This is a genomic window from Nocardia sp. CA-290969, assembly GCF_050936135.1.
GTDB lineage: Bacteria > Actinomycetota > Actinomycetes > Mycobacteriales > Mycobacteriaceae > Nocardia.
Map to the genome: position 1 here is coordinate 3,089,526 of NZ_JBNJNJ010000001.1, position 115,343 is coordinate 3,204,868.

Here is a 115,343-nt window from a genome sequence, read left to right on the forward strand (position 1 = left end):
CGTCGCTTCCTCCGGCCGCCGCCCCCATCGCCCACAGGGAGGAGCCGCCCGAGGCGAGATCCCGCGAAGAGATGGCGGCGTTGGCGGCGTCCCTGCTCGAATGCGGCGATGAGACCGGGGCGCGGCACTGGTATCGCAAAGCTGCCGATGCCGGCGACCCGCACGCCATGTACACGCTGGGTCGCATGATCCAGGACGGAGTCGCCCGCCAAGGCGTATTGCAGCGCTGGCAGCGCCGACACCGCAACGGCGGCGACCTCGTCGACGCCCAGATCTGGCTCCGAAAAGCCGCTGTAGCTGGCCATTCCGGCGCAATATCCGCCCTTGCCGCACTGCTTCGGGCAGACGGGCAAATCAACGAGGCACAAGTATGGGAGCACCGAGTCTCCGCCGGACCAGGGGCGCGACCGGTTTCACCACTCGCCGCAGCGCCGGCAGCGGAAGCGCCCGTCACGGCCCCGAGCCCTCCCCCGGCACAGGCCAACGAGTTCCGGCTGCTGCTGACGATGGTGCTGGGCAGCCACGCGACGGCCGAACGACTCATCGCGTTCGAGCAGCGGCAATTACCGGGCGCCGATCGCGCGACATGGATCGCACACGCCATCGACAGGCTACGCAACGACCGTCGCGGCTAGGCGGCAACAGATACAGAAAGTACCCGGCTTCGCGCTGGACTGTCCTGGCTACTGATGAACTTCCCGTTCCTCCTCGCGGACCGGATGGCCGGGAACTGAGCCAGCGCTTCACACTGCGAGCCATCGTCACTCCAGGTTGCACAGCCGGAGCGGTCGCGGTCGCAGCGCTGAGCACGTTGACGCCAACCACCCCCTTCGCCGTTGCATCCGCTGGGTACGTGGTCGCTGGCCTCGGTTTCGGGCTACTGGTTCCCGGAATCACGAACGTCGCCATGCGCGACGTCGCCGACCCGGTCGCGGGTGCTGCCTCGGCGGTGCTGACCTCCGCGCGCCGGCTCGGTGCGGCGGTAGGACTCGTGGTCGGGGCCATTGGCGCGCAGTCACCCAACATAAATGGGCGCGTTGCGATACGGGCAAACCCATACTGCCTCCGGGCCCATTGCGACGGGGAACCTCCACGAGCTCCCACCACATATGCAGGCGACAGCAAGCAACGCGTTCGAGACCGGTTACCATGTCGCCCTCGGAACCTGCATCGCCGGCCTCCTGGTCGTTGTGTGGCTCGCGGCGCGCGTGTTCGAACACCGCACGGCACCCATCAGGGCGGCAGAGCCCAAGGAGCCGATCTTGTGAGCCACGGGGCCGTCTCACGGTCGCCCGACAAGTACCAGCAGGATCTTCTGAGATCCCACATATTCGACCAGGGCTTCGAGCGCCGGTCGACCGGCGGCGCGGACCCCCACCACGGCCGTGATCACTGCCGGGAGGAGAGCAATCTGCATTCTCCCAGGTAAGATTATCTTTCTTCATGCCCGGCACACGGTTCCGAACCACACCGTGAAAGCGGCAGCGGAATGTGCCCGAATGGGTGCCCAGCAGTGCCTGCGCGCCGCAACTCCCCCGGCCACAATATTTCCCATGACGTTTCCCATGACCAACCATGGCACGCCGAGGCGCCATCGGGCAGGGCCCGAACGGGCCTGGAAAGAAGGATCACCCTCCGTAGTCGACCAGGCGGACCTGTGATCTTTCAGAAGGCGCACAGGAGGAGACCGAATGAACGGCGCACAATCCAATGAGTCACACATCGGCCGCTTTCAGATCGCCGCCTGTGGGACCGAGAACACCACGACCTTTGCAGTCCTCGACACAGTCACCGGGAGAGTCTGGGTTGCAGAAGCGCCTTATTGGCGTAGAAAGCTTCCGGTGGTGACACCGGAGAGCAATGGAAGGCCACTGTGGGAGCTTCCTCGAAGATAGGGCCCGACACTTCGGGTTCAACCCCCGAGATCGGTCGGGCAGCAGCGCCCGGAAAGGTCGGCGTGTAACCCCAGCTCACCCGAGATTGGTACGCAACCAGGCCGCGACCCGCTTCCTGTCATTGCCGAATGCGTTGCTGCGCAATAGCTGCCCCAGCCGCCACCCGACCAGGCTCAGCCGCAGATCCTGGATGCTGTTGCCGCGCTGCGCAAAGACGATGCTGATCCGCTGCAGCTCGGGATCGGCGGCACCCAGGTCGAGAGTGTCACCGAGCCCGGATGCGGTGATCGCCTTGTTCCATGCGGCGACGTCGGCGTCACTGCAGGCTTCGAACTGTGCCCGAAATGCCTGGATGATCGCGATCACCTGGCGACGGGTCTCATCCATCATCGCCTGAGCAACCCTCCGCTCGCGCTGGTCCTCGGTCTCGTCCTCCGGGGCTGGTCCGAAACGCTCATCGAATCCGGCGAACAGGATGCTGACAGCCGTTGCCATCCCGCCGGGTGGATCCGGGGCCTTCTCGTGGCCGATTGTCAGCCGTAGCGCAACGTCTTCGTCGCTGAGGGCGGCCGGGGCCTGGATCATTTCCCGGACCGTGTTGCCGGTCGGTACCCCAAGAGTTGCGCGGACCAGGCCGATCCCTGGGATCGGCCTGGACACCAGATCTGGAGAGAACTGCAGACCGACCGCGGTGAGGAAATGTCCCACTTGGTTACGGCTGGATGGGTGCGGGTCCCGGAAGCCGGCCCCGCCGGGGTTCTGGTCACCAGCGAAACCGGTATCGCCGAACTCGATACCGGTCTGCAGGCCCGGGACAACAAGACTGGCCGTAACACCGAGGACCGCCGAAGTGCGGCCGGCGAGCGTGCCGTCATCGACGACCAAGTCATCGTCGTAGAGTTGCGCCAGCGCCTCCAGGTCGGTAGCGACGGAGTTCTTGATCTCCAAAATCCGTGCCCGGTTCCAGATAACCCGGGCACCCGGGTCATCGAGTACCGCGCCGATCAAGTCGCCCAGTCGGCGTTCCTCATCGGTGATTCGCCAACTCCACCAATCGGTCATCTCGTTCTTCAGCAGCCGCAGCATCTGCACAGCGGCCTGATTGCGAGCCATCGTGATCACGTCGGGGACGGAGAACTGCTTCATCGTGGCCACAGCCACGTCGTCCTTGTCGTAGGAATGCAGTTCGTTTGCGTGGATCACCTGGGTGACGATTCCGTAATCCCCCGCTTTTGCTCGTTGCCCCAGGTACTGTCCGAGCGCCCCCTCCCGCACACTCAGGCCACCCCAGTCGCTGTAGCGGGTGATCACGTCCTGTGCAGTCTCCCGCTGCACAGCCAACACGGCGTGCTGGGTAGCCCGATTACCGGCCTGCGAGGCCACTGTCTGGATCGTCTGACGCAAGGCCGCCGCTGGGACGGTGACCGGATGCCGGGCAGTGGGGGCCGGGCAGGCCGGAAGCAGGCCGGCGGCCGGAGCCTGGGCGGCGGCCGGTTTCGAACGGCTTGGCCGCCGCAGCCCATCGGAGGTTTCCGCAGCTCTGTCATGCATCGCCGATCACCCCTAGAAGACCGCAACACAGGGGAGGACTCTCCCCTCGGGCCCAGCAGCAATCACGCTAGGGTTCCTCGCGCCCGGCTTCAAGGTCCGTTCGCAATCGCTGCCCTCGGCGCTGCCCGAAAAGGCCAACAGCATTCAGCGGGCAGGAACGAAGTAAAGAGCGTGTCTCACATGGGGCCCCCTTCCCGCTGACCATCCGGTCAGAGAATCAGGCCGGAGCACCCTTGAATCCACAGTCCCGGCGCCGGGTCACTGAGGGACTGTCTGAAATTCGGTGGATCTGATCTCGGTCCGACGGCCGGGCCTGTGTGCTCGGCAGGAAGGATCGATTGATGTCGGAGACACTCGAATCCGTGGTGGATGCGGTGGATCAGAAGAAGCTGGCCGAGCAACTACTTGCGCAGGCCAAAGAGCAGGGAGTCGAGCTGCTCGGCCCGGACGGGCTGCTGAACCAGCTGACCAAGAACGTGCTGGAAACCGCGTTGGAAGCGGAAATGACCGAGCACGTCGGCTATGAGAAACACGACCCGGACGGGCGGGGAACCGGCAACTCCCGCAACGGCACACGCTCCAAGACGGTGCTGACCGAGATCGGTCCTGTCGAGATCGCGGTCCCGCGCGACACCGATTCCTCGTTCGAACCGCGGATCGTCAAGAAACGGCAGCGCCGGTTGACCGGGATCGACGAGATCGTGCTGTCTTTGACCGCGAAAGGACTGACCACCGGTGAAGTCGCGGCGCACTTCGCCGATATCTATGGTGCCTCGGTCTCGAAGGACACGATCTCCAAGATCACCGACAAGGTGATCACCGAGATGACCGACTGGTGCAACCGGCCACTGGAACCGGTCTATCCAGTGGTGTTCATCGATGCCGTGCATGTGAAGATCCGCGATGGCCAGGTCGCCAACCGCCCGATCTATGTCGTCATCGGCGTTACCTGCGCCGGGGAGCGCGACATCCTCGGGCTCTGGGCCGGCGACGGCGGTGAAGGCGCCAAATACTGGCTGCAAGTGTTGACCGAGCTCAAGAACCGCGGCGTCGCCGACGTCTGCATCGCCGTGTGTGACGGGCTCAAAGGGCTGCCGGAAGCGATCAACACCGTGTGGGAACGCACGATCGTGCAAACCTGTGTCATCCATTTGCTGCGTAACTCGTTCCGGTATGCCTCTCGCCGGTACTGGGACCAGATGAGCAAAGATCTGCGGCCGGTCTACACCGCACCGACCGAGGCCGCCGCCAAGGAACGGTTCGCCGAGTTCACCGCGAAATGGGGCGGGCAGTATCCGGCGATCGTGCGGCTGTGGGAGAACTCTTGGACCGAGTTCATTCCGTTCCTCGACTACGACGTCGAGATTCGACGTGTCATCTGCTCGACGAACGCGATCGAGTCGCTCAATGCCCGCTATCGACGCGCGGTCCGGGCCCGTGGGCACTTCCCCAGCGAGCAAGCCGCGTTGAAGTGCCTGTATCTCGTGACCCGGTCCCTGGATCCCACAGGCCGTGGTAAGAAACGGTGGGCGATGCGGTGGAAACCCGCGCTGAACGCCTTCGCGATCACCTTCGAAGGCCGGATCACCCCGACCGGTAACTAACCAACGCCGAGATCGGATCCACCGTTAATCGGACACTCCCGTCACTGATGTTGGTGGGAGAGGTACTTCGTGACCAGCCTTCTGTGTTGAGCGCGTGGATTCGCTTGTTGAGCCATTGTTGAGCGTCATCCGGACAGTTGTTGTTGCCCATCAATCCCTCCCGTCGGGAGTAAAAATGCAACCCCGAGTGCCTGTCTATGTGTACGCCGACGACTCGATTCTTCAGGCCGGCGTGATCAGTCAGCTGCGGATGCGCAGTGAGGTTGTCGTTGTCGAGGGCTCGAACCCGGAGTCGGCGGAGGTCGCCGTCTTGGCTGCGGATGTCCTCGATGACGCAACAATGCAAACCCTGCATGCTCTCCAACGAGGTTTCTCGCCGCGCGTCCTCCTTGTGCTGCGTGTGATCGACGATGCCACGCTTGTCGCAGCCGCGGAGGGCGGTGTCAGCGGTCTGCTCCGTCGCGGTGACGCGACACCCGACCTGCTGGTGCGCACGATCCAGAAGGTGATTGCCGGCGAAGGCGTCGTTCCACCTGACCTGCTCGGGCGGTTGCTCGGGCAGGTCGGCGCCTTGCAACGACGGGTTCTCTCCCCGCGTGGGTTGTGTTTCTCGGGATTGTCGGACCGGGAGGTTCAGGTTCTTCGCCTGGTCGCCGACGGACACGACACCTCGGAGATTGCGCAGCAGCTCTGCTACAGCCAGCGCACTGTGAAGAACGTGCTGCACGACATCACGACTCGGCTGCAGCTTCGCAATAGGTCGCATGCGGTCGCCTACGCGGTTCGCGAAGGGTTGATCTGAGGCGGCGGTGGCCCATGGGGTACCGATACCCGCCCAAAAGTCGGGCCCTGGCGTTCTTCGCTCGCTGCCGCTGAGATGGGACGGTGGTGGCCGTGATATCAGAGGTCGATGACGCGCTGAAACAATTGATCGAGCAAGAATCGGTTGAGGAGGCGGAAGTCGACGTTGTCTTCGACGCCCCGACCAAGGACTGGGCGGCCCGACGCACGGGGCCGACGATCGACGTGTACCTGTACGACATCAGAGAAGACCTGCGCCGGCGGCAGCGTGGGCTCGTCAACGAGTACGAGGACAGACGCGTCCGTGCCAGGCATTCCCCGCCGCGTTACTTCAAGCTGTCCTATCTTGTTGCTGCGTGGACCCAACGGCCCGAGGACGAACACCGCCTGCTCGGGCGTCTCCTGGTGTGTCTTCTCCGCCATGAGGCTCTGCCGCAGGAGTTGTTGACTGGTTCGCTCGCCACGCTCGCGCTGCCTGTGCCGGTCACGGTCGCATTACCACCGCCTGAGGACCGCTCCTTCGCCGACGTATGGACCGCACTCGGGGGGGAGTTGAAGCCTTCTCTGGACGTCGTTGTCAGCGTTCCGTCGGAGACCGGTCAGGCACTTCCGGCGGCGCCCCCGGCTCTGCGCACTCCGCGTCTGACCACCGAGGGGATTGCCGATTCGGCTCCGGTAGAACGTAAACGCAGGCGTGAGCGTCGCGGCGACGGTGGTCCCGCCGACGGTCCGGTGGGTCTCGAGACACTGACCGACGACACGTCGACGCCCACCTTCACACTCCGCAGGTCCCGGCGCAAGCCGAGGCGATCCCAGTGACCTCGGACACGAGCCTGCGTTATCTGCTCGACCGGTGTGCGCTGATCGAGGAGCGCGTGCGCACGGTGGTTGCGCACCGACGCGGTCGCGACCCCGCCCCCGACGATCCCTTTCGGGGCCTCTACCTGAGCGATGAATCTGTTGTCGCCCTCCTCGCAGCGTCGCCCACGCCGCCGCCTCCGGACGAGTTGTCGCGCACGACGCTGGAACAGCGTGCCGATATCGCCGAGGCGTCCGGCGCCGAACTCCGGCTGCGCCGACTCGCCCGCGCCGCCGCGCTGTCCGACCTCGACGCCGACGCCCTGTTGATCTGTTTGCTGCCGGATCTGGACTCCCGGTTCGAGCGGCTGTACGGCTATCTCAACGACGACGTCACCCGCCGGCGGGCCACGGTCGGCCTCGTCCTCGAATTGCTCGACCTGTCCCCGGTGGTGGCCGCGCACCGGACGCGGCTCGCGCCCGGGGCCCCGTTGGTCGACAACGCGCTCGTCCTGATCGAGGACGGCGAGCGACCGTTTCTCACCCGGGGGCTGCGGGTTCCGGATCGGGTGACGCAACACCTGCTCGGCGACGACGGTCGGGATTCGGAGCTCGCGGGATTGACGACGGACGCACGGGGATACGATTCGGCGGAGTCCGTACAGGTCGCGCGGTCGATAGGAGCCGGTCAGCGATGCGTCTACATTCGGGAGTCGGTCGGTTGTGCCGGTGCGGCGGTCGCCGTGGCGGCGCTCGAGCGGTCGGGTCACCCCGCACTGTGCGTGGATGCTGCCCGCCTGGTCGGGCACGGTGACCCCGTAGCAGCGGTGCGTGCACTCGGCCGCGAGGGACTGCTACGTGGCTCCGGGGTGGTCGTGACACCGGTTGACATGCTGACCGAGCGCAGTGCTGTACTGCGGGCATTGTGTGCGCTGAAGTCACCGACGATCCTCACCGGGACCGTCACCTGGGATCCGAGGTGGTCCGACTCCGTGCCGCTGCAGATCGAGTCGGGGCGGCTGTCGACGGACGAGCGCGCACGTCTGTGGGCCGACGCGACACAGCAATATGCAACAAGCGCCGGCGCCGTGGCCGACGTCGCCACCCAGTTCGTGTTGGGACCCGCACAGATCGTGCGAGCCATCGGCGCCGCTCGGGCATTCGCCTCGCTTACCGGTACCCAGCTCACCGGCAATCATCTGCGCCAGGGGGCACGGTCGCAGAACGCGGCCGGGCTCGAGCGACTGGCCACGCGGATCGAACCCGCGGTGTCCTGGGCCGACCTCGTACTCCCGCCGCGAGTGAGGGATCAATTGCGCGAGCTCACCTCCCGAGCCCGCTACCGGGAGCGGGTGCTGACCGACTGGCGGATGCGGCCGGGAGGTGGCCGGGGCTGCGGAGTGACGGCGCTGTTCGCCGGCGACTCGGGGACGGGCAAGACGATGGCGGCGGAAGTGATCGCCGGGGCCCTCGGCCTGGACCTGTACGCCGTGAACCTCTCTGCGGTGGTCGACAAGTACGTCGGTGAGACCGAGAAGAATCTCGAACGGATCTTCGCCGAGGCCAGTGGCGTCAACGCGGTGCTGCTGTTCGACGAGGCGGACGCGATCTTCGGTAAGCGAAGCGAGGTACGTGACGCCCACGATCGCTATGCGAACATCGAAAGCGCGTACCTGTTGCAGCGGATGGAGAGCTTCGACGGCCTCGCCGTGCTCGCCACCAACCTGCGGGCGAACCTCGACGATGCGTTTGTCCGTAGGCTCGACGCCATTGTGGACTTCCCCACACCCGACGAGGGCGCGCGCCGAGCACTGTGGCTGCGCTGCTTCGACTCGCCCGCGCCACGCCGAGACGACCTGGACGTGGAGCACCTGGCTCGATCGTTCACGATGTCCGGCGGCAATATTCGCTCGGCGGCGATCACCGCCGCCTACCTTGCCGCGGCGAGCGGCGAGCCGATCGGCATGGCCCACGTTCTCCCGGCCGTCCGGCAGGAATATCGCAAGCTCGGGCGCCTCATGCCGCAGCCTGCTACGGCCACATGAGAACTCGGGTTCACGGTTTCTTTCTGCGTACGCACAGTCCGCCGACACATCCGAGCACTGCGCCCGCGAACACGAGCACCGCCCCGCTTCCCCCCACGGCCGCAGAAAATACGACGCTCGCGTACACCAGGAAGCCGATGGTAACGACGGCCATGAGTAATGCCGCGACCACCGTGAGGGTGCCTTTTGCGCGCAGGACGCCCAGCATCATGATCACGGCCAGAACCAATACGATTGCGCGCGCGATGGGTTGACTCGTCTGGGTGGCGGAGTCCGCGACTTCGATATCCCCTATTTCGCCGACGAAGTTCTGAAAATCGCCGACGCCGGGGAAATCTGTCACGTTGTACAGCGGCACCAGCCAACTGTCGTCCTGCGCCCAGGGCCGGAAGGCCCCGACAACGGCGAACAATCCCCCGAGCAGCGTACACACAATCCGTATCAGCGGCAGGAAGTCCGCCGTCGTCTGAGTGAGTTCTGCCTTCGCCTCGACCATGGCATCGCCGTCGTCCGCGGCCACCTGCAGGTTGCGGACGATCTGCCGTCCCGTTCTGGGGCGAGGGGCGTTGATCGCGACACTCGCCCATCCCACCTGGCCCGCTGCGATGTCGAGTCGGGGTGGCTCGAAGGAGAACCAGACGGCGCGTTCCGGGTCCCGTCCCGATAACCGCACGTGAAGGGGAAGTGCTCGGCTCTTGTTGTCGACCACGACGCGAAGCTGCCCTCGAGTGCTGTTGTGCAGGGTGAACTGTTCGGGCTCCAGATGGATCTTCGCGAGCGTGATCGGGGCGGGGGATGCCGCCTGGGTGAACGCGGCGCGAGCCTGGACGGAACCGTCCCGGTTACCGGCGATAACCGTGATTTCCCGGGAGAGCGTCTCCCCGCCGGCGGGGAGTGCCGCCGACACCGTCACCCCGACCTCGGACACCCGGCCTGCGGGGATGTCGAGGATCCACGGGTCGAAATCGAATCCGACGGCACGTTCCGGATCGGCGCCGGCCAATCGGACGCTCAGGGTGCGGGATCCTCGCGTGTTGTCCACGAGGGCGCGGAAGCGGCCGTATATCTGGTCTCGGGTGTTGAGCTGCTCTGGCTCGAGGCGGATCGCGGCGGTGGTGATCGGAGCCGGCGTGGTCGTCTCCACGAAGGTGCCGTCCACAGTGCTCTCGTTGGTGCCGTCCGACGCGACGACGGTGAACGCTCGGGTGACTTCGGCTTCCGTCGGTCGATTGGTGGATTGGACCCGAAAGCCGGTTCTGCTCTCGGTGCCTGCCCTCACCAGGATGTTGCTTTCGCGAAACGACAGGCGGACCGCGCCCTCCGGGTCACGGCCGGCGAGTTGGATCCGCCGGTCCGCGCCTCCCCTGCGGTTGTCGATGATCAGCCCGCCCTCGCCGTGTGGAACATCGCGCGCCTTGATCACAGTGGGGTCGAGTCGCAGCTGCACCGCGGAGGTTTCCTGCTCGACGGTGACCTGCGTTTCGATGGTGGCTTGGTCGTTTGCTCCGGAGATGGTGAGCCGACGCGTCAGTGGCTTGCCGGCCTCCGGCGCCGGAACAGTGAGCGTGACGTCCACGCTGAGGGTTTCGCCGGGCGGAACTTCGACAATCGTGGCCGAGAATTCGAATTCTGCCACGTCTTCGGGATCCGATCCGGTCAACTCGAAACGCTGCGGGAAGTTGCTGCCGCGATTATCCAGTTTCAGTTCGATTCTTTCCGACGTCGCATCGCGTAGCCGCACCTGCGCCGGCTCGGCCCGCAGTTCGGCCGGGTCACCGACCGGAGGTACGGTGACCGCGATCGCGAAGTCCGTTGCCGCCTTCGGATCTTCATCGGAGTACACCTGACCGGACAGCATGATACGTTGGGCTGCGGGCCATCTCGTCGATTCCACGACGATCGTGATCGACGCCGTCTCCTCCTGGTCGGGATACAGCGTGATTTCCGGGTAGGTCAACTTCAGCCAGGTCGGCGGGTCGATCGGGCATGCCCGAAAGCGATCCACGACCGAGGACGTGTTGTGGACCTGCAGTTCGAACGTTCCACCGTGCTCGGGATCGATGATCACTTCCGGGGCGGGCACCTCGACGCGTGGGGGCCGCGCCGCCCCGGGTCTCGTGGAGTCGTTCCGAGGACGAGGCAGCGGTGCGGCAGCAGGAGTGCGCGATCGTCCATCCGACGCCGCCGGACGGGATTGCGCCACGATCGGAGTTTCGGAGGCGAGCGTTCTTCCGCCCAGAGTGCTCGATCCTGTGCTGAGCCCCATGAACCGGCCGCATTGAGCGCAGAACTCCGCGTCGACCGGGTTCGCGGCGCCACAGTTGTCGCAGAGGTGGCCGTCGTCCATCGACGGATTCGGCACCGGCGGTGAAGTTGCCATGTCAGCTGGTTTCGTCCTCGATATCCTCGTCCCGCTGCACGAACAAACCCTGGACGGATGCTTCGTCCTCCTCGTCCTGGGCCGGGACGTCCTGCCGCTGAACCGCGGCGGGAGCCGGTGCCGGAGAGTTTGCGGCCTGCCCGGCGACCCGCTCCGCATTTGCCACCGCCTCGCGTTCGAACCGGTCGGCCGGGTCGGAGACGCTGATTCCACCCGCGGCCGGTGTCCCGTCCACCGGTCCGCTGCGTTGCTGCACCACATGGGTCAGTTCGTGCGCCAACGTCGTCCGACCATCGACCGACGTCGGATCGTAGGCGTCGCGCTGAAAGGTGATGTCGGAACCGACGGTGTAGGCGTGGGCATCGACTGCTCTGGCAGAGTGGTCCGCGGCCGCGTCGTCGTGTATGCGTACGTCGCCGAAGTCGTGACCCATCCTCGATTCCATATCCGCCCGAACGTCGGGTTCGAGTGGACGCCCGACCGACCCGACGACGTCGTGCACAGGCGAAGGCTCGTCGCCGAGCATCGAGCTGACGGCCGTATTCCCGACGCTGCGCTGAAGTTCGGCAATATCGGCCTCCGCGATCCGGTGGTCTCGGTTCCGGAGGGCCGCGGCCGCGAACGGCGGCCGGTCCGGTCCATCGATGCGTGACGACTTGGGCCGCAGAGCGCCTTCTTCGTTGTCGTAGCGATGTTCCTGCACCGGATTGTCCTTTCGACGCTCGTCAGTTGAGCGTGCTCCGTTGACATCGTGGAAGCAACGACTCGGGTACCGCCCACCCGTGTAGCGTTCGTTGCCCCTTCGAGCAGTGGGTTCCGTCCGAAGGGGCACCCGTCTGACTCTGTCGCCAACGATCGAGACGTGTGACGATGGACGGATGAGTGAGCCGCTCTACGGCGAGGCTCGCCGCCAGGACATCCGTCAGGACCGTCGACTCAGCCGAGGGTCGATGCCCGCCTCGGGTGCCGCTCGATTTCTCGCGCTGCAACGGCTGGCCGGGAACCGCGCCGTCGCCGATCGCCTCGGCTCTTCCCGCCGGATACCGGAATGGCATCTGGCAGAAAAACTTCCGGCCGTTCAGCGCGACTGGTCATGGACGAGATCCGAGCGATACGAGCCGCGGCGACCTGGCGACCCGCCCCCTTCCGGGGGTGGACCGGGTTACGGAATGAATAGCCGCGGGGCCCGACAGATCGCGAACGGCACCTTTCGGTGGTGGCTGGATCCGCAGCCCGGCCTGGTGAACGCCCGCATCGAGTTCACGCCGACTTCCACACTGGCCGCGGTCAGCAAGACGATCGCCTTCGTCCAGACCGTCCAGGCTTCGATTACCACTGGCATCTGGGGTAGAACGTCGACCGGCTTGAACGAGGTCGACAAGGGCGCCGCTGACCGCGATCCGTTCTTCGGGCGCAGTGGAGTGGCGGCGACAACAAATGGGGCGACGAACCGACTGCGACCCAGGCTCGTTCCGAGGACCTCCTCGGCGACGGAGCCCCGCCACCACGGGAAGGCAGTAGCCCGACGACCGCCGGCGGCAACAAGAGCGCCGTGTTGAACGACTCACCGATGCTGCGCAGTGACGACCTTGTTAAGCTGAGCGTGTCCTATTTGAGATACCGCTCCACTTCGGCGAGCCACTCCGGCATGCCCTTGTAGACCTTCCGGTATAAATTGAGAATCTCTTTCTTGGTCATGTGCTCCAATTCGTCCTTAGGGATCTTCTTAGCCAGCGCGGTAGAAATCGGCGAATGCTGACCTGCTGTCAGAATGATCGACGGGGCTTTTTGGGCGTCGTGCCCAAGATGCTTGAGAACGGACTGTTCAATGATGTGGTGGGCCTGGTACGCGCCGCCGTGGCCTCTGGTGAATACCGAGAAAGAATCGAATGGCCCGATGATGCCGCGTTTGTTCATTTCGGCTGCGATGATCGGCATGCCCTTGTCGAATTTCTTCGCGAGAGACTCGGCCGCCTCGACGGACAATGTGCGGCTGACTCGTTGCCCGGAACGTATTGCCTGAATGAAAGCCTTTCCTTCCGTGTTGGGCGAAATCGCCTTCTTGGCGACAGACTTGGCGACATTCTTCATTTTCAGTATGGCGCCTAGCGTCACCTTGCCGCCAGAGGCTGCTCCCTTCTTCAGCGCGCCTTTGACAAGCAGTTTCGCGCCGACGCCAGCGGCGCCCTTGCCGACGCCGGACGGTGTCGGAACGTAGTCCAGCGGACCGAGCCCTTCGGATTCGACGCCGACCGCAGCCCCGGCATCCACGACAAAATTTCCCTCGCGATCGACGAGTCGGGAGATTCCGTCGGCATGAAACGTCCGGTACCCGATGATTTCTTTTGTTTCCGGGTCCAGTACAACGCCGCTGATGCGGCTACGATTCTCGGGCAGGTCTTCTTCGAAATCGCTGATGCCTTGCGGTCCGGACTCGTCGTCCACGGTGATGCCGCCGTCGCCAGCGCGCGCCGCCTCGCCCGGGAGTCGGACACTGGCCGGTGGCGCGATTATCGGATCCATCTCCAAATCCGTGTTCACGAGCGCGGTACTCGTGCCGACGTTCGGTCCCCACAGAAAGTTGACAATGTCCGCGATTTGATCCCGGGGAAGTGTCTCGACCCGCTTCTTTTCTCTGAGAAGAAATTCCAGATCCCGCTGCATTTTGGCGCGCACGGTCTGCATGGCGAGCACGAGCCTGGGTCCGCCGACCAACCCGCCGGCCTCCTCATCACTGAGAACCTTCTCTGCGAGCTTGGCCAATCGAGGCAACAGGTCGTACATCGGCAGACCCTGGATCTCTGCGAGCGGGGCGTTGTTCTCCTCCCTGCGCTGCACCACAAACCCGGTGCCCGGTGCCTTTATTGCGCCCGTCAGCAGAGCATCGACGGCACGATTCCCCGCGAGACGCTGCAGTCCGAGCAGGGGCGCTGGCGCTGCGGCGGTTCGCTGAGGCAACGTATCCGCCGCGCGCGCTGTTTCGCGACGCTCGCGTGCGATATCCATTGGAAGAGCAAACCCGTCGGGCGCAGTCGGGCGCAAGCGAACCGTGCGCATCCTGCAGGCAGAGATCGTTGCCCCAAAGGGCTCATGTCCAGGGACCAAGTTGAAGTTGTCAGGCTGCTTTGATCTTGTAGGGTCATAGGTCGGTGGTCGCCGGGGATGCGGGGTGGGGTGGGGTGGTGTTGAGCTCCTCGAGTAGCTGCCGCAGTGCTCGGGTGATCTTGGGGGTGGTGGGGGGTGTCGAGCGCCACATTGATCGTTTTTAGGGTGTAGGTGATCTGTCCGCCGAGGTGCAGTAGGTGGCGCGGTATTCTTGTTGTCGGCGAGGAAGGCGTTGAGCCGGTGGCCAGCCACTGCTCGGTGTTGAAGCCAGCAGCCGCTGGCCGACCGCCGCTACCGAGGCGCCGGCCCCGGCGTCCGGATCCCGCACCGCTCCCGACGCAAGAACCCCGACACCGCCACCTACCTACTACCTGCCCGTCTCGGGGAACCAGAAGGCCGCCAACGCCAGCCACGCCCGCCTCCGCGCACCCCGGCGAACGCGCCTGCGCCCAACTCCAAGGCTTGGAAGTCGCTGACCCGGCTACGCCGCAGGTCTGGGCGTGGCTGCTGGTCCACTGCGCGCTCTCGGCCCTGTCCGCGCGAGCCGCCCAGGCCGCCGATTTGGATCTGGACCGGATCTCCTTCACCCGGGTCCTGCGCATCGCCCGCCGTACCGCCACCGGGACGGCGGGCTTTCCCCCTGACGACTGGCACCGCCACGTTCCTGTCCCCGGTCGCGGCCGAGATCACCGCGTAGCTCTTCCCGCGCCAGCTGCACCGCAGCTACCCGCGGGTGGTCAACGAGCCCGTCACAACAGCTACCGGGTCAAACACCGGCGACACCGGCACCCGCCACGACGGACCAGCGACAATCAACATACGTAAACTCCCAGCTCAAGCTCCTGTCCGGCAGTTTGAGCTGGACTATCCAACGACGCAAAGCCGGATTCTTCAACACGGGATCCTCGACCATCGTGAGAACTCCGACGGTGCTGGAAACTTCGACCCCGGACCTGCAGAAGGCGCTCTACTACTACGGGGCGAAGAGTGCGGTCAGCGGCTTCGGACAAGGCAGCGCCGACCTGCCGCCGGGACACGAGGCTGCACTGGCCAAGCCACTGGCGAAACTGCTGGAGGCGGACGGGATCACCGTGGTCCTCGGAGGAGCGGCCACGAAGGACGAGACCGACCCCGCTGCGCTGGCCCGTCGGCGGGCCGATGCCGTCAAGAACTACCTGAGCGCCCACGGTGTCGCGGCGAGCCGGATCGGAGTCGAGGTCTACGGCAGCGACTGGGCCAGGGCGTCCGGCGGCGGCGCCGGGGCGGACCAGGCGAATCGCCGCGTCGAGGTCGACCTGGTGGTGAGCGGCCAACGCTGATCCCGGGGTTGGCCGGTGCGGGTTGCGGCCGACCAGAGCCGCCCGGTCCACGGATCTACTTTGCGCGTCAGGGGGCCGCCACACGACCGATTGGTCGTACGGATCGATGAGTTGCCTCTTCGCGCAGTGCGCGTTGCCCACCCATACGTGCATCCGATCCTGGCTCCAACTGTCAGAGCAGCGCACCATCGACACATCTCACCGAACACCGTCCTAGGAGGCGTTATGCCGACCTACCAGTCGCCCGGGGTCTACGTGGAGGAAATCGACTCGGGGGCACGGCCGATCGAGGGGGTCGGGACCGCCGTCGCTGCCTTCGTCGGTCTCGCCGAGGAGGGACCGTTCAACGAACCCACACTGGTCAGTAACTGGACCCAGTTCACCGGCACCTTCGGCGGTTTCGTCGACGGCGCTTGTCTCGCGCGTTCCGTCTACGCCTACTTCCAGAACGGTGGCGGCAATGCGTTCATTGTCCGGATCGGCGACGGCACGGGCGGAAACGGGTCGAAACCCGCGGCCAAGGCCGTCGAGGCCGGACCTCAGGGGATCCTGGGCAACTTCCGCGTGCTGGCAGTCGATCCCGCTGCGCCCGAAGGAAGTATCGAGGTCGAGGTGCAAGCAGGCGATCCTGAATCCGCCGACGGGGCGTTCAAACTCGTCGTCCGCAAGGGCGGCGAGACCGTCGAAGAGTATACCGGCGTCACCACCGGGCGTGGAAAGACCAATGCCGCCACCATGGTCAACGGTCAATCGGCGACGATCAAGCTCGAGCAGATCCCCGCCGGGCAGGCAGTCGAGGACTTCGCCGCCGGAAAGAAGGTTACGCTCGCCGCCCCCGCGCAGCCCGCGCTGCTGCCGACCGCGCAGCTCACCTCCGAGGACTACGTCGGTGACGTGGCAGAACGCAGCGGGTTCTCCGGCCTGGAAGCGATCGACGAGATCACCGTTGTCTGCGTCCCCGACTTGCTCACGGCTTACCAGCGTGGCGCGATCGACCTGAACACCGTGGAGTCCGTGCAGAAGGCCATGATCGCGCATTGCGAGCTGATGGGTGACCGGATGGCAATCCTCGACCCGCCACCTGGACTCAACGCGCAGCAGATCAAGGAATGGCGAACCGACAAGGTCAATTACGACTCGAAGTACGCGTCCCTGTACTGGCCGTGGGTCAGCACTGATGGCGGGAACTATCTGCCCCCCTCGGGATTCATCGCAGGCATCTGGGGCCGTAACGACGACACCAGAGGAGTGCACAAGGCCCCCGCCAATGAGGTGGTGCGCGGCGCCGTCTCGCTCCAAACGCAGATCACCCGTAAGGAACACGACCTGCTGAACCCAGTGGGTATCAATTGCATCCGCTCCTTCCCAGGCCGTGGGATACGAGTATGGGGTGCCCGTACACTCTCCTCCGACCCGGCGTGGCGATACCTCAACATCCGCAGGCTCTTCAACTACCTCGAGGAATCGATCCTCAACGGCACCGACTGGGTCGTGTTCGAACCGAACGATCAAGCCTTGTGGGCGAAATTGCGCCGGACCATCGCCGCGTTCCTCGTCAACGAGTGGCGCAGGGGAGCACTGTTCGGTCTCACCCCGGACGACGCGTTCTACGTCAAGTGCGACGAGGAGACCAACCCGTCCGAGGGAATCGATGCCGGCGAGGTGGTCTGCCAGATCGGTGTCGCGCCGGTCAAGCCCGCCGAGTTCGTCATCTTCCGGCTGTCCCAGTTCGCGGGCGGCACCAGCCTCGTGGCCGAGTGATCGACGAGATGGAAAAGTGAGGAACGGAAATGGCGCTACCGGAATTCGACAGCTCGGTCGGCCACTCCTTCGGACTGGAGTTCGACGGCATCCAAATCAAGTCCATCACCGAGGTCACCGGCCTGAAGCTGGAACAGGACGTTATCGAGTACAAGTCGAACGAGGCCAAGGACGGGAAGTACCTCGTCAAGAAGCTTCCCGGGCGGTGGAAGTCCGGCGAGGTCACACTGACCCGACCGCTCACCGAGGACCACGGATTCGACAAGTGGATCAAAGATTCTCAACTGGGAAAGATGAAGGACGTGCGTAAGGGCGGCGCCATCGTCGTGTACGACTACGAGGGAAGTCCGGTCAAGCGGTACACCATGGAAAACGCGTGGCCCAAGAGCCTCGAGGTCAGCTCGATGAAGGCCGGCGACACCAGTGTCATGACCGAGAAATTGGTACTGACCTTCGAGCGCCTCCAGGTGGACGGTGCGTAGGGTGAACGGTTCCGGAACGCTGGAGGCAGAACGCGATCCGGACCGACCCGACAACGCTTCGGATGCCGGCGTCGCGTTGCGCACCGAGTTCGGATTCCTGCTCCCGCGCGGTTACGTCGACGCGACCGGCACAGTGCACCGCGATGGCACGATGCGATTGGCCACGGCCCGGGACGAACTGGTCTCCCAACGCGACGACCGGGTGCGCGAGAACCCCTCCTACCTGACGGTAGTGCTGATCAGCAGGGTCGTCTCCCGGCTCGGCGGCATCGACGACGTGCATGCCGGGATCGTGGAGAACATGTTCGCCTCCGACCTCGCATTTCTCCAGGACCTGTATCGGCGGGTCAATCAGGACGGACATACCCGAGCCGGAGTCACCTGCCCGGACTGCGGTGGCAGTTTCGCCGTCGACATCGCCGGGGGCCGCCTGGGGGAATCATGACGTACGGGACCGAACGCCTGCATGCGGAGGTCGCGTACGTCGCCTACCACTTGCACTGGTCGCTCGACCAGCTACTGGACCTCGAACATGCCGACCGGCAGCGGTACCTGGCGCTGGTCCGAGATCTCGCCTCGGAATCCGGGAGAAGGTGAACAATGGGCATCAAATGGCCGTGGCAGCGGGCGACCGAACCGAGCAGGCCGTCGGAAAGGGGTCATGACGACTCGTTCTCGCCGGAATGGCCTGCACTGCTTCCATTGCGGCGAGCAGTCGATGCGATGCAGCCGACCGCCCCGCTCGGCGCCTTCACCGCAGCTTTGACCACCTCGCGGAACCCCGGCCTCGTCCTCCCGGTCCAGCCGGTGGTCGACACAGCGGCGTCACTGCCGATCTTTGCGATCGCAGCGCCCGCTGTCGCCCGTCTCGTCGCGCAACCGCCTGAGCGCATACCGCATCCGCAACACCGGACGTTCGCTCCGATTCAACGCGCAACAATTGGTGCCGCAGGGCACCAGGCGGATTCGACGCGACCGCCCCGACAAGCCGAAGCAGACGCCCCACGGCCGGAGATGACCACCGCGCCCATTCTCGAAGAACCGCTGCTCCTCCCGATCGTCGACGGATCGGGGGGTGGAGGTGTTCCTCCCGGGGAGCCATGGACCTCCCCAGCCGACAGGGAACAGCAACTCGGCCGGGGCGACGAGGGCCGGCCCCGCACCCACGGCAGATCCGCCGTCGGAGCCCAGGTCGTGCAGTCTCCGATGCCGGTCATGCCCGTACAACGGGCGCAGACGGATACACCACCTGTGCAGACGGATTCACCACGTCCCCGCACGGAGCCGGCTCCCGCCCCTTCCCGACACCCCACCGCAGCCGAACACCCACCCCACACTCCCGTGCAACGATCTGCGACAGACACCCCGCACCCCCGCAACAAGCCCACGGCACCCGCTCCCGCGGCGCTCGATCGATATTCCGCTCCCGCGGATCGCGTCGGCCTGGAAATCGAATCCGTTAGTGCGGCTTCGCCCGTGCCGGTTTCGCCGCTCGACCCGGCCACTCCCGAAGCCGCCGAAGCGCCGCCGTCCGCCACCAGCGCCGCGCGAACCGGCGACGTCGTGACTCCGGGGCCGATTGTGAAGCAACGACTCACTGCGACCGAGGCGAACGCAGTCGTCACTGCTCCTTCCGGCCCTCCCAGTCAGTCTCCGGTGCACAACGATTCCTGTCGGTACACCGAGCCCATCGGAGGCGTTCCGGCCCTCGAGGTTGTGGCTACTACAGCACCGACGCCGATGAACGTCCCGTATCGCCCGGTGGTCACCGAACGGCCTGGTCGAGCGCCCTCGGACTCCCCGAACGTCAGCGCCACGACCACATCGTCAGAGCCCCCTGTTCCTGACCGGCGGCAGGCCGCATCGTTCGAGCCGGTGCTCTCGAACACGGCACCGGCAAAACAGCTTTCACCGCAGCCGGCTCGCACCGTAGAGAATGCATCGGGTGCGCCCGTTCAGCGGCGTTCCCCGAATCGGTTGCTGACGCCCAGCCCTGGTCGAACACCTACCCGATCCGACGGAATCACAGTTGTTTCACCCTCTGAAATCACCTTGCCGGGCACGGTGCCGACCGAAATTCCGAAGGTGGAACCAGGTGAGGCCCGTACCGGTCGACAAGACCACGACCATGATCCGCCGGACACATCGAAACGGATTTCCGCGCAGCGCGCGAGCATCACGGTAGACACCGCGAACCGAGCTCGTCCCACCGCATCGGAATCTGTGTCCGAGCCCCCGGCACAACGCCCACTGCCCGGGAACCGAGCACCGATGCACGAAACGCCGCTCTCCGCGCTTCCCGTCCCGACCGTCCCCGCGGGAATCGGCGCACCGATATCGCACACCGAGCACGTGGGTCCCTTGCCGAACCTCGGCGAAACCCCCGAAGCGGCGCACGTGGCGCCAACACCACCGACTCCTCGCTACGATCTGCAACGGCTCCCGAGCATCGGAGCGTCTGTTCGGCAACCGCCGGGAAACACGGTTGCGATCGACCGCGATCGACCGGTCTCGCTGCGCGAGATGTTCGCGAACGTGGCCCGCGAGAGCGATCACGACGAACCCGAGGACGCGCTGCCGGTGGCGCAACGGCAGACCGAGGGACCCCAGCCCACCGAGTCCGTCACCGATTTCGGAGCGCCGGCCACACCTGGGACTGCGCCACCAGCGTCAACGACGGGGCCCCCCGCCGGACTTGCGAGCCCGGACATCGATGAGCTCGCCCGCCGTCTGTACGAACCGATCGTGACGCGCATCAAGACCGAACTCTGGCTCGACCGCGAGCGTGCTGGTCTGCTCTCCGATCCGAGACTGTGAGCAAGGAGGACGAACCGGTGACACAGCCGAACAACGATCCCGCAGTGAGCGTGTGCTTCATGGTGGAAGTAGACGGCAAGGATCTGGGCGCCTTCAACAGCTGCGAGGGGCTCGGCGTCGAGATCGTCATGGAACAACGTGAGGAGGGGGGCAACAACACGATGGTGTGGCAACTCCCCAGCCGGATGAAGTACACCAACGTCAAATTGACCCGGCCGGTCGGTGCACAGAGCCGGCAACTGACCGACTGGCTGGCAAAGGCCCTCGATAGTCTCGAACCGACCACGGCCGGGATCTATGCCTGCTCGGCCGACGGGACGATCGTCGCGGGATGGTCTCTGCAGGGAGTGGTTCCGGTCCGATGGACGGGGCCCAGTCTCAATGTCGACACCGCCAAGGTGGCAACCGAGACCCTCGAAATCGCCCATCACGGCATCTTGCCCGGATCGCGTAAGAGGTGACCATGACGAACGTCATAGCACTCGCCAGTGGCGGAGGCATCCCTCAGGCCGGCGGTGGCTCTGCGGGCAAGGACGTGATGCCACCGGAGGTGAAAGACCATGCAGTACTCACCATGTACACGGCGGAAAAGGCGGCCGGCGGCAGCAAACGGGGAAGCCCCCTCGGGAAAATCAAATTTCAGTTCAATCCGAAAGAGATCACCATCTCGAAGTCCGCGAAGTGGGACCGGAAACCCGCGAAAGGAACGAAAAAGGCTGGACCACCCGAGTTTTCCGGACCGGAGCCGTGCAAGCTCACCTTGGAGATGTTTTTCGACGCCACCATCAAAAAGGACACCGACGTCGTCAAGTCGGTCGAGCAACTGTTCTCCTGCTGTGTGCCGGTGGACGAGAAGGATCCCAAACCGATGCCGCCGCTGGTGGTACTCACGTGGGGCGGTACGTCGAGTTTCAACGCCTTCGTCACCCAGGTGAACGCGAAATACACTTTGTTCTCGCCCACAGGGAAACCGATTCGCGCCGTCTGCACCGTGAACCTGGAGGAGATGCCAGGGGAACCCCGCCCCCAGAATCCGTCATCGGGGGCGACCACGCCGAGTCGGGTCCACGAGCTCGTCGAGGGTGACACGTTGTATCTACTTGCGTATCGCGAGTATGGAGATCCCACGCTGTGGCGGCCACTGGCCGCCTACAACGGCATCGACGACCCGATGCGAGTGGCCGCCGGGCAGTCGGTGGTCTTGCCCGGCGTATCGGATTTGCTGAACCGGATCGGTTGATCACGATGACATCAACCTCGGGACTCCTCGTACAGGTCGACGGCGGTCCGCTGGCGAACAACCTCTCAGCGCTGCTCGTGTCCGCGATCGTGGATACGAGCCTGCGCGTGCCGGACACGTTCAGCCTCCGATTCCGCGACACCGACCGAACACTGCTTGCGCAATCGAAGGTCGAAATCGGTTCGAAAGTGCAGGTCGCCGTCACGACCGATGCCGTCAACACTCCCGAGCCACTGGTGTCCGGCGAAGTCACCGCGGTCGAACTCGATTTCGACGGGACGGGGACGTTTACGACGATCCGGGGGTATGACTGCGCTCATCGGCTCTTTCGCGGTAAACGTACGACGGCCTACACCCAGACGACGGCCTCGGATGCGGCCGTGTCCGTCGCACGTCGCGCAGGGCTGGAAGTCGGCGAGGTGACATCGACCGGCACCGTGTTCGATCATCTGGCTCAGTGCGGACAAAGCGACTGGGAGTTTCTCGATGCTCTCGCCAAGCGCGTCGGCTTCGAGGTCGCGGTTCGGGACAACAAACTGGACTTCGGGCCGCGTAAACCCGCCGCGGACGCCCCTCACGGGCTGGGCACCTCCCACCAGGATCCACTCGTCCTCACTTTCGGGAGAGACCTGCTCCGTATTCGGTCGGTGGTGACAGCCGCCGACCAGGTCGCCAAGGTGCAGGTCCGCGGCTGGGATGTGTCGCAGAAGAAGGCGATCGTCGCGGAGGCGGGCGCGGATACGAAGAGCGCCGATCTGCCGACCATTACGCCTGCCGCGGTCGCGGCGGCCTTCGGCGACCCCACCTACGTCGCCACCGACGTTGCGTATCGCACCCAACCCGAGGCCGACTCGGCGGCCACGGCCCTCGCTGAGGTCATCGGAGGTTCCTTCGCCCAAGTCGACGCCGTGGTACGGGGAAACCCGAAGCTGCGCGCCGATACCCCGATCTGCCTGGCGAACATGGGCGAACCATTCGACGGGAAGTACCTGGTGACCGCGGCACGGCATCGGTACGAACCCGGCGCGGGCGGGTACACCACCTCCTTGTCGGTGACCGGGCGCCAGGAGCGCAGCCTGTACGGACTCGCGTCCGGCACCGGCGGCGCGTCCGGGCAGGGCGTCGTCGTTGCGCAGGTCAGCGACGCGCGGGATCCCTCACACCAGGGCAGGGTCCGCTTGACCTTCCCGTGGTTGTCGGCGGACTACGTCAGCGACTGGGCGCGTGTCCTGCAGTCGGGCGCCGGTAAGGGGCGCGGGGCGCTCGTCGTCCCGGAGGTCGGCGACGAAGTGCTCGTCGCCTTCGAGCAGCACGATCCGCGCAGACCCTACGTTCTCGGTGGCCTGTACAACGGAGTCGACACGGTTAGCGCGAAGGGCCCAGCGTTGATCGACAGCGGATCCGGCGCCGTCAATCGGCGGTCGTTCGTCTCACGCAACGGCCACCGCCTCGACCTGCTCGACGAGAGCGGGCGGATCGAGGGCGTTTCCGTCGAGACCGGTGACGGCAAACTGCGTCTCGTCCTCGACAAGATCGGTACCAAGGTCGAAATTCACAGCGACGGGACAGTTCTCGTCGAGGGCAAGCGCGGGGTGGTGATCGACGCGGCCGACGCCGAGCTCGCGCTCACCGCCGCCGAGATCGTGCTGAATGGTAAGCGGTCGGTCACGATGTCCGGTGGCAGCGGCTCGATCGCCGTCGACGCCGGCGGCGTAGCGGCAGACGGTCCGAGTGTGAAGGTTTCTGCCAGCACCACGGCCGAATTCAAGGCCGGTGGACCGGCCGTCATCTCGGGTACGCCGGTCAAGATCAATTGAGGGGAGGACGCATGCCCCCTGCAGCGCGGGTCGGTGACCCAACCGGCCATCCGGGTGTGATCGGACCACCCGGGGTGCCCACCGTGCTCATCGCCGGTCAGCCGGCGGCGACCGTGGGGACCCCACATATCTGCAGCTTTCCACCCCCCGCCGTCCATCCGCCGACGGTGATCGCCGGACCAGGATCGGCAACCGTCCTCATCGGCGGAATGCCTGCCGCGCGGGTGGGTGACCTATCCGCCTGCGGTGCACCGATCGTTTCCGGCGCGGCAACAGTACTGATCGGAGGTTGAGCCCATGCCCATCGACTTCATCGGCAGCGGGTGGAACTACCCGGTCCAGGTCGACGCCGTCGGCGGCATCGCACTGGCCACCGGATCCCGCGATATCGAGCAGGCGATCGAGCTGATCCTCCGGACCGCTCCCGGCGAGCGGCCCATGCGCCCGGAGTTCGGCTGCCGGGTGCACGAACACATCTTCTCCCCGGCGAACGAAGCTACCGCCGCGGCGATCGCCGCCGACGTGCACGAGGCCCTCTCCCAGTGGGAACCGCGAATCGACGTGCTCGACGTCGTGGTTCGGTTCGACCCGGCCGCACCCGGGACGTGCTACATCGACGTGGCCTATTCGATTCACGAGCGCAGCGACGTACGCAATCTGGTGTTTCCGTTCTACCTGATCGTCGAGGAGCCCGAAGAGTCATCTCCCACCACACAACGACAACAGGCGAGGTGAGCGTCGTGTTGCCCGCCCCCGACCTCGACGACCGGCGCTTCCAGCAGCTCGTCGACGATGCGCGCCGACTCGTTCGGTACCGATGCCCCGATTGGACCGATCACAACATCTCCGATCCCGGCATCACCCTGATCGAAACGTTCGCGATGATGGTCGACCAGCTCATTTACCGGTTGAATCGCGTTCCCGATCGCCATTACGTCAAGTTCCTCGAACTGATCGGGGTGGAGCGGCGACCGCCCGGAGTCGCGCAGGGAACCGTGACCTTCTGGCTGTCGGCCCCGCAATCCCAGGTCGTGGTCGTGCGTGCGGAAACCGAAGTCGGCACAGATCGCACGGACGTCACCGAGCCTGTGGTGTTCACGACGGTCGAGCAGCTCGACATCGTTCCGTGTACCGCACCGTGGGTCGGGGTCGAACTCGTCGGCGAGGATCCGACCGAGCGGACCAACGAGATGCGTGGTTCCGGCTTCACGTGTTTCTCGCCGGCACCCCGTCCGGGAGATTGCTTGATGATCGGCCTGTCCAACGCCGTGCCCTCGTGTGCGGTGTTGTTGCGCATCGACTGCGAGGTCTCGGGCATCGGTGTCGATCCGCGGCGTCCCCCTCTGGTGTGGGAGGCGAAGACGCCGAGCGGCTGGAAACAATGTCCGGTCGACCGCGACGAAACGGGAGGCCTGAACAAGCCGGGCGATGTCGTCCTGCACCTGCCGGATGATCACGACGAATCCGTACTGGCCGGGGTGCGGAAGGGATGGGTTCGCTGCCGGCTGCGGGAACCGGAGCCCGACCAGAGAACCTATTCCGAACCTCCTCGGATACGGAAAGTGGCCGCGAGCACGATCGGCGGTACGGCATCGATCGTGCATGCCCGAGTGATTCGCGACGAGCCGCTCGGCAACTCCGACGGTACGGCCGCCCAGCACTTTCGTCTCCAGCATGTGCCGGTCCTGCCCTGGGCGGGCTGCAGCGTCGTCGCGGTCGATGGCGATGTCGAGTCGATGTGGCGACATGTGGACCACTTCGCCGAGGCGACGGAAGGGGACCAGGTCTTTCACGTCGACGCGGTCTCCGGCGAGGTGACGTTCGGGCCGGCCGTGCGTGAGTCGGCCGGCACGCTTCGTCAGTACGGTGCAATTCCACCCAAGTCCGCGTCACTGCGAATGGCGGCGTATCGAACCGGCGGCGGCGCGCAAGGCAATGTCGCGACCGGTCGCATCCGCGTGCTGAAGACCAGCGTGCCGTACATCTCCCGCGTCGAAAATCGCAGTCCGGTGATCGGCGGAGCGCCCGCGGAGACACTCGACGACGTCAAGACCCGCGGGCCACTGATCCTGCATTCGCGCGGCCGCGCGGTCACCGCCCAGGACTTCGAGGACCTGACGCGCGAGATCGCTCCGGAGATCGCCCGCGTGCACTGCCTGTCGGCACAGAATGCTTCCGAGGGGGTGGTCCGGGTACTTCTCGTGCCGCACGTAACCTCCGACGAACTGGGCAGAGTCGAACTCGCGGAGCTCACACCGCCGGCCGAGACCGTCGAACGGATTCGACGGTTCCTCGACGAACGCCGCCTCGTCGGCACCCGGCTCGTGATCGAGCCCCCCACCTACCAAGCGGTCACCGTGGTGGTGGGAATGCATCCGCTGCCCGGATTCGTACGCTCCCACGTCGAATCCGGCATCCTCACCGCCCTGTACCGGGTGCTGCATCCGCTTCACGGAGGCCCAGACGGTTGCGGATGGCCGATCGGGCGCCCCGTGCAGGAAGGCGAAATCGGCGCAGCGATCAGCACCGTTACCGGTATCGACATGTCGAGCGAAATAATGGTTCGCCTGTACACCGCGAATCCGGCCACCCGGAAACGGGAGCGTGTGTCCATCGTGCCCGTTGCTGCCAACGCGCTCGTGTACTCCTACGATCACCAGGTAGTGGAGCCGGCATGAGAGGCACAATCGACGGACTCCCGTCGACACGACCGCTCGGCGAGACGGTACCCGCGGTGTATCAGCAGGATTGGTACACCCAGCAACTGTGTGCCGCGTTCGACGAATTGCTCGCGCCCGTGTTCGCGACGCTCGATTCGTTCGGTGCTTACCTCGATCCGTCCACCACCCCGGAAGACATGCTCGGCTGGCTCGCGAGGTGGATCGGACTCACTTTCGTCGGCCACGAGACCGAGGCACGCCGGCGCGACCTCATCCGGGCGGCGGTACGTACGCTGGCGGCCCGCGGCACCGCGCGCAGCGTACGCGAGGCAGTCGCCGCGGTGTTCGACGTCGAACCAGAGATCGAGGAATCCGGGGGCATCGTCGCGTCCACGACACCCGGGACCCCCGCTCCGGGTAGCCCTCATCCGCTGCTGACCGTTCGGCTGGTGGTAACCGATCGTTCGGCGATCGACGAGCGCAGACTCGATGCGCTGGTCGATGCCGTCAAACCGGCGCACATTCCCCACCATGTCGAGGTGGTGACCGCCCCCGCGGTCGACGGTTGAGGTGTTCTACGGGAGACCGAGCTCAGCCCGGATCCGGCGGTATTCGCCCTGCACCTGCGCGGCGGCGCTCACGTCGCCTGCCGTCTCGTGAATCTCCACCATCAGTTGCCAGGGCGCGTCCTGGTAGGGATCGAGGTCCACGGCATGTCTTGCCGCCTCGTATGCCTCAGCAGCGTCGCCGAGTACCAGGTAGTCCCCGGCCAGGGCGGCGGCCGCGACCGCGGCGCTGTGTCGCAGTCGCTGCCGCTCGGTGGTGACGAACTCGGCGGGGCCGTCCTCAGGCAGGAGGTCCCCGGCGTAGAGGGTGAGTGCGTGCGCTCGCGCGGCCACCCGGGCCCGCACATCCGTTCGTTTCCGGGGCGAGGCGGCGTCGGTAAGCGCGCGCTCGAACTCCAGCACATCGGAGAAACCGTCCTCGGGGACACAGAGCCGATAGGACTCGTCGCGGCGCAGCAGTGCCATCCCGTGGGCACGCAGCAGGCCTCGAACGCTCGAAACGGCGACCTGCAAACGGTGACATGCGGCGTCGTGCGGGACACCGGGCCACAGCGCATCCTCGAGCGACTCGCGGTGGCAGTCGCGGTTCGGTGTCATCGACAACAGTCGGAGCAACGTGCGCGCCTGCGGCCGCAGACCGTCGAGCTCGACGATCCGACCGAACGCCTCGAGCCGGTAGCCGCCGAAACAGAAGATTCCCACTGGGGGTATCCCGGTGCCCCGGACTTTCCCGTGCGCACCCGAAGTCCCCGCGGCGAGAGAGCCGAGCGAGGGAAGGTGTTTCCGACCGTGGGACAGCTCCCCCGCTGCCGCGCACGACAGGGCGATCGCCTCGGCGCGGCGCAGCCCGAGTCCCCGCGCCGCCACGGCGGCCTGCTGTGCTCGAACAGCGTTATCGGGTGCGGCGTCGTCGAGCCCCAGGATGCGACACCATACCGCGAGTACCGGGGCACCGAGTTGCCCGAAGCGGACGGCCGCGTCCCCGAAGCGCTGGGCCGCATCCGGATCGTGTCGACATCGCGCGGTCAGCGCGAGCCCGAATGTCATCAATGCGGCTCCCCAATGGTCGCCGAGCTCCTCGCACTCACGCACCATCTCCGCGCAGACATCGACGCGCCATTCTGCGGGAAGCTCCCGGACAAGCAGCAACTCCTGCATTCCGCGACACACACGTTCGAGCCAAGGCAATCCCTCGCGATAGCACGTCGAGGCGAGATCGTGCACGACCGATGGATCCGGTGTTGTGCCGCGAAGTGCGTCGATGACCACGACGGCAAGACGCGCCGCCATCGACGGTATCGGTTCGGCCGTCGATTGTGCCGCCCTCAACGCCTCTCCAGCCCAATCGATTTCGCCCGCGGCGAGCGCGCACATGCCGTTCACGAAGCGATCCCGCGGGGAGCCCGACGACGGGTCCGCGGCGAATAGGTCCGACGGGGCGGAACACAGGGCGGCGCGCAGGGGTGTAAGCCAGTGGTTTGCCGGCCGTGCGCCGGCAGATGCCCCCGGAAGCCATGGGGCCAGTGATAGACGCTCGGACTCGCATCGCCCGACGAACTCCGGATCGTCCAGCAGGGCCCGGGCCGCCCGATACGCCTCGTCTGCTCGACCGACGGCTCCCTCTCGGACGCGGAGGCGCGCCAGCGCGAGCGCCAGCCAGGGATCGGTTCGCCACTCGCCGCAGCTGAGCAAGGGATCATCGTCACCGATCGGCACTTCGCCGGCAGTTGCCTCCCGGATGAGTCGCGATACCGCCCCCCAGTCCGACGCCTTGGCGTACGCGTGTGCCGCTTGGCGATACTCGCCGGCTCCCTCCAGCAGATGCGCGGCCCGCAGATACCACGAGCAGGTTTCCGTCTCGCCCTTCAGCTCGAGGAGAGCGAGCTCGAGATGGGTGCGAAGTACCTCGTGGTAACGGAACGTCCGACCAACGTCATCACACTCGGTGAACAGTTGATTGTCTGTCAGCTGCTGCAGAATTCGACCGCTCCCGGTAATTTCCAGCAGGGCGTCGCAGAGTGTGGGCGTCATAAGGCCCAGAGTCGACGTGTGGATCATGAACCATCGCTGGTCGGGCGGCAGTTCCGAGAGGACGTTCCGAGCGAGATATGCGCGCAGAAGTCTGGAATGCACCGTGAGTTCTCGGACGGCACGCTGCCGGTCGGAGTCCGCGAGCCCGGTGGTCGCAAGGTGGAAGAGTTGCAGCCCTGCCGCCCACCCCCCGATACGGCGTGTCAACCTGGCCGCCGATTCGGGCGCGAGTGGTGCACCGTAGACGGTCGCGAACAGCTCCTCGACCTCCCAGGACCGGAACCGCAACTGGTCGGGATCAATTTCCCGAGCGTCGCCCGAAACCACGAGACGAGGCAAGTTGATTTCGGGGGTGCGCCGCGATCCCAAAAGTATGCGGAGACCAGGCGGCCGCAAGGCGACGAAACGCGCCAACGCTCTTTCGGCCTCGCTGCCGGCGATCTCATGCACATCGTCGATGATCAGCAATCCGTCGACACTATCGCATTTGTCCAATTCGATCAGAATCTCGTCCATCGATCCCAGGTCCGATGCAAGCCGGCAGCCCATACCCCGCACCACCGCGGACAGGTAATTACCGAGAGCCCCCTCGGTGGAGTCGTCCTCGGTTGCCCGATACCAGCCGACCGGGCGATTCGATGACGCCGCTACCTGGGACAACAGGGTTGATTTACCTGATCCGGCCGGACCGACGACGATCGTTACCGACGCCGTCGTGTCCCAGCATTCCTGCAGTAGTCGCTCTCGCCACAATCCATGAGATACCGGTGGGCGAAGCTTTGTCCTCAATATCGCCGACGTTGGCACCTCACTACCCCCTAGTCGTGGAGGCTGTACTTCGCGATCCGGAACAGGCATGAGATGGCTCGACCGCGATGGTGGGCGTGAAATATCCGCGGGAATTGCAGGCACCGTGTGTGAACGGCTGCCCTCGGATGCCTTCTCGCCCCCTCTGCTCGCGGTGTTCCCGCGGCGGGGAAGGGCGCGGCCGGACGGACGGCATACCTCCAGCATGACCCCGCAACTTCCGGTCCACAAGGTTCATCAGCAAGAGCAGTCGGTACCCGGCCCCGAATAAGCGCGCGACCGAGGCGGAAGGGCAGCGAACGTCCCCAAGTGCTGACGGTCGATTCCCAGGCGTGGCGTACGAGGTCGTTACTGTGGGGTGGTTATGCGGTCGGCGGACACCGCCGCGGCACTGCCCTTGCCGCCGGCAACAATCCTGAACGGCTGACCAACGAGGCTCCTTCGCTACCCTCCGGCAGCGCCGCGATTGAATTCCATCAAAACACATCGTTCCGTGATATCGATTTCGGCACGCATTCGTTTGATTTCGAGCCGGCACGGTTGCCTCACAACAGGTGGGTCCTTCTTGATTGGAGTGACGACCTTTCGAGCAAACCATCGAATATCAGACCCGAGAATTGGTCGGAGTCCGGCCGACGACGACCGTGAACGCAGGCTTTTACCTAGCCTGGTACTTCAGCCGTAGATCGTTATAGCGAGTGTTGCTTCTTGGCGTCGGTAGCGGCTGGTGCGGGCTCGGTGCTGGTGGCATCGGCGCCAGATCGACCAGGCCGCGGGGCAGGCCAAGATGCGGGCGGGCGCCAGGACTCAGGCTGGTGAGCAGCCTTGAAATTCGTTTCAGGTCAACGCGATCAACCGGCCGGGGTCGGTCGTGTGGCATCGTCGTGGGCGTCGATCACGGTGAGCAGAGCGTGGGCGAGCATCGCGAAAACCGGCCAACGCCGCCAGGGGTCCAGCGGCGGACCTGGTGCTCGTCGAGTCCGGCCGGCTTTGCCGGGCGCCGAGGACTTCGCGGCGGGGTCGCGGCGCTCCAGGCCAGGCAAGGCAAGGCGGATTTCACTGGCAGCTGGACGGTCGGGCAGGCCGGTCGGTGTCGGTATACTGGGCGTTCGGCACCAGACGAGGGGCGGCGGGCGTGGACTACGGCGACAAGCTCTTCTGGCTATCGGTCCTGATCCAGCGGAGGTACGCGCAGATCTGCGCCGAGTACGACCTGACTTCGCTACAGGCCACGCTGCTGTGCGCGGTCAAGGACGAGCCGCGGCAGATGGCGTACCTCGCCACCTCGCTCGGCATGACCAAGAACGCGCTGAGCCAGCTCGTCGATCGCATCGAGCGGCGCCATCTGGTCAGCCGAGCGACTTCAGAGCAGGACCGGCGGGTCATCATGCTCAGCGTGACGCCCACGGGGAAGGTGCTCGCCGAGGCGGTGTTCGCCGAGACCACCAAGCGTCTGCCCGACGTCGCGGAGAACCTCGACGCCGACGACCAGCGCGACTTCGAACGCCTGGCCACCGCCATCGTGGACGCGTCGGGCGTCTCGGCGTCCACCTCGTCCTGACATACCGCGCAGTCCTCCTGGGCACCCTCACCCCTTGCATCAGTTCATGGCATGAACTAATATTGTTCATGCCATGAACTAGTCAGGGTTCATGCTATGCCCTAGCGAGAGGTGACGACATGGTCACGTGGGAAAACGGTGCGGTCGCGGTCTTCGGTGCGACGGGGCAGCAGGGCGGGGCGGTCGTCGACGCGCTCCTGGCCCGAGGAGCGCGGGTGCGGGCCCTCGTCCGCACCCCCGAGTCCGATCGAGCGCAGGCGCTGGCCGCCCGAGGCGTCGAGCTGGCGACTGTCCGGATCGACGACCCGGCGTCAACGGTCGCCGCGCTGGAGGCGGTCGACGCGTTCCACTTCATGACCCCGGAGGCGAACAGCCTCGAGGAGGTCGAGGAGGAGGTCCGAGTGGGCACCGCCCTCGTCGATGCGGCGGCCGCAGCGCGCGTGCCACACGTCGTGTTCAACTCGGCCTTCGGAGCGGATCGCGAAACGGGCGTGCCGCACCACGACTCGAAGCACCGGATCGAGGAATACCTGAAACTTTCCGGCCTGAGGGCCACGATGGTTCGCCCGGCTGCCTTCATGGAGAACTTCGCGACCGTGATGGCGCCGAGCCTGGAGGACGGAACGATCGTGGTGAGGCTGCCGCTGCCGAACGACATCGCCCTGAAGATGATCTCGATCAAGGACATCGGCCAGGTCGCCGCCGCGATCCTGCTCGGCACCGCGGACGCGCCCGGCGGAGCCATCGAGGTCATCGGCGACGAGCCAACGGGCCCCCAGATCGCCGCCGCGTTCGGCGCGCGCGCCGGGCTACCGTCACGCTACGAGGCCCTGCCACTGAGCGTCCTCGGCAACGACCTCGACAAGGCGATGTTCCGCGAGTTCGCCAAGGCGTCCGAATACCCGTCGGACCTCGCAGCAGTGAAGGCGATCGAGCCGACCACCTGGGACCTGGCCGAGTGGATCCGCTCCACCGGCTGGACCGCGCCCGCGGACAGGGTCCGTTCCTGATACTCCAGCCGTAGGCCGTCATCTTGCCGGCGTGGCGGTCCCGGACATTGCACGACTAGGTTGCCGGCCGGGCGTGGCTACCCGACGATCAGCCAGCCACTCGATACCGACATCCCAGCGGCGACCTCGTCGTAGAAACGTGCCACCGGCCCCTTCCGAGGAAGCCGCTGATCGATACCGTTGGCACAGAGACAATGCGATGCGAGCGGAGCTCCAACGAGGCAGGTAAGACCCGGTCACCAGCGGCCGCCTGGCACGCCGGAGGTGGATGACTGTCAATCTTCACCGGAGGATCGACCCAGCACCTCCCCGGCATCGCAGCGTTAGCGCCGGATCCCGGGCGGTTGCACCACTACCCCGTGTCACCCGGCGGGTGACGAAATCGGACCAGCGCGCCTGGGCTGATTCGAAGTTTCTTCACCCAGCCGTGCTCAACGACGACGGTCCCGAAGCCAACGCCCGTCCCCGACGTGTCGCTACCCGACACCAGCCGTGGCGCGGAGGTCGGCGATTCCTTCCTGGGTGGTGATATGGGCTATTTGCTGAGCACTGTGGCGGTATCGGGGTTGGCGCGCGAGAGCGCGGCGAGCACGAGCAGGCACAAGACGGCGACGATTCCGGCGAACCAGGTCATGGCCGTGGTGAGGTCGATGGCGGTGGCGAGGATGCCGACTCCGAGGACCGGCAGTCCGACGCCGGTGTAGACGATGACGTAGAAGCTGGAGAGCACCTCGGCGTGCCTGGAGGAGGGGGCGTTGTTGTTCACCGTAGTGAGGCCGCCGAGGAACACCAGCCCGTGCCCGGCCCCGGCGAGGACGGTGGCTGCGAGAAGCAGTGCCAGCGACGGCGTGTTCCCCACCAGCACAAGCAGACCCAGCCCCACCGCCAGGATCGGCAGTCCGGCGAGTTGAAGGCGGCGTGGTGGTCGTCCGTAGGTGATGAGTTGGACGGCGACGGAGCCGGCCAGCATGAGTGCGGCGGTTCCTCCGCCGAGGAACAGGTTCGTGCTGCCCGTCAGCGTCGCCACGTAGGCCGGGATGAGGGACAGGAACAGCCCGATGACCGCGAAGGCGAGGAAGTTGGCGCTCCCGCTGGTCATGAACACCGTTCGCACCGCGGCCGGAATCCGAGGTCGGCGAGGACGCCACCGTGACACCTGCTGAGTCGAGGGCATCCGTGTAACCGTGACGGCCGCGGGGATGAGGAGCCCGATCTCAACAACGAATGGCATCACCTCCGGAGCCGGCGCGTACTCGGCGATCAGTCCGGCCAGGACCGGCCCCAGGCCCAGGCCGCCGACCGACGCCACCGTGGTGACCAATGCAGCCTTTCGGCGGTTGCCGGTGGGTTCGAGTTCGCTGAGCGCAGCCGTCAATGCCCCGGATGCTGCGCCGACGGAGAGGCCCTGCAAGATCCGGGCGGCGAACAGCCAGCCGGTGTCGCTGGCGAGCGCGAACCCCAGTGATCCCAAAGCGGCCAGCACGAGGGCTGGTAGCAGAACCCGGCGTCGTCCGATCGCGTCGGACAGCGGGCCGGCCACCAGCAGGGAGGGGATGAGGACCGCGACGTAGACGGCAAAGATCAGTGTGACGACGAAGGGCGAGAACCCGAACTTCGTTTCGTAGCTGCGGTACAGCGGTGTCGGCAGGTTGGTTCCGGTCAGCAATATCAGCAGCGCATACGCCGTCATCCAGAACCGCCGGCGGCTCGTTCCACCGGGCCGCCGGGTGCGGGCATACGACGCTGCTGAGCCGGGAGGCTCAGCCACATCTCGGGCGCCGCTGTCGTCTGCCCTGCCGCCATGCCTCATGTTCATGGTTTACGAACATAACAGATGTTCGTGTATCCCGAACATATTCGGTACGGTGGAAGGCATGGCCAGTAGGACTGCAACCAAGCTCGTGCACCCAGCCGCCCACGATCTGGAGTTCACGACCGTGATGGCAGCACTCAGCGACCCGGTCCGATTGGCGATCGTTGCGCGGCTCGCCGAGGTCGAGCCCGAGGGTGAACTGGCCTGCACGACGTTCGCGCTGCCCGTCAGCAAGTCCACCCAAAGTGGGCACTTCAAGACGCTGCGTGAGGCAGGGGTGATCTACCAGCGAGACGAAGGAACCAGACGACTCAATCGACTTCGGCGCACCGACCTCGACACTCGCTTCCCCGGACTCCTCGACCTCGTCATCCCGCAAGGACGCGCCATCATCACCGGCTGGGCGTAGCCGAGACGCGACAAGACCGAAAGGATCGTCGCCGATGGCATGGTCTGAGTGTTCTTCCGCGAGCACAGCGGCGCAGGCGTCACGATCGGCCCGGCAGGGGGCGCACATCGGACCGCCGCCACCGCTAGCATGCAGCCATGACGCTCATCCGGGGCCGGCGCACGGCGATCTTGGGAACGTGCGTGATCATGATGACCACCGGGTGTATCGGTGCGATCGATCGTGCCGATTTCGAAGGCGCCTTGCATGCGCGGGGCGGTGGTCTGGTCACCGCGCTGCCCGCCGCTGCGGTCGGCGCACTCGAGCAGCGGCTGGGGGCGACCGGTATCCGGGCCAGCGTCGTCATGCTGACCGCCCCGAATTCATCGGGATTCCAATTGGTTGTGCCGGATCAGCCCGCTCAGGTGACTCGTTTTCTCGATGGCGGTGCGAATCTCGCGGGACCGTACGCGGTGGCGCGGTTCCGTATCCAGGTGCCACAGAACCCGGACCAGCTCGACGACTACACCTTCGCGCTGGACGACCTGAGCGAACCCGCGCCCGTCCAGGTGATGACGGGCGACGTGCAGGACAAGACATTCGCGATCGCCGACGTTTCCGGGCTCGCCCGAATCGAGGAGATCGTCGATACGGCGTTGGCGCACAGCGAACTCGACAATGCCTACGTACCGGCGATATTGGTCAACAAGTTCGGTCGAGATATCTTGATGACGGTGAATGTCACATCACCGCGTGGCGTGTCTGTCGCCCAATTCGACCGTACCGGGACGTTCATTCGGGTGCGGCGGGTATGAGATTCGGCAGACTACTGGCTGTTTTCGCCGGAATCCTTTCGGCGACAGCCATCTTCAGCATCGTCGCCTCGGTGATCTGGCCCGGCGAAATAGAGTTGATCGCACCGCTGTTCTGTGCCGATCCATATAACGACCCGATGGTCGTATCCGACACATACCACGATTCCGAGGGCACCTCGACGAACTTCACCCTGTACTGCGTCGGCGATCGCGGTCAGTTCACCAACGAGGGATTCTTCCTGCCCTGGCTTGTCCTGGTGGCAGTGCATACGGCCATCGCGGTCGTGCTCGCGTTGCTGATAGGCCTCGCGAATCGCGGCCGCGAACCCCGAGACCGGGAAACCCAGGACGCAGCGCCGCAGGACAGCAAGATCACCGTCACCGAGTGGTGAGCGGTCTTTCGTGTGGGTGCTGGCTACTATTCGATCCCTTCGAAGGCGAATTATCTCGCCCGCTCGAATCATCCACGCATACGGGTCCGCCGGTGATCCTCCGACACTGATCACTCGGGCCGGGCTCAGACGGCGGGTGCTTGTTGCTGAAACCAGTCGAGGTTCGCCGGGAAGGCGATACAGTCCTCGATACTGGGTGATTCGTTGCCGGGCGCGGCGTGGCTGCCTACCAGAGGGTGGACGGCCCCGCGACGACCCAGCCGGCATCGGTAGCCTTGACCCAAAAGCCGAGTGACACCTCGATTATCTGCGCCTGGTAGATCACCTCGACGTAGAAATGGGTGCCGGTGTGGCCCCAGTTGAAGCCACCGAGATCGAGTTCGCCGAGCCACGACAAATCTTGTTCCCATTCGCCGGTAGCGAGGCGGCAATCCGCCTGCTCATCGGCGCTCGTGCCGACCGAACCCTTCCACAGACTCTCGAGTACATGCCGGACCGGCACATGGTCGACAAGCTGTTCGGCCTCGGGGATATTCCCAGCTCGGAGCAGGCTGAAGTAGTGGCCAACAACCGCTTCGACGTCGGCCTCGGCCGGGTGCTCCATCCAGATCTTCACGGCGAGATCGTATTCTTCCCCAGCGCGTGATCAGCGGCCCGGTCTGCTGCGCCGGGATCGCCCCAGGCGAGTCACAGTCGGTCGAAGAGGCGCTTGGCTTCCGATAGACCGAGGCCGGTCCGGTCGCGCAGAAGTTTGACTCCGTGGGCGGGCTTGCGTTGGTCCTTCAACGCCAGCACATTCGACAATGTCTCGTCATCGGGAGCCTCGCGCGGGGCAAGCATCCCGGCGGCCACTGACCGTGCGACGTCGAGCCGCGCCTGGCTTATCCGTGGCGAGGCCGAGACCGACGTGCTCGCTGACTTGCGGCCTGGACCGGCGAAACGAAACGCTACTGCCGAAACGATGATGACGATAAGGGGCACCAGCATCAGGCAGAGCCCGAGAGCTGTATTCATCTGCGCAATCCTAGCTTGAGTTTTAAGCTAGCCCTACTCAGCCTCGCTTGCGCGGTCATCTGCCTCCGCAAACTCATTCTGAACTGATCTGTTAATCGGCATGTTGATTCAGGTCGAGTGGGAGGTTTCGTGTCGGGTCGGCGGGTGCTTTGGGTGCCGCGGGACGTGGTGCGGTGCGGGGTTCGTCGGACTCGCCGGGGCGATCCACCTCGATCGTGCCCGGGATTTCGAGGACGTCGGCCGATGCGGCCATTCCCTCGCTCGGGCGATCGGCGTTGCCCCTCCAGTCTTGCGTGTCGAGGATGGTCGGCTCAGGTTCGCGGGAATGCCAGCCGGCCCATCCCGCTGCTGCGGCCCGCTCCGCGACCGACTTACTCCACTGCCACACGATGTATCTTCCCCTGCGCTCGGTTGTCGAGACGCACGCTCCCGACCGCTAATAATGTTTCGTAACAGAAGTTTTCCGACCGGCAGACGGCCGATAGGCCCTTTCATCACACGCGTGTGCGGGTGCGGGTGGGTTCAGGAACCACCCCGCTGCTGATGACTTCGGCACGTATCGAGTTCCGTCCGTGCCGTCCCCTCCAGATCCGTTTCCCGCCGAACACATGACGTTCGAACAGAATGTTCCGTATCCGTTCATCCGGCAGCGGGGCCCGCCCGGGCGCGCCGAGCGGCCGACGCTGTCTCACCGAAACGCCCCCGCGACCCCTCCTCGATCGGCACGTCGTCGGTGGCGGCAACATCGACTCTCCGGTGGTCGTGCCTCGTCGAACGACCGAATCCGAGTCTTGCGGAACGGATCGCGCATGGTCAACCATGTGCGATGTCCCATTTTGTCCCACTTCGACCGTGAGGAAGGAGCGTTCGCGTGACCGACGCCCATCGCACGATCGCACGCTATCTCCGAGAACGCCGCGAGGCCGCAGGGATGACGCGTGCCGCGCTTGCGAAAGCGGCCGCCCTGTCCCCCGGATTGATCCAGAAGATCGAACAAGGCTCTCGCACACCCACTCTCGACGCACTCTCCGCTCTCTTCGAGGCCCTGTCCGTGCCACCGACCCTGTGCGATCACATCATCAGCCTCACACTTCCGACCCGCCTCAATGCCTCGCTCAGCGGTGAGTCCCAGACCGTGCTCGGCTCGGACCTCGCTGTCCTGAAGAGCATTCCGCACCCCGCCTGCTTCCAATCGCAACCGACATTTGACGTCCTCGCCGCCAACGACGCATGGGCCCACTGGTTCCCGGGCTGCGATCCGGGCACCAACATCCTCGAATGGATGATGCTGCACCCGGCGGCACGAGCCCTGCTTCCCCAATGGCGTCGCCAGACCCACTTGATGGTCTACGCGTTTCGCATCATGGGTCCCGGCCTGGTCCCACCCGAACGAATAGCCGAGATCGTGCGCACGTGCGAGCAGGCGCCGGAATGGCACGAGCTGTGGGCCACCGAAGTGGCGCCCGAAGACATTCCCCGGCCCACCGTTCTGGTGAACGATCCCGACACCGGGGAAACTCGCGAGATGTACGCGGGAAATCTCAAGTTCGACTTCCCACGCCGACACTGGTGGATGTATTCGCTGATACCCGTCACCTGAGACAAATCAGCGCGGTAATTGCTGACCCTTGCCGCTGAGACGTGTCGTCGGAGGTTCGGCTGTGTCCGTTCCGAGTACCTGGTCGAGGAAATGATCCACGAGTCCGAGTGCGGCTTCTGCGGTGCTGCAACCCTGGAGCATGGCGGCGGAGTCGGGGCTGTCGAAGTCGTCGGTCGGGCAGATCCAGGCATTAGATCGGTCGGCGCCGGTGCTGCCGATGATGCCGGGCATGCCCGAACGGCGCACCCATGATTACATCCGGCACGGCATCACCACCCTTTCGCTGCTCGAACATCGCCACCGGGCAGGTGATCGGTTCGATCCATCGCGCAATCGAGTTCAAGAAGTTCCTGACCAGGCTCGACAATCAGGTACCCGACGATCTGGATGTGCGCATCTGATCTGCGACAACTACGGCACCCACAAGGCATCGATCTTCGTGAAATAGCCTGCGGCACATCGGCATTTCCACATGCACTTCACCCCGTCCCACTCCTCCTGGCTCAACCAAGTGGAGCGCTGGCTCGGTTCGCCGACACGGCTGAGGGAAATCCTGCGCGACCACATTGCCGATGTCAGCCGAATCGAACGTGCGGCCGCTGCGGACGCCCACAGGGCTGAAATCCAACCGGACTGGGGATATTCACACATCGTACTGAATTGGGGCGCAACGGCACTACGCCGCCGAACGCTCCCTCGCCCAGCAGCTGATCGAGGATGTCGATGCGGCCGAAGCCACTCTCGCCAAAGCTGCGAACAGTGGGAATGCCGAGTACTCACCTCCTGTACCGGGCCGCTGGCGCGAGGTCGAAAAGCGCGTCCGGGAAGCAGATACCGGAGACGCTGCGACGGGTCCGTGACCGCGAATGGAAATAACTGTGGCAGAAAGTTGCACAGCGACAACGTCAGGTAGCCGTGTGCGATCGTGGCGCCGAGGGGCGAGCGCTGCTGCGCCGGCCCCGAATCACGTAGATCCACTGACGATCGCCGGTCACCTCGGCGAAACCATCGCGACCCCACGCTCTTCGTCGACGCGTCAGTTCCACTGAGCGGTTGGCCTGGTTGCTTTCAGCACGATCGGTCACTCTCGGTCAGACGGCGGCCCACGACGATGCCAGCTAAGGGCCCGGACCGCAATCCGGTCGAGCTGGACACCGAGGGCGGGAAGTTGCGGCGCAGGCTGACGGACACTGTGACTACTCGGCTACGCTGCCGCTTACGCGACCGTTCCGCCGTCGACGGGAAGGGCCACGCCGGTGATGAACGACGCGTCTTCCGAGAGCAGGAACAGCGCCGCATTCGCGACCTCCTCCGGCTGCCCCAGTCGGCGCAGCGGTATCGCCTCGGCAGCCTTGCGGCTCAACTCCTCGGCATCCGCACCCCGCGCCCGCTCGTCGTCCGGCCGGGCGACGAACACGCGCAACATCGGCGTGTCCATCACCCCGGGGCACACCGCGTTGAAACGCAGGCCCTCGGGACCGTACTTTTTCGCGAGCGCTCGCATCAGCCCGACCACGCCGAATTTCGCCATCGAGTACACCGGGCTCCACGGCGAGCCGGTCAACCCGGACGAGGACGAGGTGAACAGCACGTTCCCGTCAGCGGACTTCTTCAGGTGCGGGATGGCGCGCGAGGTCGTCACCATGACGGTGCGCAGGTTGAGATCGACCGTCTTGTCGAACGCCGCAAGATCGAGGTCTTCCACCGCGGCCGGTCCCGGATACCCGACGTGGTTCCACAGAAAATCGAGTCTGCCGAATTTTTGCACGGTCTTGTCCACGATATCGCGGGCGAAATCCTCGTCCCCGAGGTCACCGGCGAGCGCCAACCCCTGACCTCCCGCGGCCTCGACCAGCGCGAGCGTTTCCCGGGTTTCCTCTTCCTCGAGCGATACCACGGCCACGGTGGCGCCGGCACGGGCGAATCGGATCGCGCCGGCACGGCCCATCCCGCTGCCCGCGGCGGTCACAATTCCCACTTTTCCGTTCAATACGGACATATATGTTCCTCTGATCTTCCGAAATCCGGCAGCGTCGGCGCCGACGTCAACCGCTGCCATTTCCTGCGCTGCTGGCTATTTCTCACGTCTCGGCCGCATGCCGCGTGTGGTCAATGCGAAACGCCCAGACCCGGCGCGGCGGGATCGTGCTCCAGAACCGCTTTCCGGCGCAAGTACGCATCGACCCCTTCCAAACCGCTCTCGAAACCATGACCCGAGGCTTTGATCCCACCGAACGGCATCTCGGCCCGCGATACGACAGTCGTGTTGATACCGACCATTCCGGCTTCCAGATCCCGCGCCATCCGATGAGCTTTCGCCAGCGAATCGGTGAAGACGAACGACGCCAGGCCATAGGTTGTCGCGTTCGCGCGGGAGATCGCAGCGTCGAGATCGTGATACCGGACGATAGGCATGACCGGACCGAAGATCTCTTCTGCAAAGACGGTGCTGCAATCGTCGACCTCGGTCAGCACGGTCGGCTCCACGAAGTACCCTGCGCCGTCCGGTATCCCGCCACCACAGACGACCTCCGCGCCCCGGTCGAGCGCATCGGCCAGAGCCTTCCCTACGTAGTCGACGCGGCGTGCGTTGGCCAGCGGCCCCATCGAGGTGCGCTCCGCCGTCCCGGCGCCGAGCTTGATATCGCGAACGAACCGTTCCACCGCGTCGACGAACCGGTCATGCACCGCGGCATGCACGAAAAACCGGCTGGGGCTGTTGCAGACCTGCCCTGCATTACGGAATTTCGAGGTCGCGCAGCGCAGCGCGACCTCGTCGACGTCGATATCCGGCTCGACGATCACCGGCGCGTTTCCGCCGAGTTCCATGGTGGTGCGGATGTCGTGCTCGGCTGCCAGCCGCGACAGTATCCGCCCCACTCCGACCGATCCGGTCAGCGAAACCTTCCGGATGACGCCGGCGGACAGCACATGCTCCGAGATCTCGGCGGGGACCCCGAGTACCAGGTTGACGACCCCGGGAGGGGCGCCCGCGTCCGCAAACGCAGAGATCACCGCCATAGCGCCCGCAGGAGTTTCCTCGGCCGCTTTGACGATGACAGGGCAGCCCGCCGCCAGGGCCGCCGCGACTTTCCGCGCGACGGTGAGGACCGGGAAGTTCCACGGCGTGAAGGCTGCCACCGGGCCGACCGGTTCGGCGGTGACCATCAGGCGGCTGTCGTTGCCGGACGGCACGATTCGCCCGTAGGTACGACGGCCCTCCTCCGCGCACCAGTCGATGATCTCGGCACTGATGTTCACTTCGGCACGGGCCTCGTGCAGCGGTTTGCCCTGCTCGCTCGATACGGCGAACGCGATGGGATCCGCCCGCTCACGTAGGAGTCGCGCGGCCCCGCGGATTATGTCGGACCGGCGCAGCGGCGGGGTGTCCCGCCAACTACGCGCGGTACGCGAAACGGCCGCCAGTGCTCGGTCGAGTTGCCCGAGTCCGACATGCGGATAACTCGCCAGCGTCTCCGCCGTCGCTGGATCCAGGACCTTCTCGAAAGTACCTGCGTCCCCGTCCACCCACCTCCCGTCGACGAACTGTTTTACAGCCGGATAGGCGTCCCGAGTCGGCATGAAGGTTCCTCTCTTTTCGATCCGTGTCGGTAAGGAAAACGTTGTGACGGTCTCGACTGGACGCCTCTGCCGCACTGCCGGCGCGGCACCCCGCTCGCCTCGCGGGCATCACGCGGTCCGTGAAGGCCCTTCCCGAAGGGTCGCCGATCAAGTGGCGGCCGGAGGTACTCATGCCTCCGGCATGACTTCCTCGGTGAACCAGCACAAATAGTCCAGGTATTCCTGCTCCGACCCGACGCCGCGCGGCGGTTCGGCGACCGTGCGGGTGATGCCGATCTTCCGGTAGCGGCCGCGGTATGCCTCGATCAGCTCGTCCCGGTACCCGTTCAGTTCGGAGGCGGTGGCGCGGGCAAAGCCTTGGGACAGGGTGACGCCGGTAGGTGATTTGAGCCAGTTGATGTCGAAGGACTCCTCCTTGCCCGCATATTCCGGCTGTTCCCGGATGTAGTCCAGCAGTGGTGGAATCTCTTCGAGCATGAAATCGGTCGGGTTGGGTTGCCATCCGTCGTGCCGCGCCGCACGGCGCAGCGCAGGGGCGGAGTTTCCGCCGACGATCCGATCGGTTGCCGCGGCCGCGAACGCCATCGTCGACAGCGCGTCCTGCCAGTACGAGCCGAGCCTGGGCACCTCGAACAGTGGCATCGCGAGGTGCTCGGAGACCGACACGGCATGGAAGCCCGATTCGTCCAGGGTGCGGAGAATCCGCCGGAAACCGTCCGCGTCGAGCGCATGTGACCACGGGTAGAACCCCGGGATGTGATTGGTTCCCGGCAGGATGACGTCGAACTTCATCGCGCGCAGGTCCTTTCGGGCCGGATCGCCGACCGAGACAGTGGAGTAGGTCATTTCGGGAGCATGTTTCGCCGACCCACGAAGCAACGGGTAGTCGTATCGAGGGCGCCTCCAGTACACGACAGATCTCCGGTCACGTTGCCGGGCCGTTCCGCTGACCGGGAGGGCTGTCGGCCGGTGCCCGGCACCGCGGGCAGGCTGTCGAAAAACAAGCCCCGCAGAGGAAGGACGGTACGAATGCACGGAGAAACCACGTGGTGAGCGAGAACGGCCCCCGCGTCGCAGTAGTCACCGGCGCATCACGCGGCGCCGGTAAAGGAATAGCTCTCGCCCTGGCCGAGGCCGGTATGACCGTCTATATCACCGGCCGCACGCAGACGGAGGGCAGCAGTGCCGACGGGTTGCCCGGCACAGTTCACCGGACGGCGGACGATATCGCCGGCCGCGGCGGCACCGCTGTCCCCGTGATCTGCGACCACAGGGACGACGACCAGGTACGCGCACTGTTCGAGCGGATCGACCGCGACTACGGCCGTCTCGATGTTCTGGTGAACAACGCGACCACACTCTCCGCCTCACCTGACTCCCCCGGCCAGCCCTTCTGGCAGCGGCCCCTGGCCGAGGAGCTGAAGCCGCTCGACGTCGGCCTCCGGTCTCACTTCGTCGCCGCCTACTACGCGGCACCGCTGCTGATCCGGGCCGGTGGACTGGTGGTGCACACCTCTTCCCCCGGAGCACGCACCTACCTTCCAGGAGTGCACGGCCCGGTCTACGGCGCCGGGAAAGCCGGGTCGGACAAGCTCGCCCATGATATGGCGCACGAATTCCGGCCGCACGGTGTCGCGGTCGTGTCGATCTGGATGGGTGTCCTGAACACCGAGCAACTCCAGCGCGGCGGACTCGATCCCGATCGATTGGCGGGAACCGTATTCCCTGGCGTCGAATCCCCCGTGGTGACCGGGCGGGTCATCGCCGCCCTCGCCGGCGACCCGGCAGTGCTGGGGCGCACCGGACGCACCTACTGGGGATCGGAACTCGCGGGCGAGTACGGCATCACCGATACCGACGGTTCGGCGCCGCCCTCCTATCGCGAATGGCTCGGTGCCCCGTCTGAGTTCCCGGTGGTGGCACCCACCTACGCCGCCTTCCTCGCGGACCGGGAAGCTCAGACCCGAGCAGGCCGGGCAGACCCCGGCGACCACGACCGCATCGAGGCCATCAAGCGTCTGAAGAATCGGTATTGGCGGGCCTGCGACGCCAAAGACCCCGCGGCCATGCGCGCGTGCTTCATCACGGCCGGTGCGGATATCGATTTCGGTCCGCTCGGCCGTTTCGACGCCGACGGGCTGACACAGGTATTCCGGGATATCGCCCTGAGCACACACGACGGCAGGCACCGGATCCTCGATATGCACCACGGCATGATGCCGGACATCACCCTGCTCAGCGCTACCGAAGCCGTCGGGTCCTGGACCCTGCGCTTCACCCAGCTCGATCTGCGCGCCCGGACGCAGACGCTCGCGGCGATCGAATACGACGACCGTTATGTGCTCGAAGACGGCGAGTGGCGGATGAGCAAATGCCATTCCCGGACCCTCTGGTCGTTGACCCAGCCACTGTCCGCGGACGCCGTGATCACCGATAACCTCGGCTGAACACAGAATCGCCCGGATCGGATGCTGCGGGACCGAGCGGAATCGGCCCGACCGCTTCCCCGGCATCCGATCCGCCTTGACCGTGCCGAGCAGAGGTAACGCCGGCCGATGCTGACCCTAGTGCGGCCTGCGACGACCTCGGCGGTAGGTTCATCTTCCTCTGGGTCCCTCCTCTGGCCCCTCGACACCTGCGACAGCCGCCGACGTGGTCGCCTCAACTCCCCAGATACAACCGTTCGCACGGTATCCGCGGCACTCCCGAGGTCGGAGCCGAGAACAACTCGATCGCCCCGCACCACCGCTGTCGCCTCCAGTCGGCGATCAGATTGCCGACTGCCGCTGCCGCGATGACATATTCGAAAGCGCGCCCGGACAACCAGATCCGTACGCGCACATCCGCGCCGCCGCCCCCGGCAGCCACCGCGCCCTGGGCGTACCGGAAACCAGTGCTGTTCTCTTCGTCGGTCCTGGTCACGACCATCCATCCTGCTGCACTCACCGAATGCCCGGGTGGCGCACCGAATGCTCCTCGAGGTTCCGGTCCGACGCGCCATCAGGCTCTGAACAACGCCGACCACGTCGTCGCCGCTGCCCATCCCGCGCGCGGACCCTGGTGCTGCTCATAGGTCGACACGACGACCACGAGCCGGGTCACAAGATTTCACATCAGCGGCGTCGCCCCTGGTTGCTTCCCACTCAGCGGCACAGAAAGTCAGGGTTTCCACTCAGCGGTGGGTTCCCTTGCGGCGCCCACCGACAGGATCGAGTCTGGGGCGATGCCAGCGACCCGCCGCTTCGACCTCCACCCGCAGCGACGGAGCTCCGGCCGATGGTGAGTATCCGGGATACCGAAGCCTCACCCGATCGACTTTCCGGCCCTCCGCACGCCCCCACGACCCGGTCCGGAGCCGGGGTCGTCGTGGTGCTGGCCGCCTGTGGGTATCTGATGGCGCTCCAGCAGACCATGGTCCTGCCCCTGCTGCCTGCCCTGCCGTCCCTGGTGAACACCTCGGCGAGCAACGCCTCCTGGCTGGTGACCGCCACCCTGGTCACGGGAGCGGTCGTCACACCACTGATCGGACGGCTCGCCGATATGTTCGGCAAGAAACTCCTGATCGTGCTGACGCTGTTGCTCGTGGTTTCCGCATCGGTGCTCGGTGCGCTCAGTGACGCGTTGCTCCCCCTCGTCCTCGCCCGTGCCGTCCAAGGATGTGGCCTGGCGCTGATTCCCGTCGCGATGGCCACAATGCGCGATGTGCTGCCGCCGCACCGGGTCCCCGGCGGGGTATCCACCATGAGCGCATCGATGGCCATCGGCGCCGCCGCGGGCCTGCCGCTGTCCGGCCTGATCGTCACATTCCTGGATTGGCACTGGATCTTCTGGGCGGTGGCCTCGGCCGGGTCGGTGCTGACGCTCATCGTCGTGAAGGTTGTTCCCCCGTCCCCGCCGCGCGAACGGGAAAAGTTCGACCTGCCCGGCGCCCTCGTGCTCGCCGGTGCGCTCGTCACGCTGCTGCTACCACTGTCCAAGGGCGGGCAGTGGGGCTGGACCAGTCGGGAGACGTTGATTCTCGCCGGAACGAGCGTGCTTCTCTTCGCGGCATGGATACCTCTGCAGCTCCGCTCCGACGCCCCGCTGGTGAACCTGCGGGTGGCAGCGCGGCCACCCCTGTTGCTGGTGAACCTGTGCGCGCTGCTCATCGGCTTCGCACTGTTCAGCAATATCCTGATCACCACACAGCTGTTGCAGCTACCGGCGGCGACGGGGTTCGGCGCGGGGTTGAGCGTGCTGGAGGCCGGATTCTGGCTCACGCCCGTCGCGCTCGTCGGCATAGCCACGGCGCCGGTCGCGGCGCGCGCCATCGCACGTTTCGGCCCGCAACCGGTACTTCTGGTCGCGGCGGTCGAACTGTCGGCCGCGTTCGCGCTCCGCGTTCCCTTCAGCCGGGAACCGTGGCAGATGCTGGCGGGAGCCGTTGTGGTCGGTATCGGCCTGTCCCTGACGATCGCCGCCGTACCCACTGCCATCATGACGATGGTCCCGGTGACCCAGTCGGCTTCGGCCACCAGTATCAGCGCACTGCTCCAGTCGGTGGGCACCTCGACCGCCAGCGCGACCATGGCCGCGGCCGCGGGCACCTGGACCGTTACCGTCGGCTCCCAGCACTATCCCGGGGCGACGGCTTTCACCACGATGTTCTGGATCGCGGCCGCTACCACCGCGACCGCCGCCGGACTCGCCGGCCTGCTCATCGCCGGCCGGCGGTCCGGGCGCGGGGTCACCAATCCTGCCAGGGAATGATCGTTCGCAGCGGGCCGTCGAACAGCGTCTCCCCCGCCGCCGGCCGTGGCGAACCGGTTTCGGTGAGCTTCTGTTCCGATGCCGTCACCGATCGAGTCACCTCGGCCGGGTCGGCGTCGAGGTACAGCATCCGGATACGGAGCGAGCCCGGCGCGTATTCGCGATTCCCGGCGCCGAGCGCCAGGGTGGGGTGTTTCTGTAGCGAATGCAGCGAGAAGGTCCACGCACCCGCCACTCCGGGGCAGTCGAGCAGCGCGGGGATACCGACGCGATCGTCCCAGCGGAACTGCTCGTGGACGGCGGCCGCATGCGGTTCCGTGTAATGGGTGACGGTGAGGTGCAACCCGCGGTTGGGCCGGAAGGGCAGCGCATCCGCCGACACCCCGATTCGCTGGGCCGCGTACCCCTTGACGGGTGTGAAGAATCCGAGCAGCGGCCGCACAACCCCCGGTAGCTGCGGGCCCCGGCCCCATTGGAACGAGTCCTCACCCAGTTTGGTCCACGCCGCGACACTCTCGTCGTAGGGCGGGCGGAACCAGTACATCGCCACGTAGTCGACACCGGCGAGGTCCTGCGACGACGACCGATCAAGCGCGGCGTACTCGGCCGGCCGCGCCCACCGATCACCCCAGGCGACCCCCGGCAGCAGCAGATTCTCCGGACGATGGTCGAGCTGATGCCACTCGTTGTATTCGCGATGCACGCTGGGGTCGGTGAGATCGATGAAGGAGAAGAACGCGCGTTCCGAAAACATATAGCCTGCCGATTCGGTTCGATGAACAATTTCCGGATGATTCCGGCGCCCCGCGCCGGCGGTATCGCTTCGCCGGCCGTACAGACGGCACACAACCGGGCGATACCTCACCGCGGTCGATCATGGCGTGTGCAAGGGTGGTGCGTCTGTCCGCCCTTCCACTGAATGGACAGCGGATATCCCCGGACCCGGACTACCTCGTCGCACTACACCGGCCGCACCACGGAATTCTGGCTACCGGACCGCTCTACGCCCGTTCCTCCGCACTATCGGCCTCTCTCCCGCTGAACGGAACACGCTCTTGGTCACCGGCGGTGGCCGATGGCGTAATGCTCTCAGCTCACCTGAAGTGAGCCGAGACGCCGCCGCCCGGCAATCCGTCCCACTCATGCGCCCAGCCGTCCCGCGCGATTCCGAACCACCGCACCCGGGCGGAACGACAGCGCACGATCTGCGGCATCGCCCGCTACACCATGACAAAGGAGTCAGCCCTTGCGAATCCGAGACCGCATGGCTTCTGCACTGGGCGCGGTGGCCGCCGCAACTCTGCTGCTCACCTCGTGCGCCGGGGTGGCCACCGTAGAACGCAAACCGGCCGGAGAACCGCGTCGCGGGGGGACGGTGACGCTGGCATGGAATACCGAAGCGCAGTCGGTTGATCCGGTGACCTGTGCGGTCGGTATCGGAGTAGGGCCGTGCCAGGCGATCTACGGGGCGCTGCTCTACTACGACGCCGCGACTCGGAAGATCGTTCCCGGCATGGCGGAATCGTTCACCAGTAAAGACGGCAAGGCATGGACGCTGAGACTGCGTCCGGGTGTCACGTTCACCGACGGCACCCCGTTCGATGCCGCTGCCGTGGCCTTCAATTGGCAGCGCGCGCTGGACCCGAGCCAGCTCTCCCCGAGCAGAGCCGCGGCACAGATGATCAGCTGGCAGGTTGTCGACGCGACAACGTTGCGGGTGACCTCTCCCGAGGTGAACTACCAGCTCCCCTACCAGCTCACCGAGCCCCTGGCATTCATCGGTTCGCCCACGGCCATTCAGCGCAAAGGCGCGGACTTCGCCACATCGCCGGTCGGCGCCGGCCCCTTCGTCTTCCGTTCCTGGGCGCGCGGCACCGAAATGGTCCTCGAGCGCAACCCCGGCTACTGGGACAGCCCCCGCCCCTATATCGACAGATTCGTGTACAAGACGATCCCGGCCGACGACCAGCGCTACAACGCATTACAGGCCGGCGAGGTCGATGTGATGGTGGTGGTCAGCGATAAATATGCCGGCCGTGCCCGAGCCGCCGGCCTGGAGGTCGTCCAATACGCACAGCTCGGCGGGAACGGAGTGCGGTTGAACAGTAGAGGCGCTCTCGCCGATCCCGATTTGCGCACCGCAATCGCAAAACTGATCGACAACGAACAGATACGGGCGGCCGCCTTTCCCGGCGAACAGGGTGCCGAATACTTCGTCGCCGAGGGCCAGCCGCTGTTCGACGAGGCCGCGAAATGGCCCGGGAAGGATATCGCCGGCGCACAGCGACTCGTCGACGGCTTCCGTGCCCGGCACGGTGGAGAGAAGGTAGTGCTCTCCTATGTCACCACCGCCGGAAGCCCGGTACTCACCCGCGTCGCCGAAGTTCTCCAGGCTCAGCTCCAGCAGGCGGACGGACTCGAACTCGAGATCAAGGCACTCGACGGCGCTGGATTCGCCGGCGCACTGGTTTCCGGACAGTACGATCTGATCCTCAACGCGCTCGGTGGCGCGCACCCCGAGAACCTCTACCGGGTGTTCCACACCAAGGGTTCCGGCAATACGGCCCACTATTCGAACCCGGTCGTGGACCGGGCACTGGAACAGGCCCAGTCCGCCGACGATCCGGCGGTGGCCGACGCAGCCTACAAAACGGCGATCCGGGAACTGGTGGCCACCACTGCCTACCGGTACTGGCGGCCGGCTGTGACGAGTCTGATCCTCCGCGCGGACATCTACGGAGTCGAACCGACCTATCAGTACTGGATGCGCCCCGAACTGGCGTGGGTACAGGAATGAGGGACACCATGACAACCTGTGCCCGCGGCGCCCGGCAGTATCGGTGGGCGGACCGTTGACCGGACGTGTACTCGCCGTGTACCTCGCGAAGCTGGCCGCTGTACTGCTGCTGGTCAGTATTTCGACCTTCTTGCTACTGGAGCTGACCCCGGGGGATCCGCTGGCCACCCTGTTGCCCGAGGGCGCCACTCCGGAGATGCGTGCGGCGGCCGCCGAACGCTTCGGCCTCGACGGACCCTTGTTGGAGCGGTATGTCGAGTGGCTGGGATCGGCATTACAAGGCGATCTCGGCCGCTCGATGCAGTCGCAGCTGCCGGTCACCGATGCCATTCTCGACCGGCTGCCGGTCACCGTGGAACTCGCCGGTCTGTCGATACTCGTGGCGCTGCTCGTTGCCGTCCCCGTCGGTGTCTGGGCGGGGTACCGGCCGGGCGGGATCGCGGATCGGGTCACGACCTTCCTGTGCTCGGTGACCCTCTCGATTCCCAGCTTCCTGCTCGGTGTGCTGCTCGTCTTCGTGTTCGCGGTGACCCTGCAGGCACTTCCGGTACTGGGCTGGACACCGCTGTCCGAGGGCCTCGGCCGGCACCTCAGCGGTCTGATATTGCCGGTCGCGACGCTCGCCGCCATCGAGGCTGTCGCCTTCATCCGCCTGCTGCGCAACGATATGGTCGCCACGCTGCAGCAGGATTTCGTCCTGTCGGCGCGGGCCCGCGGTATCCCCACCGCCCGGATCCTGTTCGTCCACGCGTTGCGCCCGTCGGCCTTTTCGCTGCTGACCGTGCTCGGTGTCTCGATGGGCCGGCTGATCGGTGGCACGGTGATCGTCGAATCCCTGTTCGCGCTCCCCGGCCTGGGGTCGCTCGTCCTCACCGCCATCAATTCCCGGGACTATCTGCTGGTCCAGGGCATCGTCCTGGTGGTCGCCGTGGGCTATGTCCTGATCAACGCGCTGGTCGACCTGGCATACCCCGTGCTCGACCCGAGAGTGAGAACGTCATGAGTACAACCACCGAGAAGGCGGTCGAATCCGGCAGTACCACCCCGCAAGCCACACTTGGCCGGCCGGCCCCGGGCGCAACGCCCGCTCGTCGCAAGCGGCGGCGTGGCTTCGGTGCCCTGGCCGGTGCGGTCTGGCTCGCCGCGATCACGCTGGCGGCTGTCGCGGCGCCGGTGCTCCCGCTGCCCGATCCGGCGAAGATCACCGACCAGTACTCGATACCTCCGTTCCGGCAGGCCGCCCACATATTGGGGACCGACCCGCTCGGGCGGGATCTGCTGAGCCGAGTGGTCCACGGCGCTCAGATCTCGCTTTCCGTGGCAATCGGCGCGACACTGCTGGCGCTGACCGTGGGAACGGTACTCGGTGTGACCGCCGGTTTCTTCCGCCGCAGCGTCGATGTCACATTCGATATCGGCACCAACACCATTCTCGCGTTTCCACCACTGATCCTGCTTATCGCCTTGGTCGCGGTGCTGGAACCCAGCATCGCGACACTGGTGATCGGTCTCGCGCTGGTCGGTATGCCGACATTCGCGCGAATCGCCCGGGCGAACACCATCGCCTTCGCCGGCCGTGAGTTCGTCACTGCATCGAAGTCACTGGGCGCGAGTACTTTTCGTATCCTTGTGCGCGAGATCCTGCCCAATGTCGCGCTTCCGGTGTTCTCGTTCGCGATCGTCGTCGCGGCGACACTGGTGGTGGCCGAGGGATCGCTGAGTTTCCTCGGGCTCGGTGTTCCGCCGCCCGCCCCGAGCTGGGGCGGCATGATCGCGGCCGAGCGGGAAAGCCTGTACGAGGATCCGTATCTCGTGCTGGTACCGGGCGCGTTCTTCTTCCTCACCGTGCTGTCGCTCAACCTGACCGGCGACTGGGCGCGGGACCGCATAGGACGGGAGTCGTCACTGTGACATCTCTGGACAAGGTCGAGACGCACGCCGGCCCGGCCGGGAAAACCCCTCCGGCACCCGCACTCACCGTCACCGATCTCCGCGTATGGTTCGACACCCCGCGCGGTATGGTCCGCGCGGTCGACGGAGTCGATCTGACGGTCGCTCCCGGCACCACGCTCGGTATCGTCGGTGAGTCCGGTTCGGGCAAATCGGTGCTCGCGCGCACGGTGATGAACATTCTTCCGCGCAACGGCATTGTTCGCCCCGGCTCCCGGATCGAAATCGAGGGCCGCGATACCGCCGGACTCGACCGCGCGGAGGCCCGCGCACTCTGGGGGTCCCGGATCGCCATGGTGTTCCAGGATCCGATGACCTCGCTGACCCCCGTGCTCACCATCGGCGCACAGCTCACCGAAACCCTGCGCCGGCATCTCCCGCTGTCCCGGGCCGACGCGACGCGGCGCGCGGCGGAACTGCTCACCTCGGTGGGTATCCCGGACGCACGAAAAAGGCTCGGCCACTATCCGCACAACCTCTCCGGCGGGATGCGGCAACGCGTGGTGATCGCCCTGGCGCTCGCCTGTTCCCCACGGTTACTGATCGCCGACGAACCCACCACGGCGCTCGACGTGACGGTGCAGCACCAGATCCTGACGCTGCTGGCCCGGTTGCAGCGGGAGAACGAGATGGCGATGGTACTCATAACCCACGATCTCGGGGTCGTGGCCGGGCGCACCGACGAGATCGCCGTGATGTACGCGGGACGGGTGGTCGAACAAGCACCGACCGATGAACTGTTCCGCGCCACCCGGCACCCCTACACGCAGGCGCTGCTCCGGTCGATTCCCCGTCTGGCCGCGCCCAGCCACACCCGGCTGGAGGCCATCCCCGGGCGGCCGCCCACCATCATCGACCCACCACCCGGTTGTGCGTTCGCACCGCGCTGCCGGTACGCGCAGCCCCGATGCCTGACCGAAACACCTGGCCTGACCGCCGCGCCGGATGCGGGACCGCGGCACCGCGTCGCGTGCTTCTATCCGGCGGGCACCCCGGAAGGCGAGGCTGCACTGGCGACGAATACGGCAGCGGGCGCCTCGGCCGCCGGACTGCCCCTGGACTCGAGGAGTGTGCTCTGATGGCCGGAACGGGAACTGCCCACCTGCGCCCCGACGATGCCGATGTGGTGCTCACTGTCCGCAATCTCGTGGTCGAGTACAACGCGGCCCAGTCGGGCAAGGTGCACGCCGTATCGGATGTGAGCCTGGATATCCGACGCGGGGAGACGCTCGGCCTCGTCGGCGAATCCGGCTGCGGGAAATCGACGCTCGCCAAGGCGATCATGCAACTACCACCCCCCACCTCGGGACAGGTGCTGTTCGAAGGCACCGATCTCACCACCGAGTCCGCACGGAAGCTGCGCTCGGTGCGCCGGCCGATCCAGATGATCTTCCAGGATCCGATCTCCTCGTTGAATCCGCTGCGCAAGGTCCGCCATATCGTGGCCGAGGGGCTGGAAGTCGCCCGCCGGCACAGCCGTACCCGCCGGGCCGAGATGGTCGAGGACATCCTCGAATCGGTCGGTCTCGATCCGGCGACGGCGGGCGACCGGCGGCCCCACGAGTTCTCCGGTGGCCAGTGCCAGCGGATCTCCATCGCCCGCGCGATGGTCGTCGAACCGGAGGTGGTGATCTGCGACGAACCGGTTTCTGCCCTCGACGTCTCCGTCCAGGCGCAGATTCTCAATCTGCTCGAGGATATGAAGGAGCGCTACGATCTCAGCCTGCTGTTCATCGCCCACGATCTCGCCGTGGTGAAGAACATCAGCGATCGGGTGGTCGTCATGTACCTGGGCAAGATCTGCGAGATCGCCGCACCCGATGCGCTCTACGCGAAACCCGCCCACCCCTACACCGCCGCCCTGCTGTCGGCGGTGCCCGAACCCGACCCCCAGGTCGCCCCGAGCACGCTCACACTGTCCGGTGACCTGCCCTCACCGCATGATCCGCCCTCCGGCTGCAGGTTCCGGACCCGCTGCCCGCGGGCCACCGCATTGTGTGCCGAGACCCAGCCGGAGATCCGGGAGGTCAGGCCAGAGCACTACGTCGCGTGCCACTTTCCGACCGAACCGGCCGAAGCCGAGTCCGGAGGGGCCACCGAGTACGCGGTCACCGCATAGGGCTCGAGCAATCCTGTGACGGCCGTACACCGGCCCCGCGCGGCGAATATCGTTCGTCGCGCGGCCGAGGGATCACGCAGCTCCGCAGATCATCCGACGAGAGGTGCGATATCCGGTGACCATGCCGTCCCGACGGGCCGCGCTGTCCGCGTGAAGGGCGCGACCGTCCGGCCCTCGGCGGGGCGGACGCGCAGCGGTGGCATCCCAGAGGCATTGCGCCACACCACCCCCGCGGCGCGCCGCACATCGGAGATCACCGTCTCGGTCCGGACAGATTTGGTCGGGCCACACAGGGACAGCGCGAAGTACCCGCCCTCGCCGGTGGCGATAGGCGCCGCCACCACTGTCACGCCCAGTGCGCACCCTTGCGCGTCTACCGCCACTCCGCCGCGATCCCGTGTTCGGTCCAGGTCGCGGTCGAGCTGGACGGGCGAACACACGGTGTAGCAGGTGGGAGCCGCACCGAAGTCGATATCCGGCCATTCATCCCTGGGGACAGCGGCCAGTAGCGCCCTCCCCGCAGCAGTTCGGACGGCGGGTTGCCGCGCCCCCACGCCCCATTCGCCGGCATCTCCTGGCCACACACCGACACGGTCGAGGTGAAGAATCTCCGCGCCGGTCAGCATGCTCAGATGAGCGGTGAGGCCGGTCCGGCGATGCAGTTCGGTCAGCACCGGTAACGCCGCCCGGTGCACACTGCGCTGCCGTGTGAACTGTGTACCCAGCTCGAACATGCGGTGCCCCAGCGCGTATTTGAACTCGTTGCGCTCCACCCAGCCGAGCTCGACGAGGCGTTGCAGGATGCGATGCGCCGAGGACCTCGGCAGGCCCGAACAGCGCGCCACCTCCGCCAAGGTCAAGGGCCGCTGCCCGACGAAGGTTTCCAGTATCGACGCCACTCGGTCGATCATCGCCGTGGGGGTTTCGCCGATTCGCGCCGTTGCCATGCACACCTCCAGCTGACTGAGTCAGCTTCTGTCTATCTGTCAGATTATGACAGATGTGAGTGTAACCACAGGATCACGTGGCTGTAAAGCAGCTCACAACCACAGCGGAGACAGAACCGGACTACGCGGTCTGTCCACCGTCGATCACGAAGTCCTGCCCCGTGCAGTAACCGCTGGCATCACCGGCCAGATAGGCAACCAGCGCGGAGACCTCCTCGGGGCGCCCGACCCGGGGGATCGGCAACCGCTCCACTGCGCCCCGGCCGCTGCGGGTCTCCTCCGGCACCATGGCCGTGTCGATCGCACCGGGACAGATGGTGTTCACCCGAATCCCGCGGCTGCCCAGCTCTTTCGCCACCGACCGCGTCACGCCCCGCAATCCCCATTTCGCCGCGGCATAGGCCGGCGCGTCCCCGTAGCCGGACAGCGCCGCCGTGGAAGCGATATTGATGATCGAACCACCGGCCCCCATCGCGGGTAGCACGGCCTGCATACCCAGGACCGCACCGATCAGATCGACATCCAGGACGAATCGCAGGTCGGCCTCCGACAGCTCCGAGAGCGGCGCCTTGCGCAGCACGCCGGCATTGTTCACCAGCACATCGACCCGTCCGAACCGGCTCACCGCCGCGTCCACGGCCGCGCGCCATGCCCCGGCGTCCCGGACATCCAACTCGACCGCCAGACGGGGCCCGGTCAGGTCCGCCGCGGTCCGCGCAAGTGCCGCCGCATCGAGGTCGGCGAGCACCACCGCCGCGCCGAGCGCCGACAACTGCCGGGCGTGTGCGGCACCCTGCCCATGCGCGGCCCCGGTGACGAGTACGACCTTGGCACTCAGACCGAGTAGATCTCCTCCGACTTCCCGCATGCGGTGATTCCTTCCGTTCGAGCCGACACCGCGAGTGTGGAACGGGAGCTCCGATTCTTCACCCAGGTTTTCCGGTCAGCGGAAAACAGAAGGACTCGCCGTTGTCGTGACGAAAACGGCGAGCCCATCTGCCTTTCGGTATGCGCTACTCGGCGCGGTGCCGACCGCCCGACTCCGCGGACGCCCGCCGAGCGGCGAGACGTTCCGCGGTCGCCCGGTCCAGCAGTTCGATCACCTGGCCGAGCTGATCCCGGTGGTAGACAGCGCTTCCAGGGGATACCCCGTCGTGCCCACCGGACATCCACAGCGGGGCACCGCGCGCGGCCAGGTCTGCCGACGCGGCGACCAGATCGTCGACCACGAAACCCAGATGGTGGATGCCGGGACGCGGCTGCCAAACCGGTGAATCCGGAACCGTGCGAATCAGTTCGACGAACGGGGGTCCCGCGGACAGGCCCATGCGCTGCACCGTGTCGTACCGGACCCCGTCGATCAGGCAGGGGTAGTGGCCTTCCGCGAAGAGTTCGACGTCCACTCCGTAGAGCTTCCGCAGCACCGCGGCCGATTCCTCGAGGTCATCGACCACGATCCCGACGTGATGAAGTCGGGCGAGGTCGTAGCCCATCATCAGTACATTCCCTCGTCGATCGGCACGCCGAACTCCCCGCGTCCGTACATCGCCAGCGCGCGCTCGACATCGTTGATCACGTGCACGCTTCCGGCGTGTGCGTCCCGCCAGTGCCGTTCGATCGGGTTGTCCCGCTTGATCGAATGCCCGCCCGAGTTCTCGAACAGCATCTCGATCGCGTGCAACGAGCGTTCGGTACCCAATACCTGGTCACGCCGGGCACGCAACCGCACCCGTTCGGGGATCTCCTCACCGGCTTCGACGTAGCGGGTCTGTTCGGCGAGGTTGTGGTCCAGTGTGAGCGCAGCGGCTTCGATCTCCCCGGCGGCCCGGGCGACCCGGACATGCGCGAACGGATCCCCGGACACTTTCTGCCCACCGTAGGAAAGGCGTACCCGTTCCTTCATCCGTTCGACGTGGGCGGTGTAAGCGCCTTCGGCACAGCCGATGATGGCATTGGTGATCGCGTAGGAGAACACCATCCCGAACGGCAACTTGTACATCGGGGCAGTATTGACCTGCTGACCCGGACCTCGCAGTTCGTTCTGCTCGAGCGAACTGTAGGCGCGATGCGCGGGCACGAACGCATCCTGGATGACGATATCGTTGCTTCCGGTGCCGGAGAGGCCGACGACATTCCAGACGTCCTCGACCGCGTAGTCGCCGCGCGGTACGAGTGCGGTGAGGTACTCCGGCGGCGCGCCGTTCTTACCCGGGCACAGCGTGCCGAGCAGTACCCACTGGCAGTGGTCGCTACCACTGGAGAAACTCCACCGGCCGGTCAGCCGATAGCCGCCCTCGACTTCGGTCAGCGTGCCGGTCGGGGCATAGGAAGACGACACCAGCGCATCCGGCGTTTCCTTCCACACATCGTCCTGGGCCGCTTCGTCGAACAACGAGATCTGCCAGGGATGGACCCCGACGACAGAGGTCACCCAGCCGGTGGACGGGCAGGCCGCGGCCACCTCGCGCACCACCGCGTACAGGTCCGCCGGATTGCATTCGTACCCGCCGTACCGTTTGGGTTGCAGCAGTTTGAAAACACCGGCGTCCTGTAGTTCGCGAATGGTCTCGGCGGGTACCCGCCGCTGCCGGTCGGCTTCGGCGGCACGCTCCCGGATCGCCGGCAGCAGCGGCCGGACCCGCTCGAGTATCTCGTTGCTCATGAGTCTGTCCTTCCTGATCTGCTGGCAATGATGTTGGGCGTACAGCCTCGGCCCCGCCCGGGCAGCTGGTATGCGCCCCGCGCTGTGCCGAAGACGATAAGCCCGGTCACGCCGGACGGCGGGCGAGTATCTCAACCACCGGAACGTTGCCGGGAATGCGCTCCCACCTGCCGCGGCCGAACGCGAATTCCACTGACCAGGAAAGAACGCAGACGTCTCGGAGTTCGCCGTTCAAGATGAGGCCCTGATCACTTCCGAGGAAGGACCTTCCATGAGTTCGGCACCCGGTCCGGAATCCGTTTCCACCGACCCCACGCAGCTGCGCCGGGTCGCGGCATCCAGCCTGCTCGGTACCGCTATCGAGTACTACGATTTCCTGCTCTACAGCACCATGACCGCGCTGGTGTTCAACAAGGTGTTCTTCCCGGACTCGAATCCGGCGCTGGGTACGATCGCCGCCTTCGGCACACTGGCCGCCGGCTATGTCGCCCGGCCGATCGGTGGCATCGTGTTCGGGCATTTCGGCGACCGTATCGGTCGTAAGAAGATGCTCGTACTGACCATGGCGATGATGGGTGTCGCGAGTTTCCTCATCGGTGTACTACCTACCTACCAGGCTGTCGGCATCATCGCACCCCTGCTGCTGGTGTTGCTGCGCGTCGTCCAGGGCATTGCGATCGGCGGCGAATGGGGAGGGGCCACCCTGATGGTTACCGAGCACGCCGAACCGTCCAGGCGTGGCTTCTGGAACGGCGTCATGCAGATGGGCTCGCCGATCGGCTCGTTGCTCTCCAGCGCGGTCGTGGCCGTGGTGGCCATGCTGCCCGAGGAAGACCTGCTGTCGTGGGGCTGGCGAATCCCATTCCTGGCCAGCATCGTTTTGCTGGCGGCGGGTCTGTACACGCGAATCGGTGTCACCGAGAGTCCGGTGTTCCGCGCAGCCGAGGACACCGAGGAGAAGCCACAGATCCCGTTGCTGTCGGTCCTGCGCCGGCCGGGCAACCTGCTGCTGGCCTGCGGCGTCGGTATCGGCCCCTTCGCGCTCACCGCACTGATCAGTACGTACATGATCAGCTACGCCACCTCGACCGGCTACGAACGGTCCAGTGCTGTCACCGGTCTCCTGTTCACCGCAAGCACCGCGCTCGTCGCCATTCCGCTGTTCTCCGCCCTGTCCGATCGTGTCGGACGGCGGCCGGTGGTGCTGACGGGGGCGGTCGCCATCGTGGTACTGGCCTGGCCGATGTACGCACTCGTCGATACCGGTTCGGTGCCGCTGCTGATCCTGGCCATGATGCTGGGCCAGGTGGTCCAATCCGCGATGTTCGCCCCGCTCGGCGCGCTGTTGTCGGAGATGTTCGGTACGTCGGTGCGCTACACCGGCGCGTCCATGGGCTACCAGCTGGCAGCATTGATCGGTGGCGGTTTCACCCCGGTGCTCGCGAGCGCGCTGCTGGCCGGTGGTCCGACCAGCGTCCCGCTGATCATCCTCGCGATGTGCTGCGGACTGGTCACGATCGCCTCCATCCACCGCATCAAAGAGACCAGCGGCCAGGATCTCCGCGACACGATCGCTGTACCCGCACGGTAGCCGGACCAGGCAACCACCCGACCGGCCGCCACGGCGCCCTGCATCCATATGACAGGCGCCGCGGCGGCCGATCTCGTTCTCGCGGACTTTCCCCCTGCTGCGCCCACACCGAAAGTCACGCTCCCGATCCAGAATCTGGCGAAATCGGCGTTCCGCCTTGTGGACACTTCGGTTGCCGAGCTTCTCGACCCGCAATACGTTCGACCTGTCCCGCGACCGCCGAAGGGGCCGCCCGGTACCGGGTTCCCGCCGGGGCCCTGAAAGCCGGTTCACCAACGCGAAACGCAAACTGTTGCCGCAAACGAGTCCGAGTCCCGGATCGGCACCCGAGCGCGGCGAATTCTTCTCCGTAATGTCCGAATACCTTGTGCTGAAACCGTTTTCACCTTTAGGAGAGTCATTGTGGTCGCACACCACGCCGTCGTCACCGGTGGGGTCAGCGGAATAGGCGCCGCGGTCGTAGAACGATTCCTCGAACGAGATCTGAAAGTCAGCGTTTTCGACCTCGGCGCGCCCACACAATCTCGCGAGGGAGTGGACTACTACCAGGTGGACGTGACCGATCGCAGCGCGGTGGAGTCGGCACTCGCGCAGGCCTCCGCCGGATCACCGGCTCCCGATGTACTGGTGACCAGTCACGGAATTCGTGGGGCTTTCGTCCCGGCCCTGGAACTCGACCCCGACCGTATCCGGCGCCTCTTCGACGTCCACGTCCTCGGGACGTTTCTCGTCGCTTCCGCTTTCGCGCGGCCACTGCTCGCGGACGGCAAGAATGGATCGGTCGTCACGATCTCGTCGACCACCGCGTACGGCGGTTGGCATCGGCAGGCCGATTACGGTACCGCAAAAGCCGCGGTGCGCCAGCTCACCGCCAACCTCGCCGTGGAATGGGCGCCACTGATCCGCGTGACCAGCGTCGCGCCCGGCCATACGCGAACCCCGATGGTGCAGGACCTGATCGACAACGGCTACGACATCTCCGCCACGGAAGCCCGGACACCGCTGGGCCGCCTGTGCGCTCCGGACGAAATGGCCCGATCGATCGAACACCTCGCCCTCGATGCCACCTTCGTGACCGGCATCTGTCTCCCGGTCGACGGTGGCTGGACGACAGTCGGCAAATGAGCGCGATTTCGTTGCCACACCGGAAACTCGGCGACCTTACGGTCCCGGCCATCGGCTTCGGCGCCATGACGATCACCCAGGTGGCCGGCTACGATATCGAACGCGGTCGGCGCACTGTCCACGCTGCCCTGGATGCCGGCGTACGACTGTTCGACACCGCGGACGTCTACGGACCGGCCGGGGGCGGGGACGGCATCAACGAACTGGCGCTCATGGACGCACTGCGTTCCTGGCCCGGCGCCGCCGACGACATCATCGTGGCCACGAAGGGCGGCCATCTCCGTTTCCCCGAAACCGATACGTGGTGGACGAACGGCAGCTGCGAACATCTGCGCCGCGCCTGCACGGCGTCGATCCGGCGACTCGGACTCGAGCCGATACCGCTGTACCACCACCATCGGCCCGACCCCCAGCTGCCCTACGAGGAGTCCCTGTCCGCTCTCCGGGCACTGTACGACGAAGGCCTCATCGCCCGGGTCGGGATCTCCAACGTCGATATCGAACGGATCGATATGGCCAGATCCATCCTGGGCGATGCGCTGGTATCGGTGCAGAACGAATACTCACCGGCTGTGCGGACGGCGGAGAAGGAGATCCGCGCATGCGAGAAGCATGGACTCGCGTTCCTGTCGTGGGGACCGTTCGGCGGTATGCGGCACGCCAAGAACCTCGGTGCCGGCGGGTCGCCCTTCGCCGACGTCGCCCGCGCGCGCGGGGTGAGTATCCACCAGGTCGCGCTGGCCTGGCAGCTGCATCGGTCACCGGCCGTCATCCCGATCCCCGGTGCCTCACGGCCCGAATCGGTCCTGGATTCCGTTGCCGCGGCAACGCTGACGCTGACGGCCGAAGAACTGGCCCTGCTCGACGCACCGAACGAGACCGGCCCCTGACCGGGACCCGGCCGTCGAACCGATTTCGCGAGCCCACACGAGCACCGGATCCGCACCGGCAGCCCGCAATCGCAGAAAGGAGACCGAGCCCATGAGCAGACTTATGCACCTGGCGGTATTCGCACAGGGGGTCGGCGTCGGCCAGTCGGTCTGGCGGTCGCCGCGCACCGCCCCGGGACGCATGCACACGTTCGACCATTGGGCACATCTCGCCCGGGCCGCCGAACGCGGCTGCTTCGACGCGTTCTTCATCGCGGACGCACTGAATCTGTCGCCCGCGATCGAAACCGACGCCACCGATCGTCCCGATCCGCTGCCGATCCTCTCCGCGCTGTCGGTGGTCACCGACCGCATCGGGTTGATCGGCACCAGTTCGACCACCTACAACGATCCGTTCACGGTCGCACGGCAGTTCGCCACCCTGGATCACCTCAGCGACGGCCGGGCCGGCTGGAATGTGGTGACCACCGCGATCCCGGCCGCCGCCGAGAACTACGGCTCGGCCGGGCTGCCCGACCACGGGGACCGCTATGCGCGCGGTGAAGAGTTCGTCGACGTGGTCCGGGCGCTCTGGGAGGGCTGGGATCCGGATGCCATCGTCGCCGACCGGGGAGCGGGGATCTGGGCCGACCGGGCGAAACTGCACCGTATCGATCACCACGGGCAATTCTTCGATGTCGCGGGACCGCTCACCATCCCCCGTTCTCCGCAGGGCCTGATCCCGCTCGCGCAGGCCGGCTCATCGCCGACCGGGATGAAACTCGGTGCCCGTGTGGCGGATCTGGTGTTCGCGACACAGCATTCGATCGAGTCCTCGCTCGAATTCGCCGAGGGTATGCGCACTCTGGCCGAAGCCGCGGGCCGGGAACGCTCGGCCGTCAAGATGCTGCCGGGCGTCACCCCGATCATCGGCCGTACCGACGAACAAGCCCGCGAGCTGGCGATCGAACTCGGGTCGCTGATCAGCGAGCAGACCACCCTGAAATTCCTGAACCAGACCTTCGGCGGGATCGATCTGTCTCAGTTCGACCTCGACGAACCCTTTCCGGATCTGCGGGATTCGTTGCCCGGCAATGCCAGTGTGGGCAGGCCTACCCTGCTCACCGAAGTCGCCCTGCGGGAGAAGCTGACCGTGCGGCAGCTTGCACAGCGGGTGGGGCTCAGTATCGGCCACCGTACGCTCGTCGGTTCACCCGATACGGTCGCCGACGACCTGCAGCGGTGGTTCGAGGCCGGGGCCGCCGACGGATTCATCGTGCTTCCCGCCGACCTGCCGCTCGGCCTCGACGAGTTCGTGGACGAGGTCGTGCCCCGGCTACAGGATCGCGGGCTCATGCGAAAGACGTACCGGGGTAACACCCTGCGCGAGCACCTTGCAGACGGCTGACACATTCGCCGACGCACAGCCCCACCGCGAAAGCGTGACCGCCGGAGCAAGCCGGCCGCAGCGGGTTCGTTCCCGGCCCGGCGAGAGCACCGGCCCGAATCACCTGCTCACCAGGCGAACCGGAGCCGGCAAGACGCCACACCAGGCGACGTTTCCCTTTCCGATTTCACTACAAGGAGATCTATCGTGACCAGGGTCATCTACGCACGCAGCGTCCACGACGACGCCGAGATCAACGCCTGTCTGGAGGTATTGCAGGGCGGGCCGTACGCACTGAAGATCGGCAAGAACGTCGCCGAGATGGAAGCCCGGGTCGCCGACCTCTACGGCAAGAAACTCGGACTGATGTGCAACTCCGGTTCCTCGGCGCTCTACCTCGCGCTCGAACTGCTGGATCTGCCCAAGGGGTCGGAGGTGATCACATCACCACTCACCTTCTCCACCGACGTCTCCCCCATCGTCCGCGGCGGCTGGATCCCCGTATTCGTGGATGTCGAACCCGATACCTACAACGCCGACCCCGCCGCCATCGAGGCCCTGATCACCGATAAGACCAAGGCCATCCTGCTGCCGAACCTGGCCGGAAACGCCCCCGACTGGGACGCCATCCGCGATATCGCCGACCGCCACGGCCTGAAGGTCATCGAGGACTCCTGCGATTGCATCGGTACCACCCTGCGTGGCACCAAAACCGGCAGCCGTTCCGATATCACCGTCACCAGTTTCGCGATGTCACACATCATCACGTGCGCGGGTAACGGTGGCATGGTCTGTGTCGACGACGAGCAGCTCCGCGACAAGGGACTCATGCTGCGCCGCTGGGGCCGGCGCTCCGAACCTCACCTCTTCGGATCGCAGGCCGCCCGCACCGGCCGGGTCTTCCGGGAGGATCTCGACGGCGTCGCCTACGACAACGACTTCATCTTCGATGTCCTGCCCTGGAATTTCGAGCCGTCGGAACTCGGTGCGGCTTTCGGCCTGGTCCAGCTGTCCAAGCTCGACAAGAACTATCAGCGCCGCGCGGAGATCTTCGACGCCTTCAACGGCGCCTTCGGCGCCTACCCGTCGCTGTTCCGGCTGCCACGGCAGCACCCCGAATTCCACACCGCCTGGCTGTGCTATCCGGTCACCATCCGTGAGGACGCCGGATTCGCCCGGGCCGACCTGCAGGGCCACCTGGAGGCCGCGGGGATCGATACCCGCACCGTGTGGAGCGGCAATGTCACCCGGCATCCGATGATGCGCGGGGTCGAATACCGGGTGCCCGAGGGCGGCCTGCCGAACGCCGACGAGGTGTTCGAACGGGGCATGTCGCTGGGAATGAGCCACGGCATGACCGCCGAAGAACTCGAGCACGTGGTGGCCCAGGTTCACGAATTCGCCCGCCGTTACGCACCCGCCACCGATTGAGTCGACCGTCCCGATGAAGGGTTTGCCGCTGCCGGCCTCCGCGCCGGCAGCGGCAAACCCTTCTGGGTGAACTGTGGTTACGGGCTCGCCGCCGAACCGGTCAGCCCCAGCGCCAGGTATCCGCGCCGTACGCCCCGGCGGCCACCGGTTCCGATGCCAATTCCCGGAACGACGACCGATAGAACAGCAGCGGGGCGGCTTCCCGAACCGGCCCGACCGCGGTGACCCGCGCGATGACGATCGTGTGGTCCCCACCGGGCAGCTCCTCCTCGAGGGTGCACTCCAGCGAGACCAGCGACCCCGCCAGGGCGGGGGCACCGTTACCGCCCGGCGTCCACTCGACACCGGCGAACTTGTCGGTGCCGCTGCGGGCGAAGGCACGGCAGACCTCGTCCTGGTCGGCGGCAAGAATGTTCACACAGAACCGGCCGGCAGCCCGGATCCGAGGCCACGAGGTCGAGGTCGCCGCAGGGCAGAAACTCACATACGGCGGCTCCAGCGACAGCGACGTGAACGACTGGCAGCTGAACCCGACCGGACCGTCCTCCCCGATCGCCGTCACGATGGTGACCCCGGAACAGAACCGGCTCAGCGCCGATTTGAACTCGCCGGGCGAGGGTTCGGAGCGCGGGGTAGCGGGTATCCCCGGCAGCCCGGTCGCGGCCGCCATATCCAATGCGGCGAGATGGGCGAACACCATCGAGGCCCCGATCGGGTTACCCCCACCCGGGTAGGCGGTGCCACTCACCGCCGCCATCGAGTTCCCCGCGGCGTACAGACCGGGGATGACCGCACCGGTGGAGTCCAGCACGCGGGCGGCGGTATCGGTCCGCAGGCCGCCCTTGGTACCGAGGTCCGACAGACCGAATGCCGCCGCGCAGTAGGGGCCGCCGTCGATCCGCACCAGCGGGTTCGGGGAGCCCGGTACCGACCGGTCGTAGGGTTCGCCGCCGCGGTCGAAATCCGGGTCCGTTCCCGCGTCCACCGCGGCATTGAAACGTTGCACGGTCTCGGTCAGCGTCTGCGCCGGCACCCCGATGAGCTCGGCGAGTTCCGCGAGAGTATCGGCGCGATGCCACAGCCCGGCCGCACGGTATGCCTCGTGATCGTCCAGCGGTATCCCGGCGAACAGGACCGGCGGCGCGAGATCCGGTGTGCCGCTGTAGATCATCCAGTAGGGCAATTCGATCCGGCCCGAATCCATAGCGGCGAGTACGTCCCGGCCGACGCGGTCGTAGGGTGCGGATTCGTTGGTGAAGCGGCGGCCTGCACTGTCGACGAGGATTCCGCCGGTGAACCACATCGAGAAGGTCGAGCTACCGTCGGGGTGGGTCAGGCCCGGGGCCCACCATGCCTCGTTCATCAGATCCACGTCGGCTCCCACACCCATCGCCGCTTCGATCGCCGCGCCCGTATTGCCGGACGGAGACATCGAATCGCGGGCGAAGTTCGGGACCCCGAAGGTGGTGCGCATCCGGCTGTTCCGCTCGAACCCGCCCGCCGCCACCAGCACCCCATGAGTGGCCCGGATCCGCCGCAGACCTTGCGGCGTCGATACCGACGCCCCCACCACCCGGCCGTCCAGCCGGATCAGCTCCCGGCATGCCGCTCGTCGTTTCAACTCGACGGTCGGCAGCGCCCGCAATGCCAGCAGCAGCCGGCCGATCAGGGCGCGGCCGCCTTCCAGCTGTTCGGGTACCGGCGCCGACCGGCGATCGGTGGCCAGCGGCGCCCGTACCTCGGCCGCCAGCTCCCCAAGAGCCTCCGCGTGCAGCGGGACCGGAATGATGTGCCGGCCCGTCGACCGCGCATACGGCGCGTTGCCGAAGTAATCGGGCCAGGGCAGCACCTGGAACCGCAGCGCCGGATCCTGTTCGAGGTACTCCACGAGGGGTGCGCCACCGGTCACGAAAGCCCGCTGGAGTTCGGCCGGCGTCCGGTCGCCCACCACGGCCCGGAAGTACTCCAGCGCATTCTCGGCCGTATCGTCGTCGCCCGCGCGCCGCAGCACCGGGTTGCCCGGAAACCACATCCCGCCACCGGAATACGCAGTGGTGCCACCGAACCGGTCCGTAGCCTCGGCGACGATCACCTGCAATCCCTCACGCCCGGCGGTGTAGGCCCCGGTCAACCCGCCACCGCCCGAACCGAGTACCAGTACCTCGCATCGTTCGTCCCATTCGACCGCTGAATCCACCCAGCTCATGGGGTAACCCTTTCTCACCACAACCGATGAGCCCCGGTCGCCGCTCGGGTGGCCGCCCGCACGCCGCACGGCGATGATCGGTGCATTGCTCATTTCCGGACCCGGCGATGGTGGCAGCAATCCGGACCCGCGGTGGGCCACCATTCCGTTCACCGAGATACCTACGCGAAACGAGGTGTCCAGTCAGTGAAATGTGACCCCGTTCACCGCCTCGGCAGTTGATACAACCGAGGAGTAGTGGAAGCCGCCGTTTCACCGGCGCCTCAGCCCGCTTTCACACCATTGCTCGAGGAGAGTCCGATATGACAACGACGCAACCGGATCAGGACGTTCGGCAGATCGAAGCCGCGGCCGCGCCCACGCGGTTCGCCCGCGGCTGGCACTGTCTGGGTCTGCTTCGTGACTTCACCGCCGGAAAACCGCATACGATTCAGGCCTTCGGGACCAAACTCGTGATCTTCCGCGGCGAGGACGGCACCCTCAATGTCCTCGACGCGTACTGCCGGCACATGGGCGGCGATCTCAGCCAGGGCGAGGTCAAAGGCAACGAGATCGCGTGCCCGTTCCATGATTGGCGCTGGGGCGGGGACGGCCGCTGTAAGCAGATACCCTATGCTCGCCGTGTCCCGCCGCTGGCGCGCACCCGGGCGTGGACCACGCTCGAACAGGACGGCATGCTGTTCGTCTGGAACGATCCGGAGGGTAAACCGCCGACCGACGACGTCGCGATTCCGCGCATCGAGGGCGCGGGCAGCGACGGGTGGACCGACTGGCATTGGTACACCACGGTGGTGAATACGAACTGCCGCGAGATCATCGACAATGTCGTCGATATGGCCCATTTCTTCTATATCCACGGGTCGCTGCCGACGTATTTCAAGAACGTTTTCGAAGGGCCGATCGCCACGCAGTACTTCAAGAGCGGTTCGCGGGCGGATTTCCCGGCGCCCGAGGGACAGCCGAAGATGCTCGGCACCTCGTCGGTCGCCTCCTACTACGGCCCCTCGTTCATGATCGACGATCTCACCTACCACTACGAGCAGGGCGACCAGCGGACCGTACTGCTCAACTGCCACTACCCGATCGACTCCGAATCGTTCGTACTGCAGTACGGCATCATCGTCGAGAAATCCGCGGGCCTGCCCGACGAGGAGGCGATGCGCGCCGCCGTCGCACTCGGCGACTGGGTGAAGATCGGCTTCGAGCAGGATGTCGAGATCTGGAAGAACAAGGCGCGTATCGACAACCCGCTGCTGTGCGAGGAAGACGGCCCGGTGTATCAGCTTCGGCGCTGGTACGAACAGTTCTACGTCGATGTCGCCGATATCCGCCCCGAAATGGTGGACCGTTTCGAGTTCGAGCTCGACACCACCCGCCCGCTGGAGGCATGGAATCGGGAGATCGAGGAGAATCTCGCTCGGCACGCCGATACGACGGGTTCGGCGACATGACTGCCGCCCGTACCGACAATCGCCTGCTCGATACCCCCATGCAGCCACTGCGGTGCCGGGCGTGCGCCGCCGAGCTGCTGGTTCGTAAGAGCAGCTGGCACCAGACCAGCGTGCAGTGGAACGCCGAGGCGTTGGCGACGTGCCGGGAACTGGGCGCGGCGCCGATGCCGGGGCCGTCCCTGGCGGGGTGCTCACAGTTGCAGGAGACGATCCGGGATGCCGCCACCTCCGGCAATCTGCCGGTCGTGGAGCGCACCCCGGCCTGACCACATCGTCGGGCACGCCGGCCGCCGGCGTGCCCGACGCGTGTCCCCCGGCCCGCGGCTTCCGCCCGTCTCAGCGTCGGATGCGCAGCGAACCGCAGACCGGCGCCGGCCAGGTCAGCCCATTACCGGCCGCGATCTTGCGATCGAGCGCCGCCGCAAGATCATCCGGGACCGGGCTCGCGCGCCGCTCTTCCAGATCGACGTGCACCAGCATGATCTCGAGCGTATTGGACAACACATCACGTTTGCCGTCCACCAGGAACGTCATCAGATGTATCGCTTTATCACTGCGTTCCAGAACCCTCACGTGCACGGTGAACGGATCGCCCGCGCGTAGTTCGCTGTAGTAGACGAGATGATGTTCGGCGGTGAACACGCCCAGCCGGCGGTCTCCCCGGTAACTCTCGTCCACTCCCAGCTCACGCATCAGCACGTCCGCAGCCTGTGAGCTGAGATCCAGGTAGTGCAGCACGTTCATATGGCCGTTGTCGTCGATCTGGCGCGCGGTCACCGCCGCGGAGAGCGCGGCCGGGATCTCACGGATCTGCTCGGCTGTCGGAATACCGTGTCTCATGCTCCGATCCTCCGATACGCCCGATCTTCTCCGCTCCCGAGTGTCCGCTCATCGAAACACTCCGCGGGTCCGGCTCCGGGCCGCCAGCGCCCACTGAGCGGAAGCACCTCACCGGCGGCCGGCCGGGCTATGCCAGTCTCGGCAGTCCGGGCGGCGCCGCCACTGAGTTCCGCCCCTGAACACAGGAGCAAACCGATATGGGCGTTCTCCAGCGGTACAGCGGCCGCCGGGTACTGATCACCGGGGGCGGGTCGGGTATCGGCCAGGCCAGCGTGTTGCGAATACTGGAAGAAGGCGGGCAGGTGGTCGCCGCGGACATCAGCGAGGCCGGGCTGGCCGACACCGCAGAGAAGGCGAAAGCCGCCGCACTGAGCACCCTGACCATGGATATTGCCGACGAGGAGTCGGCGCGGGCGGGTGTCGCCGAAGCGGTACAGCGGCTCGGCGGGCTGGACACCCTCGTCAACGCGGCCGGTGTGTTGCGCTCCGCCCATTTCGAACAGACCACGCTCGCCGATTTCGAACAGGTGCTGCGCATCAACCTCATCGGTACCTTCCTGGTAACCCGGGAATCGATCCCCGCGCTGCGTAACGGCTCGGGACCGGCGGTGGTGAACTTCAGTTCGACATCGGCGGCCTTCGCCCACCCCTATATGTCCGCTTACGCCGCGTCCAAGGGCGGTATCCAGGCGATGACCCATGCGCTGGCCCTGGAATTCAGCAAACAGGGGATCCGGTTCAACTCCGTACAGCCCGGTTCGATCTCCTCCGGGATGACCGACGGCACCGGCGAAGCCAAACAGAGTCTCGGCCCCGGACTGCCCGAGGACGTGGACTTCGGGATGTTCGCCAAGGCCTCCCCCGCCCTCCCGCTCGATGGCGGAGCCATCTTCGCCGGGCCCGATGCTGTGGCCGCAGTGGTGGCCATGCTGGGTTCACCGGATGCGTATTTCATCACTGGGACAGAGGTCCGGGTCGACGGCGGCTCGCATATGTGACGCGCTGACCCCCGCACTGTTCGCGAGTGGGCCGGAGCAACACGCTTCCGGCCCACTTCGCTGTCCTGCGACGGCCGGCTACTCGCCGGATGTAGTTGTTCCGGTGTCCGCAGCAGAACTTGCCGCGGCATGCCGGGCGGCGATGTAGCCGTAGACCAGGCCTTGCCCGATGGTGGCGCCGGCGCCGGGATAAGTTGCGCCGAAGGCGTTGCCCGCCGTGTTGCCGACGGCGTACAGACCCTCGATGAGGCTTCCGTCCTCCCGGAGCACCCGGGCGTGCTCGTCGGCGACGACACCGCCGCAGGTCCCGAGGTCGCTGAGGACCATCCTCACCGCGTAGTACGGTGCCTTCCGCAGGGCGGACAGGTTCGGGTTCGGGCGCACCGTGGGGTCGCCGTAGTATCGGTCGTAAGCGCTTGCGCCACGCTGGAATTCGATGTCCTCACCGGTCTCGGCGTATCCGTTGAACTGAGCGAAGGTGCTGGTGAACGCCTCCACCGGCACGCCGATGGCCTGTGCCAGTGCGGCCGGGTCGTCGGCGCGATGCGCGATACCCGCCTCGTACCAGGCCTCCGGGACCGGCTGTCGGGGGAAGATTCCACCGGCCATGGTGTAGCTGTTGCGGTAGCGCTGGTCGAAGACCAGCCACATCTCCGTGACCGGGTCGCCGGCGCGTTCGCGTGCCAGTATCTGCTGGCCGTAGGTCATGTAGTCGGTGGCTTCGTTGATGAAGCGCCGGCCGGACTGGTCGACGACGAACGACCCCGGAAGCGAACGTTCCGCGAGCATCACGGCGGGCGCGCCACCGGGCAGCGGCGCGAAGGCAGGGAACCACCAGGCCTGATCCATGGAAACCGTGCCCGCACCGAGCTCCTGCGCCGCTTCGATGGCATCGCCGGTGTTCCCCTCGGCACCGAGGCTTGCGTGCGGAATCAGCGAAGGCGACTGGTACTTGTGCCGTGCGGCGATATCGTGGTCGAAACCGCCGGCCGCCAGCACGACACCGCGGCGGGTCCGTACGGTCACCTCTCGCCCGCCCTGGCGTAGCACGGCACCCGAGACCCGGCCGTCCTCCTGTACCAGTCGCACCAGGCTCGTTTCGGTCCACACCGGGACCCCCGCACGCAGGATGCCCGCGAACAGGCCGGCCGCGAGGGCCTGCCCGCCCGCGAGGTATTCCCGTCCGATGAGCATGCCGCCGATCCCCAGCGCCGCCCGGCGCAGGATGCGCGGCACCGCTTTCAGTGGCTTGCGCGCGACGAGGTTCATCCACTTGTAGTCGGCGCCCGTCACCGGCATCGGCATCGGTGCCGCCATCACACCCGGCCGCAGCCGGGGCCGCTCCGCGCCCAGAATCGAGGCGTCGAACGGCCGGCATTCGCAGGTCCGCCCGGCCGCCCGGCCACCCGGCTTCTCGGGATGGTAATCGGAATAGCCCTCGGCCCAGAAGAATCGCATGGGGGTGGTCCGCTGCAGCATCGCCACGGTGTCGGCACCGTGGTCCAGGAACGCCGTGCCGCGTTCGGCCGGAGCCGAATCCCCTACGACGGCACCTAAATACGTGGCCGCTTCCGCCACACCCGGTTCGTGCGGTTCCGGCAGGATCGAACTTCCCGGTATCCAGAAGGCACCGCCGGAACGCGCGGTCGACCCACCGACGTAGGCCGTTTTCTCGGCGATCACCACCGACAAACCCAGTTCGTGCGCGGCGAGCGCGGCCGACATACCGGTGCCCGACCCGATGACGAGGAGGTCGACGATCGTGTCGTGAGCAGGTACTAACGGGGGCATTTTCTTCACCATCTGGTCCGGGCTCCACATTCCGATCGGGACGACAAGTGCAGGTAAACGTAAGCGGCCCGAGCCGGTGCCCCGGCCGGGTTTTCCATTGAGCGGGAAGCTCGCCTGACCTCGCATCTTCGTGAGCTGCTTCACATACCGCCGGGTCTATGGCACCATTTCTAATAGAAATAGCCATGTCAGAGCGATGGCGCAGGTAGGCAAGGGAGCCAGCATGACAATCACCACCCAGGAGATGCACACCGGTACGGCCGCGACCCCCAGCGCCATCCTCGACCGCATCTCGCTTGTTCTGGACGCCTTCAACGGTCAAGAGAGCCTCGGATTGTCCGAGATCGTCCTTCGCACCGGCCTGCCCCGATCCTCCGCCCACCGAATGCTGGACCGGCTCGTCCAGTTGCGCTGGTTGCGCCGCGAAGGCCGCAGCTACAGTCTCGGCATCCGGCTGGTCGAACTCGGCTCACTCGCCGTGCACCAAGACCGAATCCACGCCGCGTCCGCCGAACACCTCCACCACCTCTACCGAGCAACCGGCATGGTTGTGCACCTCGCCGTCCTCGACGGCAACGACGTCGTGTATCTCGACAAGATCGGCGGCCGGCTCGCCGCGCATGTGCCCACGCGGGTGGGTGGCCGGCTGCCGGCCGCGCGCACAGCGCTCGGCAAGGCGCTCCTGGCCTTCAACGGCGGCAGCGGTCCGGAGCATGCACGCATCCGCGAGCTCGGCTACGCCACCGATCGCACCGAGGCCGTACACGGCTTCGGGTGTATCGCTTCGCCGATCGGGCCGATCGGCGAGGCGACGACCGCGGTATCGATCTGCGGGCCCTTGACGAAGCTGACCTTCGACAGCCGGATGACCAGCCCCGTCCAACTCGCCGCCAATGCAATCTGGCGCAGCGTGTCCGCCGGGGTACGCGTCACTCCGACGCTTCAGCGCCGCAACATATTGCGGGCGCTACCCACCGCGCCGAGCGTCCTCGCCGAGGGGTGAACCGGCGCACGGTCGTCACGAGTCGTGGGAAGAACCCTCGCCGACCGTGCGCCATCTACCCGGCTGCCGCGGCACCGGCATATCGTTCTCGTCGCGCACCGCCGATTCGCGATACCGGGCGGCCACCTCATCGATCTCGGCCAGCAGCTGCTCGGCCAGTTGTATTTCCGCCGCGAAGTACCGTTGCGACCAGCGCAGGCTCATCTGGGTGAAGGCCCAGCCGGGTTCCGGTTCGGAGTGGTCGGCGTGCACCTGCGCCTGCTGGGCCCGGTCTCGCAGGTTCTCGATATGCCTGCGCACGATCGTCTTCAACTGATCGGGGTCGTGCAGATGACCCATCCAAAGCCGAAGCATCACACCGTGTTTGAGCACCGGCATATCGACCTCGGCATCACGCGACCAGTTCCGCAACGCGCGCAGGCCGAGATCGGTGATCCGGTAGAGCCGCCGGCCGCGCACTCCCTCATCGGCGACCACATGCGACTGCACCAACTCGAGCTCCTCGAGCTTTTCCAGCGCGCCGTACACCTGGCTCACCGACGGGCTCCAGTAGAAGAACCCGATACTCCAATCCGCCCATTTCTTCAGATCGTTGCCGGTCAGCTCCTCACCGAAGGACAACATGCCCAGTACGGCCCAACTGGTCGTGGGCAGGCTGGGGTAGGAATCAGGGTCGGCGGCCATGATCGTGCAGCCTACAAGGCATCCCACGGTCAGAACTCCCGACCACCGGGAGACACCGGCACCGGCCCAGACGGTAGCGCTTAGGTTCGGGACATGGACGACCGCACCATCTTCATCATCGATCGGATCGTGCTCACGCCCGGTAGCGCACGCGCCTTCATCGACGCCTATCTCAGCGGCTACGCACCGCGGGCACGCGAACGGGGGCTGACGCTCGATCGGATTCTGGTGAGCCCGCCGGCCTGGATCGACGGTGAACAGAACACCGTCACCGCCACCTGGACGGTGCCCGGTCCCGGAGCCTGGTGGGCGGCGGCGGTCGATGCCCGCCACGACCCCGAACCGGCCCGGTGGTGGGAATCGATGGCGCCGATGATCGTCGAACGAACCCGGTCCATGGCGAGCCTCGCCGAGGATGTGGAAGGACTGTGCGATGTATAAGGTGACGTGTCTGCTACGCCTCGCGGATCCCGCCGACACCCTGACCACGGAGATGACCGTCAAACGCATCACCGCGGCCGCGGAAGGGGCGGGGGCGCAGCGACCGCTGGTCGCCAGGACACTGCCGGGAGTGCGCAACGGCGGCGATCTGCTCGCGCATTTCCGGTTCGCCTCGAAATCCGGGTGGCTGTCCGTTCACGACGCGGTCCACGAAGCCATGGCATGCCCGGCCATCGACCATATCGACTCCGCCGAGTATTCCGGCGGCCGTGCCGGCGACGGCCGCAGCGGCCGCCGCAGCGACGCGAACCCGTCGACGGTCTACCGCACCCTGCTTCTACGCGTGGACGACGCAGCCACACCGGCGGAAATCGCCCGGTTCGAACACGCGACCCTGCAAATGCCGCGCCATATACCGGCCATCCAGGCGTGGCAACTCAGCCGCGTCGAACGTGCCGCGGGCACTTCCCGATGGACGCATGTCTGGGAGCAGGAATTCGCCGATGTCGAGGACCTGCTCGGCCCCTATATGAACCATCCCGTGCACTGGGCTCTGGTAGACCAGTGGTTCGACCCCGAAAGCCCGAATCAAATCGTCAAAGACCGTATCTGCCATAGCTTCTGCGCGATTCCGGAGCCGGTTATCGACCCGGCACCGGAATCGGCGTCGTCAGCGGAGGGCGAACCCGCGTCAGCGGCGGAGGAAGGCTAGAACGGTAGCCTCCCAGGCTTCCTTCTGCTCGATCATCACCCAGTGGCCGCAGTTGGGGAAGATGTGCACCTCTCCGTTACGGAGGGTGCGCATCGGGAGCAGCGCCATATCGACCGGGCTGACCCGGTCGTCACGTCCCCAGGTGACGAGTGTGGGTACCGCGAGCCCGCCCAGTTTGGCCCAGTTCGGTGTGGTGTCCACACTGCGGGCGGCCGCGGCCATCCGCGCCAGCGCCGCACTGCTGTACATACGGCGCGAATTCTCCAGCGTGGCCGGATCGGTGGCCTGCTGCCAGCGTTCCTCGATCAGTTGCTCGGTCACCAGGGACTGGTCGAACACCATCGAGCGCAGCCACGCCACCAACGCTTCACGGGTGGGATTGTCGACGAACTCGCTGAGCCGGATGATTCCTTCCCCCGGCTGCGAGCTGAGCACCGGGGTACCGATACCACCGATGGTGACCAGCCGCTCGACCCGGCCGGGGGCGGCGAGTGCGAAATCGGTGGCCACGAAACCACCCATCGAATTGCCGATGATGCGGACCCGGTCGAGTCCGAGCCCGTCGAGGAATGCGGTGACCGCCTGCTGGGCGGACATCATCGGGTGCACCGCACCGAAATCGTCACTGACACCGAATCCGGGCAGTTCCAGTACCAGGGTCCGGTAGTGCTCGGCGAAGGTGGCGAAGTTGCCGCCGAAGTTGCGCCAGCCGGTGACGCCGGGGCCGGATCCGTGCAGCAGCAGCAGGGGCGGGCCGTCGCCGGCCTCGCGGTAACGCAGAACGCCGCGCTCGGTGGTCAGTTCACGCAATTCGGGAACAGTTCGGGAATCGACTGGGGTGCTCATGGCTACCGAGCCTGCCACCGGCGTGGGGCTGTGTCGGCGCATGCTCCCGGTGAGCGGCACAGCGAGTCCCGGTCGGCCATGACCTTCCGGGCAATGCCGCCGCGACGGAGCACGGGGCCATATAAGTTACCGACGGTGCAGGTCAGGACAGTTCAGTGCAGTCTGGGAATGGCTTCGCCGTGTGGCAGCTCGAGCCGCGATTCGGGCAGTACCTGCTCACGCACCGCGCGATCGATACTGCGATGCAGTACCTCGCATTCGCGTTCCCGGTCGCCGATACCCCGGCTGCGGGCCGCGATCACCGGGCATTCCCGGGGATCGGAGGTCCATTGCACCGCTGTATGGACGGGGCTGAACTTTTCCACCAGCACTCGGTTGCCACACCTCTCGCAGGCGAGCGGTCGCATGGTCATCGCTGCGACCCCTTTTTACTGGGTTCACCTGTCATGAGACCACTCCTCCTGCTCGGTATGCTCTCGGTGCGAGAGTATCGGCTCCCCCATCGGCAGGGTCTGTGCCTCCCGATGACCGGAACAGCCGATTCGGTGACACCGGCGCAGCCGCGGGGAGAGGAGCCACCGCGCGGCCGGCAGGGATCGTCAGCCCGATACGGCCGAAGCCGGCCGGCGGAAAGTCGATGAGCTCGTCGCCGACCGGCTGCCCGGGCGAATGTGTTCGTATGCTGCGCGTTCGATGATTCGCTGAGGAAGGTCGCCGGAGCAAAGGCGGCGACCTCCAGGCGGTCATTTTCCAGCGCTACCGTTCGAGATGAATGTCAGGTCCTCCGGCTGCGGCTCCCGCATCAGGGTCCAGTAGTCGACCAGGCGCCACGGACAGGGCACCACGGCCCGGCCGGAGCTGTTGCGGTAGTACCCGTTGGTCTCCGCGCCGGGATGTACCCATACGGTCTCGTCGAGTGCTTCGTCGACTCGCCGGTTGTACTCGTCCTGCGCCGACTGGGTTACGTCCATAGCGGCGTGGTCGTTCTCCAGCAGGTACTGCAGGCATTCGATGACGTAGTGGACCTGTTCCTCGCCGGTGATGTTGTGGCCGGCGCCGTGGTTCGGAGCCGAGTTGGGTCCGGCGGTGATGAACAGGTTCGGGAAACCCGATACCTGCACGCCCCGATAGGCTCGCGGGTCCTCGCCGCCCTTCCAGAGCTCGGCCAGGGTACGGCCGTCCCGGCCGGTGATATCGATCGCGGTGGTGAACTGGAGCCGGAATCCGGTGGCGAGCACGATCACATCCGCCGGGATGAACGTTCCGTCCGTCGTGACCACCCCGTCCGGAGTGATCTCCCGGAAGGCGGCGCGGTGCAGATTCACATACTCCCGGTTCAGCGCCGCGAAGAATCCGGGGTCCTTCACGATCCGCTTCGAATACGGCCGGAAGTCGGGGGTGAGTTTCTCGATCAGATCGGGGCGGTCCGGGAAGCTCTTCTGCAGATACTCCAGCGCCGTGTTCAGCACCATATCGTTGGCCGGCGAGGCCGATCGATGGGTGGCCGCCCACTCTTTGTCGATACGAGGCAGTACGTAGAGGTTGTCCGAGGCGAACCAGTACGTCCGCAACCGGAACCACCGGTCGTAGAACGGTAGGTTGGCCATCGCCCACTTCTCGCCGTCGGGCACCTCCCCGCCCACGGTTTTCTCCGGGACGAGCCAGTGCGGGCTGCGGACCACCACGTCCAGCGATTCGACCTCGTCCACGATATCGGCCACCACCTGCACCGCGGTGCAGCCGGTTCCCAGGACGACCACACGCTTGCCGCGCAGGTCGAGATCGGTATCCCATTCGGCGGTGTGGGTGATCGTGCCGGCGAACCTGTCCATACCCGGTACGTCGGGGATATTCGGGGCGTTGAGCATGCCGAGTGCGGTGACGACCGCACGCGCCCGATGGTGGCGCACCGTGCCGGTACGGTCCTCGGTCACCACCTCCCACCGGTTCTCCTCGTTCGACCAGGTGGCCGACCGCACGCGCGTGCCGAACCGGATGTTCTCGCGCAACCGGTACTTCTCGACCACGTCGAGCAAATAGTTCTGGTATTCGACGCCGGTCGGGTAGTACTTCGACCAGTTCGGATTGAGTTCGAACGAGTAGGAGTAGTAATGGCTGGGGGTATCGACGGCCGCACCGGGATAGGTGTTGCGATGCCAGGTCCCGCCGATATCGTCGCGTTCCTCGAAGATGGTGAACGGGAAGCCGGCTTCGCCCAGTTTGATTCCGGCATTGATACCGACCATTCCGGCGCCGATCACGATGACTTCGAAATCGGTGGGCGGTGCGGTGGTCACCGGCACATGGCGCCGGTCCTTCTCGAAGCCCGCCTGTTCCAGCAGCAGCGGAAGGAACTCGGTGTCCACTCGTTCCGAGGTGCACACGGTGGCCATCCGGCCGAACAGTTCCTCGTCGGGCACCCCCAGCTTCGGCTCGACTCCGGGCGTGAGGAGTTCGCGGGCACGGGCACGGATATCGGCCGCTACGTCTTCGGGATAGGTGCCGGGCGGTGTGGCCGGTCGGGTACCGGTGCGGTAATGGTTGCCGGGTTCGGTGATGGTCAGCCGGGCGCCGAATTCCTCGAGCAGGCCGATATCGCCGGTCGCATGCACCATCGACATCAGCAGCGGGGCGGGGTCGGCCTCCGCTATCGCGTTGTGCAGCAAGGTTTCCGGATCGACGGGGGCGTCGATACCGGCGTCGATGATGTCTGTCATGAGCTGCCTTCCGGAAGCGGCACGCCCATCCGGGCGAGCATATCGCGTGGGTTCGAGGGCGGGTTCTGATCGATGAGCTGTCGGCCGCGCCGGGTCGCCGCAGCCGTGCACATTTCGTCGTCGGAGAAGACCCAGAAATCGCCGCGGGCGATCTGTTCGAGCATATGGGCGGCCGCGTCGAGCGGATCGAGCCCTTTCTCGACGTTGTCGCGTTGCATGGCCGCGAAAACGGCGTTCGCGGTGGGGTTGTCCGTGGGCGCCGCGCGCTGGGCGGCGAGGAATATCTCGCTGCGGATGGAATGCGGGACGACCGCGCTGACCTGGATCGGCGCGCCGACGATGGACAGGTCCTGGTGCAGGCATTCGGTCATCGCCTGTACCGCGAATTTGCTGACGATATAGGGCGATTGCACCGCGACGGTGTTGAGCCCGCCGACCGAGGACAGGTTGGCGATACAGGCCGGTGTACCGGCGTCGATCATCCGCGGCACGAACGATTTCAGGCAGTGGAAAACGCCGTCCACATTGATCTGCATCACCCGCTGCCATCGCTGCGGGTCGATGTCCCACAGCAGGCCGGACGATTCGACACCGGCATTGTTGATCAGCAGCTCCACGCTGCCGTAGCGCTCGAAGACCGTCGCCGCCAGCGCCTCGACTTGCGCGAGGTCCGCGACATCGACGCCGAAACCTTCCGCGCGGCCGCCGCTTTCGACAATTTGCGCCGCGACCTCCGCAGCGCGTCCGGTGTCGATATCGGCGACGACGACGAACATTCCGTACTCGCCGAGCCGCTGCGCCAGGCCTTTTCCGATCCCCGCCGCGGCGCCGGTGACGACGGCGGTCCCCCGCCCGAACCGTTCCTTCGCGGTGGTGGTCATCAGATACCCTCCGGCCTGATGTTCGGGTTCGCCCAGGCGGGTGGCTCACGCCGCGGCAATTCGGTGCGTCCGTCGAGCGACATGACGGGAGTGTTCGTCGCATACGGGTAGTGCAGGCTGAAGGCGACCAGCCCGGTGCGCTCGGCCGCCGGCATCGTGCACATCTCCAGCACCGTCTGCACGAGGTATTCGACCGGTTCGGTGTCGTAGCCATCCGGCAGCAGTGCCGCCGCGCCCGGCGTCATGATGGCCGTCGACGGACCGACCGCGTTGACCGCGATACCGTCGTCGAGGACTTCCGCGGCCAGCCCCTGGGTCAGCCGGTGCAGACCGGCCTTCGCGGAAGCGTAGACGACATCGCCGGAGGTCTTGTTGTACTCCCGGAACGGCCGGATGGGGTCGAGCCCGGTCGAGGACCCGATATTGACGATCCAGCCCGCACCACGCCGGCGCATATGCGGGATCGCGGCGCGGCTGAGCACGAACGGGACCTTCAGATAGTGCTCGATGGTCCGATCGAAGGTCGCATCGCTCATCTCGGCGATCGAGCTGTAATCGGCGAACCCCGCGTTGTTGACCAGAATATCGATACCGCCGGCCGCTTCGACGACCTTGCCGATCAACCCGGCACGCTGCTCGGTGTCCTCGAGGTCGGCGGGGATCGCGATCGCCTTACCGCCGGCGTTCTCGATCGCCCGCACGGTCTCGTTCAGCGAACCGGACAGCAGATGGGCCTCGCCGTCCCGGACCGACGGTGTCGGTGCCGCGGCCGACCGGGCGGTGACCACGACGGTCGCGCCCTCCGCCGCCAGCCGCTGCGCGATCGCGCGGCCTATTCCACGGCTGCTGCCGGTCACCAGGGCTGTCCGGCCCGCCAATCGCTGCGTCATAGTCCTCTCCGTGCTCATCGGGTTCGCGTCCGGTCCGGTAGTCGTCCTCCGGTGGCCGTCATCCGGCCGCTCCGCTCATATCGGTGGCCGGCGAGTTCTCGGACGTCGCGAGCACATCCCGCATCAGTTGCCAGAGTTTTTCGCGGGCCGGGCCGGTGAGCGAGAGCGACGGGAAGGTCAGGAAACCGTGGAACAGGCCATCGAACCGGTGTGCGGTGACCGGAACTCCGGCCTCGGCGAGCCGCCGGGCGTAGTCGTCACCGGCCGAGCACGGCGGGTCGAGTTCGGCGGTCGCGACAATCGCGCGGGGCAGTCCGGCCAGTGATTCGGCGCGGGTCGGGACGAGATACGGACTGTCGGTTCCGTGCGGTGCGTACTGCTGCCAGTACCAGCGCATGGCCTTGGTGGTGTTGTAGTAGTTCTCGCCGTAGAGCCGGTAGGACTCGGTGGTGAAATCGTCGTCGATTACCGGGTAGAGCAGGACCTGCGCGGCGATCGCCGGGCCGCCGCGGTCGCGGGCGGCCAGGCTCACCGTCGCCGCCAGATTGCCGCCGGCGCTGTCCCCGGCCACCACCAGCCGGGCCGGGTCGCCGCCGAACTCCGCGGCGTGTCCGGCCGTCCAGCACACCGCGGCGTACATATCCTCCAGTGCCGCCGGTCCGGGATGCTCGGGCGCCCGCCGGTAATCGACCGAGACGACCACGACATCGACCGCCGCCGCCATCGACCGGCAGAATTCGTCGTGACTATCGAGATCGCAGAAGACGAAGCCACCGCCGTGGGCGAAGACCACGACCGGCCGTGGATCGGTGCCGCCGTGCGGTACGTAGACGCGAACGGCCAGGTCACCGCCCGGTCCGTCGATCTTCCGGTCCTGCGCGATCTGCATCTGCGGTTCGCGGGTCAACGGTGCGCGACGCGAGGCGATGATCTCGCGTAGCTCCGCTGCCGTGTGCTGGGTGACATCCGGAAACGATTCCAGTGCCGAGAGCATCGCCTCGACATCCGGATGCAGGTCGGACCTTCGTTGTCCGCCCATCTCGACCACGTCCTCACATTTCGTCGTACGGGAAAGGCACGCTCGTGCCGGAGTATTCGATGTGGAAGCTCAGTTGCCGGCCGTCCGGCCGTCGAGCGCGAAACCCTTGTATCCGGCCTCCGCCACTTCGGCGCAGCGAGCGTTGTAGTTTCCGAAACCGCCGATGTAGGGCATGAATACGCGAGGTTTACCGGGAATGTTCGCGCCCATGTACCAGGAATTCGCGGACGGGAACAGGGTGCCCGCGGCTTTGGCGTTGCATTCGGCCACCCACTCGTCGGCCGCTTCCCGGGTCGCTTCGATCGTGGCGATCCCGTGCGCGTCCAGATGGTCCATACAGTTCGCAACCCAGTCGACGTGCTGCTCGGCCATCAGGACCATATTCGCGAGCACACTGGGGCTGCCGGGTCCGGAGAGGATGAACATATTCGGGAAACCGTCGACGGCCAGCCCGAGATAGGTCCGCGGTCCCGCCGACCATTCGGCGCGCAGTTCGCGGCCTTCCCGGCCGCGGATATCGATCCGTGCCAGCGAACCGGTCATCGCGTCGAAACCGGTCGCGAAAATGAGAATATCCAGTTCGTAAGAGGCCGCGTCGGTGCGCACACCGGATTCGGTGATCTCGGTGATCGGGGTGCGCCGCAAGTTCACCAGCGTCACGTTGTCGCGGTTGTAGGTCTGGAAATATCCGGTGTCGGTGACTATGCGCTTGGTACCGATGGGATGGTCGGTGGGGATCAGTTGATCGGCGACCTCCGGATCCTCGACCATCTCCCGGATCTTGGCTTCGACGTATTCGCGCGCGGTGTCGTTGGCGGCCTTGCTGACCATCTGGTCGGGAAATGCCTTGGTGAACAGATAGCCACCGCGCTGCCACCATTCGTCGTACACCCGGAGGCGCTCGGCCTCGTCGACCTCCAACGCGCCCTTGGGATGCGGGCTGTTCGGGGTACCGCCACCGCTGATCCGGGACAACCGGCGCCGCTCGGCATAATTGGCCTTCACCTCGGCCAGGAGTTCGTCGGACAGCCGCCGGTTACCCGCGGGAATCGAGTAATTGGGGCTGCGCTGGAATACGACGACCTGTTCGGCCTCTTCGGCGATGATCGGGATGGCCTGGATACCGGAGGATCCGGTACCGATGACGCCAACTCGCTTCCCGGCGAATTCCACCGGCTCGTGCGGCCATTCACCGGTGTGATAGGTCTCGCCGGCGAAGATGTCGCGGCCGGGGATATCCGGTTTGTTGGTGGCCGACAGGACGCCGGTCGCCATAATGCAGAAGCGGGCCGTCACGGTTTTCCCGGTATCGGTCGTAATGGTCCACCGGCCGGCCGCTTCATCGTAGACAGCCGAGGTCACCCGGGTGAGGAAATCGTAGGCCGACCGCAGATCATGGCGATCCGCCACGTGCTCGAGGTAGCGCAGGATCTCCTCCTGCGTGGCGAACCGTTCGGTCCAGGTCCATTCCTGCTGCAACTCTTCGTCGAACGAGTAGGAGTAGTCGATACTCTCGACATCACACCGGGCACCGGGGTACCGATTGTGATACCAGGTGCCGCCGACTCCCTCGGCCGATTCGAAGCCGTGTACGCGCATCCCGCGCTTGCGGAACTTGTACACCGCATACAGGCCGGAGATCCCGGCACCGACGACGACGGCGTCGAAATCGCTGTCCTGGGTTGTCACAACATTCACTTCCCTCGCTGAGGTACCTGTGTTCGAAGTCAAAGTAAGGGCCCTGCGGCACGAGTCGAGCGCTTGTTCCCACCCAGCGGTCGACCAATTCGAGTCCTGCCGTTGCCGGGGCGAGAACCCGCCGGTCGCATTCCCCGCGTCGCCCCCCATCAGGGCGGTGATGGCCATGCAGCCAGGTGCCGAGATTCGAAGCCCGACTGTTTCCGGCGTGCACAGCCGCACCTGTGGTGCGGCTGTGCACTGCTACGGCCACCACCGACTCCTGCAGCCGGTGTGTCACCGCTGAATATCAGGCCCGCGCCGGTTCCCCGTTGCCGGCTTCCGCGGCCCGCTGCGCTTCCTTCATCTCCCGGGCCCACATCCATTCGTGGCCCCAGTAGCTGTCGGCGGTGATCTCCTCGGCCGTGTAGTAGGTCTCGTCGACGGGCCGGCCACCGGTGCCGTATTCGATATCCCAGCCGCCCGGCACCCGAACGTAGAACGAGATCATCTTGTCGTTCGTATGCCGGCCCAGTGTCGAGGACACGGGGAAGTCCCGGGCCATCACCTGGTCGTAGGCACGACCCACCGCGTCGAGTTCGTCCACCTCGACCATCACATGGATCAGCCCTGGATCGCGACCCTCCATGCTGGGCATGATCGCCAAGCTGTGGTGACGCTGGTTGACACCCATGAACCGGATCCGCAGCGGTCCCGCTTCCGGCGGCGCAGGCATCCGGAAGGCGCCGCGGGACAGGAAGCCCAGCGTCTCGGTGTAGAAGGCGAACGATTCGTCGAAGTTGGTCGTCGGCATCACCACATGCCCCAGGCCCTGGTCGCCCGTGATGAACTTCTGGCCGTACTTGGTGATCACCGGGCTGTGCTCGAGCACCGGCCCGTAGAAGAATTCCAGCGGGGTGCCGCCGGGATCCTTCATACAGATACCGGCCTCCGCCTTGCGCCGGTCGGCCAGTTCCTGGGACATCGGCGTGTACGCGAAACCGGCCTCGTCCAACGTGGCGGTCAGCCGCCGCAGGGCGGGCGCGTCCCGGACCTCCCAGCCGACCGCGGTCACCCGGTCGACGTCACCGCGTTCGACGGTGATACGCGAAGGCCGCTCGTCCATCCGGAAGTGCAGGGCGTCGGTTTCGTCGCCGAAGCCCGGAGCGAAACCCAGCACCTCGAAACCGAGTTCGCGCCAGCGGTCCATATCCGTCGCCTGGACTCTTACGTAGCCGAGCGCTTTGATTTCCGTCATCGTTGTCGGTCTTCCTTCCGGGTCGTCAGATCATCACGCGCAGCGGCCCCTGCGGGACCTCTACACCGAGCGACGCCATGGCGGCCGCGTGATAGGTGGTGCTGGTGACGTGAATGGCGTGGTGCAGACCGGCGTGCGCGTCCCGCCAGAACCGCTGCAACGGGTTGTCCATCCGCAGCGCGTTACCACCGGCGCGGTCGAAAATCTCGTCGGCCGCGCGGACGGCCCGCCATGCGGCACGGGCCTGGTCCCGGCGCACCGCGGCACGCATTTCGAAGTCGATCTCCTCGCCCCGGTTGACCAGGTCGAAGATGCGGTCGACATTGGCCAGCAGTTGCTGGCGGGCCGCGTCGATCTCCGACGCCGCCTCCCCGAGTGCGTGCAGCACGTACGGATCGTCCTTGACGAGAGTGCCGGTGGCGCCCACGCGGTTGCGCTGATAGTCGACGCCCGCCGCGAGCACGCCTTCACAGATGCCGATGGTCGCGGAGGTGATACCCAGCGGAAACATGGTGGACCAGGGCATCTTGTACAGGGTTTCGGTGACGCCGTATTCCTTGGCGGCCGTCCCGTCCATCACCTTCGCCGAATCCATCACCCGGTACTCGGGAATGAAGGCGTCCTTGACGATGATGTCCTTGCTACCGGTTCCGCGCAGGCCGACGACATCCCAGGAATCCGCCACGATCTCGTAATCGGACCGGGGCAGGATCACGTGCAGCCCCTGCGGCGGCATCAGCGGTTTGCCGTCCGCGCCGCCCACCATCGCGCCGAGGAAGATCCAGTCGCAGTGGTCGGTGCCCGACGAGAACTGCCAGCGGCCGTTCATCACATAGCCGCCGTCGGCCGGCACCGCGACCCCGCCGGGCATATACGGCGAGGCCTGCCAGGTATCGCTGTCGGTGCCGAGAATCTCTTCCTGCACCTTGGGGTCGGCGAAGGCGAGCTGCCACGGATGCACACCCACGATGCCGCCGACCCAACCGGCGGAACCGTAGAAACTCGCGGTCTTCATCACGGTTTCGGCGAACTCGCGCGGATGCGCTTCGTAGCCGTTGTACTTCTTACGCTGCAACAGCCGGATGATCCCGGCATCCTTGAGGCCTTTGGCCATATCGTCGGGCAGGCGGCCGAGGGAATCCCCCTCCTCGGCGCCGGCCCGGAGCTCGTCGGCGAGGGCGACGATCTTGTCGAGTACTTCGTAGGACATCGGGACTCCTGGTCCGGGTTACTGAAGGGATGAAGGGATGGTCAGGAGGTCGCGGACGCGGCCTGACGGTGCGCCGGAATGGCGCTGCGCCCGGCTGCCAGGTTGGCGTCGACCTCGGCCTGCCAGTTCTGCAGGGCGCGTTCGGTATCGATCTCGAACTCGAACCGGTTGACCATCTCCGGCTTGATGTCCTCGACATCGACGTAGAACTGTTCGTACCAACGGCGCAGCTGGTACACCGGGCCGTCTTCCTCGCACAGCAGCGGATTGTCGATCCGCGATTTGTTCTTCCAGATCTCGACGTCCTGTTCGAAGCCGATGGCGACGCCCTGCGCCACGGCGGCGGCGACCTGCTCGGCCGCGGCGTCGTCCATTCCGGTCGGCTTCTCGACCATGACCCCGTACTGCAGCCGGAACGAGGTCGGGGTGATCGGGTAATGGCAGTTGATCAGGTAGATATTCGGCTCACCGGCACCGGCACGGCCGCCGCTCCAGAGCTTGTCCACCATGTAGGAAGGTCCGAAATACGTAGCGTCCGACTGGCTTTCGGTGCTGTAGTTCGTACTGGTACTCACCCCGACCGCATCGGCACGCGGCAGCGACCGCATGATCTGGGTCGCGGTATGCCCCTCGAAGACGTTGCGGAAATAGGTCGGCATGCCGTAGTGGACGTAGAAGAAATGCGCCATATCGACGACGTTGTCCACGATCTCGCGGCAGTGCGAACCCTCGACCTCGATCGAATTCCACACCCAGTCCGTCCACCCGGGATCGCCGTAGGTGGGGATCGCCGGAATCGCCAGCTCGGCAGGCGGCTTACTCCCCTGCGGATCGTTCCAGACGAACAGTTGCCCGCTGACCTCCATGGTCGGCCATGCCTTGGTCCGGGCAAGCGGGGGAACGCGGCGGGCATACGGGATGGCGGCGCATTTGCCGTCCCCGCGCCACCGCCAGTCGTGGAAGGGACAGGCGATATCGTTGCCCTTCACCGTGCCGTGGGCGAGATTGCCACCCATATGCGGGCAGAACGCGTTGAGGACGTTGATCTTCCCGTCCTCGCCGCGGAAGACGACGAGTTCGGTACCGAACGCGGCGATCTGGTGGGGTCGGCCATCTGCGAAATCACGGGTCAGACCCAGGCAGTGCCAGCCCCGCGCGTAACGCGCGGGCGGCGCGCCGGTGTCGATGACACGGACCTCTTTGCCGGTGTCGGTCGTGGGATTCACGATACCTCCTGGTCAAATGATTGCGACCGCGAAACTCGTCGCAGTGTGTCCACCTTCGCAGCCGAGGACCCGGTGTGACGCGGATCTCCTGCTGAGTGGGATCTTTTTCCGGCCGAGCCGGACACGCACGGCAGCGCGGACAAACCGCGCACAAAAAGAAGGGCTTTCCGGCAGCACTTCTGTGCTCGCGCCAACGTGTGCCCGAACTCAGTACTCGATCGTGATCTCGTCGCTCACCGGCTCGGCCTGACACGCCAGGATGTAGCCCTCGGCGAGATCGTCCGCGGTGAGGATCTCGTTGTGCGCCAGGTTCACCCGGCCCGTCTTCAGCGAGCAGACGCAGGCACTGCAGGCGCCTTCCCGGCACGAATAAGGAGCTTCGAGACCGGCGTCGAGGAGCGCGTCGAGAAGTTTGCGGCCGGCTGTCCACGGCACCTGATGGTCGGCGCCGTCGAGGGAGACCCGCACCCGGCAGACGACCTCCCCGGTGTCCGCCGGATCGTCGCCTGCCGGGTCCGACTCGTCGGCGAACGGGTCTCTGCGCAGTGAGAGGAAGCGCTCCGAATGGACGCGAGCTGCCGGAAACCCCACCTCCGAACACACCTGGGCGGCGAGATCCATGAGAGGGCCCGGGCCACAGATGTACACAGCCCTTTCCGTGTGCGGCGCGAGCAGCGTGGACAGCAGGCGACGACTGGGGTAGCCCTGCACCGATTCGAGCACGTGCACGACGTGGAACCGGTCACCGAATCGCGATTCCAGCATCCGCAGCTCCTCGGCGAAGATCACCGCCGCCTCGTCCCGGTTCGCATAGACCAGCACGACATCGCCCGTACCGCCGAACAGGATGGACTTCGCGATGGCGATCACCGGAGTGATACCGCTACCGCCCGCCACCAGTACCACCGGGTCGTCGAGCGAACCCGGCGTGAACGTACCCGCCGGCGGTAACACCTCGAGTTCGTCACCCGCCGATACCGAATCGCAGAGCCAATTGGAGCCGTGCCCACCCGCGACCCGTTTGACCGTGAATTTCAGCGGGATATCGGTATGCGGCGAACTCGACAGTGAATAGCAGCGGCCGGATCCACTGCCGATATCCGGCACACGGACGGTCAGGAACTGGCCGGGCCGGTAGTCGAAGGACCCCGCGTCCCCGCGACCGGGCTCGACAACAAACGATCGGGCGTCCGCGGTCTCCTCGATCACCTCGACCACTCGGACGCGGCGTGCACGCGACTCCGTCGCGGCGGCATCGGTCTGCACCGTCGGGTCGGCACCGGTCTTCGTGGGCATCCGCTCTCCTGATCACTCGTATCCCGTCCGCGGCGTCATGGGCGGGTTCGGGTCTCCGGCAGGCTACGGTCCGGATCCCGGCGGTTCGGGCAGACGTCTCGCTGATCGGGAGACTCGCTCGGCAACGCAGGGTGTGAGATGCCATCGTCGGTGGCGACGCCGGACACGGTCCTTTGAGTAGCACACACACGCGGTAGTACCGTGATTCCTGTCACAGAGTTGTGATGCGTGCTGGGAGGCCGAATGAGAACGTCAAGCCCTGCCGGGGTGCCGGTATCGGTGGTCGAGCGGATATCCCTGGTTCTGGAGACTTTCAACGGGGCCGGGCCCCTCACCCTCGCCCAGGTCACCGCACGCACCGGCCTGCCCCGCTCGTCGGTCCATCGACTGCTCGAGCAGCTCACGAACACGGGCTGGCTCGCACGGTCCCCCGAACAGACCTACGAACTGGGAGTCAAGGCCTACGAGATGGGCCAGGCCGCGCTGAATCAAAACCGCCTGTTGCACGGCGCGCGGCCGATCATGCAGGCGTTCGCGCATCGCACCGGACTGACCATCCAGCTCGCTGTTGTCAGTCGCGGCGATGCCGTCTACCTGGCCAAGGTCAACGGTCGCTCGTCCGGTCCCACCCCGACTGCTGTCGGACAGCGGGTACCCGCGCACCTGACCGCGGTGGGTAAGGCACAGCTGGCCTTCGCCGATCAGTCGGGCCGGCGACCGGTCTTCGATGAGCTCCGGCGGACCGCCGACGGCACGCTGGTACGGCACACTCCGCAGAGCGTGACGAGCGAAGCCCAGCTCGCCGACGATCTGGCGGCAGTCCGCGACCGGGGCGCGGCGTTCGATCGTGGCGAGGCGTTCGCCGGCCTCGGTTGTGTGGGTGTCTCCCTGGGGCCGCCCGACCACATCTACGGAAACCTGGCCGGGATATCCGTGTGCGCACCGGTCACCACGCTCGACTACCGCACGCTGGTAGGTCAGGTGCGGGTGGCGGCCCGCGAGATCTGGGATCGGTGCGTGGCGGCGGACCTCGCGTCCCACTAGCCCCCGGCGGCACCAGCTGCTCCGGGTACGAGGACGGCCTCGTGCCGACTGTCCCGACCGTGCGGGCGGCGGAACTTCTGGAACGGCCAGGGCCGCGGCACCGATTCGGTGCCGCGGCCCGCAGTCGGATTCTCCGGGTCAGGAGGTCGCTACAACCTTTTTCTCACCGAGACGCGCTGCCATATCGGCCACCGCCCGGTAGGCCATCACCATCCCGGAGCCCAGCGGTACGCCGGGGCCGGGGTAGACCTCACCGGAGATCGAAGCAGAGGAGTTGCCGGCCGCGTACAGCCCGGTGATCGCCGAGCCGTCCGGTCGCTGCACCGCACCGTCATGATCGATCACCGCGCCGCCCTTGGTGCCGAGATCACCGAGGACCAGCCGCACCGCGTGCAGCCGAGCACCGCCGAGCGGCCGCAGGCATTGCGCCGGTTCGCTCGCACCGACGAAGAATCGGCCGAACGGATCCTCACCACGGTGGAAGTCCTCGTCCGCACCACGCTCGGCCAGTTCGTTGAATCGGCCGACCGTCGCCGCCAATGCGGCCGCATCGATATCCAGCGACCGGGCCAGGTCCGCGACGGTCTCGGCGGTATGCCACAGGCCGGCTGCCGTCATCTCGGCGCAGTCGGGTTCGGGGACGCAGATGGCCGGGAGCCGGTCACCGGAGCTGTCGTCGAAGACGAACCAGAATTCCTCGCTGCCGGCCGCCATCTGCGCGCGCATCGCGCGCCCCAGCTGGTCGTAGGGCAGCATCTCGTTGGCGAACCGGCGGCCGTTCCCGTCGACGATGATCCCGGAACGTATGCCGAGGGTGAAGGCGGCGTGCCCGTTGGGGAACAGAGTCGCGGGGCACCACCACGACTGATCCAGCAGGTCGAGCGCGGCACCCACGGTTTCCAGCATCGCGACCGCGTCCCCGGACCCGGTGCCGGGATGCGATGACGACCAGTCGGCGGTCGGCATGTTCTGCCAGCGTTTACGCAACTCCGCCGAACGCTCGAATCCGCCCGCGGCGAGCAGGACCCCCGCGCGAGCCCGGATCCGCGTTTCCGTGCCGTCGGGCGCGGTGGCCACCACACCCGTCACCGCCCCGGATTCGTCCTGCGCCAGGCTGCCGGCACCGGTCGACAACAGCAGATCGGCGCGGCCGGTCGCGTCCAGCGCGAGCACCATCCGGGCGATCCAGGCTTGACCGCCGTCCAGCGTGGACCGGTCGACGGTGGCGCCGAACTGGTCGGCGGCCACCGTCGGCCGTACATCGGACAACCGGTCGCCGACCTCGTCGGCAGCGATGGGTCCGGCGAAAATACTGCGGCCGTTATCGCTGCGCCCCGGTGCGTCGAAGTAGTCCGGGAACGGCCGGTGGTCCAGCGGGATACCCACGGTGTTCTCGAGGAAGTCGGCGACCACCGGACCGGTTTCCAGGTATGCCTGCTGCACCTCCGGCCGCGTCCGGTCGCCGACCACGCCACGGAAGTAGGTCGACCCCTTCTCGACGGAGTCGTCCACGCCCTGCCGGGTCAAGACGTGGTTACCCGGCAGCCAAACGCTGCCGCCCGAATAGGCCGAGGTCCCGCCGAAGCGGTCGGATTTCTCGAGCACGCAGGTCGACAGACCGCGGTGGGCCGCGGCCAGCGCTCCGGCGAGCGCGGCGCCGCCGGAGCCCACCACTACTACGTCATAGGTTTTGTCCCAGGTCATCGTCGACTGCACTCCCTGTATCCGTTCCGGGTGAGACGCCGCGACATTAAGGGAGTGGTGCGGCCGCGAGCGGGGCGGCTCCCGCTCAGTGGTCACACCGATTCGACCGGCCGCCCGACCAATTCGATACGGTAACCGTCGGGGTCGCGGAGTATCGCGATGGTGATCCCACCGAATTCCGGGAGTACCGTCGCGGGGGTCTCCTCGGTACCGCCGTACCGGCAGGCGCGGGCCAGGAGCCCGGGAACGTCCGCGGTGTTGAGGACCAGCTTGACGAACATGTTGCCGAGCTGCGGGGGCTCCGGCTCATCGCGTGGTGCGATCAGCTCGATACCGGCCGGACCGGCGCGCAGGATCACCGCGTCGAAGCGAGCCGTGGCGAACTCGCGCTCCACCTCGAATCCACACCCCGCCGTGTAGAACTCCGTCGATTTCGCGAGGTCGGTGACCCGGAGGGCGCTGAGCGACAAGGTTGTAGCGGCGGGTGCCGGTTCGCCGCTCATCGGGTCTGCGACCCGCCGTTGAAGTCCAGGGTCTGGCCGGTCATCCCGCCGGATTCGTCGGAGGCCAGATACGCGCAGAAAGCGCCGACCTCGATCGGATCGCCGAGCCGGCCGATCGGTATGGTCGAGATGATCTGGTCGATCATCTCCGGGGGCATCTTGTCCGCCAGGTTGGCCTGGTGTCCGAGTGCGACGATATTCGCGGTCACCCCGTACCGGCCGGTCTCCGCCGCCAGGTGCCGGATGAATCCCTCGATACCGCTCTTGCCGGTGGCGTACATCGAGACATTGATGTTCTGTCCGGTCCGCGCTGAGCCCGATGAGATCTGCACGACCCGGCCCCAGCCGGCCTCACACATCCCGTCGAGCACCGCTTTGATGCAATTCATCGCGCCGTAGATGTTGAGGTCGATCGATGGCGGCCACTGCTCGGGATCGAGTTCGCGGAACGGCTTGCTGGCCCGCGCCTCCGCGATGCCGGCGTTGTTCACCAGGATGTTCACCTTCCCCCCGAGTTCGGACTCGGCGGCGCGGACAGCCGCAAGGGTCGCCGCGTAGTCGGTGACGTCGAACGCCTTCGCGATCGCCTGGTTGCCCTCGGCGACGATTTTCGCGGCCACTCGCTCGGCCCGCTCGGTGAAGAGATCGTTCACGATCACCGTGGCTCCCTGGCGCGCGAGCACGGTCGCGATCCCCTCGCCCACGCTCTGACCGGCCCCGGATACCAGGGCTGTCCGCCCATTCAGCTCGAACACGAGTGCTCCTCTCTACCCGCCACCCGGAGAGCCCGGGGACGCTCTTCGCTGCTGCCACTCTCCGGGCGAGCACCACGGATTGTCAATCAATATTGGATTTTATTTTGGATCCAATCTGCTACGGTCTGTTCCATGACGCCAGACGATTCGGTCGGCGCTCTGCCAGAGGCCTCGGTTCTGACCGAGCTCGCTGATGGCGTTGCGCAGCTGACCCTCAACAACCCCCGCCGCAAGAATGCGATCACGCTGGAGATGGCCGCCCTCATCGGCGAATTCTGCGATCAGGTGGAAAGTGACCCCGCTATCGGCGCTGTCGTCGTGCGCTCCGCCGGCGCGTACTTCTGCAGCGGTGCGGATACCCGGGACCTCGCGACCTCCTCCGCCGATCCGGCCTCACCCGAGGCAGTCCGACGGACCTCGGCGGTCTACGGCGCCTTCGTACGCGTCGGGTCCCTGCCGGTTCCCACCATCGCCAGGGTCGTCGGCGGCGCCGTCGGCGCCGGAATGAACCTGGCCCTGGCCGCCGACATCATGGTGGTGACCCCGGAGTCGGTACTCGACAGCGGATTCCTCGCCCGCAACATTCATCCGGGCGGCGGCCACCTGTCGCTGCTCGGTCGCGCGGTCGGCTGGTCACGCACCGTGGCGCTCGCCGCCTGCGGGCGCCCCATGACCGGCGCCGAGGCCGTCGACTGCGGCCTCGCTTACGCCGCTGCCCCCGAAGCGGATCTCGATTCGCTCATCACCGAACTGACCACGACTCCTGCCGCCGATCCCGAACTCAGCCGGCGGATCATGACCAGTGCTCGCCTGGAGCTCGGGCCACCGGCGGTGAGCTGGTCGTCGGCGCTCGAGATCGAGCGTGGTGTGCAGATGTGGTCGATGTCGCGTAAAGGCCAGGCGTCCTGGTCCTCGCGGGGCCCGGCCCGATGACGACGACCGCCGCCGAAGCCGGTACGCCGGTGACCGAGAGCGCGGATCTGCATACCTTGCGGACCGAGGTCCGCGCGTTTCTGAAGGAACAGCTCGAGGCAGGGACTTTCGTTCCGGCCGTGGACAATTGGATGAGCGGATTCGATCCCGAATTCAGTGCCCGGCTCGGACAGCGAGGCTGGCTCGGGATGACGCTGCCGACGGCATACGGTGGCCACGGCCGGTCCCCGGTCGAACGTTTCGTGGTCACCGAAGAACTGCTCGCGCACGGCGCACCCGTTGCCGCGCACTGGATCTCGGACCGGCAGATGGCTCCGGGCATCCTCGCCAACGGGACCGAGGAACAGAAGCAGCGTTATCTTCCCGGAATAGCCGCCGGGACGCTGTTCTTCGCGATCGGAATGAGTGAACCCGACGCCGGCTCGGATCTCGCCGCCGTCCGTACCCGGGCCGTGGCCCACGACGACGGCTCCTGGACCATCAGCGGCACCAAGGTGTGGACCACGGGCGCACATATGGCACATGCCATGGTGCTGCTCGCCCGCAGTGACGGCGAAGCCGTCGACCGGCAGACCGGGCTCTCCCAGTTCCTGGTGGATCTGTCCCACCCCGATATCGAGGTGCGGCCACTGCGCAGTATCGACGGTGAGGCGCATTTCAACGAGGTGATCTTCCACGACGCGCATGTCGGGCCGGAGGCGCTACTGGGCCGGCGCGGTGCGGGCTGGGCACAGGTGATGAGCGAGCTCGCCTTCGAACGCTCGGGCCCCGAGCGCTATCTGTCCACGATGCCCCTGCTACGCGCCTGGGCCGACGAACTACGCCGTTCGGGTGCGACCGAGGAACAGCGGGTCACCCTCGGTGCGCTCACGGCACGGGCGTGGGCGTTGCGCCGGATGTCGCTGTCGGTGGCCGCGGAACTGGCCGCGGGCCGCCGGCCCGATGTGCGGGCGGCGATGGTGAAAGACCTCGGCTCGGCGTTCGAAGGCGATCTCGTGGAGGCGGTGCGGGCGGCCTGCGGTACCGATCCCCGGCGCTCCGGCGGCGATCCGTTCGCCCGCCTGCTGGCCAACAGCATGCTGCATGTTCCGGCATTCACACTACGGGGCGGGACGAACGAGATCCTTCGCGGAATCGTCGCTCGCGGAATGGGATTGCGATGACAGGCCAGGATTCCGAACTACGCTCGGCGGCCCGGGCGATGATCGAGCGGGCAGGTGTCGACACCACTACTCCCGCCACGGGTATCGACAGTGCCGTCTGGTCTGCACTCACCGAGGCGGGGTTCACCGGGATCGGTATCCCCGAGGACCACGACGGCAGCGGTGGCACTCTCGCCGAGGCATTGGCCGTGGTCTCGGCCGTGGTCACCGGCGGTGCCCTGACCATGCTCATCGAGCACACGGTGCTCGCCGGCTGGCTCGCGGCGCGCTGCGGTATCACTCTCGGCACCCACACTGCGACGATCGGCCACGCGGAGCCCGGTGCCGGGGTCCGCGAAACCGGAGACGGCGGGCGTGTTCTGCACGGTTCGGCGCGGGCGGTGGTGCACGGAGCCGACGCCGATCGCCTGGTCATCCTGCTCGACCCGGTCGCTGCGGACCGCGGCCCGGCGGTCGCGGTCCTCTCCCCCACCGGTGCCGGTGTGAGCGCCCGGCCCGGCACCGATCTCCTCGGTGCCGCCATGACCGACTACGACTTCGATGCCGCCGCGGTCGAGTCGTATGCCGTATCCGCCACCGGCGAAACCGAACTCCGGGAACGGGGCGCGCTTGCCTACGCGGTCGCGCTCGCCGCCGCAGCGCGCGCGGTCTGCGACCGGACGGTCGAATACGCGGGACAACGCACCCAATTCGGCCGTCCGCTGAGCAAGTTCCAGGCCGTGCAGCAACGGCTCGCCGGGATGGCCGCACTCACCGGCCTCATGGAAACGGCCACCGAAACCGCCGTGGCCGAGAACGCCGGCACAAGCACCGACAGGGCCCGGACCGCCGTCGCCGCCGCGAAAGTGGTGACCTCCTCCTCTGCTCGGGAGATCGCCGCCGCGGGCCACCAGCTCCACGGCGCCATCGGCTTCACCGCCGAACATCCGCTCGGCCGATCCACCACCGCCCTGCTGGCCTGGCGGGAGCGGTACGGCTCGGAGCGCTACTGGGCCGGTGTCCTCGCCGGCCGGATCCTCGACGGCGGAGCCGACGTCTGGGATCTCGTGACCGGCTTCGATGACGAAACGACCGGTGCGGCGACCGGAGGGAACAATCGATGACCGTCACAACCCAGACCGAACACCATCCCGCCACGCCCGCCATCGACGGTCGCGCCGCATGGCGGGCCGCGGACACCGCCACCGGCAACGGTGTGCTCACCGGGGTCCGGGTTCTGGACCTGAGCCGCGTACTCGCCGGTCCCTACACCGCCCAGATCCTTGCCGATCACGGCGCCGAGGTCATCAAGGTGGAGGCTCCCACCGGCGACGAAACCCGCGGCTGGGGTCCGCCTTTCCTCGAATCCGGTGCGAGCAGTGCTTACTATGCGAGCCTCAACCACAGCAAGGACAACATCAGCCTGGACCTGCGAACCGACGCCGGCCGGGAGATCCTCGCGCACCTGCTGGCGGGCGCCGATATCGTGATAGAGAACTTCAAGGCGGGCACCATGGCGCGCTGGGGTTTCGACTACGAATCCGTGCTCAGCGAACGCCATCCCGCGATGATCTACTGCCGGATCACCGGTTTCGGCGTGGACGGTCCGATGGGGGGATTACCCGGCTACGACGCCGTGCTCCAGTCCTTCGGCGGCCTGATGAGCGTCAACGGCTATCCCGACGGCAACCCACTGCGGGTCGGGGTCCCCATCGTCGATATCGTCGCCGCCAATATGGCGGTCAGCGGTATCCTGCTGGCGATGCTGGAGCGCGGCCGCAGCGGGCAGGGTCAGCTGATCGATATCACGCTGCTCGACTCTGTTATTTCCATCCTGCACCCGCATGCGGCCAACTGGATGGCCGGCGGCAAAGTGCCGCAGCGGACCGGAGATTTCCATCCGACGGTGGCGCCGTACCAGGTGTTCCGGGCCGCCGACGGCGATTTCTTCGTCAGCGCGGCCAACAACCGGCAATTCCGTTCGCTCACCGAAACTCTCGGGCTTTCCGGACTCGCCGACGATCCCCGGTTCGTCTCCAACGGCGATCGCTACGCCCACCGAGAAGAACTCGTCGCGCTGCTGGGTGAGCGTATCGCCCGATACTCGCGCGAGGATCTGGGGCGCCGCCTCGAAGAAGCCGGCGTACCCGCGAGCCCGGTGCACACCGTCGACGAAGCGTTGCAGTCCGCACAGGTACGACATCGCGGCCTGTTCATCGACGACGACGATTACCGAGGTATCGGTGTCCCGATCGCCCTGGGCCGATCCGGGCACCGCCGCCCACGCCCCGCGGTCCCCCTGGGCTCCGACACCACCGCCGTCCTCACCGCGATGGGATACGGCGCCGATCGCATCGCGGAACTGCGCGCGGCTGGTATCTTCGGGAACCCGTGAGCAGACCCAGCGCAGACTCCGCGCCCGCAGACCGCGGGCGCGACGGCGAACGAGCGGCGGCACGGGTCGTCGAGGAGATCGAACGACTCATCGTCACCGGTGAACTGCTGCCCGGGCAGCCGATCCGCCAAGTGCTGATGGCCGAACGCCTCGGCGTCAGCCGCCTCCCCATCCGGGAGGCACTACGCCAGCTCGCCGCCGCCGGTCTGGTCGACCACGAACACAATGTGGGATACACCGTCGCGCGGCTGCGGCAATCGGATTTCGACCAGATCTATCTGATGCGGGCCGCGCTCGAACGGGAGATCATCGCCACGCTGCCCCGGTTCACCGACGAGGTGCTGGGCGAGATCAGGCGGCTCGGCGAGCTGGTGGCCGAGGCCGCCGAACGCGGCGATCTGCTGGAGATGCGGCTGCGCAACCACGCCTTCCACTTCGCCATCTTCGAACAGTCCCCGCTGAATCTGGTGGTCGGCGAGGTTCGGCGATTGTGGACACTGGCGATGCCGTATCACGCGACCTACCTGTACGACCCGGCCGCCCGGGCCCGCGTCCTCGCCGAACACGACCAGATGATCGAGGCGCTCGCCGAATACGACAACGACCGCCTCGACGAACTGATGAATCTGCACCGCCAGGGCGGTGAAACCAGCACCGGGACGATGCTGCGCGCCACCAGGCCGCCCGACCCTGCCGACACCTAGGAGAACACCATGGCCACACCCACCGACAACACCGTCGCGCCACCGGCGATCTGGGATCCGGATGTGGCCGTACTCGTCGAACAGGCACAGGCCAACCGGACCGGCCCGCTGCACCGGCTCGGCGTCGAGGCCGCCCGCCGGGCGCTCGAATCGATCGAACGTCCGGCCGGACCGCAGATGCGGTCGGTGCGCGACGCCACCGTCGCCGGCCCGCACGGCCCGATCCCGGTACGTATCTACCGGCCGGCCGCCGCCCCGCAGGAGAACTCACCGGCCCTGGTCTGGTTTCACGGCGGCGGCATGATCATGGGGTCACTGCGCTCTTTCGATCGCCTGGCCCGCGATATCGCCGACGCCACCGGCGCCGTCGTCTGCAATGTCGACTACCGCCTCGCTCCCGAGCACCGCTACCCCGTCGCCAACGACGAGGCCTACGCTGCCCTGCTGTGGCTCACCGACAACGCCGCCGGCTGGGGTGTGGATCCCGCCCGGATCGGCGTCGGCGGTGACAGCGCCGGCGGCAGCCTCGCCACCGCGACCACCCTGCGCAGCCGCGACGAGAACGGCCCGGCCATCGCCCAGCAGGTGTTGTTCTATCCCGGTATCGAACGCCGCACCGACCGCCCCTCCATGCGCGAGTTCGGCGATTCCCCGTTCCTCACCGCAGCGGATATCGACTGGATGAAGAACCTCTACCTCGGCGACGACCCGGCGTCCGACGACGCCTACGGTGTCCCGGCACTGGCCGACTCCCTCGCCGGCCTCCCCCCGGCGATCCTCGCCGTCGGCTACGGCGACCCGCTACGCGACGCCGTGGAGGCCTACGGCGACCGGCTCCGCGCGGCCGGCGTCCCCACCGCCCAGTTGCGCTATCCGGGCATGGGCCACGGCTTCGCCATGCAGGCCCCGTCGGTGGCCCGGGCGCGCGCGGCGATCTCGGAGGTCGGGGCACTCGCGGCAGCGCGGTTCCGGTAGCGGCACCACCGATGACCCGACCCGCGAACCACCCGGGCCACCGGGCGGGTACCCGGGCCTACCGCCATACGACACTCGCCCTGTTCGCCGCGGGAATGGCCACCTTCATGACGCTCTGGTACGTCCAGGGACTGCTTCCGGTCTTTTCCACGGAGTTCTCCGTGACTCCGACACATTCCGCCTTGGCGGTGTCGGTGACGACCGCGCTGCTCGCTGTAGCGATCGTGCCGGCCGGCATGCTGTCCGAACGATTCGGGCGTGTCCCGGTCATGTCGTTTTCCGCGTTGTCGAGCACGGCCGTGGGCCTGCTCCTTCCGTGGAGCCCCACTTTCGAAGTGCTCCTGGCCGGACGAGCACTACAGGGACTGCTGTGCGCGGGGATACCCGCCGTGGCCATGGCGTACCTGGTCGAGGAGCTCGATGCTCGCGATACCGGCGCCGCGATGGGCATATACGTCGCGGGTACCTCGGTCGGCGGACTGACCGGCCGGCTGATACCCACGCTCGGGCTGGACATCATGGCCTGGAGCTGGGCGTTCCAAGCGGCCACCGCCCTGGCCGCCGTCTTCGCCTCGCGGTCCTGGTCATGGCCGCCGGGCTGGCGATCTCCGTATCGAACTCGCTGGGCATCCTTCTAGCAGGTGTCGCACTGCTCACCACCGGATTCTTCGCGGCGCACTCGATCGCGAGTGGATGGGTACCGGGCCGGGCAACCACGAACCGCTCGGGCGCATCGTCTCTGTATCTGCTGTCCTACTATCTCGGAAGCGCGCTGCTCGGTGCGCTCGCCGGGCCCGCCTTCGCTGCCTATGACTGGCCCGGATTGGTCGTCTACGTTGCCGTGATTCTCACCGTGGCCCTCGTACTCGCGCTGGTATTGCTCGGAACGGATTCATCCGGACCGGCTCGTCCCGAGACCCGCAACGCGGACACGGAGTCCCCCGCCGTCCGAGCCTGAACCGACGAACGTCCCGTTGTTGCCGGGTCCGTACCACTGACGCCGAAAGGCCCATCCGGACCTCGGGGTAATCATCCCCGGGGCCCGGATGGGCTCATTGCCATCGTGCAGGTCAGGAACCGGCGGCGGCGCGACCGGCGCGGCGGCCGTAGAAGCTGCCGTCGCCGAGCGATGCGCCACTGACATAGCCGCCGGCGCTGATTCCGGACGTGCAGCGGCCCGCGGCGAAGAGACCCGGGATCGGTCCGCCGGAGACGTGCATTACCCGGGAATCGAGGTCGGTGTGCAGGCCGCCGAGCGTGAACCCGCCCGTACGATTGCGTAGATCGTAGGCTGCCAGTGGAGTGCCGATCGGTTTCACCCACTGGGTTTTCTTGCCCAGCAGGGGGTCCGCGCCGTCCTTCGCGTGCCGGTTGTAGACCTCGACGGTGGCCTGCAGGACCCCGGCGGGGAAGCCGATATCCGACTCCAGCTCCGCCACCGACTCCGCCACCCATGTGGGTGGCACACTGCGCATCGCCGCACTGCTCGACACGCTCTTGTTCGCCTCCTCGAGGGCGGATTCGTCGATGATCAGGAAGGCTTCGTTGTTCTGGCGGATCAGCGTCGACTGCCCGATATGGCTGGGGTAGGAATCCTCGGGAATGTAGCGCTGGCCGCGCCCGTTGACGAGGATTCCGCGCGCGATCATCTGCGGATCGGCGAAGATCGCTACCTCGATGGCGTCCATATGCGCCAGCTGGGCGCCCAGGGCCTGGGCTACCAGGATGCCGATGCCGTCGTGTTCCTCGATGGCGGCCGCGGGCCGGTTGATCAGCAGCGGGGTGTAGGCCTCGACCATCTGCTGGTTGTAGGCGAAGCTACCGGTGGCCAGCACCACGCCGCGACGTGCGCGGACATACACGGGTTTGCCGTAGCGTTTGGCCACCACCCCGGCGACGCGGCCGGATTCGTCGACGATCAGGCGTTGCAGCCGCACATCGTATTCGGCACGGACGCCCAGCGCCTCGGCGGTCTCGGTGAGGGGTTTCATCAACATGAACCCGCCACCCTTCTCGCTCGTGTGTTTGTCGGCCATCTGCGGGAGATGACCACGCGGTGCCGGATCGGCAAGGGTGTTGTACGGTGCGGCGTTCTCCCCGCCGGAAAACATCAGGCCCTGATCGGCCGGCGGTTCCCAGCCGGGCTCACCCCAGAACTCCTCTTTGAACGGAACACCTTGCGCTACGAGCCACTCGAAATGTTCCACACTGCCCTGGCAGTAATCGTGGATCTTGGCCTCGTCGGCGCCCGGACCGAGCGCGGCCATCAGGAAGCGTTCCATGTTCTCGGGCGTGTCCTCGAAGCCGAGGGCTTTCTGCAGGGCGGTGCCGCCGCCGAGATAGATGAATCCACCGGACAGCGCCGCCGCACCACCCCAGCCCCCGGTCCTTTCGAGTACGAGTACATCCGCCCCCGAGCGAGCTGCCTCGATGGCCGCGCTCGCACCCGCCACTCCGTAGCCGACGACTACGACATCGGCCTCGTAGTCCCATTCGGTGACCGCGGCCAGCCGCTCGGGGTGCACACCGACATCCGACATATTCTTCTCCTGTTCTGTGGACCGGCGACCGATTCGAGGGCCGCGGTCGGGGACGACGGTCGTGGCAGGTACCGGAGCCGGCGGAAGCCGTCGTCGTGCCTGTTCGCGGGGCGGACCCAGTGTCAGTGGTAACGACCGTCCGGATACCCGAAGATCCCGCTCACCGAGAGGTTCCTTCGCGCCGATCGATCTCGGCGCTCCGGCTCATCCCATTCGGCCGGCGGCGCCGATGATCGTGTCGGCCAGTTCGGGCCGGCAGATCACCAGATCGGGCAGGTAGGGATCGGGCCGGTTGTACCGCAACGGGCTACCGTCCAGGCGGGACACATGGAGTCCCGCCGACGCGGCCACCGCCACGGGGGCGCAGGAATCCCATTCGTACTGGCCGCCGGAATGCACGTAGGCATCGACTTCGCCGCGCACCACGGCCATCGCCTTGGCCCCGGCCGAGCCCATCGGCACCGGTATCGCCGACAGCGCGGTGACGATACCGTGCACCTGATCGGAGGTCCGGCTGCGGGAGACCGCGATACGCGCCGGCCCGGCGGGCCGCGGCGGTAGCTCCGGCGGGCTACCGGTGTGCAGCACCGTATCGGACGCCGGCAGTGCCACCGCGCCCGCCATCGGCGTGTGGTCGACGGCGAGCGCGACGTGTACCGCCCAGTCGGTGCGCGGCACTTCACCGTATTCCCGGGTGCCGTCGAGGGGGTCGATGATCCAGACGCGGGCCGCCTCGAGCCGCGCGGCGTCGTCGGGACTTTCCTCGGAGAGGATCGCATCGCCGGGGCGCATTCGCCGCAGGTATTCGAACAGTATCTCGTCGGCGTGCCGGTCACCGGCGGCACCGCCTTCGGCGCGAACGGCGAGCAGCCGGCGACCGGCGAGGCGGGCCGCCTCGGCGGCAACGGTGTGGTCGTCCACCGGTCTACCGCCGGCCTTCCGGGTCCAGCTTTCCCGCTGCCCGCAATCGGTCGACCACCTCTTCCGCGAGTTCCTCCGGCGTGCGTGGTCCACTCGCGTCCAGCCGCAGATCCGGGGACTCCGGTACCTCGTACGGGGAGTCGATACCGGTGAAATTGGTCAGTTCACCGCGGCGGGCCTTGGCATAGAGACCCTTGCTGTCCCGGGATTCGGCGACCTCGAGCGGGACATCGACATGGACCTCGAGGAAGTCCTCCGCGCCGATCCGTTCGCGCGCACGCTCGCGTTCGGCTCGGAAGGGGGCGATGAAGGAGGTCAGCACGATGAGACCGGCATCGGCGAACAAGCGTGCGACCTCCACGATCCGGCGAATGTTCTCGACCCGGTCGGCGGCGCTGAAGCCCAGGTCGGCGTTCAGACCGTGCCGGACGTTGTCGCCGTCGAGCAGATAGGTGTGGAACCCCTGTTCGTGCAGGCGTTTTTCCACCAGGTTGGCGATGGTCGACTTCCCCGCGCCGGACAAGCCGGTGAACCATACGACGGCGGGTTGCTGTCCCTTGGCCTGCGCACGCACCTGTTTGTCGATATCGACGTGCTGCCAATGGATATTGCCGGCGCGGCGCAGGGCGAACTGCAACATACCCGCGGCCACGGTGTCGCGGGTGAGGCGGTCGATGAGGATGAACCCGCCCATATCGCGGTTGGCGCTGTAGGGGTCGAACGGTATGCGGCGGTCCAGCTGCAGATCGCACACGCCGATCTCGTTGAGCTGCAGCGAGCGGGCCGCGGTGTGTTCGCCGGTGTTGACGTTGATCGTGTATTTGGGCCGCGACATCTGCGCGACACCGGTGGCGGTCGCCAGTTTCATCTCGTAGGCCCGGCCGGGAAGCATCGGCTGCTCGCTCATCCACACCAGATGCGCTTCGAACCGGTCGGCGACCCCGGGCGGATTGTCGGCGGCCGCGATGACATCGCCGCGGCTGACGTCGATCTCCTCGGCGAGCACGAGCGTGACGGACTGACCGCTGATCGCCTGCTCGAGATCACCGTCGGCGCTCACCACCCGGGAAACCGTCCCGGCACGGCCGGACGGCAGGATACGGATCCGGTCGCCGGGCCGGACCGAGCCGCCGGCGATCTGACCGCTGTAACCCCGGAAGTCGAGGTCGGGACGGTTCACCCATTGCACCGGCAGCCGGAACGCGCCGCGGCTGGTGTCGTCGCCGACCGGAATCGACTCCAGGTGGCCGACGAGCGTGGGCCCGGTGTACCACGGTGTATCCGAGCTGCTCTCGATGATGTTGTCACCGCGCAGCGCCGAGATGGGAATACAGGACACGTCGGTGAGGCCGATACCCGCGGCGAATTCGCGGTAGTCGGATTCGATCTCGTCGAAGCGCTCCTGCGAGTAGCCGACCAGGTCGAGTTTGTTCACCGCGAGCACGATGTGCGGGATACCCAGCAGCGCGACCAGGAGGCTGTGCCGGCGGGTCTGGGTGAGCAGTCCCTTGCGTGCGTCGACGAGGATGACCGCCGCGTCGGCGGTGGACGCGCCGGTGACCATATTCCGGGTGTACTGCTCGTGCCCGGGGGTGTCGGCGACGATGAACTTCCGTTTCTGCGTCGAGAAGAACCGGTAGGCGACGTCGATGGTGATGCCCTGTTCGCGCTCCGCGGCCAGCCCGTCGACGAGCAGCGCGAAATCCAGTTCGCCGTTCTGGGTGCCGACGGTCTTGGAGTCGCGTTCGAGCTGCGAGAGGTGGTCGGAGAACACCAGTTTGCTGTCGTAGAGCAACCGCCCGATCAGCGTGGATTTTCCGTCGTCGACGCTGCCACAGGTGAGGAAACGCAGCAGCGACTTCTGCTCGTGCCGGCGCAGGTATTCCTCGATATCGGTGGCGACGAGTTCGTCGGTGGTGTGCGCCATCAGAAGTAGCCCTCCTGCTTCTTCTTCTCCATCGACGCCGAACCGTCGTGGTCGATCATGCGGCCCTGTCGCTCGGAACTGGTGGTCAGCAGCATTTCCTGCACGATGGCCGGCAGCGTGGTCGCGGTACTGGGGATCGCGCCACTGAGGGGGTAGCAGCCCAGGGTGCGGAACCGCACCATCTGTTCCCGGGGAACTTCTCCGGGTTCCAGCCGCATCCGGTCGTCGTCGACCATGATCAATGTGCCGTCCCGCTCGACCACCGGCCGGGGCGCGGCGAAGTACAACGGCACCAACGGGATCCGCTCGCGATGGATGTACTGCCAGATATCGAGTTCGGTCCAGTTCGACAGCGGGAACACCCGCACACTCTCGCCGGGACGCTTACTCGCGTTGTACAGCCGCCACAGTTCGGGACGCTGCCGTTTGGGGTCCCAGCGATGCTGCTGCGAGCGGATGGAGAACACCCGCTCCTTGGCCCGGGACTTCTCCTCGTCGCGGCGGGCACCGCCGAAGGCGAGGTCGAAACCGTGCTCGTCCAACGCCTGTTTCAGACCGTCGGTCTTCCACATCTGCGTGTGCACGGCCGAACCGTGATCGAAGGGATTGATGCCCTGGGCGAGACATTCGGGATTGCGGTGCACGATCAGGTCGAGATCCGGCTCGGCGGCCACCGCGTCACGGAAGGTGTACATCGCCTGGAACTTCCAGGTGGTGTCGACATGCAGCAGCGGGAACGGTAACCGGGAAGGCCGGAATGCCTTGCGCGCCAGATGGAGCAGCACCGAACTGTCCTTGCCGATCGAATACAGCATCACGGGGCGCTCGCTCTCCGCGACCGCCTCCCGGATGATCTGGATACTGTCGGCTTCCAGCCTCTGCAAATGAGTGAGACCGGCGTGCGGTCGATTTCGGGTGAGGGTCGTCATGATGACTCCTGCGCGGTCCGGCCGTCAGCCGGTCGGATGGTCATAGGCAATCGGAGGCGCCGTCGACGACGAACACCGAACCGGTGGTGTAGGCACTCTGCGCCGTGCACAGGAACGCGATGGTGGGGGCGATCTCCTCGGCGGTCCCGAAGCGGCCGACCGGGATGTGCGCGACTTCCGCGGCGGCGGTCGCCGGCGGCATGGGTGCCGTCATGGGTGTCCGAATCGTCCCCGGCGCGACGGCATTGACCCGGATTCCGTCCTCCACCCACGTCACCGCGAGATTGCGGGTCAGGCCGATGATGCCGGCCTTGGCGGCGCCGTAGCCCGGCACCACCGGCACCGCGCGCAGCGCCGCCATCGACGCCAGATTCACCACACTGGCGCCGCCCGTGGCGGTCGAGGCGGCCAGTTTGCCGCGGAGCATATGGGTGAGCCGATACGTACCGTTGAGATTCAGCAGTACGGAGGCATCGAATCCGTCGGGGGTACGTTCGTCGAGTCCGCCGGGAAAGTTGGCGCCCGCATTGTTGATCAGGACGTCGATCGAGCCGATATCGGCGACCAGTGCGGCGATCGAGTTCTCGTCGGTGAGCACCAGCTGCCGATAGCGGATTCCGGTGAGGTCGGTCTCGTAATCGGCGGCCGCGGGACGGGTCCCGGTGACGGTGACCTCGGCCCCCGCCTCGCGAAAGAGTACTGCGGTGGCATGGCCGATACCGCTGGTTCCCCCGGTGACCAGGGCGGCGGTGCCGGTGAAGTCGAAATGAACGCGTGCGGTCACGAGAGGGCTCCGATCTGCTTGGTGAGCCATGCCGATTCCCAGAAGTTCGTGCTCTCCGCGAGCAGGGTCCGATGGGCTCGGACCAGCAGCGCGCGGGCGGCGCCGTTATCCGGTTGTCCGTGGGTGACCAGCTCGGCGAAATGGATCGCGTGCACCGGCCGGCCCGCGTCGAGATGCTCCGCGGCACGGCCGAGCAGGGCATCCACGCCGGCGAGTTCGACGAGATCGGCACTGAACTCGGCCGGGTCGGCACCGTAGAGTTCGGTGGTCGAACGCTGGTGGAACCACCCCGTATAGTTCTCCCAGATCGCCCGCACATTCCAGGGAACCTTGCCGTAGCCCTCCCCCACCGCGAGGGCAGGTGGCAGGCTGATCTCTCGCATCAGAGTGTGGACGTCCTTGCCCGCGTTCATTCCCTCGACGACCGCGTCGTGGAGGTAGCTGACGGCGTCGCGCAACCGGGTGAGTTCGGTCCGGATGCGCTGAGCGCCGACGATGGGTTCGAAATGTCCCGTGAGCAGGATTTCGGCATCCAGCTCACGGACCCGGTTGATGGATTCGATCACCGTGAGGGCATCCCGGTATCGGTCGCCCCGCATGGTGACCAGGTTGGGAATATGGCCGAACAGGGCTCCGAAGGTGTTGCCGGACAAGCATACCCGCTCGTCGGGCAGCCACAGGACCAGCGAATCGGTGGTTTCGCCGCCGGGAGTGGCCAGCAACCGGAGGGTCCGGCCGCCGAGGGTGAGGGTCAGGCTGTCATCGACTTCGATGTCGACGCGGGCCGTGCTCTGACCGGGCACCTTGCCGAAGCGTTTCTGGGTGGCGGTGGCTCCCGCGGCGACCGGCGCGGCGAAAGCGAAGGCACTGCGGTTCGCCCGGTACGCGGCCAGGCGGGCGTTGTCCTCGCGCCAACGGCGCCAATCGGCCTGTGCCACGACAAGAGTGCCGGGGTCCGCGAATTGATCGAGACCGCCCACGTGGTCGTAATGACCTTGCGTCAGGACCACGTAACGGATCGGCGCGCTGTCCACTGCGTCGAAATTGGCGCGGTGCACCGGGGATTCGAATCCCATTCCGGTGTTGACGACGATCCGTCCGGCGTCGGTGGTCAGCAAGTAGGAGTTGCTCAAACCAGGCGAGCACCAGATCCCCGGCGCCACCTCGGTGGCCTGCTCGGCGGTGGCGGCGGCGATGCGGTCGCCGCCCGGCCGGTCCAGGTGTATCGGCGGAGTCGTCTCGAGATCGAGTGTCATATCGGTGGTTCCTTTCTGGTCGAACAGCCCGGCGGGCTACGCGGCCGGGCCTTCGACGTGCACGTCGTAGGCGTCGAAGTAGAAACGGAAACGTTCGCGCAACTCGCCCGCGGTGACGCCGAAATGCCCAGGCAGGTCGTAGCGGATGCGTCCGTGTTTGCCACGCGGGTTGTCGTCCAGATAGCTCTGGAACCGCCGGCGGGCCTCGTCGGTCAGTTCCGTTCCGGCGCGTTCGTACAACTGCTCGAGTAGCGGCATCTCGTTACCGTTGAGCTGGTGGAAACCGATGTCCACGCACCGGTCGGCGGGGACGAGCGCTCGGTCACGGACGCCGGCGCTCAGCAGGCGATGCACCCGATCGGTCCAGTACTGCACCAGCCAATCCGGTTCGATGGTGTGCCGGCGTAGCCGGTCCGAATACGCCATCATGGTGATCGTCGACTGGATCACGGCGACCGGATCGCGATGGGTGAAGGCGACGGTGGCGTCCGGGAAGGTCGCCACCAGGGCACCGAGCTGCTCACTGTGCTGCGGCGATTTCAGCACCCAGGTGCGGGGGCCGCGCAGAAAGGTCAGCGCCTGCAATACCTTGCGCATATACGCGTAATGCGTCACCTGGTCCAGGCCGAGATAGAAATCCCGCCAGCCGGGCACCCGGGCATACCATTCGGGCACGTAGCTCGCGAAGTCGAGGTCGAGTAGCTCGATCTCCTCTTCGATCGCCTCGGGAAAGCGATCGTGCATGGCCGCGAGCAGGGGCGAGGTGGCCTCCAGTCCGTCGTGCTGGGCTTTGGCCTGCTGGAAGCGGGCATCCAGGCCGTCGGGTCCGGGGCCCGCGCCGGGTAGCGGCATCGGCTCCTGGCTCTCCCAGAACGGCAGCGACCGGCGTCCCGGATCCGCGGCGATCAGGTTCACCAGATGGGTGGTGCCGGATCGTGGCATCCCGACGACGATGAGCGGTTTCTCGATCGGGATGTCCTCGATCTCGGGATAGCGTCGGAGCAGATCGACCAGCGACAACCGGTTGCGCACCAATCGCACCACTCGCCCGCGCAGTGTCCGGCGGCCGGCCTGTGTCAGTCCCTCGTCTTCTTCCACCGCGCCCACATAGGCGGCCAGTCGCTGGGCGAATCCCTCGTCGGCGCCGAGATCGTCGGCACCGGCCTGCGTCACGGCTTCCTCGACCATTCGGTCGATTTCCAGGTCGACGGGGTGCGCTTCGGCGTATTCGAGGATGTTGCGCTGGAGCTCGGTGAGCCGAGGAGCGGTCAGATCGTCGATATCGATCGGATGGGCGGCATCGGCCATCTCAGGTGTCCCTCCACCTCTTGCTGACGTCGAATATACGACATAGCATTCGAAAGTACGACGCGAATATAGGCCGCCGAAAACTTCGCCGTCAAGAGAAGATTCGCGTCGCGACCGCATCCGACCAGGAGGTAGTAGTGAGTTCATCCATCAGCCAGGTTCGCGTCCACGGCCCCGGCACCGTCAGCCTCGATACAGTCGAACTGCCGGAATGCGGGCCGCGCGACGCCGTCGTCGAACTCCGGGCGTGCGGGATCTGCGGCAGCGATCTCGGCTATATCCGGCTCGGCGGCCTCGGCGGACCCGGGCCGGAACCGATGCCGCTCGGGCACGAGATGGCCGGTGTGATCTCGGCGGTCGGGCCGGAGGTCACCGACCTCCGGCCGGGTCAGCGCGTGGTGATCCACCCCGGCCGCGACGATATCGGCCGGATCGGGAACGGCTCCCCCGAAGGCGGCCTGGCCGAGGCCGTGCTCGTCCGCGACGCCGCCGCGGGCGACCGGCTGTACCCGATTCCCGACGAGCTACCCTTCGAACTCGCCGCACTCACCGAACCCCTGGCGGTCGGAATGCACGCGGTCGACCAGGCCGGCCTCGAACCAGGGTCCGCGGTGGCCGTATTCGGTTGCGGCCCCATCGGTTTGGCTGCCATCGCCACCCTCGCCGACCGCGGCCACACCGATATCGTGGGTGTCGAACCGTCGGCGACCCGCCGCCGCCTCGCCGAAGCACTCGGTGCCGCGGTAACCATCGACCCCACCGCCGGAGACGTCTGGGAACAACTGGGCCGGCGGCACGGCACCACACCGGCGATGACCGGGGCCGCTCCGGCCACGGCCGGTTTCATCGAGGCGTCCGGCTCCGGAGCCGTCCTGGCGGACATCATCGATCACGCCGGGCGGGGGGCACGGATCTCGGTGGTGGCGGTGCACTACACCCCGGTACCGGTCAATTTCCTGCGGGTGCTCACCAGTGAACTGACCATCCGCGGCTCCATCGAATATCCCCCGCGCTTCCGGGACGCGATCGACCTGCTCGAGCGGCGTGACCTGTCTCCGCTCATCACCCACCGCTTCCCGCTGGAACGGATCGACGAAGCCTTCGCCACGCTGCAGCACGATCGCGAATGCGGCAAGATCCTCGTCGATATGAACGGCTGAACCACGCCGCCCGATCCGGGGTGTCGAATAACCGACGTATAGTTCGGAACATGACAACAGACGCGCTGCCGCGGGCCAAACGCTCGTCTCCGTCGCCGCCGACCGATCGCGTTGTCGCGATCATGCATCTGCTCGGCAGCTCGCCGCAACGGTCGTATTCACTCACCGAGATCGAACGCACCCTCGGCATCAGCCGCGCCACCGCGCATGCGATCCTGGCGGCGCTCGTCGGGCACGACTGGATCGTGCGAGATCCCGACACCGGCGGCTACAGCTGGGGTCCGGCGCTCACCGCGCTCGCCCGCCCGGGCGGCGCCGGTTCGCGCCGGATACGGGCGCGCCTCGGCGAACTCGCCGCGTCGATCGACTGCCGCGTCGCCCTGTTCCAGCCGCAGGGCGCCGCGCTCATCGCCATCGAAACGGCCGGTTCGACCACCGCCGACCAGCCGGTCACCGCGGGATTCACGGTGCCGCTCGTCGCGCCGTTCGGCCGGGAATTCATCGCTTTCGCCACTCCGGCGGAACAGGACGCGTGGCTGGAGCGAATCGGCCCGGTCGGTCCGGAGTTCGCCACCCGGATGCGGCAGGTACTCGCCGAGATCCGCGAACGCCGCTACGCCGTCGAACGACTCAGCCGCGCCTTCGGTCGCGTCTTCACCGCCCTGCACGCGCTCAGCGGTGAGTTCGACGCGATCACCGCGCGCCTGGCCGCGGCCGTCGCCGAACTCACGATCGTCGATTTCCTCGACGACGAACTCGCCGGAAACCAGGAGCACACCGTCGCGGCCATCTCGGCACCGGTCCGCACCAGCGCCGGCACGGTGCCACTGACCCTCACCGCGGTCCTGATGCGCCCCCTGTCGACCACGGAAACAGCGGCGATCGGCGCCGAGATCCGGCAGGCGGCCGACGATATCGGCGAACTACACCTCACCTACGGTGATACCTGACCGCCGCAGGCGTAGGGCTGTTCAGCTGCGAATCGGTGTCAACAGCTTCTTGAGCGGAATACTATTGTCGGCCAGCGCTTCCGGTCCGGGCCGGGGCCCCCGGCCCAGTGCCGCGCGCAACGCCACGAAATCCGCCGGCGCATTCAGGCATTCCGCGGCGACCAAGCCCTCGTCGCCGAAGTACAGAGCAACCTTGCGTCGCGGCTTGTCGGGATCAGTGCGAACCACCACCGACGTGTAATCGCCGATGAGGCCGACGATCTGGAGTTTCTGATCGCCCTGATCGGACCAGAACCACGGTGCGGCCGAGGCCGGTGCGGTACTCCCCGCCAGTACCGCGGCCGCGACCTCCGCCTGGGTGGTGGCGTTGTCCACCGATTCCAGCCGGTAGTGGCGGCCGGTGGCCGGGGATACCCGGGTGGTGCAGTCGCCGATGGCCAGCGTCCAGCCGTCGGAAGCCGTGCACCGGTCGTCGACCACCACACCGCCCGCACAGTCCAGGCCCAGCTGCGTGGCGAGTTCGGTACGGGCCTCCGCCCCGATCCCGACCAGAACCGTCGCGGCCGGGATCTCCCGCCCGTCGGTCAACCGGACACCGCGAACGCCGTCCGCCGCGGTCACGATGGCCGCCGGCTGCGCGTCCAGGACGATATCGGTCCGCATCGCCCGGTGCGCCGCCAGCAGCGCCGTCGCCGTCACCTCCCCTACCGCACGCCCCAGGAGCCGCGACCCGGCCTCGATCACCGTCACTTCCGCACCCAGTGACCGCGCGGTGGCGGCCACTTCGAGGCCGACGAAGCCGCCCCCGACCACCGCGATCGGGCCTTTGCGGACCCGCTCGGCCACTACGCAGGCGTGGCCGAGATCCCGTAATCGCACGACATCGGGGTGATCGGAGCCGGGCAGCGCGAGGGTCCGGGCCCGCGCACCGGTGGCCAGGACCAGCCGGTCGAATTCTCTCGGACGCGAGCCGCCGGCGAACTCTATCCGGGCGCCCGCCGGTGTGCGGGCCACCCGTTCGGCCCGCACACCGGTGAGCAGTTCGATCTCCTTGTCGGCGTAGTGCGCCGGATCGCGGAGTAACAGCGACTCGCTGCTCGCCTCCCCTTTCAGCCACGCCTTCGACAGTGGCGGCCGTTGATACGGCAGCCGCGGCTCATGGGATATGAGAGTGATCGCGCCGTCATAGCCCTGATCCCGCAGCCGATCCGCGAGATGGACCGCGGCGTGCGACGCACCCACCACCCCGATGCTGCGCGGTGGTGTTTCGGTACTCGGCGCTGCTCCGGACTCCCGCATCGCTCAGACCTGCTCGTCGGGAACTGTGACGTGCAGATCGACACCCTCGGCCAAGGCCAGCTGGCACGACAACCGGGAATTGTCCTCGCGGTCCGACGCGGTGCATTCGAGCATATCGTCCTCGTCCTCGCTGGGATCCGGGAAATAGCCCAGCTCGCCACGATCGACGTATACGTGGCAGGTGGCACACGAGAGGGTGCCACCGCATTGGCCGACGATCCCCTTCACCCCGTTCTTCACGGCGGTGGACATCACGGAATCGCCCACGGCGCCGTCGATCACCTTCACCGCCCCGCCGGGCAGCGTGTAGAAAACTTTCGGCATGGTGCTCCTACCAGGAGACGGGCAGATCGGTGACCGCCTGCGTCAGGTTGTCCATATCGATCACTGCCTTCCCTTCGAGCCGCAGGCCGGGCAGGCGTTTGAACAGCTCGGCGAGTCCGACCTGCATCTCCATCCGCGCCAGCGGCGCGCCGAGGCAATGGTGCAGACCGTAGCTGAGGGTGAGATGCGGGTTGTTCTCCCGCCGGATATCGAACACCCCGTCGTTGTCGACGACCACACCGTCGTGGTTGGCCGCGGCCGGATCGACCAGCACGGCCTCCCCTTTCGCGATGAGATGCCCGTCGATTTCCACGTCTTCGGTGGCCACGAACGGCACCAGTCCACCACCACCGGCGATATCCCCGTCCACGGCCATCCGGCCGTGCCGCAGCACCTCCTCCACCGCCGTCGGCGCCAGACCGTCGGGGTCGGCGAGGAAGAGCTCGAGTTGATCGGGGTTGCTCAGCAGGGAATGCACGCCGGCGCAGATGAAATTCGCCGTATTGTCGAATCCACCGATGATGAGGACAAGCGCGATCGGCAGGATCTCCCCGTCGGTGAGAGTGTCGTCCTTGTCGCGGGCGTTGGCCAGATCGCTGAGCAGATCCTCGCGCGGTTCCTTACGGCGTTCCTCGATCAGGCCCATCATGTAGACGACCAGTTCGGTCATGTTGGCCACGACCTCTTCCTCGGGCATATTCGCCACCGCGAGTGTCGAGGAACTCCACTTCTGGAACTTCGGCCTGTCCTCCGGGGGCACACCGAGCAGGTTCGCCAGCATCTGGATCGGCAGGGCGACCGCGTAGTCGTGCACGAGGTTCGCCGGCGCGCCTTTGGCAACCATTTCGTCGATGAGGTGGTTGGCGAATTCCACCGCGGAATCCCGCATGGCCTTCACCCGTTTCGGGGAAATGGAGCGCTGCACCAGCTTTCGCAGCTTGGTGTGATGCGGCGGATCCTCGAACTGCAGGGTGGTCTTCAGGAAGTCCGGGAATTCGACGAAATACGGCACCACCCGTTCGCCGGTCCGGAACGGTTCGCGGACGAACCGGCCGTCGCTCAGCATTTCCCGGGCGGCGGCGTTGCGGTGGATCACCCAGACATCGCCACCGAACGGCATGGTCATCTTGGTCATCGGCCGCTCGGCCGCGATGGCGTGGTAGCGGTTCAGCGCCTCGTCCGGCGGCACCGGCGCGAAGGGATACTCGGTGCTCACGGCTTTTCCGGCCGTCTCGGTTGTGCTCATCGGCTCGCTCCAATGGGGGCTGTGGGAGGTGGGTCAGGAGGCCGGCAGCTGCGCGGGCGCGACCAGCTGCGGGATCGCTTCCGGGGTTATCGCCATGATGGTGTCGAACCGGTCGGCCACAGTTTCCACGGTGAGACCGGGATCGTGGATGCCCACGGTGTTCACCAGGGCCAGCCGGTTCACGATGCCGCCCGCCACGTTGAACACCTCCCCGGTGACCTCGCAGGACGGGTGCAGCAGATATGCGACCACGGGCGCGACGTGCTCGGGCAGCAAGGCCGTGCGCATGTACTCCATGACCTCCGGGGACAGGGTGTCCGCGGCGGCCTCGGCCATCCGGGTACCGGCACCGGGCGCGATCGCGTTGACCTTGATACCGGCCTCCAGACCCTCGAGCGCGAGGTTGCGGGTGAGACCGAACAGCGCGCCTTTGGAACCGCCGTAGTGCGCCATCCCCGGATTCCCGAGCATCGCCTGGGAAATGGTGTTCACGATGCGCGGCGACTCCGCCTCCAGCAGATGCGGCCAGGCGGCGCGGATCACCCGCAGGGACCCGAAGTAGTGGACGTCGAGGTGTCGCTGGTACTCCTCGTCCGGAACCTCGGCGAACGGAGCCGCCCGCACGATCCCGGCGTTGTTGACCACCGAGGTCAGCCCGCCGAAGGCGGTGACCGCCGCATCGACCAGCGCACGAGCGCCTGCTTCGGTGGACACGTCGCCGGTGCAGGCGACGGCCTTCCCGCCGGCGGCGGTGATCTCGGCGACGACCTCGGCGGCCGGGTTGTCGCCGTCGACTCCCGAGCCGTCGATACGGGCGCCGAGATCACCGACCACCACCGAAGCGCCACGGGACGCGAGCAGCAGGGCGTGGGCGCGGCCGATACCGCGGCCGGCGCCGGTGACGATGACGACGCGGTCGGAGAAGTCCAGTGTTGCCATGATTTCCTCAGAGTTTCTCTACGTTGCGGGCGGGTCAGGGGCGGGTGGTGCCACCGGAGTGCTCGACCTCGGCGGCCCAGATCGTGCCCTGTGCTTCCCGGGCCGACTTCTCGAAGTCGAAAACCTCGAAACCTGCGGTCAGGTAAAGGGTTTTGCGGTCGGGTCCGCCGAGCAGGCAGGCCGAGGCGATACCGTTCTCGAGCGGCAGAGACACCGCGTGAGTGAGCCCCTGGTCGGTGAAGCGCGCGACGTAGCCACCACCGGGCATGGCCGCCCAGACCCCGCCGTCGGCGTCGAGACCGATCCCGTCGGGCATGAACGGGCAGGTGGCGAATTCCCGCGCGTTCGACAGCGTGCCGTCCGCGGCGCGATCCATCACCGTGATCTTGAAGGCCATCACTTCGGCCGTGTACACCTTGGTGCCGTCCGCGCTGATGGCGATCCCGTTGGCGCACATCAGCGGATCGACCTTCTCGGGTGTCGAGACCGTGCCGTCCGGATCCACCACGATCAGCGGGGAGACCACCGGCTCCTCACCCTTGAACAGATCGAAGCCGAGCTGGGTGATGTAGGCCCGGCCGTCGGCGTCGACCACCATATCGTTGGCTGCTGCCAGGGTGCACTGCGAGATATCGGCGTACACGCTCAGATCGTCCGGTGCTCCGCCACCGTGTACCAGCACGAGCTTCTCGTGCATCGACACCACGATCAACCGCCCGTCCGGCAACCAGCCGAAGCCGCCGAGCACGATCGGAACGTCGGTATCGGCGGCGCGCCCGGTCGCGTCCACCACCACCGTCGCAGACCCGTCGGCGTCCAGCGTTTTCAGTGTGCCGGTGTACATATCGGAGAACCAGAAAGTGCCCTCGTGCCACCGCGGGCACTCCGGCCAGGAGTATCCACTCGAGATCTTGCGGGCCTCGTAGGTCGGGGCGCCGGCGGCGGTGACGGCGGCGGCAACGGTCTCAACTGGATTCGTCATGGTGTGGGGCCTTCCGGGAAATGTCGAACGGTCTCGCCGGTTCCGCCGACCGCGGAAACCGGACTTCGTGAGCGCAGGAGGCTCGCGTGAACTGGGTCACAACGACTTGGTCTGCGAGGACGATAAAGCCCCGGTCGGGGCAGTGACGCGGGCCTCCCATTCAGCGGGAGCGGTCGCTCGGCCCGGGGATCATCTGGTCTGCGATCCGCCGTTGAAGTCCAGCGTCTGCCCGGTCATCCCACCGGACTCGTGCGACGCCAGATACGCGCAGAACGCCCCCACCTCGAGCGGGTCGCCCAGCCGTCCGATCGGAATTCCCGCGATCAGCTGCTCGATCTGCTCCGGTGGCATCTTGTGCACCAGATTGGCCTGCAGACCCAGTGCGACGATATTGGCGGTCACCCCGTACCGGCCGGTTTCGGCGGCCAGATGACGGATGAACCCTTCGATACCGCTTTTACCGGTCGCGTACATCGAATAGTTGATGTTCTGCCCGGTGCGCGCCGCCCCCGACGAAATCTGCACGATCCGGCCCCACCCGGTGTCGCACATACCGTCGATGACCGCTTTGATGCAGTTCAGCGCGCCGTAGATATTCAGGTCGATCGACGGCGGCCACTGCTCGGGATCCAATTCGCGGAAGGGCTTGATGACCCGTTCCTCGGCGATTCCCGCGTTGTTGACCAGGATGTCGACATGGTGGCCGAGTTCGGCCTCGGCCGATCGCACGGCATCGACGGTCGCCTGGTAGTCCGTCACGTCGAAAGCCCGGGCGACGGCCTTGTTTCCCTCCGCGACAATGCTCGCGGCGACCCGTTCCGCACGCTCGGCGAACAGATCGTTCACCACGACCGTCGCCCCTTGACGCGCGAGCACAGTCGCGATTCCTTCGCCCACACTCTGCCCCGCACCGGTGACCAGAGCGATACGTCCGTCCAATTCGAACACGATTTCCCTTTCGTTCGATTCCGCCACCTGTTCCAGTACGAGGTGGCGTCCTGCCCGTGCGCGGGTCTCGTCCCGGACGAGCACACGGGTTCGGGTAGACGGAAGGGTAAGGCCGGGTTCTCGCCGCGAACGTCGCGTTCCCGCCGAGCGGGAGAGCCTCCGGCCGGCGTACCGGCCGGACCCCGGTTCGCACAACACGAAGGATGTCCACACCGGCAGTAACAACAGCGATATCAGCGCCGTCTCGACGACAACCGATCCCGGAAAAGCGATATCGCCGCAGTAGAGCCCGGCGAGAACGACAACGTTCCATGGTCTGGCCACGGCTGCCGGCAGCGTGAGATGGCCTCGCCGGCAATGACCTTACGGCGCGGAGGCCACCCACCCGCCGGAACGATCAGCGCGCTGGGTAACAGATCGGTTATGGTGGCGACGACGCTGTTCACAACGCAGGCGACCTAACTTGCCCGACGAGCCTTCGTTCAGCCGATGTCGAGCGGAGCGTCGGCCGGGTACTGGGCGGGCGCCATGGCGTAAGTGTTCGTGAGCAACGCGATGAAATCGCGGTCGGTCATGGGATCGGCCGGGAACTCGAATTCGATACCGCGGCGGGTCAAATCGTCACCGAGGATATCGAAAACCTTGTCGGCGGTGAGGTCGTCGGTGTGATCGAGGTAGCGGTCGGCGTCGTGCCGGTCGTCGAAGACGAGCGCGGTGTAGTGGAAGAGGGTCCGGACGTCACCGTCGGTGTACCGGCCTATTTCCGTATCACCGTTGCGCACCACCCAGGCACCGTTCTCGCCGTGCAGCCGCGTATGCATCTCCAGTTCCGGCATATCGCGGCGATCTCGCGGACCGTTGGCCTCGCGCCGGTGATACATCTTCGAGTTGTCCGACAGCACCGCGGTATTCCAGAACGGCGCGGCCAGCCGCCGCGGCGCGCGGTCGGGGCCGTCGGGCCAGTAGGTGAACCCACCATCGAGGTCGGAATCGTAGAAGTAGGTGATCACCTGCGAGGTCTTGACCTC

At 66.4% G+C, this 115,343-nt stretch carries 106 protein-coding genes (2 of these 106 cut by a window edge); 56 read left to right on the forward strand and 50 right to left on the reverse strand.

Translation table 11 applies throughout. The features are described 5' to 3' along the window. A protein-coding gene (locus ACQEVO_RS13925) for a Clp protease N-terminal domain-containing protein (protein ID WP_432913035.1) crosses the window boundary here: on the forward strand, positions 1-635 show its end. Its footprint begins 1,324 nt before the window's first position; only the last 635 of its 1,959 coding nucleotides appear in the window; its start codon lies off the left edge, out of view; it ends in the stop codon at positions 633-635. A gap of 647 nt (positions 636-1,282) precedes the next feature. On the opposite strand, the gene ACQEVO_RS13930 is transcribed toward ACQEVO_RS13925, so the two are convergent. After that, positions 1,283-1,417 carry a hypothetical protein gene (locus ACQEVO_RS13930; protein ID WP_432913037.1) on the reverse strand — a complete coding sequence of 45 codons (135 nt, stop codon included), beginning with the start codon at positions 1,415-1,417 and terminating at the stop codon, positions 1,283-1,285. A gap of 553 nt (positions 1,418-1,970) precedes the next feature. Beyond that, positions 1,971-3,278 (reverse strand): hypothetical protein, encoded by a 1,308-nt coding sequence (locus ACQEVO_RS13935; protein ID WP_432913039.1) that lies wholly within the window; start codon positions 3,276-3,278, stop codon positions 1,971-1,973. Between the two features lie 509 nt (positions 3,279-3,787). On the opposite strand from ACQEVO_RS13935, the gene ACQEVO_RS13940 reads away from it, so the two are divergent. From ACQEVO_RS13940 to ACQEVO_RS13955, 4 genes are all read left to right on the forward strand, one after another. Next, positions 3,788-5,050, forward strand: coding sequence for an IS256 family transposase (locus tag ACQEVO_RS13940; RefSeq protein WP_432908572.1), 1,263 nt, complete (start codon positions 3,788-3,790; stop codon positions 5,048-5,050). A 175-nt stretch (positions 5,051-5,225) separates the two neighbouring features. Further along, entirely contained in the window at positions 5,226-5,852 is a 627-nt protein-coding gene (locus tag ACQEVO_RS13945; RefSeq protein WP_432922670.1) for a LuxR C-terminal-related transcriptional regulator, read from the forward strand. A gap of 92 nt (positions 5,853-5,944) precedes the next feature. After that, entirely contained in the window at positions 5,945-6,670 is a 726-nt protein-coding gene (locus ACQEVO_RS13950; RefSeq protein ID WP_432913041.1) for a DUF4255 domain-containing protein, read from the forward strand. Continuing rightward, the gene (locus tag ACQEVO_RS13955) at positions 6,667-8,694 is read left to right on the forward strand and encodes an ATP-binding protein (RefSeq protein WP_432913043.1); all 2,028 of its coding nucleotides are present in this window, start codon (positions 6,667-6,669) and stop codon (positions 8,692-8,694) included. The genes ACQEVO_RS13950 and ACQEVO_RS13955 overlap by 4 nt, the downstream gene beginning before the upstream one ends. A 10-nt stretch (positions 8,695-8,704) precedes the next feature. Here ACQEVO_RS13955 and ACQEVO_RS13960 read toward each other — a convergent pair whose 3' ends face one another. Further along, positions 8,705-10,762, reverse strand: a complete 2,058-nt coding sequence (locus ACQEVO_RS13960; RefSeq protein ID WP_432913044.1) for a COG1470 family protein — start codon at positions 10,760-10,762, stop codon at positions 8,705-8,707. A gap of 313 nt (positions 10,763-11,075) precedes the next feature. Then, entirely contained in the window at positions 11,076-11,777 is a 702-nt protein-coding gene (locus ACQEVO_RS13965; protein ID WP_432913046.1) for an eCIS core domain-containing protein, read from the reverse strand. 175 nt (positions 11,778-11,952) lie between these two features. Between ACQEVO_RS13965 and ACQEVO_RS13970 the strand changes: the two genes are divergently transcribed. Further along, the gene (locus tag ACQEVO_RS13970) at positions 11,953-12,633 is read left to right on the forward strand and encodes a hypothetical protein (protein ID WP_432913048.1); all 681 of its coding nucleotides are present in this window, start codon (positions 11,953-11,955) and stop codon (positions 12,631-12,633) included. A gap of 49 nt (positions 12,634-12,682) precedes the next feature. Here the strand turns inward: ACQEVO_RS13970 and ACQEVO_RS13975 are convergent, their stop codons facing one another. Beyond that, complete coding sequence (locus tag ACQEVO_RS13975; RefSeq protein ID WP_432913050.1) at positions 12,683-14,080, reverse strand: hypothetical protein; 1,398 nt, start codon at positions 14,078-14,080, stop codon at positions 12,683-12,685. A 1,013-nt stretch (positions 14,081-15,093) separates the two neighbouring features. Between ACQEVO_RS13975 and ACQEVO_RS13980 the strand changes: the two genes are divergently transcribed. The 13 genes from ACQEVO_RS13980 to ACQEVO_RS14040 all read left to right on the forward strand — a co-directional run bounded on the left by ACQEVO_RS13980 (position 15,094) and on the right by ACQEVO_RS14040 (position 26,844). Next, on the forward strand, positions 15,094-15,498 hold the full coding sequence (locus ACQEVO_RS13980) for an OmpA family protein (RefSeq protein ID WP_432913052.1): 405 nt from the start codon (positions 15,094-15,096) through the stop codon (positions 15,496-15,498). Between the two features lie 225 nt (positions 15,499-15,723). Continuing rightward, entirely contained in the window at positions 15,724-17,259 is a 1,536-nt protein-coding gene (locus tag ACQEVO_RS13985; protein ID WP_432913053.1) for a phage tail sheath family protein, read from the forward strand. Between the two features lie 29 nt (positions 17,260-17,288). Beyond that, complete coding sequence (locus ACQEVO_RS13990; protein ID WP_039829296.1) at positions 17,289-17,741, forward strand: phage tail protein; 453 nt, start codon at positions 17,289-17,291, stop codon at positions 17,739-17,741. Between the two features lies 1 nt (position 17,742). Beyond that, positions 17,743-18,186, forward strand: coding sequence for a hypothetical protein (locus ACQEVO_RS13995; RefSeq protein ID WP_432913055.1), 444 nt, complete (start codon positions 17,743-17,745; stop codon positions 18,184-18,186). Further along, entirely contained in the window at positions 18,183-18,338 is a 156-nt protein-coding gene (locus tag ACQEVO_RS14000) for a DUF6760 family protein (RefSeq protein WP_432913057.1), read from the forward strand. The genes ACQEVO_RS13995 and ACQEVO_RS14000 overlap by 4 nt, the downstream gene beginning before the upstream one ends. 1,764 nt (positions 18,339-20,102) lie before the next feature. Continuing rightward, positions 20,103-20,558: a hypothetical protein gene (locus tag ACQEVO_RS14005; RefSeq protein WP_432913059.1), complete on the forward strand. Its 456-nt coding sequence runs from the start codon at positions 20,103-20,105 to the stop codon at positions 20,556-20,558. Next, entirely contained in the window at positions 20,555-21,019 is a 465-nt protein-coding gene (locus ACQEVO_RS14010; RefSeq protein ID WP_432913061.1) for a phage tail protein, read from the forward strand. The genes ACQEVO_RS14005 and ACQEVO_RS14010 overlap by 4 nt, the downstream gene beginning before the upstream one ends. A 2-nt stretch (positions 21,020-21,021) precedes the next feature. Beyond that, entirely contained in the window at positions 21,022-21,798 is a 777-nt protein-coding gene (locus ACQEVO_RS14015; protein ID WP_432913063.1) for a peptidase M23, read from the forward strand. 5 nt (positions 21,799-21,803) lie between these two features. Continuing rightward, positions 21,804-23,615, forward strand: coding sequence for a VgrG-related protein (locus ACQEVO_RS14020; RefSeq protein ID WP_432913065.1), 1,812 nt, complete (start codon positions 21,804-21,806; stop codon positions 23,613-23,615). 11 nt (positions 23,616-23,626) lie between these two features. Beyond that, complete coding sequence (locus ACQEVO_RS14025) at positions 23,627-23,908, forward strand: PAAR domain-containing protein (protein WP_128642446.1); 282 nt, start codon at positions 23,627-23,629, stop codon at positions 23,906-23,908. A gap of 4 nt (positions 23,909-23,912) precedes the next feature. After that, positions 23,913-24,350, forward strand: a complete 438-nt coding sequence (locus ACQEVO_RS14030; protein ID WP_432913067.1) for a GPW/gp25 family protein — start codon at positions 23,913-23,915, stop codon at positions 24,348-24,350. Between the two features lie 5 nt (positions 24,351-24,355). Then, entirely contained in the window at positions 24,356-26,293 is a 1,938-nt protein-coding gene (locus tag ACQEVO_RS14035; protein WP_432922672.1) for a putative baseplate assembly protein, read from the forward strand. After that, positions 26,290-26,844, forward strand: coding sequence for a phage tail protein (locus ACQEVO_RS14040; protein WP_432913069.1), 555 nt, complete (start codon positions 26,290-26,292; stop codon positions 26,842-26,844). The genes ACQEVO_RS14035 and ACQEVO_RS14040 overlap by 4 nt, the downstream gene beginning before the upstream one ends. Positions 26,845-26,850: 6 nt before the next feature. Here ACQEVO_RS14040 and ACQEVO_RS14045 read toward each other — a convergent pair whose 3' ends face one another. After that, complete coding sequence (locus tag ACQEVO_RS14045; protein WP_432913070.1) at positions 26,851-29,886, reverse strand: BTAD domain-containing putative transcriptional regulator; 3,036 nt, start codon at positions 29,884-29,886, stop codon at positions 26,851-26,853. A gap of 102 nt (positions 29,887-29,988) precedes the next feature. On the opposite strand from ACQEVO_RS14045, the gene ACQEVO_RS14050 reads away from it, so the two are divergent. The 3 genes from ACQEVO_RS14050 to ACQEVO_RS14060 all read left to right on the forward strand — a co-directional run bounded on the left by ACQEVO_RS14050 (position 29,989) and on the right by ACQEVO_RS14060 (position 32,250). Further along, positions 29,989-30,327, forward strand: a complete 339-nt coding sequence (locus tag ACQEVO_RS14050; RefSeq protein ID WP_432913072.1) for a hypothetical protein — start codon at positions 29,989-29,991, stop codon at positions 30,325-30,327. 487 nt (positions 30,328-30,814) lie between these two features. Next, entirely contained in the window at positions 30,815-31,240 is a 426-nt protein-coding gene (locus ACQEVO_RS14055; protein ID WP_432913073.1) for a MarR family winged helix-turn-helix transcriptional regulator, read from the forward strand. Between the two features lie 119 nt (positions 31,241-31,359). Continuing rightward, the gene (locus tag ACQEVO_RS14060) at positions 31,360-32,250 is read left to right on the forward strand and encodes an NmrA/HSCARG family protein (protein WP_432913075.1); all 891 of its coding nucleotides are present in this window, start codon (positions 31,360-31,362) and stop codon (positions 32,248-32,250) included. A 535-nt stretch (positions 32,251-32,785) separates the two neighbouring features. Here the strand turns inward: ACQEVO_RS14060 and ACQEVO_RS14065 are convergent. Further along, the gene (locus ACQEVO_RS14065) at positions 32,786-33,940 is read right to left on the reverse strand and encodes an MFS transporter (RefSeq protein WP_432913077.1); all 1,155 of its coding nucleotides are present in this window, start codon (positions 33,938-33,940) and stop codon (positions 32,786-32,788) included. A gap of 184 nt (positions 33,941-34,124) precedes the next feature. Here ACQEVO_RS14065 and ACQEVO_RS14070 point away from each other — a divergent pair, with 184 nt between their 5' ends. The 3 genes from ACQEVO_RS14070 (at position 34,125) to ACQEVO_RS14080 (ending at position 35,658) form a co-directional block, all read left to right on the forward strand. Continuing rightward, the gene (locus ACQEVO_RS14070) at positions 34,125-34,472 is read left to right on the forward strand and encodes an ArsR/SmtB family transcription factor (protein ID WP_432913079.1); all 348 of its coding nucleotides are present in this window, start codon (positions 34,125-34,127) and stop codon (positions 34,470-34,472) included. 137 nt (positions 34,473-34,609) lie between these two features. Continuing rightward, the gene (locus ACQEVO_RS14075) at positions 34,610-35,266 is read left to right on the forward strand and encodes a hypothetical protein (RefSeq protein ID WP_432913080.1); all 657 of its coding nucleotides are present in this window, start codon (positions 34,610-34,612) and stop codon (positions 35,264-35,266) included. Then, positions 35,263-35,658, forward strand: coding sequence for a hypothetical protein (locus ACQEVO_RS14080; protein ID WP_432913082.1), 396 nt, complete (start codon positions 35,263-35,265; stop codon positions 35,656-35,658). Before ACQEVO_RS14075 ends, ACQEVO_RS14080 begins: the two co-directional genes overlap by 4 nt. Positions 35,659-35,884: 226 nt before the next feature. On the opposite strand, the gene ACQEVO_RS14085 is transcribed toward ACQEVO_RS14080, so the two are convergent. Both ACQEVO_RS14085 and ACQEVO_RS14090 read right to left on the reverse strand, forming a co-directional pair. Next, a complete protein-coding gene (locus ACQEVO_RS14085) occupies positions 35,885-36,274 on the reverse strand; it encodes a hypothetical protein (protein WP_432913084.1) in 390 nt (129 codons plus the stop codon). Between the two features lie 71 nt (positions 36,275-36,345). Next, the gene (locus ACQEVO_RS14090; protein ID WP_432913086.1) at positions 36,346-36,672 is read right to left on the reverse strand and encodes a hypothetical protein; all 327 of its coding nucleotides are present in this window, start codon (positions 36,670-36,672) and stop codon (positions 36,346-36,348) included. 871 nt (positions 36,673-37,543) lie between these two features. On the opposite strand from ACQEVO_RS14090, the gene ACQEVO_RS14095 reads away from it, so the two are divergent. Next, entirely contained in the window at positions 37,544-38,272 is a 729-nt protein-coding gene (locus ACQEVO_RS14095; protein ID WP_063131843.1) for a helix-turn-helix domain-containing protein, read from the forward strand. 121 nt (positions 38,273-38,393) lie between these two features. Further along, a complete protein-coding gene (locus ACQEVO_RS14100) occupies positions 38,394-38,720 on the forward strand; it encodes a hypothetical protein (RefSeq protein ID WP_432913089.1) in 327 nt (108 codons plus the stop codon). 768 nt (positions 38,721-39,488) lie between these two features. On the opposite strand, the gene ACQEVO_RS14105 is transcribed toward ACQEVO_RS14100, so the two are convergent. From ACQEVO_RS14105 to ACQEVO_RS14115, 3 genes are all read right to left on the reverse strand, one after another. Beyond that, positions 39,489-40,271, reverse strand: a complete 783-nt coding sequence (locus ACQEVO_RS14105) for an SDR family NAD(P)-dependent oxidoreductase (RefSeq protein WP_432913091.1) — start codon at positions 40,269-40,271, stop codon at positions 39,489-39,491. Between the two features lie 110 nt (positions 40,272-40,381). Further along, positions 40,382-41,854 (reverse strand): NAD-dependent succinate-semialdehyde dehydrogenase, encoded by a 1,473-nt coding sequence (locus ACQEVO_RS14110; protein WP_432913093.1) that lies wholly within the window; start codon positions 41,852-41,854, stop codon positions 40,382-40,384. Positions 41,855-42,022: 168 nt separating this feature from the next. Next, positions 42,023-42,700 (reverse strand): hypothetical protein, encoded by a 678-nt coding sequence (locus tag ACQEVO_RS14115; RefSeq protein WP_432913095.1) that lies wholly within the window; start codon positions 42,698-42,700, stop codon positions 42,023-42,025. 203 nt (positions 42,701-42,903) lie between these two features. On the opposite strand from ACQEVO_RS14115, the gene ACQEVO_RS14120 reads away from it, so the two are divergent. After that, entirely contained in the window at positions 42,904-44,301 is a 1,398-nt protein-coding gene (locus ACQEVO_RS14120) for an SDR family NAD(P)-dependent oxidoreductase (RefSeq protein WP_432913096.1), read from the forward strand. Positions 44,302-44,515: 214 nt separating this feature from the next. Here the strand turns inward: ACQEVO_RS14120 and ACQEVO_RS14125 are convergent, their stop codons facing one another. After that, positions 44,516-44,776 (reverse strand): hypothetical protein, encoded by a 261-nt coding sequence (locus tag ACQEVO_RS14125; RefSeq protein ID WP_432913098.1) that lies wholly within the window; start codon positions 44,774-44,776, stop codon positions 44,516-44,518. Positions 44,777-45,130: 354 nt separating this feature from the next. On the opposite strand from ACQEVO_RS14125, the gene ACQEVO_RS14130 reads away from it, so the two are divergent. After that, on the forward strand, positions 45,131-46,603 hold the full coding sequence (locus tag ACQEVO_RS14130) for an MFS transporter (RefSeq protein ID WP_432913100.1): 1,473 nt from the start codon (positions 45,131-45,133) through the stop codon (positions 46,601-46,603). On the opposite strand, the gene ACQEVO_RS14135 is transcribed toward ACQEVO_RS14130, so the two are convergent. Beyond that, positions 46,581-47,357, reverse strand: a complete 777-nt coding sequence (locus tag ACQEVO_RS14135; protein WP_432913102.1) for a hypothetical protein — start codon at positions 47,355-47,357, stop codon at positions 46,581-46,583. The genes ACQEVO_RS14130 and ACQEVO_RS14135 overlap by 23 nt on opposite strands. Positions 47,358-47,867: 510 nt before the next feature. Here ACQEVO_RS14135 and ACQEVO_RS14140 point away from each other — a divergent pair. The 5 genes from ACQEVO_RS14140 to ACQEVO_RS14160 are packed head-to-tail and all read left to right on the forward strand — an operon-like array spanning position 47,868 to position 53,469. Beyond that, on the forward strand, positions 47,868-49,400 hold the full coding sequence (locus tag ACQEVO_RS14140; protein WP_432913104.1) for an ABC transporter substrate-binding protein: 1,533 nt from the start codon (positions 47,868-47,870) through the stop codon (positions 49,398-49,400). A gap of 55 nt (positions 49,401-49,455) precedes the next feature. Next, complete coding sequence (locus tag ACQEVO_RS14145; RefSeq protein WP_432913106.1) at positions 49,456-50,403, forward strand: ABC transporter permease; 948 nt, start codon at positions 49,456-49,458, stop codon at positions 50,401-50,403. After that, complete coding sequence (locus ACQEVO_RS14150) at positions 50,400-51,311, forward strand: ABC transporter permease (RefSeq protein WP_432913108.1); 912 nt, start codon at positions 50,400-50,402, stop codon at positions 51,309-51,311. Before ACQEVO_RS14145 ends, ACQEVO_RS14150 begins: the two co-directional genes overlap by 4 nt. A 5-nt stretch (positions 51,312-51,316) precedes the next feature. Further along, complete coding sequence (locus tag ACQEVO_RS14155; protein ID WP_432922675.1) at positions 51,317-52,429, forward strand: ABC transporter ATP-binding protein; 1,113 nt, start codon at positions 51,317-51,319, stop codon at positions 52,427-52,429. Beyond that, the gene (locus ACQEVO_RS14160) at positions 52,429-53,469 is read left to right on the forward strand and encodes an ABC transporter ATP-binding protein (protein ID WP_432913110.1); all 1,041 of its coding nucleotides are present in this window, start codon (positions 52,429-52,431) and stop codon (positions 53,467-53,469) included. The genes ACQEVO_RS14155 and ACQEVO_RS14160 overlap by 1 nt, the downstream gene beginning before the upstream one ends. A gap of 89 nt (positions 53,470-53,558) precedes the next feature. Here ACQEVO_RS14160 and ACQEVO_RS14165 read toward each other — a convergent pair whose 3' ends face one another. From ACQEVO_RS14165 to hsaA, 4 genes are all read right to left on the reverse strand, one after another. After that, entirely contained in the window at positions 53,559-54,416 is an 858-nt protein-coding gene (locus tag ACQEVO_RS14165) for an IclR family transcriptional regulator (protein WP_280402935.1), read from the reverse strand. 121 nt (positions 54,417-54,537) lie between these two features. Next, positions 54,538-55,284, reverse strand: coding sequence for an SDR family NAD(P)-dependent oxidoreductase (locus ACQEVO_RS14170; RefSeq protein ID WP_432913112.1), 747 nt, complete (start codon positions 55,282-55,284; stop codon positions 54,538-54,540). 145 nt (positions 55,285-55,429) lie between these two features. Next, entirely contained in the window at positions 55,430-55,912 is a 483-nt protein-coding gene (locus tag ACQEVO_RS14175) for a VOC family protein (RefSeq protein ID WP_432913114.1), read from the reverse strand. Next, positions 55,912-57,078, reverse strand: coding sequence for a 3-hydroxy-9,10-secoandrosta-1,3,5(10)-triene-9,17-dione monooxygenase oxygenase subunit (gene hsaA / locus ACQEVO_RS14180; RefSeq protein ID WP_432913116.1), 1,167 nt, complete (start codon positions 57,076-57,078; stop codon positions 55,912-55,914). Before hsaA ends, ACQEVO_RS14175 begins: the two co-directional genes overlap by 1 nt. Positions 57,079-57,349: 271 nt before the next feature. Here hsaA and ACQEVO_RS14185 point away from each other — a divergent pair, with 271 nt between their 5' ends. From ACQEVO_RS14185 to ACQEVO_RS14205, 5 genes are all read left to right on the forward strand, one after another. Next, positions 57,350-58,669: an MFS transporter gene (locus ACQEVO_RS14185; RefSeq protein WP_432913118.1), complete on the forward strand. Its 1,320-nt coding sequence runs from the start codon at positions 57,350-57,352 to the stop codon at positions 58,667-58,669. Between the two features lie 402 nt (positions 58,670-59,071). Next, complete coding sequence (locus tag ACQEVO_RS14190) at positions 59,072-59,794, forward strand: SDR family NAD(P)-dependent oxidoreductase (RefSeq protein ID WP_432913120.1); 723 nt, start codon at positions 59,072-59,074, stop codon at positions 59,792-59,794. Further along, positions 59,791-60,684, forward strand: coding sequence for an aldo/keto reductase (locus ACQEVO_RS14195; RefSeq protein WP_432913122.1), 894 nt, complete (start codon positions 59,791-59,793; stop codon positions 60,682-60,684). Before ACQEVO_RS14190 ends, ACQEVO_RS14195 begins: the two co-directional genes overlap by 4 nt. A 91-nt stretch (positions 60,685-60,775) precedes the next feature. Further along, complete coding sequence (locus ACQEVO_RS14200; RefSeq protein WP_432913124.1) at positions 60,776-62,071, forward strand: LLM class flavin-dependent oxidoreductase; 1,296 nt, start codon at positions 60,776-60,778, stop codon at positions 62,069-62,071. Positions 62,072-62,257: 186 nt separating this feature from the next. After that, the gene (locus ACQEVO_RS14205; RefSeq protein WP_432913126.1) at positions 62,258-63,481 is read left to right on the forward strand and encodes a DegT/DnrJ/EryC1/StrS family aminotransferase; all 1,224 of its coding nucleotides are present in this window, start codon (positions 62,258-62,260) and stop codon (positions 63,479-63,481) included. 100 nt (positions 63,482-63,581) lie between these two features. On the opposite strand, the gene ACQEVO_RS14210 is transcribed toward ACQEVO_RS14205, so the two are convergent. After that, the gene (locus tag ACQEVO_RS14210) at positions 63,582-65,687 is read right to left on the reverse strand and encodes an FAD-binding protein (RefSeq protein ID WP_432913128.1); all 2,106 of its coding nucleotides are present in this window, start codon (positions 65,685-65,687) and stop codon (positions 63,582-63,584) included. A 302-nt stretch (positions 65,688-65,989) separates the two neighbouring features. On the opposite strand from ACQEVO_RS14210, the gene ACQEVO_RS14215 reads away from it, so the two are divergent. Both ACQEVO_RS14215 and ACQEVO_RS14220 read left to right on the forward strand, forming a co-directional pair. Continuing rightward, positions 65,990-67,138 (forward strand): Rieske 2Fe-2S domain-containing protein, encoded by a 1,149-nt coding sequence (locus ACQEVO_RS14215; protein WP_280400380.1) that lies wholly within the window; start codon positions 65,990-65,992, stop codon positions 67,136-67,138. Beyond that, entirely contained in the window at positions 67,135-67,404 is a 270-nt protein-coding gene (locus ACQEVO_RS14220) for a ferredoxin (protein ID WP_432913131.1), read from the forward strand. Before ACQEVO_RS14215 ends, ACQEVO_RS14220 begins: the two co-directional genes overlap by 4 nt. Positions 67,405-67,474: 70 nt before the next feature. Here ACQEVO_RS14220 and ACQEVO_RS14225 read toward each other — a convergent pair whose 3' ends face one another. Further along, positions 67,475-67,978: a thioesterase family protein gene (locus ACQEVO_RS14225; RefSeq protein ID WP_280400382.1), complete on the reverse strand. Its 504-nt coding sequence runs from the start codon at positions 67,976-67,978 to the stop codon at positions 67,475-67,477. A 197-nt stretch (positions 67,979-68,175) separates the two neighbouring features. Here ACQEVO_RS14225 and ACQEVO_RS14230 point away from each other — a divergent pair, with 197 nt between their 5' ends. After that, a complete protein-coding gene (locus ACQEVO_RS14230; protein ID WP_280400383.1) occupies positions 68,176-68,976 on the forward strand; it encodes an SDR family NAD(P)-dependent oxidoreductase in 801 nt (266 codons plus the stop codon). Between the two features lie 78 nt (positions 68,977-69,054). Here the strand turns inward: ACQEVO_RS14230 and ACQEVO_RS14235 are convergent, their stop codons facing one another. Then, complete coding sequence (locus ACQEVO_RS14235; protein ID WP_280400384.1) at positions 69,055-70,779, reverse strand: 3-ketosteroid-delta-1-dehydrogenase; 1,725 nt, start codon at positions 70,777-70,779, stop codon at positions 69,055-69,057. 211 nt (positions 70,780-70,990) lie between these two features. On the opposite strand from ACQEVO_RS14235, the gene ACQEVO_RS14240 reads away from it, so the two are divergent. After that, positions 70,991-71,770 carry an IclR family transcriptional regulator gene (locus ACQEVO_RS14240; protein ID WP_432913134.1) on the forward strand — a complete coding sequence of 260 codons (780 nt, stop codon included), beginning with the start codon at positions 70,991-70,993 and terminating at the stop codon, positions 71,768-71,770. A gap of 15 nt (positions 71,771-71,785) precedes the next feature. On the opposite strand, the gene ACQEVO_RS14245 is transcribed toward ACQEVO_RS14240, so the two are convergent. After that, positions 71,786-72,454, reverse strand: a complete 669-nt coding sequence (locus ACQEVO_RS14245; protein ID WP_432913136.1) for a helix-turn-helix transcriptional regulator — start codon at positions 72,452-72,454, stop codon at positions 71,786-71,788. Positions 72,455-72,547: 93 nt separating this feature from the next. On the opposite strand from ACQEVO_RS14245, the gene ACQEVO_RS14250 reads away from it, so the two are divergent. After that, positions 72,548-72,895, forward strand: coding sequence for a hypothetical protein (locus ACQEVO_RS14250; RefSeq protein ID WP_432913138.1), 348 nt, complete (start codon positions 72,548-72,550; stop codon positions 72,893-72,895). Then, on the forward strand, positions 72,888-73,607 hold the full coding sequence (locus tag ACQEVO_RS14255) for a Dabb family protein (protein WP_432913139.1): 720 nt from the start codon (positions 72,888-72,890) through the stop codon (positions 73,605-73,607). The genes ACQEVO_RS14250 and ACQEVO_RS14255 overlap by 8 nt, the downstream gene beginning before the upstream one ends. Here ACQEVO_RS14255 and ACQEVO_RS14260 read toward each other — a convergent pair. The 11 genes from ACQEVO_RS14260 to ACQEVO_RS14310 form a co-directional block, all read right to left on the reverse strand. Continuing rightward, positions 73,587-74,453, reverse strand: coding sequence for an alpha/beta fold hydrolase (locus tag ACQEVO_RS14260; protein WP_432913141.1), 867 nt, complete (start codon positions 74,451-74,453; stop codon positions 73,587-73,589). The two genes, ACQEVO_RS14255 and ACQEVO_RS14260, sit on opposite strands and share 21 nt — an antisense overlap. 152 nt (positions 74,454-74,605) lie before the next feature. Then, the gene (locus ACQEVO_RS14265; RefSeq protein ID WP_280400390.1) at positions 74,606-74,866 is read right to left on the reverse strand and encodes a hypothetical protein; all 261 of its coding nucleotides are present in this window, start codon (positions 74,864-74,866) and stop codon (positions 74,606-74,608) included. A 330-nt stretch (positions 74,867-75,196) separates the two neighbouring features. Then, on the reverse strand, positions 75,197-77,170 hold the full coding sequence (locus tag ACQEVO_RS14270; RefSeq protein ID WP_432913143.1) for a flavin-containing monooxygenase: 1,974 nt from the start codon (positions 77,168-77,170) through the stop codon (positions 75,197-75,199). Then, the gene (locus ACQEVO_RS14275) at positions 77,167-78,051 is read right to left on the reverse strand and encodes an SDR family NAD(P)-dependent oxidoreductase (protein WP_432913145.1); all 885 of its coding nucleotides are present in this window, start codon (positions 78,049-78,051) and stop codon (positions 77,167-77,169) included. The genes ACQEVO_RS14270 and ACQEVO_RS14275 overlap by 4 nt, the downstream gene beginning before the upstream one ends. After that, positions 78,051-78,941 (reverse strand): SDR family NAD(P)-dependent oxidoreductase, encoded by an 891-nt coding sequence (locus tag ACQEVO_RS14280; RefSeq protein ID WP_432913147.1) that lies wholly within the window; start codon positions 78,939-78,941, stop codon positions 78,051-78,053. The genes ACQEVO_RS14275 and ACQEVO_RS14280 overlap by 1 nt, the downstream gene beginning before the upstream one ends. Before the next feature lie 58 nt (positions 78,942-78,999). After that, on the reverse strand, positions 79,000-79,980 hold the full coding sequence (locus ACQEVO_RS14285; protein WP_432913149.1) for an alpha/beta hydrolase: 981 nt from the start codon (positions 79,978-79,980) through the stop codon (positions 79,000-79,002). A gap of 69 nt (positions 79,981-80,049) precedes the next feature. Beyond that, positions 80,050-81,669: a flavin-containing monooxygenase gene (locus ACQEVO_RS14290; RefSeq protein ID WP_432913151.1), complete on the reverse strand. Its 1,620-nt coding sequence runs from the start codon at positions 81,667-81,669 to the stop codon at positions 80,050-80,052. A gap of 298 nt (positions 81,670-81,967) precedes the next feature. Further along, positions 81,968-82,915 carry a VOC family protein gene (locus ACQEVO_RS14295; protein WP_432913153.1) on the reverse strand — a complete coding sequence of 316 codons (948 nt, stop codon included), beginning with the start codon at positions 82,913-82,915 and terminating at the stop codon, positions 81,968-81,970. A 25-nt stretch (positions 82,916-82,940) separates the two neighbouring features. Then, complete coding sequence (locus ACQEVO_RS14300) at positions 82,941-84,125, reverse strand: acyl-CoA dehydrogenase family protein (protein WP_432913155.1); 1,185 nt, start codon at positions 84,123-84,125, stop codon at positions 82,941-82,943. A gap of 41 nt (positions 84,126-84,166) precedes the next feature. Further along, complete coding sequence (locus ACQEVO_RS14305; RefSeq protein ID WP_432913157.1) at positions 84,167-85,351, reverse strand: Rieske 2Fe-2S domain-containing protein; 1,185 nt, start codon at positions 85,349-85,351, stop codon at positions 84,167-84,169. Between the two features lie 207 nt (positions 85,352-85,558). Beyond that, on the reverse strand, positions 85,559-86,647 hold the full coding sequence (locus tag ACQEVO_RS14310) for a 2Fe-2S iron-sulfur cluster-binding protein (protein ID WP_432913159.1): 1,089 nt from the start codon (positions 86,645-86,647) through the stop codon (positions 85,559-85,561). Between the two features lie 243 nt (positions 86,648-86,890). Between ACQEVO_RS14310 and ACQEVO_RS14315 the strand changes: the two genes are divergently transcribed. After that, the gene (locus tag ACQEVO_RS14315; protein ID WP_432913161.1) at positions 86,891-87,691 is read left to right on the forward strand and encodes an IclR family transcriptional regulator; all 801 of its coding nucleotides are present in this window, start codon (positions 86,891-86,893) and stop codon (positions 87,689-87,691) included. A gap of 138 nt (positions 87,692-87,829) precedes the next feature. Here ACQEVO_RS14315 and ACQEVO_RS14320 read toward each other — a convergent pair whose 3' ends face one another. The 3 genes from ACQEVO_RS14320 to ACQEVO_RS14330 all read right to left on the reverse strand — a co-directional run bounded on the left by ACQEVO_RS14320 (position 87,830) and on the right by ACQEVO_RS14330 (position 90,653). Then, on the reverse strand, positions 87,830-89,395 hold the full coding sequence (locus tag ACQEVO_RS14320; protein WP_432913162.1) for an FAD-binding protein: 1,566 nt from the start codon (positions 89,393-89,395) through the stop codon (positions 87,830-87,832). Positions 89,396-89,487: 92 nt separating this feature from the next. Beyond that, positions 89,488-89,898, reverse strand: a complete 411-nt coding sequence (locus ACQEVO_RS14325) for a VOC family protein (protein ID WP_432913164.1) — start codon at positions 89,896-89,898, stop codon at positions 89,488-89,490. Then, complete coding sequence (locus tag ACQEVO_RS14330; RefSeq protein ID WP_432913166.1) at positions 89,895-90,653, reverse strand: SDR family NAD(P)-dependent oxidoreductase; 759 nt, start codon at positions 90,651-90,653, stop codon at positions 89,895-89,897. The genes ACQEVO_RS14325 and ACQEVO_RS14330 overlap by 4 nt, the downstream gene beginning before the upstream one ends. A 132-nt stretch (positions 90,654-90,785) precedes the next feature. On the opposite strand from ACQEVO_RS14330, the gene ACQEVO_RS14335 reads away from it, so the two are divergent. Genes ACQEVO_RS14335 through ACQEVO_RS14370 form a run of 8 tightly spaced genes read left to right on the forward strand, consistent with a single transcriptional unit; the run spans position 90,786 to position 97,760 of the window. After that, positions 90,786-91,586 carry an enoyl-CoA hydratase/isomerase family protein gene (locus ACQEVO_RS14335; RefSeq protein ID WP_432913168.1) on the forward strand — a complete coding sequence of 267 codons (801 nt, stop codon included), beginning with the start codon at positions 90,786-90,788 and terminating at the stop codon, positions 91,584-91,586. After that, entirely contained in the window at positions 91,583-92,749 is a 1,167-nt protein-coding gene (locus ACQEVO_RS14340; RefSeq protein ID WP_432913170.1) for an acyl-CoA dehydrogenase family protein, read from the forward strand. The genes ACQEVO_RS14335 and ACQEVO_RS14340 overlap by 4 nt, the downstream gene beginning before the upstream one ends. Next, positions 92,746-93,852 (forward strand): acyl-CoA dehydrogenase family protein, encoded by a 1,107-nt coding sequence (locus ACQEVO_RS14345; protein WP_432913172.1) that lies wholly within the window; start codon positions 92,746-92,748, stop codon positions 93,850-93,852. Before ACQEVO_RS14340 ends, ACQEVO_RS14345 begins: the two co-directional genes overlap by 4 nt. After that, on the forward strand, positions 93,849-95,123 hold the full coding sequence (locus tag ACQEVO_RS14350; RefSeq protein ID WP_432913174.1) for a CaiB/BaiF CoA transferase family protein: 1,275 nt from the start codon (positions 93,849-93,851) through the stop codon (positions 95,121-95,123). Before ACQEVO_RS14345 ends, ACQEVO_RS14350 begins: the two co-directional genes overlap by 4 nt. Continuing rightward, entirely contained in the window at positions 95,120-95,827 is a 708-nt protein-coding gene (locus ACQEVO_RS14355; RefSeq protein WP_432913176.1) for a GntR family transcriptional regulator, read from the forward strand. Before ACQEVO_RS14350 ends, ACQEVO_RS14355 begins: the two co-directional genes overlap by 4 nt. A gap of 9 nt (positions 95,828-95,836) precedes the next feature. Next, positions 95,837-96,802, forward strand: a complete 966-nt coding sequence (locus ACQEVO_RS14360; RefSeq protein ID WP_432913178.1) for an alpha/beta hydrolase — start codon at positions 95,837-95,839, stop codon at positions 96,800-96,802. Positions 96,803-96,813: 11 nt separating this feature from the next. Next, positions 96,814-97,440, forward strand: a complete 627-nt coding sequence (locus ACQEVO_RS14365; RefSeq protein ID WP_432913180.1) for an MFS transporter — start codon at positions 96,814-96,816, stop codon at positions 97,438-97,440. After that, on the forward strand, positions 97,389-97,760 hold the full coding sequence (locus ACQEVO_RS14370; RefSeq protein ID WP_432913182.1) for a hypothetical protein: 372 nt from the start codon (positions 97,389-97,391) through the stop codon (positions 97,758-97,760). The genes ACQEVO_RS14365 and ACQEVO_RS14370 overlap by 52 nt, the downstream gene beginning before the upstream one ends. A gap of 112 nt (positions 97,761-97,872) precedes the next feature. Here the strand turns inward: ACQEVO_RS14370 and ACQEVO_RS14375 are convergent, their stop codons facing one another. The 7 genes from ACQEVO_RS14375 to ACQEVO_RS14405 form a co-directional block, all read right to left on the reverse strand. Next, positions 97,873-99,342, reverse strand: a complete 1,470-nt coding sequence (locus ACQEVO_RS14375) for an FAD-dependent oxidoreductase (protein ID WP_432913184.1) — start codon at positions 99,340-99,342, stop codon at positions 97,873-97,875. A gap of 204 nt (positions 99,343-99,546) precedes the next feature. After that, entirely contained in the window at positions 99,547-100,263 is a 717-nt protein-coding gene (locus ACQEVO_RS14380) for a 3'(2'),5'-bisphosphate nucleotidase CysQ (RefSeq protein WP_432913186.1), read from the reverse strand. Between the two features lie 4 nt (positions 100,264-100,267). Next, positions 100,268-102,190, reverse strand: coding sequence for a sulfate adenylyltransferase subunit CysN (gene cysN, locus ACQEVO_RS14385; RefSeq protein ID WP_432913188.1), 1,923 nt, complete (start codon positions 102,188-102,190; stop codon positions 100,268-100,270). Next, positions 102,190-103,119 carry a sulfate adenylyltransferase subunit CysD gene (gene cysD, locus ACQEVO_RS14390; RefSeq protein WP_432913190.1) on the reverse strand — a complete coding sequence of 310 codons (930 nt, stop codon included), beginning with the start codon at positions 103,117-103,119 and terminating at the stop codon, positions 102,190-102,192. Before cysD ends, cysN begins: the two co-directional genes overlap by 1 nt. A gap of 40 nt (positions 103,120-103,159) precedes the next feature. Then, positions 103,160-103,903 carry an SDR family NAD(P)-dependent oxidoreductase gene (locus ACQEVO_RS14395; protein WP_432913192.1) on the reverse strand — a complete coding sequence of 248 codons (744 nt, stop codon included), beginning with the start codon at positions 103,901-103,903 and terminating at the stop codon, positions 103,160-103,162. Beyond that, complete coding sequence (locus tag ACQEVO_RS14400) at positions 103,900-105,159, reverse strand: MBL fold metallo-hydrolase (RefSeq protein WP_432913194.1); 1,260 nt, start codon at positions 105,157-105,159, stop codon at positions 103,900-103,902. The genes ACQEVO_RS14395 and ACQEVO_RS14400 overlap by 4 nt, the downstream gene beginning before the upstream one ends. A gap of 36 nt (positions 105,160-105,195) precedes the next feature. Then, positions 105,196-106,467 carry a sulfotransferase family protein gene (locus ACQEVO_RS14405; protein WP_432913196.1) on the reverse strand — a complete coding sequence of 424 codons (1,272 nt, stop codon included), beginning with the start codon at positions 106,465-106,467 and terminating at the stop codon, positions 105,196-105,198. A 137-nt stretch (positions 106,468-106,604) separates the two neighbouring features. Here ACQEVO_RS14405 and ACQEVO_RS14410 point away from each other — a divergent pair, with 137 nt between their 5' ends. Both ACQEVO_RS14410 and ACQEVO_RS14415 read left to right on the forward strand, forming a co-directional pair. Next, complete coding sequence (locus tag ACQEVO_RS14410) at positions 106,605-107,627, forward strand: zinc-dependent alcohol dehydrogenase (protein ID WP_432913198.1); 1,023 nt, start codon at positions 106,605-106,607, stop codon at positions 107,625-107,627. A 50-nt stretch (positions 107,628-107,677) separates the two neighbouring features. Continuing rightward, entirely contained in the window at positions 107,678-108,577 is a 900-nt protein-coding gene (locus ACQEVO_RS14415) for a helix-turn-helix domain-containing protein (RefSeq protein WP_432913200.1), read from the forward strand. A gap of 21 nt (positions 108,578-108,598) precedes the next feature. Here the strand turns inward: ACQEVO_RS14415 and ACQEVO_RS14420 are convergent, their stop codons facing one another. The 7 genes from ACQEVO_RS14420 to ACQEVO_RS14450 form a co-directional block, all read right to left on the reverse strand. Then, positions 108,599-109,819 carry an NAD(P)/FAD-dependent oxidoreductase gene (locus ACQEVO_RS14420; protein ID WP_432913202.1) on the reverse strand — a complete coding sequence of 407 codons (1,221 nt, stop codon included), beginning with the start codon at positions 109,817-109,819 and terminating at the stop codon, positions 108,599-108,601. Positions 109,820-109,879: 60 nt separating this feature from the next. Next, on the reverse strand, positions 109,880-110,200 hold the full coding sequence (locus tag ACQEVO_RS14425) for a 2Fe-2S iron-sulfur cluster-binding protein (protein ID WP_280397130.1): 321 nt from the start codon (positions 110,198-110,200) through the stop codon (positions 109,880-109,882). Positions 110,201-110,207: 7 nt separating this feature from the next. Next, complete coding sequence (locus tag ACQEVO_RS14430) at positions 110,208-111,446, reverse strand: cytochrome P450 (protein ID WP_432913204.1); 1,239 nt, start codon at positions 111,444-111,446, stop codon at positions 110,208-110,210. A 33-nt stretch (positions 111,447-111,479) separates the two neighbouring features. Next, the gene (locus ACQEVO_RS14435; protein ID WP_432913206.1) at positions 111,480-112,385 is read right to left on the reverse strand and encodes an SDR family NAD(P)-dependent oxidoreductase; all 906 of its coding nucleotides are present in this window, start codon (positions 112,383-112,385) and stop codon (positions 111,480-111,482) included. Between the two features lie 34 nt (positions 112,386-112,419). Continuing rightward, positions 112,420-113,367, reverse strand: coding sequence for an SMP-30/gluconolactonase/LRE family protein (locus ACQEVO_RS14440; protein ID WP_432913208.1), 948 nt, complete (start codon positions 113,365-113,367; stop codon positions 112,420-112,422). Positions 113,368-113,556: 189 nt separating this feature from the next. Then, positions 113,557-114,315: an SDR family NAD(P)-dependent oxidoreductase gene (locus ACQEVO_RS14445; RefSeq protein ID WP_432922677.1), complete on the reverse strand. Its 759-nt coding sequence runs from the start codon at positions 114,313-114,315 to the stop codon at positions 113,557-113,559. A 482-nt stretch (positions 114,316-114,797) separates the two neighbouring features. Then, positions 114,798-115,343: the 3' portion of a hypothetical protein gene (locus ACQEVO_RS14450; RefSeq protein WP_432913210.1), read on the reverse strand. The gene runs 507 nt beyond the window's last position; only the last 546 of its 1,053 coding nucleotides appear in the window; the start codon falls outside the window, past its right edge — the gene reads right to left on this strand; it ends in the stop codon at positions 114,798-114,800.

What these genes read in the sequence shown, in the direction of transcription:
- ACQEVO_RS13930 (WP_432913037.1), bottom strand. Translation starts at nt 1,417, where the DNA reads ATGCAGATTGCTCTCCTCCCGGCAGTGATCACGGCCGTGGTGGGGGTC.
- ACQEVO_RS13940 (WP_432908572.1), top strand. Translation starts at nt 3,788, where the DNA reads ATGTCGGAGACACTCGAATCCGTGGTGGATGCGGTGGATCAGAAGAAG.
- ACQEVO_RS13945 (WP_432922670.1), top strand. Translation starts at nt 5,226, where the DNA reads ATGCAACCCCGAGTGCCTGTCTATGTGTACGCCGACGACTCGATTCTT.
- ACQEVO_RS13970 (WP_432913048.1), top strand. Translation starts at nt 11,953, where the DNA reads ATGAGTGAGCCGCTCTACGGCGAGGCTCGCCGCCAGGACATCCGTCAG.
- ACQEVO_RS13975 (WP_432913050.1), bottom strand. Translation starts at nt 14,080, where the DNA reads ATGGATATCGCACGCGAGCGTCGCGAAACAGCGCGCGCGGCGGATACG.
- ACQEVO_RS13985 (WP_432913053.1), top strand. Translation starts at nt 15,724, where the DNA reads ATGCCGACCTACCAGTCGCCCGGGGTCTACGTGGAGGAAATCGACTCG.
- ACQEVO_RS13990 (WP_039829296.1), top strand. Translation starts at nt 17,289, where the DNA reads ATGGCGCTACCGGAATTCGACAGCTCGGTCGGCCACTCCTTCGGACTG.
- ACQEVO_RS14000 (WP_432913057.1), top strand. Translation starts at nt 18,183, where the DNA reads ATGACGTACGGGACCGAACGCCTGCATGCGGAGGTCGCGTACGTCGCC.
- ACQEVO_RS14015 (WP_432913063.1), top strand. Translation starts at nt 21,022, where the DNA reads ATGACGAACGTCATAGCACTCGCCAGTGGCGGAGGCATCCCTCAGGCC.
- ACQEVO_RS14020 (WP_432913065.1), top strand. Translation starts at nt 21,804, where the DNA reads ATGACATCAACCTCGGGACTCCTCGTACAGGTCGACGGCGGTCCGCTG.
- ACQEVO_RS14025 (WP_128642446.1), top strand. Translation starts at nt 23,627, where the DNA reads ATGCCCCCTGCAGCGCGGGTCGGTGACCCAACCGGCCATCCGGGTGTG.
- ACQEVO_RS14030 (WP_432913067.1), top strand. Translation starts at nt 23,913, where the DNA reads ATGCCCATCGACTTCATCGGCAGCGGGTGGAACTACCCGGTCCAGGTC.
- ACQEVO_RS14040 (WP_432913069.1), top strand. Translation starts at nt 26,290, where the DNA reads ATGAGAGGCACAATCGACGGACTCCCGTCGACACGACCGCTCGGCGAG.
- ACQEVO_RS14045 (WP_432913070.1), bottom strand. Translation starts at nt 29,886, where the DNA reads ATGCTGGAGGTATGCCGTCCGTCCGGCCGCGCCCTTCCCCGCCGCGGG.
- ACQEVO_RS14060 (WP_432913075.1), top strand. Translation starts at nt 31,360, where the DNA reads ATGGTCACGTGGGAAAACGGTGCGGTCGCGGTCTTCGGTGCGACGGGG.
- ACQEVO_RS14065 (WP_432913077.1), bottom strand. Translation starts at nt 33,940, where the DNA reads ATGACGGCGTATGCGCTGCTGATATTGCTGACCGGAACCAACCTGCCG.
- ACQEVO_RS14070 (WP_432913079.1), top strand. Translation starts at nt 34,125, where the DNA reads ATGGCCAGTAGGACTGCAACCAAGCTCGTGCACCCAGCCGCCCACGAT.
- ACQEVO_RS14075 (WP_432913080.1), top strand. Translation starts at nt 34,610, where the DNA reads ATGACGCTCATCCGGGGCCGGCGCACGGCGATCTTGGGAACGTGCGTG.
- ACQEVO_RS14080 (WP_432913082.1), top strand. Translation starts at nt 35,263, where the DNA reads ATGAGATTCGGCAGACTACTGGCTGTTTTCGCCGGAATCCTTTCGGCG.
- ACQEVO_RS14090 (WP_432913086.1), bottom strand. Translation starts at nt 36,672, where the DNA reads ATGAATACAGCTCTCGGGCTCTGCCTGATGCTGGTGCCCCTTATCGTC.
- ACQEVO_RS14105 (WP_432913091.1), bottom strand. Translation starts at nt 40,271, where the DNA reads ATGTCCGTATTGAACGGAAAAGTGGGAATTGTGACCGCCGCGGGCAGC.
- ACQEVO_RS14110 (WP_432913093.1), bottom strand. Translation starts at nt 41,854, where the DNA reads ATGCCGACTCGGGACGCCTATCCGGCTGTAAAACAGTTCGTCGACGGG.
- ACQEVO_RS14115 (WP_432913095.1), bottom strand. Translation starts at nt 42,700, where the DNA reads ATGACCTACTCCACTGTCTCGGTCGGCGATCCGGCCCGAAAGGACCTG.
- ACQEVO_RS14130 (WP_432913100.1), top strand. Translation starts at nt 45,131, where the DNA reads ATGGTGAGTATCCGGGATACCGAAGCCTCACCCGATCGACTTTCCGGC.
- ACQEVO_RS14135 (WP_432913102.1), bottom strand. Translation starts at nt 47,357, where the DNA reads ATGTTTTCGGAACGCGCGTTCTTCTCCTTCATCGATCTCACCGACCCC.
- ACQEVO_RS14140 (WP_432913104.1), top strand. Translation starts at nt 47,868, where the DNA reads ATGGCTTCTGCACTGGGCGCGGTGGCCGCCGCAACTCTGCTGCTCACC.
- ACQEVO_RS14150 (WP_432913108.1), top strand. Translation starts at nt 50,400, where the DNA reads ATGAGTACAACCACCGAGAAGGCGGTCGAATCCGGCAGTACCACCCCG.
- ACQEVO_RS14160 (WP_432913110.1), top strand. Translation starts at nt 52,429, where the DNA reads ATGGCCGGAACGGGAACTGCCCACCTGCGCCCCGACGATGCCGATGTG.
- ACQEVO_RS14165 (WP_280402935.1), bottom strand. Translation starts at nt 54,416, where the DNA reads ATGGCAACGGCGCGAATCGGCGAAACCCCCACGGCGATGATCGACCGA.
- ACQEVO_RS14170 (WP_432913112.1), bottom strand. Translation starts at nt 55,284, where the DNA reads ATGCGGGAAGTCGGAGGAGATCTACTCGGTCTGAGTGCCAAGGTCGTA.
- ACQEVO_RS14175 (WP_432913114.1), bottom strand. Translation starts at nt 55,912, where the DNA reads ATGATGGGCTACGACCTCGCCCGACTTCATCACGTCGGGATCGTGGTC.
- hsaA (WP_432913116.1), bottom strand. Translation starts at nt 57,078, where the DNA reads ATGAGCAACGAGATACTCGAGCGGGTCCGGCCGCTGCTGCCGGCGATC.
- ACQEVO_RS14185 (WP_432913118.1), top strand. Translation starts at nt 57,350, where the DNA reads ATGAGTTCGGCACCCGGTCCGGAATCCGTTTCCACCGACCCCACGCAG.
- ACQEVO_RS14195 (WP_432913122.1), top strand. Translation starts at nt 59,791, where the DNA reads ATGAGCGCGATTTCGTTGCCACACCGGAAACTCGGCGACCTTACGGTC.
- ACQEVO_RS14200 (WP_432913124.1), top strand. Translation starts at nt 60,776, where the DNA reads ATGAGCAGACTTATGCACCTGGCGGTATTCGCACAGGGGGTCGGCGTC.
- ACQEVO_RS14210 (WP_432913128.1), bottom strand. Translation starts at nt 65,687, where the DNA reads ATGAGCTGGGTGGATTCAGCGGTCGAATGGGACGAACGATGCGAGGTA.
- ACQEVO_RS14215 (WP_280400380.1), top strand. Translation starts at nt 65,990, where the DNA reads ATGACAACGACGCAACCGGATCAGGACGTTCGGCAGATCGAAGCCGCG.
- ACQEVO_RS14220 (WP_432913131.1), top strand. Translation starts at nt 67,135, where the DNA reads ATGACTGCCGCCCGTACCGACAATCGCCTGCTCGATACCCCCATGCAG.
- ACQEVO_RS14225 (WP_280400382.1), bottom strand. Translation starts at nt 67,978, where the DNA reads ATGAGACACGGTATTCCGACAGCCGAGCAGATCCGTGAGATCCCGGCC.
- ACQEVO_RS14230 (WP_280400383.1), top strand. Translation starts at nt 68,176, where the DNA reads ATGGGCGTTCTCCAGCGGTACAGCGGCCGCCGGGTACTGATCACCGGG.
- ACQEVO_RS14235 (WP_280400384.1), bottom strand. Translation starts at nt 70,779, where the DNA reads ATGGTGAAGAAAATGCCCCCGTTAGTACCTGCTCACGACACGATCGTC.
- ACQEVO_RS14240 (WP_432913134.1), top strand. Translation starts at nt 70,991, where the DNA reads ATGACAATCACCACCCAGGAGATGCACACCGGTACGGCCGCGACCCCC.
- ACQEVO_RS14245 (WP_432913136.1), bottom strand. Translation starts at nt 72,454, where the DNA reads ATGGCCGCCGACCCTGATTCCTACCCCAGCCTGCCCACGACCAGTTGG.
- ACQEVO_RS14250 (WP_432913138.1), top strand. Translation starts at nt 72,548, where the DNA reads ATGGACGACCGCACCATCTTCATCATCGATCGGATCGTGCTCACGCCC.
- ACQEVO_RS14255 (WP_432913139.1), top strand. Translation starts at nt 72,888, where the DNA reads ATGTATAAGGTGACGTGTCTGCTACGCCTCGCGGATCCCGCCGACACC.
- ACQEVO_RS14260 (WP_432913141.1), bottom strand. Translation starts at nt 74,453, where the DNA reads ATGAGCACCCCAGTCGATTCCCGAACTGTTCCCGAATTGCGTGAACTG.
- ACQEVO_RS14265 (WP_280400390.1), bottom strand. Translation starts at nt 74,866, where the DNA reads ATGACCATGCGACCGCTCGCCTGCGAGAGGTGTGGCAACCGAGTGCTG.
- ACQEVO_RS14270 (WP_432913143.1), bottom strand. Translation starts at nt 77,170, where the DNA reads ATGACAGACATCATCGACGCCGGTATCGACGCCCCCGTCGATCCGGAA.
- ACQEVO_RS14275 (WP_432913145.1), bottom strand. Translation starts at nt 78,051, where the DNA reads ATGACCACCACCGCGAAGGAACGGTTCGGGCGGGGGACCGCCGTCGTC.
- ACQEVO_RS14280 (WP_432913147.1), bottom strand. Translation starts at nt 78,941, where the DNA reads ATGACGCAGCGATTGGCGGGCCGGACAGCCCTGGTGACCGGCAGCAGC.
- ACQEVO_RS14285 (WP_432913149.1), bottom strand. Translation starts at nt 79,980, where the DNA reads ATGGGCGGACAACGAAGGTCCGACCTGCATCCGGATGTCGAGGCGATG.
- ACQEVO_RS14295 (WP_432913153.1), bottom strand. Translation starts at nt 82,915, where the DNA reads ATGACGGAAATCAAAGCGCTCGGCTACGTAAGAGTCCAGGCGACGGAT.
- ACQEVO_RS14300 (WP_432913155.1), bottom strand. Translation starts at nt 84,125, where the DNA reads ATGTCCTACGAAGTACTCGACAAGATCGTCGCCCTCGCCGACGAGCTC.
- ACQEVO_RS14310 (WP_432913159.1), bottom strand. Translation starts at nt 86,647, where the DNA reads ATGCCCACGAAGACCGGTGCCGACCCGACGGTGCAGACCGATGCCGCC.
- ACQEVO_RS14315 (WP_432913161.1), top strand. Translation starts at nt 86,891, where the DNA reads ATGAGAACGTCAAGCCCTGCCGGGGTGCCGGTATCGGTGGTCGAGCGG.
- ACQEVO_RS14320 (WP_432913162.1), bottom strand. Translation starts at nt 89,395, where the DNA reads ATGACCTGGGACAAAACCTATGACGTAGTAGTGGTGGGCTCCGGCGGC.
- ACQEVO_RS14325 (WP_432913164.1), bottom strand. Translation starts at nt 89,898, where the DNA reads ATGAGCGGCGAACCGGCACCCGCCGCTACAACCTTGTCGCTCAGCGCC.
- ACQEVO_RS14335 (WP_432913168.1), top strand. Translation starts at nt 90,786, where the DNA reads ATGACGCCAGACGATTCGGTCGGCGCTCTGCCAGAGGCCTCGGTTCTG.
- ACQEVO_RS14340 (WP_432913170.1), top strand. Translation starts at nt 91,583, where the DNA reads ATGACGACGACCGCCGCCGAAGCCGGTACGCCGGTGACCGAGAGCGCG.
- ACQEVO_RS14345 (WP_432913172.1), top strand. Translation starts at nt 92,746, where the DNA reads ATGACAGGCCAGGATTCCGAACTACGCTCGGCGGCCCGGGCGATGATC.
- ACQEVO_RS14350 (WP_432913174.1), top strand. Translation starts at nt 93,849, where the DNA reads ATGACCGTCACAACCCAGACCGAACACCATCCCGCCACGCCCGCCATC.
- ACQEVO_RS14360 (WP_432913178.1), top strand. Translation starts at nt 95,837, where the DNA reads ATGGCCACACCCACCGACAACACCGTCGCGCCACCGGCGATCTGGGAT.
- ACQEVO_RS14365 (WP_432913180.1), top strand. Translation starts at nt 96,814, where the DNA reads ATGACCCGACCCGCGAACCACCCGGGCCACCGGGCGGGTACCCGGGCC.
- ACQEVO_RS14370 (WP_432913182.1), top strand. Translation starts at nt 97,389, where the DNA reads ATGGCCGCCGGGCTGGCGATCTCCGTATCGAACTCGCTGGGCATCCTT.
- ACQEVO_RS14375 (WP_432913184.1), bottom strand. Translation starts at nt 99,342, where the DNA reads ATGTCGGATGTCGGTGTGCACCCCGAGCGGCTGGCCGCGGTCACCGAA.
- cysN (WP_432913188.1), bottom strand. Translation starts at nt 102,190, where the DNA reads ATGGCGCACACCACCGACGAACTCGTCGCCACCGATATCGAGGAATAC.
- cysD (WP_432913190.1), bottom strand. Translation starts at nt 103,119, where the DNA reads ATGACGACCCTCACCCGAAATCGACCGCACGCCGGTCTCACTCATTTG.
- ACQEVO_RS14400 (WP_432913194.1), bottom strand. Translation starts at nt 105,159, where the DNA reads ATGACACTCGATCTCGAGACGACTCCGCCGATACACCTGGACCGGCCG.
- ACQEVO_RS14405 (WP_432913196.1), bottom strand. Translation starts at nt 106,467, where the DNA reads ATGGCCGATGCCGCCCATCCGATCGATATCGACGATCTGACCGCTCCT.
- ACQEVO_RS14415 (WP_432913200.1), top strand. Translation starts at nt 107,678, where the DNA reads ATGACAACAGACGCGCTGCCGCGGGCCAAACGCTCGTCTCCGTCGCCG.
- ACQEVO_RS14425 (WP_280397130.1), bottom strand. Translation starts at nt 110,200, where the DNA reads ATGCCGAAAGTTTTCTACACGCTGCCCGGCGGGGCGGTGAAGGTGATC.
- ACQEVO_RS14430 (WP_432913204.1), bottom strand. Translation starts at nt 111,446, where the DNA reads ATGAGCACAACCGAGACGGCCGGAAAAGCCGTGAGCACCGAGTATCCC.
- ACQEVO_RS14435 (WP_432913206.1), bottom strand. Translation starts at nt 112,385, where the DNA reads ATGGCAACACTGGACTTCTCCGACCGCGTCGTCATCGTCACCGGCGCC.
- ACQEVO_RS14440 (WP_432913208.1), bottom strand. Translation starts at nt 113,367, where the DNA reads ATGACGAATCCAGTTGAGACCGTTGCCGCCGCCGTCACCGCCGCCGGC.